This window comes from Shuttleworthella satelles DSM 14600, assembly GCF_000160115.1.
Lineage (GTDB): Bacteria > Bacillota > Clostridia > Lachnospirales > Lachnospiraceae > Shuttleworthia > Shuttleworthia satelles.
Genome location: NZ_GG665867.1, coordinates 300053 through 415395, shown reverse-complemented (window position 1 = coordinate 415395; position 115343 = coordinate 300053). Strand labels below are relative to the sequence as shown.

Sequence of the window (115343 nt, the reverse complement as noted above, 5' to 3'; positions counted from 1 at the left end):
TCACCGCATCTGCATCAGAATCCATAAAGCGGTAGGCCGATTCCGGCGAATTTACCGTCCAGACCAGCACCTTCTTCCCCGCATTGTGGACGGTATTGATCGCGGACTCTGTGGCCGCCTCCTCTTCCATAATCATATCGTCACAGTCCAGAGCAGCCCTATCCCCAAAAGAAAAATAATAAATATAGCCGGTCTCAATCTCGGGGTACTTATGATAGACATGAGCTACCAGGCTGTATTTGAGCGAGGTAATCACACACTGATCCGTCATTCCCCTTTCCCGAACCATGCGGCTGACATCATCCGCCATTTTCAGATCCGCTGTCGGCCCCTTTAATTCCAAATAAAGTTTCCCCTTGCCCCTGGCGTAATCCAGAAGCTCCTCCAGTGATGGAGGATGTTGGCTAGATGGTTTTCCTGTCGGATCTGCAATCCGCAATCGCTGAATTTCCTCCCAGGTCATATCGGAGACCAAGCGGTTGACCCCGCATGTCCTGGCGAAAGTATTATCGTGGTTGATCACGTATACCCCGTCTTTTGACCTCTGGATATCGGTTTCAAACCCATACGCAGACTGGTTGAGGGCGCTGTCAAAGCCCAGAAGGGAATTCTCCGGCGCTGCGTATCCGCCAAGCCTGTGCGCCACAATCTTCGTGTCTGTTCTGGCCGGGAAGAGCTCATCGAAAAAGAGCGTCCCCAGAAAAGAAAGAAAGAGCATAGAGGCTATCAGACAGCAACTCCATACGCGAAGTGGCAGGAAGGAGCGTTTTGGAAGCTCTTTCTCAAAGAAAATTTCCTCTTTCGCGTCAAAGTTCATAAAAATCCGGGTGATCTCCAGGGCTTCCATGGCCGGGAAAGACAAGGTAAAAAAGATGAGCAAAAGCACGCCTCCCCCATATGCAAAAATGAAGATAAAACGATTAAAATAGCGCGGTAAATCAGTAATCGAGGTCACCAGTGTCCCAAGCAGGGCAATCAGAAATGAGAGAAGCAAAAGCAGGGCCACCAGCTGCAGAGTGAAGATCAGCAGACGACTGGCAATCGGCCTCCATTTCTTCCGAATCATTCGATGTGACAGGATTGTCGCCTCATGGGCTGTCTTTCCATCCACTAGAATATAGGGAAAGGCCAATGTATTTCTCACCCCAAAGAAGACTAAAAAAGCCATGATCGCCACATAGATACACATATAGCGGGGGCTTGTCCGGATGGCATCCACCACAAAGCTTGGAATATAATAGTGCTTGGTCAGAGTCAGATTGAATCCGACACCTAAAAAAGGGGCCCCCAGAGCGACGTAGAGACAGAGCAGAATTCCATGTTTATTGATGAATTTGGGGATTGATGCGAAAGTCTCTCTGATAAGAGAGGGCATCTGCACCTTCTCCTTGCGCAGAAGTCTGGCGGACAGAAGGAAAGTCCCATTGATATCTACAGACATGGCAAAGAAAAATGCCAGGAAGGTAATCAGCATAATCAGCCAGCCCTGCCAGGTACGAAAAAGAAAGTGGTAATCGCCGCTGGTAACCGCGACACGGCCGGTTGAATAGATCAGAAGCATTCCCAGCTTCTTCAGACCAAATACAACCACCTGCAGGAGAACAAAGGCAATCAGCTTGTACTCCAGGAGCTGAGGGACAACTCTGAGATAGGAGGAAAAATGCTGTTTCTTCTTCTTGACCTTCTTCCCGACGATTGAGGAGAGTTCTTCCCCCTGGCTCTCACCCTCTTTGACCGTTTCCCTCCTGTCCTTATCCTGCTTATTTTTTCTGTTGATTCCCTGCAACATGTCATTTCCCCAATGGATTTGATACTTTCATTCTTGCCACGCTGTCAGTTAGTATAACGCAAGAAAAAGCCCTGAAGTTTAAGCGAAGGCTTTCTTTATCTTAACATTATCTGAAAACAACAACCGCCGACAGGAGCAGCCATGATCTTTGATGGACGGAACAAACGGCCAGCCACTTTTCACTGCCCATATTGCGAAAAAGTCATAGTCAACTCCAATCCCCATATGCCCGCTCTTGCTCAGAACAGCTGCCGACGCCGACAGTGACTGTCATCTGCATTCTTCATTCCCAGATCGTATGCTGACAGTACACCGTATATCTGTAAGGGCTTCCGTCCGCCTGAAAGCTGCCTTTGATCGTATATCTTGGAAAGAGCACATAGTCATGATTCTGCATGGATACGTCAACAGTTCCCTCACTCACACGGCTCTTGGTATCCGCCGACTCCACATGAAAGAAGTCCGCCAGTGACTTCTCCTGATAATCTGTCTGCCTCAACCCCGCAATCTTTCTTCCCTGAATCGAGACCTCCTCCCATCCGTCATTTTCCGGCCGGACGGTGTAGGAGGTCAGCAGACAATCCTCAAGAGGAGATTCATCAGACAGGGGCGGTGTCAGGTTGACAACCCCGTAACTCTTACCGTCCCGCAGGACTTCCATTGCCTGTCCATAATAGAAATGATCCTTTCGCTCATTTCGAATGATATCCCCGGCTCCTCTTTGTATCTTGCTATGCGTATCCATGAGTGTCCACCCATCGTTAAGCAGGTCAGCCCCCCTGGAAAGTCCTGCCGTATAGTCTTTGTCCTGCAACTGAAAATGCACCGGCTTCGCAGGAAGGCCGATTATGGACATGGTCAGGGTTAGAGTAAAGGAAGCTATAAACCCCATTCCCCAGACAGCCTTGGAAGAAGCATAAACATGGTCGGATGCACTGTGCCTCAGCAGAAACAGTATCAGGCGAAAGACAGACTTCAGCATCTGAATGACAATAGCAATAACGAAGGATGCCTGCAGGGCAAAAAGAATGGATTCATACAGATGATTCCCCTGCAGGAGACGAAAGCCGACGACAAGAACCATTCCCAGCGGGAAAGCGAGAATATAGTAGGTCGCCTCCTTAACAGCACAATCGTCGAGCAGATCTTCCGAGTACTCGATTCCCCGCCCCTTGATGGCGTGTCCGATTTGATAAAACCATCGGGGCAAGTCTCCGCCCCGTCTGGCTGTGCCAAGGAGCCTAAAATAGAGATAAATGGTGAAAAACGCGCCTGCGAGCGTGATAAGAACAAAGACCAGCGCTGTAACTGTAAATTTCATTTTTCTCCCCTTCAGATAGAAATACAGGTAAACTTCATATTCCTGATCGATACATCATAATTCATCTCTTCGGATCATCCAAAGCTAATATCAAGAATCATCATGAGTACAAAACCCAGGGAGAAGAAGACCGTCCCCAGATTGGAGTGTTCTCCCTCGGACATCTCCGGAATCAGTTCCTCGACAACGACATAGATCATAGCCCCCGCGGCGAAACTGAGCAGATAGGGCATCACCGGAACCACATAACCGGCCGCGACAAGGGTAATCAGCCCTGCAATAGGCTCGACGATGCCGGAGAGAGTCCCATAAATGAAGGTCTTTATCTTCCCCATCCCCTCTGCCCGAAGGGGCATGGCAACAATGGCTCCCTCCGGGAAGTTCTGGATGGCAATGCCAAGGGCAAGGGCGAAAGCGGCTGCCGCCGTAATCTGATTGTCTCCGTAGAGCCAGCCGGCATAGACCACACCGACCGCCATCCCCTCCGGGATATTGTGCAGGGTCACCGCCAGGATCAACTTGGTTGTGCGCTTTAAGCCGGTTCTTGGTCCTTCCTCCACCTGATCCATATGCATATGCGGTGTGATATAATCCAGCAAAAGCAGAAAGCCGACGCCAATCATGAAGCCGATCGCCGCCGGCAGAAAGGCCAGCTTTCCCAAATACTCCGCCTGCTCAATGGCAGGAGCCAGAAGACTCCAAAAACTGGCTGCCGTCATGACCCCGGCGGCAAAACCGGTCAGAATCTTCTGGAGCCGCACGGTCATGCTCCCTCTTAAGATGAAGACCATGGCCGCGCCGGCAGTTGTTCCAATAAAAGGGACGGAAAGTCCCTGTATGATTTCCTGATACATCTGTCAGTTGATCCTCTTTTCTTCCAATCAGGCAAGTGCCTGCATCTCATACAAAAACTGATCTCTTCTCATAGATACCTGTTGTTTCCTGCAAATACCTGTCACTTCGCATAGATGCCTGTCTTTTCATAAAAATACCTATCGCTTCATATAGATTCTTGACGTTTCCCGAAAACACCTATCGCTCTGCCGATTCGGATAAGGCGTCCGAAGAAAAACCATGGGGAAGAAGCTTCTTCAGGGAACAGACCTGATAGTCCCTCTCGTTCTTTGCGGCAATCACCTGCATATTCTCATCCGCAAACTCGCTTAAGACCTGCCTGCAGATCCCGCAGGGCCATATTGCATCATCCGCCTCTTCCTCTTTCCCCCCCGTGATCGCAATTGCCTGAAAATGTCTGGCTCCGTCAGCGACCGCGGCAAAGACAGCGGTTCTCTCGGCGCAATTGCTTGCGCCATAAGAGGCATTTTCAATATTGCAGCCCTGGTAGATCTTTCCGTCCGCGAGAAGGGCAGCTCCGACCCTGAACTTCGAGTAAGGAGCATAGGCCCTTTCTCTGGCCTTCATCGCCTCATGAATCAGATCTTCCACTTGATATTCCGTCACAAGCAGTCCTCTCCTCCACACTATCTACTCATATCCATCCGACTTTTCGCCTCTGCATCTCTGCGATCCGGACCGCCGGTCACTGCTCACAAAAACCCATTCTACGAACGCAAAGAAAAAGATAGAACCATTGTATCGCACTGTCAAGTCAGGTCTCTCTTCACCTGAATTCCATACTTCTTCAGATCGACCCGACCATCTTTTACACGCACTCCCTCTCTCTCCAGCAATTTAGCCTGCTGTCCTGCCCCGCCAAAGGCGAATTCTCCTGCCAACTCACCTTGGGCATTGACCACGCGAAAACAGGGAATACCCAGCGGATCTGGATTTTTGTGCAGGGCATTTCCGACCGCCCGTGCCATCCGAGGATTTCCCGCCATCTGCGCCACCTGTCCGTAAGTTGCCACATGGCCCGCGGGAATCTCCCTGACCGCCTGATAAATACGTTTTGCGGGAGAATCCGTCACAAGGTCATAGCTCTCCGCGATCATCCGCTTGATCTCTTGCTCCGGAATGCTCCCGTCCAGGAGGATGGTGTTCCAATGCTCTTTGTTCTGGTGCCAGCCCGGCAGAACTGACGCATAGGCATTCCTCCAGAAATCCCGCCAGCTCGAATCCACCTTGACGTTGATGTTGACAAGTCCATTTCTCTCGTAGACAGCCAGAAAGGTCTTCTTACTCGTCTTCACTCGGATCAGCTGCCAGTCCGCCCTGGGAAAAGGCTTATCCGCATAGGCTTCGTCAAAGGTCAGTCCGTATTGTATGGCCTCTTCTCTTGTTCTCATCTCAGATCTGCCTCAATCATCTCAGCACAAAAACCCCGTCAGAAACACACACATCTTTTCAGGGCTTGCTGCCTTTTCCTCTTCGGAAAATTTCAATTGAAATCCCCCAAAAGAAAATCATCAGAAGCACCCAAATCAAAATCGAGAGAAGTCCCGTCTGATTGTGCCTCCATCTCATCCACCACTCCGCAATCATAACCAGGGGGAAAACAGTCAAGAATAAGATAGAGATAATTCCGAACAGACGTCTCACCCATGTATATCTCATGAAATATACCGAAATTGGAAGGCCCAGATATCCGTCAATATCTGTTTGCTCAACCGCACGATCGATAACTCCCATGATATCAGGATATTTTCTTCCCTCTGCCTCTTTTGTTTTGACATAATTCAGATAGTATTTTACATCAAATGATATATCTGCCTGATCATCAATCATTTTTTGACACAGACTAAGTGCTCCATCCAAGTGCTCTCGTTCCTCCTTGAGTATATTTATCTGCTCTTTTAATACACCTTGCAAATTGGCATTTTTCTGAAGGAGATTTCTAATCTGTTCAAGTGAAAGATCCATTTTCCGATACAGTACTATCGTATCCAGGCACTTGATATCTTCTTGTGTATAAGATCGATAGCTGTTAGTGCTTATTCTTGCAGGTGCAATCAGTTCCTTCCTCTCATAAAAACGGATGGTGCTGATATCCAATCCCGTTTTTTCTGCCACTTCTCCTATTTTCATAAATCCCCCTCATGGCTCAGGATCTCTTTCGCGTCACTAAGGACTTCCTCAGGAAAATCAAACTGCTCCAGTAAGAGGATCGCATTGCTTTCTCCCCCAAGCCCCGCTTTTATCTTATAGTCAAATGTTATCGTTCCCTCATCATAAAAACAATCAAAATAATAGCACTTGTATGCATCGCGGACTCTCTCCGCCAGTTCATGATCGTGCGTCGCCACTATGATAAAACAAGTCTTATCTGAGAAAAAATGCAATAGGGCTTCTGATACGGCAAGTCTCTCTCTTTGGTTGGTCCCCTTCATGATTTCATCTACGACAAATAAAACCATTTTACCCGACTCTAATCTTTTTACCATTCGCCTCATGTATTTGACTTCACGAACATAATAGCTTTCCCCTGAGATGAGATCATCGCGAATCGCCATTGATGACATCACATCCATTTCGGGAATTTCAAATTTCGAAGCGGTGCAGAAATCAATTGTCTGCGCGAGAATCACATTGACTGCCAGGGCCTTCATCAGGGTTGATTTCCCGGACGCATTTGCCCCTGTAATGATTGTGTTTTTTGTCAATACAAGGTCGTTTCCAACCGCATCTCTGAGCAGCGGATGCAGCAGATCCTCACAGCAAATCTCCTCTTTTTTTGTTAAAGTCGGATGACAGCCACATTTCATTCCCTTTTGAAAGGAAGCGCAAGAGATGGCAGAATCCACCGTCCCCGCCAGATCAAATAAATGCAGAATCGCCTCTTCATTTCCTAAAATAGCCCGCGACAGCTTAATGTAGCTTACTAGATCGATCAGCGTGATCCCAAAGAGATAATCGAGCAGGAAATTATTTGGATCGTTGAGTTCAAAGGCTTTTCGCACCGAAAAACCGCCTACCGCCTTTTCCACCCTCCTCAGTTTTTTAAGTCCTTTCTGATTTCTTCTGCACATGAAACATCATCCAATGGCCAGTTTTTCTCAAGATACCGGCAAAATTTAACAATCACGCACACATCATACAGACTGTAAAATGTATATTCCTGCTTTTCCTTTTTTATGATATAAATGGTCAGGTTGCAGCTCACCATCAGGATCAGAAAAAAACTTGCCTGTGGAAGGCGAAAAAGAAACGTCCCCAAAATAGCGCAGATGAATAAAAGCTGCAGAAGTCGATAAAATACCAATTCGGCCCATCCCCGGTCGTCCAACATTTTTAACATCAATGGGAGGAAGTAGCTGCTCTGTCTTTTCCCGATTCCGCAGAATTTTCTCTCAAATACCAGCCTCCTTTTCTCATCCTTTGCAAAGGCGGAAACCAATTTTGAAAATAATTGCTGCCTTTCCCCTGTCCCGGGCTCATGCAATTGTCGGTAGAGCACCTGCTCTCCGACAAAACTTCGTGTGTTATTAATTCTGTAAAAGACCTCATCCATTTCAAGATCAGACCATGTGATCGCATCGATCCCGTCCTGTCCATACTCCTCTTGATACATACGGATCGATTTCATTCGATCCTCTACCATATAAGCTGTTGGCAGGTCCCTCGGATCACAGCCCCACTGTCTTCTGATCATGGATTCGATTCTCTTTTTTCGGCGTCCAAACATGCTGATACCTCCTCGATTCCCTTAAAACATAGACCATGAACCAGGTGGAGGGTCAAGTTTATTCTTCAAAAAGCATCAAATTCCATTCCTTCGGTATCCTCACTTTTCATCCGTGACCTTATCTCCGACAATCCCGTAGTCACAGATGCCGTCACCGTTTGAGATCGTGTGTTCCCGATGAAGCCTTCCATGCTGGAGCCGCAGCATGACCTCGTCTGTCGCGCAGAGAGCGGGCATCAGTTCACCGATTCCCTCCCTCTCACAGAATTCGCAGATCGGGCAGCGGGAAAAATAATAGTAACTGCCATCTCTGTGCAGTCCCTCATTGAAGTGTACGACCCAATTGACCGGATATTCTTTCCCCCTTTTCCGATACCATGTCTCATACTTCTTCATGCTCCTGTACCATTTTTTCGGTGACTTGTTCAGATCTATCATTCCGAATAAAGTTCGAAGAAGCGGACTTGTCAGCACGTCTATCATCACATGAGCCATTTCATCAGGGCTGATCTTTTTGCCGCTTCCCAGCCATGCCGCCGCGAAAGCATAGGCAAAGTACGCGTTTGCCGCCATCGGGTTGCCGGGGCCCAGATCGTCCGCGCGGGAGAGAAGCCTCCTGTATTCCTCTTTGCCCTGGCGGATTGACCGGTCAGCCAGTTTTCGGTCAAAGCGCTTTGCAATACTCTTTTTTATCATCGGCGCAAACAGCGTCCAATAGATCCCTCGATATTTCATCGCCCGCCCTCATCTCTATACATGAACAGCAGCTATCTGAGCGTGGATACTATGACTCCGGTACAAAATGACCTCGTCTCCTCTATATTGACGATTATCCTCTATATTATTTACGATTATGCACCAATTGAGGATATCATTCTATGCGCTTTTCCGACGCCGGGGCATTATTTATTCCTCCGTCCATACTTCCTTTGCGAGATGAAATACAGCCCAGGATTTCAAATTTCATGGCATCATCCCACTTATTTCACCATTTCAGAAAGGACTTCTTCAAACTTTGGTGTCCACCATAGCAGGTACCCGCCCTGGAAGGATGAATGCCATCATACATATAAAGCTTGTAATCTTCTTTTGATACTGCATTCATATCAGCGTCATCCCAAAGATCAAGAACATTCATATTCTATTTCTTTTGAAGCGAAAGCAGAGCGCTTACCATAGACTCATAATTTTTATTGTCATATTTTGTGCCGGTATAAAACAAAACCGGACAATTCCAGACCTCATTACAGTATGCAATGGAACCGGCAAGCACTGCCGATATCACAGCCAAGAATAAAACGACTACCAGCAATGTAATTCCAAGCACTTTTATAGCCTTCTTCTCGATTATTTCTCCGAATCTGCTAAGTTTTCTCTCTCATCTTGTCAGGAACAAGAAGATGTAAAATAAACCTGCCACCACACCTACAACAAGCAGTATTTTAAGCAAAGTTCCCCTCATTTTGTTCATATGATTCTCCTTATTTATATTCAAACTCAACCTTATAATTTCTTGTTAACTCATTGCTCTTGATCATGTTGGCAATTACCTTCTGTGTGTTTTGATCTGCTTTTCCCAATACCCCTGACTGTAATGCCTGTTCCTCTCCCTTTTTGACAATGGCATCCTTTAGCTTTTGCTGTTCTTCGGCACTGATATTTGTAAACCAGCTCTCCTGATCCAGGTAGCTTACAAAGGAATCCTTTACTTCATATGATTTATAGAGCACTGCATGGGGCAGATTTATGCTTATGATATTGTTCCCCTCTGCATCTTTTTTGCTTTTATACTCGATCTCCTCAAAATTCGTCCCTGCCAAGACCTCAACATCCAGACTGAATATCAGATAGCTTTTGGTAAAGGGGATTGATATGGAATCAAAGAGTTTTCTTTCCTTGGAACCATCCTCTAAAACTCTGCCATACCACTCTTGCGTCACAAGAAAGCCCACATCCTTAAAGCCGAAATCCAACACCGTTTCCCTGTGCATGAATTTCGTGGGAACCAAGGTCCCTATCCCGATGCATAAAACCATGATACATAAAAAAAAGACAATCCTAACCGTCAGCGGTATTTTCTTAAGTATTCCGCTAATTCTTCTGCCCTTTCTCTTCTTTTCCTGCTCTTCCATTGGTTCTCCCTTGTAAGCATCTATTGTAACAGACGATCCCATTATAACAGACAATCTCTATGAGGGGAGATGACCTTAGACCTTCCTCATCCTTTTTTAGATGGTGGTGAATTGCAATCCTACTCGTATTTGTGGGCGCCTGCCACAAATACTGATCCATTTTTTTCCCTGACGCGTCATAGGCAATTGCCAAAAGTTCACCCTTCATATTATTTTTTTAAGATAGAAATCAGATGTCCAACCCCTATGCCAAGAAGAGAAATAACCGTTCCGACAAGAAGCAGCGTCCAATTCGGCTCATTCACTTTTCCAGTCGCAATATTGTTCGCCAAGCTAAAACTCATATATGCCAGCAGCATGTACATGATGCCGAAGGCGATCGATGCAAACCATTTACACCTTCCCCATAAGTCCATTTCGCCAATGAGGAGAGAGAGAATAAAGGTCGTCAGCGGAATGATAATCCATATGACACCTAAGGCATAGACCATGGCTTTTCCCGTTTCATCCGGCGAAAACCAGAACCACAAGATCGCCAGGGTCCAGATAGTCAAATAAGATAAAACCACTATCAATGCTGATAAGCGACGTCTGCTTTTTACCTGATTTGTGCTCTCGTCAAGATAGTCCATATAACTGCTCATTGAGGATTCTCCTTTCAATAAATAATCAAGGCTGACCCGATAGAGATCGCTCATCTTCAGTACGCTGACAATATCCGGGTACGACTTCTCGTTTTCCCAGTTGGATATAGTCTGTCTGCTGATGCCAAGGGCTTCTGCCGCCTGCTCCTGTGTGAGCTTTGCATCCACTCGCGACTTTCGAATCTTGCTCCCAATATCCATCTGCCTCACCCCCTCTTGTTATATAAATCTTAGAGCAGTCATCCTCCGACATCTATCAAATTGCCTGGACATCTCTGAAAAAACATGTCAAAAAGCTTTTACATTCAAATGATAATTGATCCCAGCACCAATACTATATATTGAAGATACTCGATGATCGTGTTCTGTGATAACTTTTCCAAGGTTCTTCCCCCACCGAGAAGGGCCTTCCGGCACCCGGTTTTTGTAGTCAGACTTCATTTTTACTTATACCCCCTTCCCTGTGTGAAAACAGGCGGCCAATATTCCATCGGCTTTTCGCCAAGCTTTATTCTGAAATCACAGAAATCGCCATCTTCAAAGCAGGTATGTTCGCGAAAGAGCGGCACACCGAGAACGCTGAACATGACATAATCCAGATTACAGAGATAGGGCATATATGCTTCATATCCGTACTGCTTTGCAAAATCAGCCAGCGGACAGACCAGGTTGTGATAGCTGAAATCAGATCCCTCTTCCGGCGGGATCTGTGTCTTTGTTTCAAAGCTGCCAGGGTTTTTCGCTGCATTGGCAGCATTTTTGGCGTCCTTTTTCCTAAATATCTTGTTCAAAAGCCTTGTGTTCCCGCATAACTTACCTATGCTTTTCCGGACGATCCACGGCATTTTCATAGTCATACGCTCATAGCTCATCACCATGAGATGTCCCGTTTCTTCTGGATCGACACCGTATTTTTGAAGTACTTCACCCATGGCAACAAAGCAGTATGCACCCGTCAGGTTACGTGTGCCGCTGACATGCTCTCCGCCGATATACGGAAACCTTTCCAGCAGTTTCGTCTCATAATAGGTCCATATTTCGGCAAACACATCACCATATTTTCTTCTGCTGGCTTCTTCCAGCTCAGGGCGGATCAGAAAAAGCAGCTTATTCATGTCTTTTTTCAGCTTATCCCTATTTTCAGCATAATATGGATGCACGTTTTTCTCCCTCTCTCTTCTCACTTTCTCGCAAGTACCCTTATCCACAGCTTTGATCTGTGATGATCACTGGCTTCCTATTTCGTCGATTCAAACAGGGTCTCCCGAGAAAAGCCGTGTGGGAGAAGGCTCTTAAAAGAGCAGATCCGATAGTCGCTCTCGCTCTTGGCCGCAATCACCTGCATCTCTTCATCTGCGAACTCGCTTAAGACCTGTCTGCATATCCCGCAGGGCCAGGCGTAGCTTTCTGCTCTCTCTTCTCTTCCGCCAATGATGGCGATCGCCTGGAAATGCCCGGCCCCGGCGGCAACCGCGGCAAAGGCAGCCGTTCGCTCGGCGCAATTGCTGGCGCCATAGGAAGCATTCTCAATGTTGCAACCCCGGTAGATCTTCCCATCCGCAAGAAGGGCGGCTCCCACCCGAAACCCGGAATAGGGAGCATAGGCTCTCTCTCTAGCTGCCATTGCCTCTCGGATCAAATCACTCACTCGATATTTCGCCACAGGCAGTCTCCATATCTGTATCTATCCCAGTTACCGTCTTCGCACCACTGTAAATGATATTCTAAATGAAATTCTCCGGCCTCAATGTAAATTCCATGCTTTTTCAGGTCAGCCCCTTGTTCTGCAGACAAATCCCATACTTCTTCAGATCGACCCGACCGTCCTCCACATGGACTCCCTCTTGCTCAAGCAATTTGGCCTGCTGCCCCGCTCCTCCAAAGGCAAATTCTCCCGCCAGTTCTCCCTTAGCGTTGACCACGCGGAAACAGGGAATATGCAGGGGATCCGGATTCCTGTGCAAGGCGTTGCCGACTGCCCTAGCCATCTTTGGATTCCCGGCCATCTGCGCCACCTGCCCATATGTTGCCACACACCCCTTTGGGATCTTTCTGACCGCCTGATAGATGCGCTTTGCCGGAGAGTCCGTCACGAGATCATAGCTCTCCGCAATCATCCTTTTCATCTCCTGCTCCGGAATGCTTCCGTCAAGCAGAATCGTATTCCAGTGTTCCTTGTTCTGATGCCAGCCGAGAAGAACAGAGGCATAGGCATTTCTCCAGAAATCGCGCCATTCCGGGTCGACCTTGACATTGAGATTGACCAGGCCATTTCTCTCATAAACGGCCAAAAAGGTCTTCTTGCTCCCCCTTACCCGAACCAGCTGCCAGTCCGCCCTTGGAAAGGGCCTGTCCGTATAGGCTCCATCAAAGGTCAGACCATATTGGATTGCATCTTCTCTTGTCCTCATCTCATCTCTGCCCTCTGTCTCCCACATCATATTCTCATTGCTATATTTTGTCTAACCTTTTACAGCAAAAGAGCTGACTCCACATTCTGTGCATACATCAAAACACGCAGACAGAGTATGGAGTCAGCCCTCATATTCATGGCGATCCTGCGCACGCAAGGCCCGGAGCCAGCCAGAGGCAAGGTCAGGAGGCGGCAGGATCAGACTCTGAATTTTACAGCTGTACCGTAAACCATAATCTCTGCCGCGCTTTGCATAATCGAAGAAGAAGCATAGCGAACTCCGACGATTGCATCTGCCCCCAGCTTTTCTGCCTCCTCGATCATTCTGCTGTCAGCCTTGTCTCTCGCCTCTGCCATCATCTTGTTGTAGTTCTTGAGTTCTCCGCCAACCAGGGTCTTAAAACCAGCGCCGATATCCTTAAAAGCGTTGACGGTCTGGATGGTAGAACCCTTAACCATACCAAGCGTCATAAGTTCCTTGCCTTCAATAGCCTCTGTTGTCGTAAGCAGCATAGAAACCTCCCTGCATGAGCAGGAATGTAAGAAAACGTCAGATATCACTCACATATCACAGCTGCAATTCAATCCAGATACCATACATGATCATTGATATCCTGATATCCGTTTCCGCATCATTCCATTATCCCCTTTGTTACAGGCTCATCATACCATTTCGATGAAATTCTGTCACTCTCAGCGTTTCCTTAAAAGGTCAGACACACAGCCGCAGTCAATGCTTCGGAACCTTACAGACAGGCCAACATCTCACCACAAAATTCCATGATAGGAAATCAGCAGTGCCGCAAAAAGGAGCGCATAAAAAGCGACAAACATCCATTTCATTTTCACACATAGAGCAATAAATTCGCGAATAAATGCCGATGGAATATAATAGCCTGCCGTTGAACAGCCCAGGCCGTCTCCCTTGATTCCAATCTTCTTGGCATAAGTGCTCGTGCGAAACACGTGATAATCGTTGGTCACAAATAAAAAGCGGGGCTGATCCACCAGCTTCTCTCCTATTCGCTTGGAAAACAGCAGGTTCTCATAGGTTGTTTTTGATTGATCCTCTAGTAAAACCGCCTCTTTGGGAATGTCTGTCTCTTCCAGCAGATAATTCAAGATCGCCTGCGCCTCCGAAATCTTCTCATCCGGTCCCTGACCTCCGCTCGCAATCAGCTTCATATTGGGATTATTAGACTTCTTATATGCCTCTACCGCCTTGTCGATCCTGCGTTTTAAGAGAGGCGTCACTCTTTCTCCGTCTAAGAGACCTGCGCCATGAATAATGATAAAGTCATAGTGCTTTCGCTTTGGAATCAGCAGATACAAAATGGAATAAAGCATAAAACCGGCAAATGCAAAGCCAAAGATCAGATAGGAATAAACAAAGAAGATAAAAAAAATGTTGATCCAGTGATTCTGATAAAAATACAGATTGCTTCCATATGCCCGAATCAGTATCACTCCAAAAAAGGCGAAGATCAGAATCCCCATAATAAGCGAAAGAAAATTCGCCTTGGATTTACCCTCACGCTTCAATAGGACAATCCCGTTATAAACGAGGAATATGCCGCTGAGAAAAATCAAAAAGGGAATTCCCAAAAAGCAGACCATCAGAGCCAGCATATAGGAATTGCTGTTCCCGGACAGATAGCTAAGCTGTATTACTGACACAAGAGCAAAAAGCAGGCTGATAATCAAGAGGGCAGGATTTAAAAGGCTGCGGCTGTCCCTCCATATTGACAGAAGCAGCAGCAGAAAAACAACTCCGGTAGCGATGTATAAGATCATTTTTTCGTTTTCCTCCGCCTCTATGATAATTCATGCTCTTAAGATGTTCTCATCTTTTTAGATCTTACAGCTTAAAAGAAGTCATTTCATACGTCAATTCGATTCTCCTTTTTCTGCGTTCAAGCATGCTGATTCCTCCTCTTTTCCCCTGAAGAATAGACCATGAACCAGGTACAGAGTCAAGCATATTCTTCACCGCATTTCATTCTTTATTGTATCTTTTAAAGCCTGCATTGAGTCCTCAATGCGGCTTCGCTTCCACAGAAGATGGAAATCTTCTTATCGAAGATGAGCACTGGGAAAAGATGGATATACGCTACCGCTTTGCCGCATAATCAATTTGTTTGATAAGCCTTATTCCGCGCGCATTTTGCTCCGTATCCCCTTCCTCTTCGTATCCGTCATAGGGCGCATTCGGGTCATGCATACGCTTCCTGAACGGGGCGCAAAGTTCTGTCCTGTGCCGAAAGGCAAATTCCAAATCGTCCGTCCAGCCCGTGTGACCGGTGATAATCTTTATGGCTCCTGTCCTTCTTTTCAGCTTTCTTTCAAGCGCAGCCAGTGATTTGACTGAGAGCTGATTGCTCTCCGCCAGAGTACTGATGAAGCTGTAGCCCCCGTCCGCGCCAAACCAGATCGTATCACCCGTAAACAGGTACTGATCATCAATCAGGTAGACCATGTGCCCCCAGGTATGACCGGGAACCAGAATACATTCGATCTTGATTCCGTCAATCGTAATGACCTGCCCATCCGTCAGCAGAACCCGCCTGTTATCCATTTTCACCATGGGAAGTTTATAAAAGCCGTAGAGTACTTTCCGTCTTACTCGGCCGGTCAGATAGCGGTTTTCTATCTCACTGAGATATACGGTTGCGTCTTTGAACAGAAGATTACTGTCCTCTTCCAGGGCGCCGACATGGTCCGTATCCTGATGGGTGATGAGAATGTTTTGAATGGACACGGGATCTATATCCAGCCATCCCATCTTTTCACCCAGCCGCTCGTAATTGTACCCGGCATCAATCATAATTGTCCTGCCATTCTTCGTATAGAAGAAAATATTCGCAACCCATTCCCTCACGCAGGCAACATGTTCATCGATCCAGCCCGTATTCAGTGGTTTAAAAATCTCCTTACCGCGAAACACACGGCTCATGAATTTCTTCTGTTTCTCCGAGTCCTTCCTTGCCATCTGTAAATCCCCTTTCACCCTTCTGCGTTGATTTAAAATAAAAGCCTTTATTGATCCCTTATGTTGTTAGTATACTCTGACAATGACTGATAAAACACTCTTGGCGCCATATTTCAGTTTCTCCTGTCCTATGATGGGGATTTTATTACTTCCCAAAGATCTGCTTTACACGTAGGTGTCTATGTTTATACGATCATAGTACCTCCTGAAGTGATAAAAGAAGTAGAATAAAAAAGAACCGTTCGTTATCAAGCCATAATTGGGAGATCTGTATTTTGAGTAAACGAATCAACGAATATAAACACTATATTGCCGTCAACGCAGAAGAGACAAAGTCTGGTGCATCAGAAGATACCAATGCCTACATTCACAAATATTATGATGTAGAAGAAGACGAAATTCTAGCTTTCTGTCAGGAGAACTGCATCTCCTGCTTCATTTCCGGCAAAGAACTGGTTATCGAAACTCCTGTCAGCTTATGGAAGATTATTGTAAATGGTCAAAAGCACTTCCTTTTTCTCTATCATAAAAATGACATCGGAAGCACAGAAGACCCGATTCATGAGCTTGTTCCGGGATACCATTCACAAAAGTGCAGAAGGACCACGATTATAGGTTATCTCGAATACATTGTCGCACATGACCTATATCGGGATAGAAATCCTGCCCTAAGGCATAAGGCAGAAAAATCCGTCCCCAAAAAAGGAACAAATCGCTATAAAAGGGACATCCACAGAGAAAAAACAAGGAAGGGCAAGGAGGATATCAGCCATGTGCTTAAGCTACTGGATTCTCTGCACATGCAAGGCAAAAATTAATTACACTAACAAGATGAATATCTGATCATGTTCCTTACAATCAGCAGATCATCCGATAAGTCTTTTCCGGCTTACTGCTTTATATACCGTTGTGTCAGGCACAACTATTTATTTGTTATTCAGGATGACCTTATCTTCATCAAAGTCTGCCAGATACTTTTGAAACTCCGAGTCATCTCGTAGAAAATCGTACTCCGCGCTGGTTCTTAATTCAGCAATAAACATCGGAATAAATGATTTCCAATCATTCCTGACGGTTTCATGCGCAATTCGATAGAACACCGGGAAATCCGACATGGCCCACGGAGTGTTTACCGCCCTCATAATTTCTTTTATTGCGGCAAGGCTTTTTTGCTTGTCTTTCTCATAGAGTGCTATTTGCAGACGGGGAACGGCGCTCCCATACTGCCACAGTCCAAATTGAGAAATCATCTTCTAAATCATTTCACTGATTTGATTTGTTGACGGCAGGTGTAGATACGCCCAGATAATTTGCAATCTGCTCCTGGGTCAGGCCAGCATCCTTCCTGTATTTCTTGATTTGTTCGTTGATCTGCATACCATCGACCTCCTTGTGTCTCAATTATATAGCAGTAAAGACCGCATTTATATTAAGCGGTTATTAATTATGAGGTTATTTTCTTAACCACTGATTAAATCATTCTGTGCTGAGATAGAAAGAGCAGGACGCTGACAGTTTCATCCTTTCCCTCCGCAGAATCACACAAGATCGGTGATGAAATTTTCAACTAAAAAGCAGCAAAATACTCCTCTTATTTTTCCAGAGCCTGGTCGACATCCGCAATGATATCGCGAATATCTTCAATCCCCACAGACATACGGATCAGATCCGGGGATACACCGGCTGCCATCAGTTCCTCATCATTCATCTGCCGATGTGTCGTAGATGCCGGGTGCAGGACACAGGTTCTCGTGTCAGCCACATGAGTGACAATGGCAGCTAACGTAAGAGAATCCATGAACTGAACCGCTGCCTCTCTGCCGCCTGCAATACCGAATGAAATCACACCACAGGATCCCTTGGGCAGATATTTCTTAGCCAGGGCATACTGGCTGTCATTTTCCAGACCAGGGAAGGAAACCCAGGACACCTTGGGATGCTCTTTTAAATGCCGGGCAAGAGCCAGGGCATTTTCATAGTGTCTTTCCATTCGCAAGTGCAGGGTTTCCAGTCCGACACCGAGGTAGAAGGCATTTTGCGGAGAGGGAATGGATCCCAGATCGCGCATCAGGTTCGTTGTCATTTTGACAATATATGCCGCCTTTCCAAAGCTCTTGCTATATACGGTGCCATGGTATGTCTCGTCGGGACTTGTCAGCCCGGGAAATTTCTCACTGTACTTCGTCCAATCGAAATTGCCGGAATCCACAATGGCTCCGCCGACAGCATTCGCTGTGCCATTCATATACTTTGTCGTGGAGTGTGTGACAATATCTGCTCCCCATGTAAAGGGTCTGCAGAAGACCGGCGTAGGAAAGGTGTTGTCTACAATGAGCGGCACCCCATGCTTATGGGCAGCTTTCGCAAATTTCTCAATATCCAGGATTTGCAGAGATGGATTCGAAATCACTTCTCCAAAGACCAGCTTGGTGTTGGGCTTAAACTTGGACTCCAACTCTTCTTCGGAAATATCGGGATCTACAAAAGTAGCCTCGATGCCCATATTTTTCATCGTGTTCGCAATCAGATTATAGGTCCCGCCGTAAATGGCGGAAGACGCAATAACATGGTCGCCCGCATCCGCGATATTGAATATGGCATAAAAATTCGCCGCCTGGCCCGATGATGTTAAAATGGCCGCCACTCCGCCTTCCAGCTTGCAGATCTTGTCCGCAACCGCATCATTTGTCGGATTGGCAAGCCTTGTATAGAAATATCCCGACTCCTTTAAGTCGAAGAGGTCACCCATCTGCTTCGATGACTCGTACTTGTAAGTTGTCGACTGCACAATGGGAAGGACCCTGGGTTCTCCATTTTTCGGCTCATAGCCTCCCTGTACGCAGATTGTATTGATATGATAATTTTCCATTCGCGTTTCCTCCTTAGCCCAATACATATACTCTTTCTCCTTGTCCTGTCAAGCGAAGGAGCCGGCTTCCTGTTCCGATAAAGCGGGGTTACCCATCTATGTTTCATCACACCATATTTTTACCTTACGATATTCTTTGCTTTTGGCGTAGGCAAAGGCTTTTGAATTTCGAATATAGTCAAATATATTTTCGCTTAAATCCTCATCCCATATTGACTCACTCATCTTTTTATTCTCATCATCCGTCTCATAGAAAATATCGACATGGACTTGATAAAATTCTTCATCTTCATTTGGAAATTGTCTGACCAGGGAAATTTGAAACATGGGCTCATCTGCAAAAGATGTAAATGTTCCTGTTTCAAACAAAATCATATCTTCCTCAAGCGGTATACTGCACATCCGCTCAAATACATTGACGATTTCCTCTAATGAACTTCTCTCCGTTATTTTATTTTTCAAAAAACCAATCAGCTTATCCATTCGTCTCCTCTTTTTGTCCCTGTAAACCTGGATTTATTTTCTCTCTCGTCGCTGTGTTATATTCCGACTATTGTCTAACGTTATCGATGCTTTTCTAATCTTATCAACAACTCCTCAACTCCTCATCCGGTTCTGTGACACCGCTTGTATCTTTTGAATCATACCTGCGAAATCCCCGATACTGTCGCCATTTATATCATGAAATGACTGTAGACAAAACTCGTAAAATACCGTCTCTGTCAACCGCGTTGGCATAACTTATTTCCCTGCGATTTCTAAAATATCTCCCGAGAGGATAATTTGATACTGAAACTTTGGGTACTCCCGCTCTATTTCTTTTAGTTCTTCTTGAATCTCTTTTTCTTTGCGATGATCTGTATTCAATAATACACCAGGAATGCCACAAGATGCCGCAACCTGCATATCACTGGCAACCTCATTGCCGATCATGACACAATTACTTGCATTCAGCTCATTGTCATCAAGCAATTTCTGCATAAACGCCGTCTCCGGCTTACGCATTCCATAATCAGCAGAGATATACATATCGTCAAAATACGGTGTCAATCCACAGATTCCCATCTCGACTATGACGAAGGAACGCTGGGCATTGGACAGTAAGATCACTTGATTTCCCTCTTCCTTCAACATTTGCAGCACACGTACTGTATTTTTATATGGTTTGCAGCGAACTCTTGTCAGACGTCTGAACTCTGTCTCTACAAATAAAAGCCATGTATCAAAATCCCGGATTGCCAATCGGTCTCCTTCGCGCCTAGGAGCTTCATCATACAGACGTTGAAATACATTTTTAAACTGAATATCAACATATGTGCCGGGATGAATCGCTTCAACACGTTTCCATTCCTCTTGATCAAACTTTAAATATGCTTGTCTGAACTCTTCCGGTGTATAGATGGCACCATAACATGCATATATGTCCGATAGCGTTTCCCATATCTCGCCATTCTGTAATTCGGTATGAATATCAATCAAAGTTCCATACAAGTCAAATATATATGTTTTTATCTGATTCCTCCCGGGATATCTCCATGCGTCTCTCCTCCCTCCATGCGTCTCTCCTCCCTCCATGCCTTCCTATCATAGCAGACTGCCGACAGACCATCAGACAGCACTCCGTATTTTCACGCCCAGTGATAATAAAGTTTCCATGTCACTTGAACTGCTCGTACCAAAGGGATTGAACGATAAAAATCCGTTGATTGTCCTATACTCTTCTGGTCTGGCTCGAAAGGATATCTGGCCAACATCAGAAAATATATCTATTCTGATCACCCTGTCCCGGACGGCATTCATTCTGCAATGCAAAATCGGTCCGGACACAATTTGCCTTCCATTCTCCCAAATCTTAATATCGGCACCGACAAGTTCAACTACATAGTCTTTCACCAGATGATTTCGCATTCTTTTCATAAGAAAACATGTCACAACTAATCCCGGTAAAAATGCAATAAGCCCTGACAGTCTGTGTTCCGAAAACATATTCCCTCTTGTGTAAAACAAGATGAGATATGTTATCAAAGCCGGCATCCCAACAATTACCGGAAGCCCTAATCCCATGATCATGTCAGATTTTGACGTTCCTGATTTGAATTTATAAGTTAACACGATCGACCTCCATACCAGCAAATCAAATATCTCTGCACAGGACGAACGATGCCATTATTTTTATCCGCTAATGTTTGCAATCATCTATTCTATGCAGCATCTATGCCGGGCCTTCTTAAATTCGTCTGCACCTATAATTTATCATATCATTTCTCAACTCCCAAGATCGTTTTGGGGAACATGTGCTCATCTATATTAAAGTTGTCTGCAAGCAGATGCAGAAGGCCAGGATCCTGAAATGTAAACCTCATGTATCATTAAAGTGATCACCGGCGTCCGGCACTGTGGCAAATCCTGTCTTATGGATACAATTGCAGAAGAGCTCAAGAGGTTCAGCTTGAATAGCCTGAAATCCCGCCTTTTCAGTTACCAGCCCCAAAGATACCAGCTCGACCATCGGAACACCAGATAATATGGTTCAACCGTCCGCTCACTTTCACCTGAGGGGGCGTAATACAGAAACTTGATCAAATGCCTGTCTCCGATCGCGTCCTGTATGGTCTATATCTTAGGAGCAAGCGAATCTCTGTACCACGATGACAGATCTATCAGTATAGAATCCCTGCCGGTGATAAACTCAGAGGATCCCGTCTGAATCTTCTCCATCAGCTGACCGTAATAGCTGCTTCCGCTGAATGAACAACTGAAAACAGCTGACGGAAACAGAGGATTCCATCAGCTGTATACATTACAAATGACTATTCATTGCAATTTTTATCCAATCATCTGAAAATATTTCAATGCATTTTCAATCGCCGCAGCTTTTACCTCCGGACACTGTAGCTGCCTGCCCCTTCTTTTTCCTGCACCCACTCCTGGATCTCCCGATAGATCCCCTTATTCTCCGCCGCCGTCACATCCATCTCATCCATATCGACCTTCAGGCGGATATGATTCTTAGCTTCGGAGAGTTTGGATAATAAGCACACCGTCTCAACTTGCTTATCATTGTCCAAACCTATATTTAAATCTTCATCGATGATAGGAAGTTTAAAAGTAATTGATTTTAGCCATTGCCCATTCGGTTGCTTTTCTTCGTAAATTTGAATTTCAGAAATCAAAGCTGTAATTAACTGTCTACGCTCTACATCATTCATTACCTTGTAAATTTTATCAAAATAGATCAAAATCTTATATATGTTATCTCCTGTAAGTTTCTCAGCTTCAATAGTTTGTTTCTTTGCTTTCGCATCAATTAACAATGATTCTAAGTCTTCAATCTTATCATACATACGATAAAGTCTATCGTCTAAGTCCTGTTTTCTTCGTTTGTAGTGCTTATCATCAGCATCTAAATTATCTATTTCCTCAATTAGCTTAAATTTCGTAGAATGGCTCTTCCTCAATTCTTTCTGGTAATTATCTATCTCTTTTTCTATTTCAGAGGTATCTACCTTCATGTTAATTTTTTCTTGCATCATAGAAGCAAATTTGGGATTGCTTACTATCTTTATAATTACCTCAGCAACTGCATCATCTAACAATTCTTCTCTGATTTGTTTATTGTAAGTACATTTATGACCTCTTATCATATGCCTATGTTTACAGCCATAGTAATAAAAATCTTTATACTTTGTACCATCTTTCTTTTTCTTGATACATTTGTTTCCAAACATTCCCACTCCACATATCGGGCATTTTACAATTCCTGATAACAAATGGGTTCTAACATCTTTTCCCTTATTCACATGCTCATATTTCTTTGCTTGTGATTTTAATTTAACCTGAGCAGCCTGCCACAGCTCATCAGAAATTATAGCTTCATGAATACCTTCAGCTATTAAATATTCATCTTGTTCAACTTGCTTATATTCATTTCTTGTACCATGAACTTTTTCTAAAGTTCTTCTTCCAAAGGCTATCTTCCCGTTATATACAGGATTCTTTAATATCTTTCTTATAAGACCCGCATCAAATAATGGATTTTTCCCATTCTGTCTTGGAATTTTTCTTATTCCATGATTTTCTAGGTATTTAGAAAGTCCATTCGCTCCAATGGTTGTGTTAACATATTGATCGAAAATAGTTCTTATAGCTACAGCTTCTTCTTCATTGATAAACAGTTTTCCATCGACAAGCTGATACCCATACGGGGCAAACCCTCCGTTCCATTTTCCCTCTCTTGCCTTTTGAATGCGACCTTCCATTGTTTGAACACGAATATTTTCTCTTTCAATTTCAGCCACAGCTGATAAAACTGAAATCATCAATTTACCTGCATCTTTGGATGAATCAATCCCATCCTCAACACAAATCAAATTGACTCCAAAATCTTGCATTGTTTGTAGAGTTGATAAAACATCAGCAGCATTTCTTGCAAATCTTGACAGCTTAAACACAAGAACAAAAGATACTCCATCCTTTCCGGATTTTATATCTTCCATCATGCGAGTAAACTGTATTCTTCCCTCAATAGATTTTCCAGACTTGCCCGCATCTTCGTATTCACCAACAATCTCATAATCATTATAGAGAGCAAAAGCTTTCATTCTTGATTTTTGTGCCTCTAAAGAATAACCGTCTATCTGTATTGATGTAGATACTCTTGTATAGAGGTATACTTTTATTTTTTCTTTTGACATAGCATTAACCTCAATATCCTTTTTCTATATCTTTATATTTTTTCCAATTATGGTTTGGACTTATATATCAAGTATATTATATCACTTTTATTACTTTCCCTCAATCTGTGTTTTTACCATGTCAAATTTATTTTTACCTTCTGTACTTTTTACTGGAGTTGGATTTGGAAGATTATCTAAATCTAAAACTCCAGCATATTTTGTAATCAGATTTGCTATCAAATCAGCCAATCCATTCCAGTCATTATCCACTAAGACACCTCCTCCGCTTTAAATCGTCTATAATCACATATTATTTTTCTTACTAAGTTTTATGACATTGGTAGGTGCATTGGCTGCTACATAGGAATCTCACCTCTGCCCCTTGTTCCAGACGAGGCAGCTTAAACTATTGAAGTATCATTATCACCACTTACATCATCGAAATAAGCTGCCACGCTTATCTTTTATGTATTCCTATCTATCGCTCGTTTTCTTCTAACCTCGACAATATGCCGGTACTCATTTAAACCGATTTTCATCAGCAGAAAAGTCTTGGCGTAGGTCATAACTCTCAGTAAATGGATAAAGTCCTACCTTGGTCTATTCAGTTGTCAAAGAGCAATATTTGAAAGGGATTGTTTTCTTTACATTTTCCTATTTGCCATAAACAAGCATATCTCTTACCCAAGAAAGTAAAGGAGGTCAAACTCCCCTTCACTTTACATAAGGAAAATTTGACCCCTTTGGTTACCGAAGTTTTAAAGTTCTTCGATAATTTTTTTCAGCTTTTCAAGAATTTTGTTTCTTCTTTTGATTAAAGCCGGATGTGTAATACTTTTGAGCTTTGCCACTGAACGAACAGTTTCATCATTAAAATACAAACGTTCAATAATATCCTTTTCTTCTGCATTAAGTCTTGATATAGCATTTTTGACTGCTTCAATCATCATCTGTGTTTCAACAATCTTTTCTACATCAACACTTTCATCAACAATATTATCTACAAAGTGTCCGTCATGGTCCAATGATGAAAAAAAGAGCAAGTGGTTTTTCTTGTCCACCTGCTCTAAATACTTCTCGTGTTCTCTTTCCCGCCAGTAGACTTTGTATATCTGCTTGCTGACTCTGACCTTTTGCCCGTTGACATAAAGGTAATATTCTTTTGACATATATGTTTCCTCCATTTCTTTTTTGTCTGCGTTTTAAGACAAAAAAGGAGGACTCCTGCACATAGGCATAAGAAGTCCTCGAAAATGAAAGAAACTTGTTCTTTCTCTATATTTTAAATTTAATTTTTCATGATAATTACCAGTGCCAAAAAGGTCTATTGTTTTTTTCTATATGAATAACAGACCCTAAATAACACATAGCAATTACCCCCGTTATTCAATCCATTTTCCCCTCATAAACATATCTCCTATCTTAGCTAATTCATGTAATTGAATACTTAATAACTAATTATATCTTTTGCTTTTTCTATTAGTTTTTTTGTACTATCGAAATCAATTGAATTCTCCAATTCTGTATTTTTAATTACAGCATCTAAATATGAACTATAAACTATCTCATGATTTCTATTAGGCTTACCTCCTAAAAGCAAGTTCTCTTCAATCCAGTTATCAATTTTATTAAAATATTGATCCCCTTTGATTTCAAAAGATTGTTTCCCTCTCTCCAAAAGAATTTGTAAGTACTTTTCTATATACTTATTAGCTAAATTAAAGTTTTTATCATTGTTATAATGCATAGCTAAGGCCAAATAAAAATTCAAAGCCATAGCTACATTAATTTCTACCAAGTTAAATGTTTCTATTAAATCTTCAGTTTTTTCACAAGTTGCACACCAATTATCATTTTTAAGATTGCTTTTCATTAGCAATAAGGTGACTAGCTCAACAACATTTTTTAGAATGAACACCTGTAATTTTGCATCCACAAATTCATCCTCTTGAGTTTGCAGATAAGCAGATGCAAGCAAGCATTCTGTTGATAAAAGTAATTCGTCCGATGAAGGTAAAATTTCAATCGTCTCTTTTGCCTGACCTAATTGAAGAAGGCATACCCCTCTCATATTTAGTGCTTTTTTAGTTAATGTATTATTCTTAGAGTGATCAATTACCCTTTTAAATATTTCATTTGCATATTTTAAGTATTCTTGCTTTTTATCTCCTTCACCAACCAAATCACAGTGATTAACTATCAATGTTCCCATATAATAAAGCAATTCAAAGCATGAATAATATTGATTTATTGTCAATTTAATATCCCTAATAACTTCATCAATTCCATTCTTTGTAATATCTTTTGAAAAATCCTCATATATTTTTTTTATTTGTTCTAGTGATAATTGAGGCTCATAACCAATCAACTCATCTACTGTAACGTTAAAAAATGTTGCAAGTTTTGGTAACAATAAAATATCCGGATAACTCTGACCGGTCTCCCATTTTGAAACAGAAGCTTTTGTAACCATCATGAAATCAGCTAGTTCTTCCTGTGTTATATTTTTTTCTTTTCTTCTTTGATAAATATTCTCCGCAATTTTCAACATATGATTCACTCCTTTTTATGACATTTCCTTTTTATTTAATACAATAATAGAACTAATAATACAAATAATTATTAAACCAAATGTTGTAAAAATATAGATAAAATAGTCATTAAACCCGATCCCCTTAATTATATTTATAGGCTTTACAAGTAACGCAATCGGCATATATTTTACAATTTCTTCTTTTAGAGAAAGAATAAATTGTATCACTACAGCACCTGCGACGAATAATAATGTCCCTATCACATTTTCAGTAATGACACTGCCTAGTATCTCTAATGCAATCAAAAATATTCCAAAAATTAGCGGAAGTAATACTGCCAAGAGAATATTCTCAATGAGAAATTTATTGCCAAAAAAATACTTTGTATATCCAAATGCTATAAGAAAGCAAATACAATATGAAAGAATCCACATGATTGCATTAAAAAAACATTTTGATATTATTACTTGATATCTTGGTAACCCCTTTGATAGCAAATTTATTAAAGTTCCTTTTTGAATCTCATTCGTAACTTGTGTACTGAACATAATCACAAGACCAAACATTCCTATCTGGTTAACGTTCTTAAAAAATTGTACCCAAGAATCAATTTCTGTTGGAGTATTAGCCTTGATATCAATGCCATCAGTTGCAATAGCTTGAAAGATTTGAGGAGTCAGTTTTGCTGTAAGTGGACTTATCAATCCAATAAATATAAACAACAATAAAAGTCCCAACATCTTTTTTGTCCTAATATTTTCAATTGATTCTTTTTTTATCAGTGAAAAAAATATTCTCATGACTTAATTACCTCCATAAAAATATTTTCTAGTGTTGGCTCTTTTACACTAAACTCAATAGGGAGAATATTCTCATTATGAAGTTCAGATAATATATCAAATGCTTTCTTTTCGGAATCTACTTCTAAAAAACTAAGCGTACTTTCTTCCTCCTTAAAATTCATTTTCGAAATAACATTGTTGTTTTTAAACTTATTCAACTCATCAATAGATTTAAACCTTATCTCAATTTCATTTGTACGTTTCATATTCTTCAGCTCATCTATTGAGCCTTCTAATACGTTTTTACCGCCATCTAAGACAACAACATGATCACAAATTGCTTCAACATCAGATAAAATATGCGTAGAAAAAACAACCGTCGTTGTTGATTTTATTTTTCTAATGATCTCTAATATTTCTTTTCTGCCCACCGGATCAAGAGCCGAAGTAGGTTCGTCACAAATCAATAATTTAGGACTATTTAAAAGAGCTTGTGCAATTCCTAAACGTTGTTTCATACCTCTAGAAAAACCATGTATTCTTTTGTCAATTCCATTCAATCCAACTAATTCTAATAATTCCTTACTTTTTTTTACTATCTCATCATTATTAAGCCCAGTTATAGAACCACATAATTTAAGATATTCTTTTGGTGTCATGTAATCATAAAACTCAGGCACATCTGGCAAATAACCTATAAATCTATTAGTGTTTGTCTGACCATATTTTACTTTTTCTCCAAATACTTCAATAGAACCCTCATCAATTTTCAAAAATCCCAAAATCATTTTCATTGTTGTCGTCTTACCCGCACCATTTTTTCCCAAAAATCCAAATATTGTTTTTTCAGGAATAGCTAAAGACAGTCCATTCAAAATATTATGACTTCCAAAAGATTTAGATAGATTTTCTATTTTAAGAGCATCCATTATTCATTATCCTTTCCTATCGTTAGATACAAAATAGGACCAATAATTTGTATTAAAACAACTATAACAATCCACATTGTCTTGTTTCCAAATTTAAACTTGTTGTGTTTTAATACATGGCTCAATGCGTAAATCATAAGCCCAATTTCCAAAACAACTATCGGTATTAATATTGGTAAATATTCTCTAATAAACTCCATTTTAAGTCCTCCTTACATTATCCTTATGTTATTTATATTATAGCAGTTAACTTTATTAACTTTCAAGAAACTATTGGTTGATTTTTTAGCCGAAAATCAACTATCATGAAACCTCAACTTTTATATCGAAATTTAAGTTAATTACTCTTTTGTGGTATAATATAATTAAAATTTAAAACATGCTTAATGCCTGCTACCTTAATTATTCTTTTGTAGCAAGCACAGTAAGTGTACGGACACTTACGGAAAATTTGATGAAGCAGCCCTTTGGGATCTGCTTCTTTTTTTATCAATTTTTGACTTGTTAGGGAGAACCCTAAGACCCCGAAATACATCTAAAGGAGGAATTACCTATGGCAAATAGAATACGAAATGAAAGACTTGAAATTAAATTGACCGAAGAAGAAAAGACTCTTTTTGAAGAGAAACGAAAACTTGCGAAGTGCAGAAATATGAGCCATTTTATCCGCAAATGCGTTTTAGAAAAGGAAATATATCAAGTAGATTTAGAACCTTTCAGAGATTTACAAGGCTTGCTTTCCAATGCTACAAACAACATCAATCAGATTGCAAAGCGAGTTAATTCAACAGGCATAATCTATAAAGAGGACATCAATGACATAAAAAAAGAGATTGAACATTTCTCAAAAGAGCTATGGCAAATTCATTCGCTGCTGCTCAACAGGACTTCGGGAGGTGATTAGTTTTTATGGCTATTACAAAAATACATCCAATAAAATCGACTCTTAATCTTGCTATCGACTACATTGTAAATGGAGATAAAACAGATGAGCAGATTTTAGTCAGCACTCATAAATGCCATCAAGAAACTGCCCATACACAATTTTTAAGGACACGAAATGATGTAGGAACAAAGGGAAATGTTCTTGCAAGACATCTTATTCAATCCTTTTTACCGGGAGAAACTACGCCTGAAATAGCACACCAGATCGGCATGGAGCTGTGTAAAAAGATATTAAAAAATGAGTATGAATTTGTCTTATCTACTCACATAGACAAAGGACATATTCACAATCACATCATCTTCAATAATGTAAATATGGTAACGGGTAGATGCTACCAATCCAACAAGAAAAGCTATCATCAAATCAGGTATCAAAGCGATAAGCTATGCAAAGAAAACAACCTATCTGTCATTGATGAGTTTTACGAAAATTATAAGAAAAAATACAAGACTAACGGTAAATCTTGGTATGAGAATGAACAGGCAAAGCGTGGTACTTCTTGGAAAAGTAGACTTCAATTTGACATTGACAGAATGATTAAACAGTCTAAGGATTGGGACGATTTTCTAAAGACAATGGCTGATCTTGGCTATGAAATTAAGTATGGCAAACACATTGCTTTTAAACCGAAAGATAAGCCGAGATTTACAAGATCTAAAACAATCGGAGAAGATTATACTGAAGAAAGGTTAAAAGAACGCATTGCAGAAATATCGTCTATTAAAACCCCTGCCGTCAAAAAACGCATTGGCAATGTTATTGATATGAACACAAATGTTAAAGTAAAAGAAAGCAAAGGCTATGAATATTGGGCAACCAAACATAACCTTAAAACAGCTGCCGATACCGTCATTTTGATGCATGAACTTGGTTTTAAATCCCTCGCTCAACTTGATAATTTCATCAAGGAAAGTGCTGAAGAAAGGCAGAGCTTACAAGATAAAATCAAAGTGATTGATAGCAAAATTTCTACCTTATCATCTACTATGGAGCAAGTTCATAGCGTTACAAAGTATCGCCAAATCTATCTAACTTATAATAAAGAGCCGTCTGATAAGGCATTCTATGAAGAGTACAAATCACAGATTATCTTGTACCAAAATGCCATTGCAGACCTAAAAAAATCTTACTCCAAACTACCTAATTCTAAAGCTATTTTGAAAGAGCTTGATTTACTTCACGAAAAAAAGAATACCCTAATGCAAGAGTATTCTTCATCAAAATCTGACATGAAAAAACTGTATCAAATCAGAAAAAATTATGAGAAATATATGGGCAAGGAGATGGAGAGGTAACCATCTCCTTTACATTCACACAACTCATATTTCTTTAATTATTTTCTATTATAATTTCATCAACACTTTTTATTTCAGTGTAACTTCTATAGAAAATAGGAATATCTACATTTTTAAAATTAGGTGAAATATAAACATAAATTTTTTTATTCAAAGCATCTGCATATCCAAGTTCCCATGGACACCACTGCGATTTAAATGTTGATTCTGTTAAAAAGATTATAAAAATCTTACTTTGCTGTATTCTTAGCTTAATAATTTCTGATGTTGAAGCATTACACCATTCTCGTTTCAAATCATATTTATCATTAACCCAATCTATATAAGCCACATATCCTTTTGTATTTAGGTTTTTATATAATTCAACTATTTGATTCATATCACTAGAGTTATGAGATATAAAAACATCAAATCTTTTCACCTTTTCTAAATCATCTACGTACAGTCTCTGTTTTAAAACTTCAGGACCTGAATTGTTTTTTACAATTTCGTTATCAATATAATTTTTCTTACCTTTTTTCTTACGTCTTAACATAAATGGTAATCCAATAGATTGAATATAGTTTTGGGCTTCTATTTTTAAAGAAAAATTTCTCGTACATGAATTAACCTTGTAAAAAAACTCCGTAATATTTGATGATTTATATTTTGAAAGCTCTCTCATTATCTCTAATTTTTGATGCAAGTCGTAAGTATTAAAATATCTATCTATAAAAAATGATGTATATGATGGTTCTATTTCTTGAATAAATCTTAATGTGCCGTCGACTTTTTGTTTTCTTTTATCAAATTTGGATTTTGATAGCTGCTTTATTTCATTCTTTAAATTTCCCACCTCATCTTTTCCCAAAATAATTCTGTTCTTATCTTTTCTAAGTTTATTCACACTATGAAAAGCACAATCTAAAATAAAATTATATGGTTTTCTAAAATTATATCTGCTCTTTTTCCCATACTTAATCAGAACCATATTTTTGTTATGCCAAAAATTATACTGTTTATTCAAATCATCCCACATATGTGGATATAACTCTTTAAATGTATTAACAATATCATCGTCTGAAAAAGTATATGGCATTAACATCAAAACTTGTTGAATTGGCTTTTTAAATTTCTTTTTATAATCAATATAAATTTTATTAAATTGCCTTGCTGTTTTTCCCATAACCAATTACTCTTTTAGCCAACTTGAAAGTGGAATTATAGATTTTTTATCTTTAGATTTTGTCATAACATAATATCCTGCCTCCACTTTTTTCCCTGAATCATATTCCTCTCGCCCATCGAAATATGTTATATATGAATATATTTCCATATACTCATTTCCTTTATAGTTACTCCCCTTCTCTTTCATAGGAAAAAGTACAGCTTTTTTTCCTTTAATCGCATCAGCAAATCCCAACTCCCAATTACACCATTTTGATTCGACTGCTCCATCAGTGGCTAATAAAATAAACCTTTTGCATTTTTTTATTCTATCTTTAATTTTTTCAGCAGTCTCTCCAGATGTTATTTTAGGCATAGATAAATCTCTACTATCAATATATGCAATAACATTAAAATTTTTTTCAAGAAATCCTATAATACCCTTTAAATCATCTAAATCATCATGTTTATGTGATATAAAGACAGGAACTTTTTCCTCAAAAAAAGCAAAAGACTCGTTAATAACACCCCTAGATTTTTGTAAGTTATTAATCCTATATTCACTAAATTCTCCTTGCTCAAAAATCTCTTTCATAACCCATCACCTCGCTATTTTTATCAACTTACTACAGTTATTTTCCTTTTTTTCGTGCTGCTTTTTCGATCCAGCTTCCCAAATTATAATATCCATTGTCTTGCGAATAGTCATACAAACCATCACAAATAGAGTCAAAATACGCAGGTGTATCATCATTATAGTATCCAATAACAGTATGTGAATTGCCCTTTACTGATGTTCTTTGAGTTCTCATATCTCTAATGTTATGTATATAAATCCCAATTATTGCATTTCCTCTTTCAATGCTTTTTCGTATTTCATATTGGACAAATGGACGTTTTAATGTTTCTTTGCCAATTAGGACTACAGTAACTGAAGTTCCTTCTAGTTGCTTATCTATCCATTTGTAAACAGCATTTTCACCATTCCTTTTAACCTTTTCAAATTCCGCCTTATCAATAAAACCTGCAGCTTCTTTGCCTTGAGTAACCCAACTATTTCTCACTGTCATTGATCTATTAATATCCTCATCATAATGAAAGCTAAAAAATACTCTTCTTGCCATATTAACATTCCTCCTTATTGTTAAGTCTATTTATCATTTTAATTATTTTATCAACATTAGTGTCTATATCATGAAAATTAGCAATATACTCAATTTCATCATTATTTAAAACATTTTCAACCATATCACCATTTTCAGAATATAATTCCTGAGCCATAGACCCAGTAAATGCTAATGGTATATTCACTAATTGATATGATTCAGCAATATTAAATTCTCTTTTTACACCATCAGCTTTAATAATTTCTCCATCCTTTTGTTTATTACCAAACATATATATTGCTATACCACATTGGGAAATCATTTCTTCTCTATATTTTTCCCAAGTTGTCCGAAGTTGCTCACTATTTATTGCACTTAATGGGAATGGCATTAGTTTTAAACTATCTTCAATTTTAATATTCCTGTGGTCATAGCAATATTCAGTGATTCCATTTATTACATAAGTCCCTACACCTAATCCATATCCATTAACAACTTTATATCCGTTCTTAACAAGTTCAAAAGATAGTTTCCTGATAAAATCCTTAGCTACTTGTATATCTAACGGAGCATAAGTTTCTGCACTTCCTGAAAGGAACACAGTTTTTCTTTTATATCTATTTAATATAATTTCTAATATCTCCGTGATTTCTTCATAGCTATCAATCAAGCATATTTTTATTCCATATCTGTCTAAATCTGCAATCTGCAGTTCTTGTTTAATTAAATCATATTTGTATTCTTCTAGTGCTTTTTTGTATTCTTCGTCTTCAAAATTGTCTCTATTAGGTTCAGTAATTTTTTTTAATATATAATAATGCGGTCTATTATCATCCCCCAATAAAACTCTCATTTTGCTGAGTACAAAATTAAAATTAGGATCACTAAAGCTAAATCCTAAAAACAAAAAAGTTTTTGTTAATAATGTTCCTTCTAAAACATCTCTAAATAATTTTCTACTATTAACTCCATATTCTTCATAATCATCTCTAGTTATTACTGCTTCAGATGGACATTGAATATCTCCATGCATTTTATATACAACTGCATCATAATTTTTGTATGAAAGCTGTAAATCCTTATCATCCTTTCTTACAGAAACATTTTTATTATTCTTTTTCAACGCATCCTCAATTAACGTATCAAAATTTGTTGTCCAATATGTGGAAATTGGAAGCTGTGATAGTATTCTATGATTTTCCGTTGGTTTTTTATTAGAAGGAAATGATTCTGATAAGAGTTCATTAATAGCACTTCTTTTATTTTTAAACTTAAAAACATCATAAAATCCCAATTATCTGCATAAACACTGGAGACACTGCACCTTATCAAGGATAAAACCAATTAAATTACTACTGATTTACTACGTATGAATGAGCTTTGGTACGACGATTTTCCTTGAAAGGTGAAGATTTAATAGATACCTCCAGCACAAATTGAATATTCATAAAGGTAGACACTTCAACAATGAGGTGTCTATTTTTGTATTTAATTTGAAAGGTCGTGATAATGATGGAAAGAAAAACTTTGGAAAGGAAATGTCGTTCTCCTACGAAAGATACGCTGAAAACATAAAAATCAATAAATCACAGAAAGGACGAAAAAATATGGAACTAAAATTTGTTATTCCCAACATGGAAAAGACTTTTGGAAACTTAGAATTTGCCGGTGAGGATAAAGTCATACAAAGAAGAATCAACGGACAGCTTACGGTCTTATCAAGAAGCTACAACCTCTATTCCGATGTGCAGAGAGCAGACGATATTATCGTGATACTTCCGGCAGAAGCAGGCGAAAAGAACTTTGCCTTTGAGGAAAAAGTAAAACTCATCCATCCCCGTATCAGAGCAGAGGGATATAAAATCGGCACACGAGGATTTACCAATTACATTCTGGAAGCCGACGACATGATAAAGGCATAGAAAGCGAGGAAAAGAAATGAGATTAGCAAACGGTATCGTCTTAGAAAAGGAAGCGACATTTGGAGAGTTGAAATTCTCCGCACTTCGCCGTGAGGTACGCATTCAAAAGGAAGATGGCACGCTTTCGGAAGAAATTAAGGAGCGTACCTATGACCTCAAATCCAAAGGACAGGGACGAATGATTCAGGTGAGCATTCCTGCAAGCGTTCCGCTGAAAGAATTTGACTATAACGCACATGTAGAGCTTATCAATCCGGTAGCCGATACGGTAGCGACCGCAACCTTTCAGGGAGCAGAGGTGGACTGGTATATCAAGGCAGATGATATTGTGCCGGCGAAGGATTCAGGAAATTTCAAGAGGGAAGCTCCTAAAAAAGAACCCATATCTGAAAAGTAAGGTAAAGAACGCAAATCGAAAGGAGAAACAGGCACATGAAACAGTGGCTTCTTTCCGGTAAACGGATTCGACCAAGCGATAAGGATTTGGTCTTTCATACAGCCGTATCAATATTCCTGCCGGTTTTTATTCTTGTTGTTGCCCTGTTTCATGCAAAGACAATCTCAGAGATAAACTGGCAGGATTTTCATTTACCAAAAGCAGGTGAAATCAATGTTCCCTATCTTTCCATAAGCTGTATTAGCTCCGGTGTTATCTGCCTGCTGCTTGTTTTGGTGATTAAACGCTATCGCTATGACTGGATAAAACAGCTCTATCATCGTCAGAAATTAGCCAGAATGATACTGGAAAACAAATGGTATGAAGCAAAGCAGGTAAAATCAGAGGGGATTTTTAAAGATTCTTCCAGCCGGACAAGAGAAAAGATAAGCTACTTCCCGAAAGTCTATTACCGCATGAAAAACGGTCTGATTCAGATACGTGTAGAAATTACGCTGGGCAAGTATCAGGAACAGCTCCTGCATTTGGAGAAAAAGCTGGAGAGCGGCTTATATTGTGAGCTGACCGAAAAGGAGCTGAAAGATTCCTATGTGGAATATACCCTGCTTTATGACATGATTGCCAATCGTATTTCCATTGACGAGGTACAGGCAAAAAGCGGAAAGCTACGCCTTATGAAAAATATATGGTGGGAATATGACAAGCTCCCTCATATGTTAATTGCCGGTGGTACAGGCGGCGGTAAAACCTATTTTATCCTGACACTGATTGAAGCCCTGCTCCGTACAAATGCAAAGCTGTATATCCTTGACCCGAAAAATGCCGATCTTGCCGACTTAGGCTCTGTTATGAAAGAGGTGTATTTTCAAAAGGAAGATATCCTTTCCTGCATTGACAGATTCTATGAAGAAATGGTGAAGCGAAGCCTCGCCATGAAAGAAATGGAAAACTATAAAACAGGCGAAAATTATTCCTACTTGGGGCTTCCGGCTCATTTCCTGATTTTTGATGAATATGTCGCTTTTATGGAAATGCTGGGAACAAAGGAGAATACTGCCGTCTTAAATAAATTAAAGCAGATTGTCATGTTAGGTCGTCAGGCAGGATTTTTCCTAATATTAGCCTGTCAAAGACCGGACGCAAAATACCTTGGCGACGGAATCCGTGACCAGTTTCATTTCAGAGTAGCTTTAGGTCGTATGTCTGAAATGGGATACGGCATGATGTTTGGAAGTGATGTGCAAAAGGATTTCTTCTCAAAACAAATCAAAGGGCGTGGCTATGTTGATGTGGGAACAAGCGTCATATCTGAATTTTATACGCCCCTTGTTCCCAAAGGACATGATTTTTTAGAGGAGATACGGAAACTCACAGACGGCAGGCAGGACGCACAAAAGGCGTGCGAAGCGTAAGCCTTGCCGTGCGGACGGTTTGCCGGTTGGTGTGGCGGCAGCCACGCCAACCATTCAACCCCCCGTATCTAACAGGGGGGTACAAATCGACAAAAAACAATTTATTTATCATCTCTTATTCTTTACAGGACAAGGGATTATAGAAATTACGGCAGGTGTCAAGTGAGCTTTCAAAGTTGACATCTGCCTTTTTAGACAGGAGGGATTTTACTGGAGAAAGAAAATCATATCGAAAAGATAAAAGAAACACGATTGGCTTATGGTATTTCACAGAGCCGTCTGGCAACCGGAGCAGGTATTACAAGGCAGTATTTAAGTGATATTGAAACAGGGAAAGTCATACCGTCAAAGGAACTGGAACATGTACTCTTTGAAACCTTGGAACGGTTCAATCCTAACTCTCCGCTTGAGCTTATTTTTGACTATGTAAGGATTCGCTTTCCGACAACAGATGTCAGATATGTGGTAGAACAAATCCTGCGATTAAAGCTGTCCTATTTTCTTCATGAGGATTACGGCTTCTACTCCTATTCGGAGCATTACGCTTTAGGAGATATATTTGTTCTCTGTTCATCGGAGCTTAGTAAGGGTGTGCTGGTAGAACTAAAGGGACGTGGGTGCAGACAGTTTGAAGCCTATCTTCTGGCACAGGAGCGAAGCTGGTATGAATTTTTCATGGACGCCTTATCGGCTGGCGGTGTGATGAAGCGACTGGATTTAGCCATCAATGACAGAACCGGCATTTTGAATATTCCCATGCTTACCGAAAAATGCAGGAATGAGGAATGTATCTCCGTCTTTCGCAGTTTCAAAAGCTACCGAAGCGGTGAACTGGTACGCAAAGATGAAAAGGAATGTATGGGAAATACTCTCTATATTGGTTCTCTTCAAAGCGAAGTTTACTTTTGCATTTATGAAAAGGACTATGAGCAGTACAGGAAGAATCATATTCCCATCCGTGAAGCGGAAGTGAAAAACCGCTTTGAAATCCGTCTGAAAAATGAGCGTGCCTATTATGCCGTTCGTGACCTGCTTATCTTTGACAATCCGGAGCAGACCGCCTTTAAGATTATCAACCGCTATATCCGTTTTGTAGACAGGGATGATAACAGACCTCGCTGTGACTGGAAATTGAATGATGAATGGGCTTGGTTTATCGGCAATCACCGTGACCGCTTAAAACTCACGACAAAACCGGAACCCTATACCTATGAGCGAACGCTAAACTGGCTGGCTCGTCAGGTCGCTCCTACCTTAAAGGTGGCACTAAAGCTGGACGAAATCAATCAGACACAGACGGTAAATACTCTGCTTGCACATGCAAAGCTGACGGACAAGCATAAGCAGATTCTCAAACAACAGTCAGCAAATATCAAAAATGTCATTGTATGACACAAATTCATTTTTAACAGAGAGGAGAATATTTTTCAATGAACTTTGGACAAAATCTTTATAACTGGTTTTTATCGAACGCACAATCACTGGTGCTTTTAGCTATTGTTGTGATTGGCTTATATCTTGGCTTTAAGCGTGAATTTTCCAAACTTATCGGCTTTCTTATCATTGCGATTATTGCAGTAGGACTGGTATTCAACGCAGCCGGTGTCAAGGACATTTTACTGGAGCTGTTCAATAAAATTATTGGAGCTTAGAGAGGAGGAAAATGAATGGACGATATGCAGGTATATATTGCCAACCTCGGCAAATATAACGAGGGGGAACTCGTGGGAGCTTGGTTTAAGCTCCCCGTAGATTTTGAAGAAGTCAAAGAAAAAATCGGCTTGAATGATGAGTATGAGGAATACGCCATTCATGATTACGAGCTGCCCTTTGACATTGACGAATACACCTCCCTTGCAGAACTGAACCATCTTTATGAGCTGGTATGTGATCTGCCCGAAGAATTACAGTCAGAGCTTTCCGCCTTGCTTACGCACTTTCCCAGCATTGAAGAATTAAGCGAACATCAGGACGATATTATTCTGCATTCCGGCTGTGATGATATGGCAGATGTGGCACGCTACTACATTGAGGAAACGGGTATGCTTGGTGAAGTTCCGGCAAGTCTGCAAAACTATATTGATTATGAATCCTTTGGGCGTGACTTAGAGCTTTCAGGAACTTTTATCCATGCAAGCCGTGGGATTTTTGAAATTATCTACTGATGTCTGATGACACAGACAGATTGGTTTGACTTAAGGGGATAGTCCAAAAACTATCCCTTTTTATGAAAGGATAAAGAAATAAAAATGAAAAAAATACGAAGCTATACCAATATCTGGTCGGTGGAAAAGGTGCTTTACTCTATCAATGACTTTAAGCTGCCTTTCCCTATCACCTTTACGCAAATGACATGGTTTGTGGTGTCTGTATTTGCAGTCATACTTCTTGGGAATCTTCCGCCACTGTCTTTTATTGATGGGGCATTCCTGAAATATTTTGGAATCCCGGTCGTCCTGACTTGGTTTATGAGCCAGAAAACATTCGACGGAAAAAAGCCTTACGGATTTTTGAAGTCGGTAATTTCCTTTTGGTTCAGACCGAAGCTGACTTATGCAGGCAAAACCATACATTTAAGAAAAAACAATATGCAGGAAGCAATTACAGCAGTCAGGAGTGAATACGATGAAATATCCCATTAAATATATTGAAAACAATCTGGTCTGGAACAATGACGGGGAATGCTTTGCCTACTATGAACTTCTTCCCTATAACTATTCTTTTCTAAGCCCTGAGCAAAAATTACAGGTGCATGATTCTTTCAGACAGCTTATCGCACAAAACCGTAACGGGAAAATTCATGCTCTGCAAATCAGTACGGAATCCAGCATACGTTCCATTCAGGAAAATTCCAAAAAGGGAATCGTCGGGAAATTAAAAGAAGTTGCCGAAAAAAGAATTGATGAGCAGACAGAGGCTTTGATTTCCATGATTGGAGAAAATCAGGTCGATTACCGCTTTTATATCGGCTTTAAGCTCCTTTTTGGCGAACAGGATGTATCCGTCAGGGAATTTACAAAAGAAGCCAAAAATGCGGCTTTGGATTTTATCTATGATGTCAACCATAAGCTGATGGGCGATTTTGTCAGCATGAGCAATGATGAGATTTTACGCTATTCAAAGATGGAAAAGCTGCTCTCGAACAAGATTTCAAGAAGATTTAAAATCCGACCATTAAATAAAGATGATTTCGGTTATCTCATTGAACACATCTATGGACAGACCGGCACAGCCTATGAAGATTATACCTACCATCTTTCAAAGAAAAAGACGGATGGAGAAACACTGGTAAAATACTATGACCTGATTAAGCCGACCCGTTGCCTGATTGAAGAAAAGCAGCGATATTTGAAACTGGAACAGGAAGATAGAACCGTGTACGTTGCTTACTTTACGATTAACAGCGTTGTCGGAGAACTGGATTTCCCATCAAGTGAAATTTTCTACTATCAGCAACAGCAATTCACGTTTCCGATTGATACATCCATGAATGTAGAAATTGTAGCCAATAAAAAGGCTTTGGGGACAGTCAGAAATAAGAAAAAGGAACTGAAAGATTTGGATAACCACGCTTGGCAGAATGACAATGAAACCAGCACCAATGTCGCCGACGCTTTAGAAAGTGTCAGTGAGCTGGAAAGCAGTTTAGACCAGAGCAAGGAATCCATGTATAAGCTCTCCTATGTAGTGCGTGTATCCGCTAATGATATGGATGAGCTGAAACGACGTTGTGATGAGGTGAAGGATTTTTACGATGATTTAAGCGTAAAGCTGGTGCGACCGTTTGGCGACATGTTGGGCTTGCAGGGAGAATTTCTGCCAGCCAGCAAACGCTATATGAATGACTATATCCAGTATGTGACTTCGGATTTTCTTGCCGGACTTGGCTTTGGGGCAACACAAATGCTTGGGGAAAAAGACGGAATCTATGTCGGTTACAATCTGGATACGGGAAGAAATGTTTATCTGAAACCGGCTCTTGCTTCACAGGGAGTAAAAGGCTCTGTGACGAATGCCTTGGCTTCCGCTTTTGTCGGCTCTCTTGGCGGTGGAAAATCCTTTGCCAATAATCTGATTGTCTATTATGCGGTGCTTTTCGGGGCACAGGCTCTTATTGTTGACCCGAAAGCGGAACGTGGAAGTTGGAAAGAAACCCTGCCTGAAATCGCTCATGAAATAAATATTGTCAATCTGACCTCTGAAAAGAAAAACATGGGATTACTTGACCCTTATGTAATTATGAAAAATCCAAAGGATTCAGAATCTCTTGCGATTGATATATTGACCTTTTTGACAGGGATTTCTTCCCGTGATTCCGACCGTTTCCCCGTCCTTAGAAAAGCCATTCGTGCCGTAACAAACAGTGAAGTAAGGGGCTTATTAAAGGTTATTGAAGAATTGAGAATTGAGGGAACGGATACCGCCACAAGCATTGCAGAGCATATTGAAAGTTTTACCGACTATGATTTTGCTCATCTTCTCTTTAGTGACGGTGAGGTAAAACAGTCCATCAGCTTGGAAAAACAGCTAAACATCATACAGGTTGCCGATTTGGTGCTTCCGGACAAGGAAACCGATTTTGAAGAATATACTACTATGGAACTGCTGTCTGTGGCAATGCTCATTGTTATCAGCACCTTTGCATTGGATTTTATCCATACGGACAGAAGCATTTTCAAGATTGTGGACTTGGACGAAGCATGGAGCTTTTTACAGGTGGCGCAGGGCAAGACCCTATCCATGAAATTAGTGCGTGCCGGTCGTGCCATGAATGCCGGTGTCTATTTCGTGACACAAAATACGGACGACCTCTTAGATGAAAAGCTCAAAAATAATCTGGGGCTGAAATTTGCTTTCCGCTCCACGGACATCAATGAGATAAAAAAGACTTTGGCGTTCTTTGGGGTTGACCCCGAAGATGAGTACAACCAAAAGCGTCTGCGTAACTTGGAAAACGGGCAGTGTCTAATCAGTGATTTATATGGGCGTGTCGGCGTGATACAGTTTCACCCTGTGTTTGAGGAACTGCTCCATGCCTTTGATACCAGACCGCCGGTAAGAATTGAGGTGTAAGCATGAAACAGCAAAATATAGCAAAAGTAGTCAAGCGAATTGGGAAAGTCATACTGATAGCAGGTGCGATTCTTATTGCCACCTTAGTATTTCTGTCTGTGGTCGGAACCGTAGTACACGCCGCAGGACTGGTTGACGATACGGTCAATACTGCCAATGAATACAGCAAATATCCGCTGTCAAACTACCAGCTTGATTTTTATGTCGATAATTCTTGGGACTGGCTGCCGTGGAACTGGACAGATGGCATTGGAAAGCAGGTCATGTATGGACTTTATGCGATTACCAATTTCATCTGGACAATCAGTCTGTATATCTCAAACGCCACAGGTTACTTGGTAAAAGAAGCGTATTCCTTGGATTTCATTTCTTCCACGGCGAATGCCATCGGAAAAAACATGCAGACCTTAGCCGGTGTTACTTCAGACGGTCTGTCATCAGAGGGCTTTTATGTCGGTTTTCTTTTGATTTTTATTCTGGTACTCGGTATCTATGTCAGCTATACAGGACTTATCAAAAGAGAAACGACAAAGGCGGTTCATGCGATTGTCAATTTCGTACTGGTATTTATCCTGTCCGCTTCCTTCATTGCCTATGCGCCGGATTACATTGCGAAAATCAATGATTTTTCGTCGGACATCAGCAATGCCAGCTTATCGCTTGGCACAAAAATCACCTTGCCGGATTCCGAAGCCAAAGGAAAAGACAGTGTGGATTTAATCCGGGACAGCCTGTTTTCCATACAGGTGAAACAGCCCTGGCTGCTGCTCCAGTACGGAACAACCGACATAGACAGTCTTGGCACCGACCGTGTGGAAAATCTTTTGTCCACAAGTCCCGATTCCAATAACGGTGAAGACAGGGAAAACATCATCAAAGAGGAAATTGAGGATAAAGATAATGCCAATATGACCATCACAAAGACAATCAGCAGGTTAGGAACGGTATTTTTCCTGTTCTTCTTTAATATTGGTATTTCCATCTTTGTCTTTCTTCTGACCGGCATTATGATTTTCTCACAGATACTCTTTATCATCTATGCCATGTTCCTGCCGGTCAGCTTCCTGCTCAGCATGCTGCCGACCTTTGAGGGCATGAGCAAAAGAGCCATTACAAAGCTCTTTAATACCATCCTGACCCGTGCAGGCATTACATTGATTATTACTGTTGCCTTTAGCATTTCCACCATGCTTTACAGTCTGTCTGCCGGTTATCCGTTCTTTATGGTTGCTTTCTTGCAGATCGTGACCTTTGCAGGCATTTATTTTAAGCTTGGTGACTTGATGAGCCTGTTTTCTCTGCAAAGCAATGATTCACAAGGTGTCGGAAGCCGTATGATGAGAAGACCCCGTATGCTTATGCACGCACAAATGCACCGCCTACAAAGAACATTAGGTCGTTCCATGACTGCTTATGGAGTAGGTTCTGCGATTGCCGGAAAAAGAAATCAGAAAAGAGATGGCTTAACACATTCTCCGAAAACACAAGCCGACCATAGCCGACCACAAAGTGAGCATTCGGCTTCACTGGGAGCAAAGCTCGGACAAGGTGTCGGAACGATAGCCGATACAAAAGACACGATAGCAGCATCTGTCAATCAATTCAGGGAACAGGTCACTGACCTGCCGACAAACGCAAGATATGCCGTCTTTCAAGGTAAAAACAAAATCAGAGAAAATATGAATGATTTTACCGGCGGTATCACTCAGGCAAGAACATACAGAGCAGACAGACGCAATCAGGAGCAGGAAGCAAGACGACAGACGATTGCGGAACGCCGTTTGAGGATGGAAATGGCAAAATCAGAGAACAGCGTAGCTTCATCTGTCCATGAAAGACCGATAATTAGGCAGGAACGAACGGCTCAGAAACAAGAACCACAAAAAACGATAAGAGAATTTCAATCAGCAAATATACAGGAATGGTCTGTCCAGAGAGCAAGCCGATTAAAAGAAAATTCAACACCGCTTAAAGCGAAAAGACAAGCTCCTGTTATTTCAAGAACACAGACTGTAAACACAAAAAGCAGACCGTTACAAACCGCCAGAATAAAAAAAGACCAAGGTAAGCCGTCATGAAATTAAAACATCTTCTCATCGGCTTTTCCTGTTTTTTCGTAGTTGTATTCTCGCTACTTTTGTTTATCACAATTTTATCTTCTGATGAACAGGATGGCGGATTTGGGAACAGTCAATTTGGCGGTGCGACCGTTTCCATGGAGGTTCTGGCACACAAGCCTATGGTAGAAAAATACGCCAAGGAATATGGTGTGAGTGAATATGTAAATGTATTGCTTGCCATCATGCAGGTGGAATCCGGCGGTACGGCAAAAGATGTCATGCAGTCTTCGGAATCGCTGGGGCTTCCTCCGAACTCATTGGATACGGAAAGCTCTATCAAACAGGGCGTAAAGTATTTCAGTGAGCTTCTGGCAGGCAGTAAGCGTCTGGAAGTAGATTTCGATTGTGTCATACAGTCCTATAACTATGGCGGTGGATTTTTAGATTATGTCGCCCGTCATGGCAAAAAATACAGCTTTGAACTGGCGCAGAGCTTTGCAAAGGAGCATTCCGGCGGTGTAAAGGTGGACTACCCCAACTCTATTGCCATCTCTATGAACGGGGGCTGGCGATACAGCTATGGAAATATGTTTTATGTAGCTCTGGTTAAACAGTATCTTGTGACATCGCAGTTTGATGATGAAACCGCACAGGCAATTATGAATGAAGCGCTTAAATATGAGGGCTGGAAATATGTATTTGGCGGTTCTTCTCCCACTACCTCTTTTGACTGTTCGGGACTGGTGCAGTGGTGCTATGGGAAAGCCGGTATCTCTTTGCCAAGAACCGCACAGGCACAGTATGACGCTACCCAACACATCTCTCTATCCGAAGCCAAGGCTGGAGATTTGATATTCTTCCATTCTACTTACAATTCCGGAACATACATTACCCATGTCGGAATCTATGTCGGCAATAACCGTATGTACCATGCAGGCGACCCGATCGGTTATACCGACTTGACAAGCTCCTACTGGCAGCAGCATTTGGCAGGAGCAGGACGAATCAAACGATAAGAAAGGAATAAAATATGAAATTCATCAATCATAACAACAATAAAAAACAGCTTCCAAAAGAGAAGAAACCCCGTATTCATAAGATAAATCCTCGAAGAAAGATAGTGATTGCCCTGTGGATACTCTTAGCAGTCAGCTTCAGCTTTGCGGTATTTAAGCATTTTACGGCAATAGATACCCATACCATTCATGAAACGAAGGTCATCGAAAAAGAATATATGGATACGCATAATATAGAAAATTTTGTAGAGAAATTTGCGAAAGTCTATTACACATGGGAGCAAAACAGCACCTCGATTGACAACCGAACCAAAGCACTGAAAAACTATCTGACAGAGGAGCTTCAAGCTCTTAATAACGACACGGTACGAAAGGATATACCGGTGTCCTCCTCGCTTCAAAACTTTCAGATATGGAGCGTCAAAAATACTGGGAATCACACCTTTGATATGACCTACAGTGTAGAACAGCTTATTACAGAGGGAGAAAGCAAGAAAAACGTGCAGTCTGCTTATTCTGTCAGTGTCTATGTGGACAGTGCCGGAAACATGGTCATCATTAAGAATCCGACCATTACAAGCATACCGTCAAAGTCTTCCTATCAGCCTAAGATAATAGAAAATGACGGCACGGTGGATTCTGTTACTGCAAATGAAATCAATGACTTTTTAACCACCTTCTTCAAGCTCTACCCGACTGCCACGCAAAAGGAACTGTCCTACTATGTGACAGATGGAATCCTAAAACCGGTTGGAAAAGAGTATGTTTTTCAGGAGCTGGTCAATCCGATTTATAATCGTAAAGAAAATCAGGTTACAGTGTCTTTATCGGTTAAATATCTTGACCCACAGACCAAAGCAACGCAGGTATCACAGTTCAGTCTGACACTTGAAAAGAATGATGGGAATTGGAAGATTGTGAAGTAATCTAATCAAAGAAAATATTACCATTTCACTCTTTACCATCCGAAATTGACCAATCAGTCAAAATATGATATACTCTAATCAAGAGTACTGACTGATTGGTCAATTTAGTGAGGTGTCTAATGGTTACTAAGAATTTTGAAAAAATTTCAGATGAAAAAAAGGAGCAAATAATAACCAAGGGAATTGAAATTTTCTCAAAGTTTTCCTTTGTAGAAGCACGGACTGATTTAATCACTCATGAAGCTGGTATTTCTAAAGGTTTATTATTTTATTATTTTGGCAATAAAAAGAATTTTTACTTATACCTGTTTAAACATACAGTCGACCTATTGACACAAGATTTAGAATACGAAGGAACTTATGATAATTTTTATGAAATAATTTTTTATATGATGGATATGAAATATAATTTAATCACAAAATATCCAAATGAAACAAAATTTTTAAATATGGTTTCAAAGGAAACACACAAAGAAGTTAGTAAAGATATTAGAAATATTTTAAGCATATATCATAAAAAATCAAAAGAAAAATCAAGTAAGATTATTTTAAGTGCTGTTAAAAAATTGAAACTAAGACAAGACATAGATACTCAAAAAATTATAGAGAGTTTAAGTTTGTATATTGATGCAATTGTAATGAAATATCTACATTTGTATCAAGACAAGCCAATGGAGTTATTTGATAATTTTCATGAATTTAAAAAAGATGTTAAAGAATATCTTGATTTAATGATTTACGGAATTGTTATCGAGTAAAACATTCAAGAATTATAGTTAGGAGGAATGTTGAATGAACTATAAAAATCCATACGAAAAATTGTCTGGAAAACTAAATAATCGAAAACTGGTAAATGCTGGTTTTTCAGAAAAAACTTATGATACAGGGAGCGTTAAGCTGAACTATGTGGTTGGTCCTAAAAATGGACCGAGTTTATTATTGATTCCTGCTCAAATGGGTATGTGGGAAAGTTATAAGAAAGTACTTTTGCCACTATCAAAAATTTTCCAAGTATATGCCATAGATGTGAGAGGTCATGGAAAGTCTTCTTGGACACCGGGGCATTATTCATGGAAAATTATTGGTGAGGACATAAAAATATTTATAGAAAATGTAATAAAACAAAAAGTTATTATTAGCGGAAATTCATCAGGTGGCATTATCGCTCTTTGGTGTGCTGCTAATATTCCTGAATATATTTCCGGAATTATTCTTGAGGACGCACCCATTTTTTCTGCTGAAATGCCACGATTTAAAGAACAAGATAAATTCGTATATAACGGGCTAAAGCACCTTGTTAATCAAATCGGAAATATACCAGATAGAGATTTAGCAAATTATTTTCAAAATATGGAAGTACCAGCTTCTGATAAGAGAATCAAAAGAATTCCAAATTGGTTTGTTAGTTGGTTATCACGAAAGATAAAGAAGTTTCAGGATAAATACCCTGATAGTCCGGTTGAAATTGGCTTCCCAGATAGCTTACGTTTGCTAATTAAATCATTGTCTATGTTTGACCCGGATTTTGCCAGAGCCTTTGTAGATGGCAGGTTTTATGATGGTATTGACCATGCAGAAGCTTTTGAAAAAACCAAATGCCCCGTACTGCTTATTCAAGCCGATTGGAAACGCTACGAAAATTACGGACTTATAGGAGCATTTGATGATGATGACGCTCATCATGCTATTTCCTTGGCTCCGCAAATAATATATAAAAAAGTTTCCGCTAATCATGTTATTCATACTTTCAAGCCAAAAGAGTATATTAAACTATTATCAGAATTTAGAGAAATTGTATCTGATAATTCTATATGTAATGGTGAGTGATGACGATGTTGCTAACAGAATGGTTGTTATGTCCTATATGTAAAAGTAAAACGAGGATAAAACTACGAAAAGATACCGAATTAAGGAATTTTCCTCTTTACTGTCCTAAGTGTAAATTAGAAACTTTAGTTAGTATAAAAGAGTTTAAAACCACAATCATTAAAGAGCCGGACGCAAAGACGCAGAGCCGATGATGTAAGATATAAAATCTTATGTTATCGGCTATTTTTATTAGGAGAATTATCATGAAAAATATATACTACAAGCCGATTTTATACGGCATTTGCTTACAAACATAAAACACAGTTATCTATACAAAAGAATCCTCCGTGGTTTTTCACTTCCACAAATAATATAAGCAACACTGCATGGACACATAAACAGAGAACGGTCTGTTTGTGTGTTTTTTATTTATCCGAAATTTTTTTGACTGGTAATGCAACAAATCCCCCTTTCACGTCGGGACTAAGAGTGAAAGGAGGTAAAGGAGCAAGGCTCACTTCCTTTCAATCCAGAGAAAGGGGGTGAGAACATGAAACCGTCATCTTTTCAGACAACGATAGAAAACCAGTTTGACTACATCTGCAAGCAGGCTATGGAAGATGAACGAAAGGACTATTTCAAACAGCTTTCCAGACTGGCAAAACATGAAGTGTCCTTTTCGGAAATCGGCGATTATCTTGTCAGTCAGTTTGCCACAACAGACAGCTATGTAACGGACTTTCAGATTTTTATGCTGAACGGCATATCCATCAGCATTGAAAATGACCTGCTAAGCGAAGCACTGCGGAACTTGCCGAGCAACAAGCGTGAGATTCTGCTTCTGTTCTATTTTATGAATATGAGCGATTCGGAGATTGCAGACATGTTGAAAGTAAACCGTTCCACTGTTTACCGGCACAGAACCGGCGGACTTGCCATGATGAAGAAGTTTATGGAGGAATTTGAAGAATGAAGAAGAATTATCCTCTTGTTCCCTTTCCTCTCATTGTCAAAGCTGCTGACGGCAATTCAGAAGCAATCAATCAGATTATCCGGCACTATCGGGGATATATGACAAAACGCTCCCTGCGTCTGATGAAAGACGAATACGGAAACCAAAGCATGGTTGTTGATGAGGTTTTGCGTGGACGAATGGAAACAAGGCTGATTACAAAGATTCTGTCATTTGAAATCAAGTGACACACGCTCTCTTTTCGTGGAAGCGTGATGACGTTTCCACGCTTCCCGATTGGAGAGGCTTGTTATTCTGCAAAAGCATATATTCCCATATGTGTTTTTGCAGGCGAATAAGCCCCTATGTTCTTTGAAAACTGAATAAAGCGGTCAGATACGTTGCGATAAGAAACGAGCTGATGGACTGGTACGCCATGACCTGTCAGAAATGACAGTGAGCGATTGATACCGGAACTCCATAAGTCATCATCAGCAAGATGATTGCCATGACTTTTTTATCGACATAATGATACTCCCGTACAGTCACAGTCCGAGCGTTGAAGCACAGAGAACCTGTGTGAGCCGTCGCAGGCAATGAGTACGGCTGCATGAGAACCATGCAGGGGTGAGATTCCCGTGAGCCTTGCCAAGGCTGTCTGACTGCTTGTAAAGCCAAAAATTTGAAAGGAGGATTGATGACATGAATCAGGCTTATGTTCCTATCTGGGAACGCTACACGCTGACGATTGAAGAAGCTGCTAAATATTTCCGTATCGGTGAAAATAAGCTGCGTCGTTTAGCAGAAGAAAACAAGAATGCAGGCTGGCTGATTATGAACGGGAACAGGATTCAGATCAAGCGAAAGCAATTTGAAAAAGTGATAGATACATTAGATGTCATATAGGGTATAAGGGTCTTGAATAGATATGGTATAATCGTATCAAGTCGTATCAAGGCTCTTTCCATACAGGAAAGGAGCAGATACCATGTCAGAAAAAAGACGTGACCGTAAAGGTCGGATTTTGAGGACTGGAGAGAGCCAGAGAAAAGACGGAAGATACTTATACAAATATATAGATTCATTCGGAGAAACACAGTTTATCTACTCATGGAAGCTGGTATCTACGGACAGAGTACCGGCAGGCAAGCGGGATTGTATCGCACTGCGTGAAAAAATTGCAGAGATACAAAAAGATGTTCAAGATGGGATTGATGTTATCGGCAAGAAGATGACACTTTGCCAGCTTTACGCCAAGCAAAATGCTCAGCGTCCTAATGTAAAAGCAAACACAAAGACCGGACGTAAATATCTGATGGAAATTTTGAAGAACGATAAGCTGGGCGCAAGAAGCATAGACAGCATTAAACCGTCTGACGCTAAGGAATGGGCTATTAGAATGAGTGAAAACGGATTTGCCTATTCCACCATCAATAACTATAAGCGGTCACTGCGAGCTTCCTTTTACATTGCGATACAGGATGATTATGTAAGAAAGAATCCATTTGATTTTCAGCTTAATACCGTTATTGATGATGATACCGTTCCTAAAACGATATTGACACTGGAACAGGAAGCAAGACTGCTTGATTTCGCAAAGTCTGATACGGTCTATCACAAGAATTATGACGAAATTCTGATACTGTTAAAAACCGGACTTCGTATTTCAGAGCTATGCGGTATGACTGTTACAGATTTGGATTTTGAAAATCATCTTATCTTGGTTAATCATCAGCTACTAAGAAACACTGAGCTTGGGTATTACATTGAAACACCTAAAACCAAAAGCAGTGAGCGGCAAGTACCAATGGTTGAAGTTACATGTCAGGCATTGAAAAGAGTATTGGCAGTGCAAAACCAAAACGAATGTGTTGAGATTGATGGATATAGCAACTTTCTTTTTCTCAACAGAAATGGCTATCCTAAAACGGCATGTGATTTTAACAGCATACTAAGAAACCTCATTAAAAAGTACAACAAATGCCATGAGGAAAAATTGCCACATATCACACCGCATACACTTAGGCATACATTCTGCACCAACTGTGCCAATGCCGGTATGAATCCCAAAGCCCTGCAATATATTATGGGACACGCAAACATAACCATGACACTGAACTATTATGCACATGCGACCTGTAATTCGGCTATGGAGGAAATGAAACGCTTGGAAAAAGAACAACAAGCAAGATGTTTAGTCCTTTAAAAGAAATGAATTTACTACCCTTTTACCACTTTTAACAATCAATTCATAACAAATTACACAAAGAAACGTGAAGTATCTTCCTAAAGAAAAAATGCCCGAAAACCTACATAACAAGGCTTTACGAGCATTTAAGAATATTCAAAATGATAATTGGAAATTTGTGATATGTTTATTGTAATAAAACTGAGCCAAAGAAATCAAATCGTGCTTTTCTTTGGATATATCTAAATTCAGATTCTTTGCAGGTTTTTTTAATAACTCCTCCCAACTATAGTATCCTGCACCTATAGAAAGTCCTGCACCAGCGAAAATTGCTAATTCATCACTATATAATGCCTGCTCAATAATTCCAACCAATTCTTTTTTATCAATTATATTGTTCATTTCTTCTCCTCCACAATCGAAATTAGTTCTCCAAAATTAGTCTCTAAAGAAATACATATTCTGTACAAAATTTCCATGCTAACAAATTCACCTTTTCCCATTTTTGCTATAGTTGCTGGAGCAATCCCAACCTTCTTCTGTAAATCTTTTTTATTCATGTTCTTATCTATCAAAAGTTTCCACAAACCATTATAGTTTATTTTCATATTGTCATCCTTAATCTTCGTATAATTGAATTTTTACTTTATATATTATACCATAATTTCACCAAAACAAAAAGAGCCGGTGCAGTCCGAAGACCACACCGACCATAAATTTATCTCTCAGCTTCTTTGTTTACTTCTTTCTTTTCTTTTGGCTTTTCCTTATCTTCAGCCTGATATTTCTTAATAGCTCCAAGTACAGATTCTTTCTTTTCTTCTTGTCCTTTCATTTGTTCCTTCGCTTTTAACAGCTTTGAAGAAAGTATTCTGATATTGCTATGCTCCTTGCCGTTATCATCAATGGATGTTCTGATTTGTCCAAAGAGCTTAACAAAATCTCCCTGCTTAAACTCCTTTGGAATATCACTCTTTTCTCCATAAGCCGAGCAATTATGATATACCTTATTCCCCTCATCATCTTTAGATGCCACAGAGAAGTTTACTACTTGAAATGCTTCGCCGTTCTTATTTTCCCTTTCTACTATATCTACCTCTCCGACAATATTTCCTACAACATTGATAAGATTATCCTTTTCTTCCTTAACATAAGGCAGGTCTTTTATCTGCCCCTGTTCCCTTAAATCCTCAATCATATAGTCAAATTCTTCATGTAGCAAATTAACGGTGTCATTGTCCATATAAGCCTCATAGAGCTTATCCAAAGCACTTTCATCGTTGATACCTTTTTCCATGCTGATAACCGCCTTAACAAAGTCCTTGTGATTATCACTTACCATATCTTCTATCTGATTTCTCATTGTTTTGTAATCCATGTTTTATCTCCTTTCATGGTAAAAGGGAGGTTTCCCTCCCTTATCGTACATATTCCTGTTCTTTTGCAGTTTGTTTTTCTTCTGTTTTACTTTCTTCCTGATAGGCTCTTATCTGTCCTAAGATAGATGGTTTATCACCCGTTTTCTGTGTGGCTTCCTCTTTGGTATGCAAATTATCTTCAACATCATAGGTTGACTCAAAATAATCGCTGTCCTTAAAGTCATTGTCATATCTGTCAGCAATTCCATCATTATCAAGGTCTTTAGAAAGTGGATCATAGAAGTTACCTTCATCATCAATTTCAAGTCCCATTGCTTGCTTTAATTCTTCTTCATCTACCGAAACAAAGGTATTAAACTCTCCATTTTCCATTTCAAATTTTATGACATCAAGAGCCTTTTCAACACTTCCATTTTCCTTTACATAATCATAATGACTTACTACAACATCATTTACATATTGAGTTGCTGTATAATTCTCAAGGTCTAACTCAAACTGTATGCCATGTCTTTCATCCGGTGTATCAGTATAAGCAATTCCTATGTGCTTTAAATCAGGATATAGAGCGTCAAACTCATCATAACTATGGTTTTCCTCATACTCTCTGTTGCAGAAGTCAATGATGGCTCGTTTTACATCTTCTACAAGTGGATTATCATTTCTCCTTTCTTCCACTTCTCCCATATCAAGGAGCTTATTCAGTTCTGCAAGCCTTAACACCTTAGTTTTCAGCTCATCTGCCTTCTCAAAAGGTTTCTTTAATTCTTCTTTGGCATTTTCCAGTTGTTCCTTTGTGCTGATAAGTTTTTCTTCAAGCCTATTTAATTTCTCAGGCATTTTCTCAAGAGCATTATCCAGTCTTGTGATATTACCATCTGCACTTGTTCCAAGCTCTCCTGAATGCTTTGCAGCACCATTTAAGCTAAAGTTATGTGAATTGGTAAAGAAGTTATAGCTTACTTCCAAGTCCATATTTCTATACTTTCCTATAATCTTACTTTCATTGATTTTTACGGTCTTGATAGCTTCGAGTAGCTTTTCTCCTGCGACCTTTTTATCAAATATCTTCTCTCCCTTTATGGTTATCGAAGTAAATTTATTTTCGTCCTCTCCTTGCGGATCAACTTCTGATATGTCTTTCTTTACAGCCTCAATCAGCTTTTCCGTCCTTGCTATTTCTTCCGGATAGTTTTTCGCTACCTTATCCTCTAACCTATAACGATTGGACTTGAAGTTTGCTTCCAGCATTTTAAGTTTTGTAACTTCATTATCCAAGTCCATCTTTTCCTTAATCTTTGGGTCACCTGTTGCAAGTGCTTTTATTTCAGCATAATTTAAACTGCTTTCGTCCACATCTTCCGCTACTCTGACAGGTGTTTTACTTGTCATAATCTGAGATATGAACTTCTGCTTATTCTCTATGGTCTGCCAGAGATAGGCATCAAAGGTATTCTCTGTAACATAACGATAGATATTCACTTCTTTATTTTCATTTCCCTGTCTTACAATTCTACCTGCACGCTGCTCAAGGTCGGCAGGACGCCAAGGAACATCGAGGTCGTGAAGAGCGATGAGCTTATTTTGCACATTTGTGCCGGCTCCCATCTTCTGAGTAGAACCGAGTAATATCCTCACATCTCCTTTTCTTACCTTTGCAAAGAGTTCATCTTTTTGTTTGTCTGAATTAGCTTCATGGATAAAGGCAATTTCTTCTTTCGGTATCCCCATTGCTACAAGTTTTTCTCTAATATCATCATATATATTAAACTCTCCATCGCCTTTTGGAGTTGACATATCGGAAAATAGAAGCTGTGTTGACCTATCTTCTTTTGTCTTATCCCAAATGGCAAACACATTTTTTACGCATACATTGACCTTACTATCAGGATTATCAGGTAGCAGAGGATTGATTAAACGCTGATCTAAAGCAAGTTTCTTTCCGTCATTAGTAATCTTCAGCATATTATCCTCATCAGGCTCAACAACTCTATTTCTGACATCATCAGCTCTTTCAGATAGGCTCTTTAGGATTTCTTTTTGTTCCTCACTTGGCAATGTTTTAATAACCTCATAGTGTGCTTCCGGTGTTGGAAGATTCAGCATATCCGCTGTTTGAATATCCGCTACTTCCTTGAACATACTCATTAGCTCAGGCAGGTTATAAAACTTTGAAAATCTTGTCTTAACTCTGTACCCTGTTCCCTCCGGAGATAATTCAAAGGCAGACTGTGTTTCACCAAAGGTAGATGCCCAGCTATCAAAATGCTCTAAATTATTCTTTTTAAGACTTTCATACTGAAGATAACGCTGCATGGTATAAAGCTCTGTCATAGAGTTACTTACAGGCGTTCCTGTGGCAAATACAATACCTTTTCCACCCGTCATTTCATCCATATATCTACACTTCATAAACATATCGGAGGACTTAAAGGCTTCACTTTGACCGATACCTGCTACATTTCTCATTTTTGTGTAGAGATAGAGATTTTTGTAATTGTGTGCTTCGTCGATAAATAGCTTATCAACGCCTAATTCCTCAAAGGTAATAACATCGTCTTTCTTAAAATCGTCGTTTAACTTTTCAAGCCTTGTTTCCAGTTTTTTCTTTGTTTTTTCAAGCTGTTTTACTGTAAAGTTTTGATTTCTATCATGCTTATATTCCTCAACATAATTTATGATTTCATCAATCTGATCCTGAATATGCTTTTCCTGATAGTCCTTACTCATCGGAATTTTTTCAAATTGCGTATGCCCGATTACAACCGCATCGTACTCTCCTGTTGCAATTCTTCCTATGAACCTTTTTCTGTTTTTCGGCTCAAAGTCTTTTTTATCTGCCACCATAATATTTGCTGACGGATAGAGCTGCATAAACTCTCTGCCTATTTGTCCTGTTAGATGGTTCGGCACAACAAATAAAGACTTGGAACACATCCCAAGTCTTTTAGATTCCATTGCGGAAGCTACCATTTCAAAAGTCTTTCCACTACCTACCACATGAGCAAGTAGCGCATTTCCACCATACAAACTTCTTGCAATGGCATTTCTCTGATGAGGTCTTAAATCTATTTTAGTATTCATTCCCTCAAAAGATAGTTTACTTCCATCATACTCACGATTTCTGATAGAGTTAAAACGCTCATTATACAGTTTTACAAGTCTGTTTCTTCTTTCCTGATCATTAAATATCCAGTTCTTAAATTCTTCTTTTAGAAGCTCCTGCTTTTGTCCTGCAAGGAGAGTTTCCTTTTTATTTAGCACAGAAGTTTTCGAGCCGTCAGGATTTACAATCTGGTCAAAGACCTTTGTTTCTTTAAGGTTTAAGGCATCCTCAATCAGCTTATAGGCACTTACCCTTGATGTACCATAAGTCATTTCAGCAAGGTCATTTCCTCTGTCTTTGCTTTTTCCCTCAATATTCCATTCGCTTGTAAGATTTGAAAATTTAACCTTAATATCCCATCTTGCCCAGCCCGGCGTTTTCAGTGTTTCAAAGATAAACTTTTCAATATCTTTTATCGGTATCCAAGTAGCACCAAGCCTTACATTGATTTCACTTGCTTCAAGCTCCTTTGGTAAAACTTTTGTAAGCTCTGCCTTTTGGTATTCCAATCGGTTCATCTCATAGCTTATCAGTTCTTTTTCTTTGCCATCTTCCGCATAGCCAAGATGAGGTAACTCTCTTTCTGTCTGTCTTAGCTTTGCAAGGTAGCTGTCTACAATAGAAATCTTATCTCTGATATTTCCACTTAGGTATTCATCTTTTGTTACATAGCCGTACTTATATGAATTGCTACCATTAGCACAGGCAAAAGGCAAATCTCCATCTTCGAGGTTAAAGGATAATGGTCTATAAAAATTTTGTTCCTCTCTGATGTTTAAGTAGATTTCCCCTCTAAGTTCCTCAATCAAAGTTGGTCTGTCTTTACCTGTAAGGCTTTCCATATACTCAAAATCCACATAGCCTTTTTCAGATATCGATAAGACAAGAGCTTCAAGGGAAGTGTCCACATGGTCTATGACTTTGGCTTTTGTAATGGTTCTCTTTGAGAAAATATCCCCCTTTGCCTTGAAGTTTTCTTCTTCATCAAGAATTTCAATGGAAGATACAAGAGGGAAATTGCTATCCTCTTTTAAGGCTCTGGTATTGCTTAAATTATTTATAAAGCCATGCTTCTTTGAAAAGTTATCATAGACTTCATTGAGCTTTTCTTGAGCTTTCTTTACCTCATCATCGGAATAGTCCTCTTTCTGCTTGTAGATAACATCTTTAAGGGCAGTATTCAGTTCAAGATAGTCCTTAATCTTTTCCTTATTCTTATCCGTTATCTCTTTCTTGATGAAAAGGGAGTTTTCTCTGTAATAGACTTCATCATCAATAACGTTATAAGAAAAATTTTTGACATCATCCGTTGCAGGAATTGAAGTGATTTCATCATCTAAAAGCTCTATTTCTTCATAAGTTGATCCTTTGGATATTTCTTCACTTGCTTTTGTCAGAAGCTCTTTTAAGTCGGCATTTTCTTTCGGCAGGCACGCAAGTGTGTTTCCAAATCTTCCTGAAACTTCATGCATTGTGCCGAGTACCTGCTCAGGATGATCTACGAAATATTTGTTATAGGTAAGACCATTTTCATCTTCAGCAAGGTGAATCCAGTCCTCATCTCTTTCTCTGATACTGTCCCTTTTCTTTAGGAATATAATATCTGAGGTTACTTCTGTTCCGGCTACGCCCTTAAATGTATCATTTGGAAGTCTGATTGCCCCTAAAAACTCTGTTCTTGCTGCAAGGTATCGTCTAACACTTTCGTCCTTTTTATCCATTGTTCCACTTGATGTGATAAAGGCGATAATACCGCCGTTTCTGACTTTATCAATGGACTTGGCAAAGAAATAATCATGGATAAGGAAGTTATTTTTGTTATACTCCCTGTCATTTACCTTATATTCTCCAAAGGGTACATTGCCGATAACCGCATCAAAGAAGTTATTGGAAAAAGAAGTTTCTTCCAGTCCTTTAATCTGCACTTCACTTTCAGGGTATAGTAGTTTTCCAATTCGACCGCTTACCGAGTCAAGTTCTACGCCATAAAACTTGGACTTATTCATTTCATCAGGGATATTGCCTATAAAGTTTCCGACGCCCATTGATGGCTCTAAAATGTTTCCCTGTTTAAATCCCATATCAGAAAGTGTCTTATATACGCTGTCAATAACTGCTTTCGGTGTGTAAAAGCTCGTTAAGGTAGATTCTCTTGCAGCTTCATATTCTGCCTGCGATAAGTTCTCTTTTAGAAAGCTCCTCGCTTCTTTCCACTGTCCGCCTTTTTCTTCATCAAACACTTCGGAAAGTCCGCCCCATCCTACATACCTTGCTAAAACTTCCTGAGCTGTACTGTCAAGCGCTCTTTGTCCGCTCTCCACTCTGTTAAGCATGGAAATTGCTTCAAGGTTTTGATTTAATCTTTCGCTTGGACTTAACTTTTCAGGGAGCGTTTCTTCTGTAATTTTAAAGTTATGAGCTTCCGCTTTCCTTATTTGAGTTTCTTCAGTAGTCTGCTCTTGCTGTTTATATGTCAGGTTTTCAAATACCCTCTCAAGGTCACCTTCCAGACGATAAGGAATGACATCGGAGCCTGTTATCATCCCACCAAAATACTCGGTGTTGTCCTTCACCGTTACCGTATTTAGGTTCTTTCCCATATCATCAAAGCGTGTTATGGTATGGTTTTTGTCCTTGTATTTAACTTCATCACCGACAATAAAGTTCGGTCTTTCAAGACTTATTTTATTCAGCAAGTCCTCATTATCTGTAAAGTCTACAATCGGAATTTGATGGTTTCCACTTCTTACCGGATCAAGCCACAAATCATATCTTCCTGTGATTTCATTTTTAGAAATTTCTCTGACTTTATATTCTTCATGATTAAAATAGACGGTATCGCCTGCTTTAACTGCAAACTCTTCTAAAATGCTGTCCTCTTTTTCATTCAGTTCTACTTCTTCTCTTTCTTTGAGGTAATCAAATAAGGTAGCTTGAACTGTGTCACGCTTTGTATCTTCTTCTGTTTCTTCAGGTGCTTCAAGCTCTACTTTATCTTCAAAGCTAAGTTCTCCATTAAAGACAAACTGAAGCTCCTGCTCATCCATCTGCTTTTTAAGTTCACTGTCTTTAAGTTCTCTAAAGGTCTTTGGAAAATCTTCTAAAATGAGCCTTTGTGCGTTTAGTTCTTTCAACTCCTCAAGATTAAAATATCCCCATTCAGGCTCAATCCCAAGCACAAGTCCAAAGGCATCGCCGCTTTCCCTGTCATACTCCGTCATATACCAAGTCCAGTTACTTCTAAAGGGAATAATATATGCAGCATGAACCTGCTTATCCGCCAAAGCTACATCCTCCTGTACGTAAAGCTCCGGTACTCTTTCAAGCATTTCATCTGTCATTAAGTTTTCAGGATCATCTTTGGAATAATATTGTGGTTCTTCTATCTCTGACTTAATTCCTATTTCCGTTTCTTCAATATAGAGATTTTTAGAAAGCAGCTCATCGATATGCTTTGCAACACTTGTCCAAGTAAGAAACGCATCATTACAATCATTTTTCTGTAATTTAAGTCCCTTTGCATCGTGCCATTCATCACTTCCCATTGCCCCTGAAACCGCATGGGAATGTCCTCCGATTCCATATTCGTCTTTTAAGAAGTTCGCTTTTTCCTGAAGCGTATGATTTTCTTTAAAAAACTTGGTGATTCGTTCTTTTCCTCTATCAACGCCGCTTCCTCTTGAAAGGCTTTCAAGGACTTCATCTTCTGTAATAAAAGGCTTTACCTTCGGAAGTTCTGTCAGATTGGTACTGTATTCCTTTCGTGGCAGTTCAAGTTCCTTGAGTCTTTGATAAAGGCTATCAACCTTGTGATAATGAAACCTTAGTACATCTCTGTTTTCTTTGTATCCTTCTAAAAATCTTTCGTATTCCCTGATTGTTTCTTTCAGATATTCAGGATTTTTTAATGCTTCAGATAATCTTTTCGTTTCTTCCGGAAAGCCACCACCTCTTTCAAAAGAGTTGAAATATCCTTGCTCTATTCCTTCTTCGCTTAAATCGTGCGTTAGATACCATAAGGATTCTGAAATTCTATCCCTTTCATAGTCCTGTGCCTCTAAAAGTTCTACATTTGTAGCAAACTCACCTCTGTCAAGAAGTTCATTTATCCTACTTGCTGCATCACGCCAGCTTAAAATTTGTGTATTATCCTCTCTTGCCGATGTTCCATAAGCTAAATGAATACCTTTATCCGAATACCAGGAAGATACTTCTCTTTCATCAATGTAAAATCCGTTTCCTCCTCTAAAGGTATCTTTGAGGTATTCTCCCAATTCTTCATTACTTTTTCCTTTAGAAAACTCTGCGATAACAGGAAGCCTACTGCCATCGTGATTTCCTCCGTTAATAAGGACGGTATCTATATCCTTCTCAGTTAGCGGAATAGTAAGGCTTATCTGTCCATAAGAATTTTCGGGTAAAGAAAAAGAAGCCTTTTCAGCTTCTCTAATCTCTTTATCCGTATTGTCTTTTAAATCTCCACTACTTCCTTGATGGTCATTTCTTTGAGAGCTGAAATCATCGCCCCATACTGCGGATTGTTCTCGCCCTCTATCTTCCAAGCTGCCATCAGCTTCGGCTTCTCTCTTCTCATAAACTCTATCGCTTGTTTCTGAATATCCATCAGGTGTCCTGTCAGCTTCTTCTCCTTGTATAGATCCAAAAGCATCTCGAAGTGGCTCTGCTCCTCGCTCTGTGAAAGATAATCCAGCCTCATCACTGCGTAAGTCGGATTCGGGAATTCTTTCATGAAGTCCGCCTGTTCCTCCAAGCTGTTTAGCGTATTCTCCCTGATTTTCTCTATTATCTCGTCCGTACTCTCCATTTCGGAGAACTCGCTCGTTTTCATTTCTTTTCTGATCATCTCGTCGAAGTACATTTTCTTCTACCTCCTCAATTTCTTCTCTAATCTTATTATATCCTGCTTCTTTACCTCTTAAAATCTCTTTATCAAGTTCTTTACTTTTCTGAATGGTTTCATCAATAATATTCCCACTAATATCCGATACGGTTTCACCAAGACTCATAAGAGATATACTATCAAGTCTTTGAAAATTCTCTCTTAACAGCTCCTTATCCATAGGATAATCAAGCTGAAATCTTGAAGCAACTGCATAGCTTATTGAGTCCCTCACAAACTTTGTAAAAGATATTCTATCTTCATCTGCTATTCTAAGCTCATTCATAAGGCTATCTATCTTTTCATCACTGTAAAGCCTGCTTAAAGAAAAGATATTTTCTAAGGTGCTTTCACTTTCCTCATATCCCTCACTTTTTATCATTTCCTTTAAGACATCTTGATGTACTTCTTTGTCAAACTTCCAAAGATTCACTTCATTGACATCCCTGTTTCTTGAAACTGTCTGAGCTATATCAAAGATATAGTCAACTTTCTTATATGTGCCGTAGTCCTCTAAAATGGGGATACCCTTTTGACCTCGCATAACGGTTCGGTTAAAGCGTTCCCTCCAGTAGTCAAACTTGGCACAGGCTGTCGCTTTCGGATTTTTATCATAAATACTAAGCTGGCTTCTAAAAGCATATCTCTGATTGTTTCCGACAACTTTTAGGAGCTTTAGATATTCTATTTCACTTTGCAAAACATCTTGTTTTACAAGCTCCAAAATGTTATGAAAATCATTTATTCGCATTTTTACCTCCTTCTTTTTTACAAACAAAAAAGGTGTTAGATTTTACTCTAATCACCTTCGCTATATACCAAATATTATTACTCTATTTCAATTTTTTAATTGATTCACTTTCAGATAGTATCTTCATTTGTTCAATAGCTATTGCATTTAATTTTTCCAATCTTTCAGATTGGCTCATGCCTTCATTTATAAATACCGCATTAAGATTCTCAAGATTAGAAAGGCAGACAAGCTGTGATATATCCGCATAATCTCTAATATTGCCTTTTAAATCCGGATTTTCATCACGCCACTCCTTAGCTGTTATTCCAAATAGAGAAACATTAAGAATATCCGCTTCACTTGCATAAATAAAATTGATTTTTTCTTTTGAAAGTTTATCCGGTACAAGTTTGTTTTTAATGGCATCTGTGTGAATTCTATAATTGATTTTTGCCAAATTTCTCTTAATATCCCATCCTAACTTCTTTTGTTCTTCTTCCTTTAGGCGTTCAAATTCCTTGATTAAATATAATTTAAAGTATGGCGATACCCAAGAAGCAAACTCAAACGCTATATCTTTATGAGCATAAGTTCCACCATATCTTCCTGCTCTCGCAACGATACCGATAGAATTAGTTTTTTCCACCCATTGCTTGACCGATAATATAAAACGGTTAAATCCTGCTTCATTTTTAATTCCCTCGAATTCGGGGGAATTAAAATTCGTGTTATACATTTCTTCCCAAATACCTAAAAACTCTATTGTATTCTTGTTTCTGAGCCACTTTTCAATCAAAGCAGAACCGTTCTCAATATTTCTAACCATATCCGTTAAAGAAATATAATCTCTATTGTCTATGGCAATAATGCTGATTTCTGAACCTTCAACATTTATTTTAGACATATAATCACCTCTCAATCATTAAATTGATTACTTTGCATTATAGCATTTTTAAAGCATTTTTTCCACGCTGAAATTAGTGCTGTCTTACTTGCGATATGTCAAAACCGCTTCTTTTATCTCATTTTCAATCGCATCTAAAAATTCTTTCTTAGAGGATTTACCCTGAGCAATATCCGATAATTCCATTTCCCACTTTGCTGTCGTTTCTGCCGACTTAAAGGTATCTGCTACAATCGTTACAAGGCTGATCCCCTTATGCGTTGCAATTAGATTCTTCTTATCTCTTTCGACAAATCTCTTAAAGATTAGATTTTCAATAATTCCTGCCCTTGTTGCCGGAGTGCCAAGACCTTTTCTTTCCACCTCTACACCTTTTTCTAAGGCATCATTTCCCGCAATCTCCATAGACTTTAAGAGCGTATCTTCAGTAAAGTGTTTCGGAGATTGGGTAAATTTTTCTTTAACCTCTTTATTTTCAACGCTCAAAACATCACCAACACTTACATCGGGCAATACAGCATCTTCACTCTTTTTTGATTTGTATTCTTTAAGGTATTTGCTAAAGCCTTCATCCTTAATTATCTTACCTGAACTTGTAAATTCAAAACCGTCAAATGAAGCTACAATCTTTGTTGTATTTTCAATAAGCGGATAGCCCACACTTGCGTGGAGCTTATTAGATATAAGCCTATATACCTTTGCTTCACTCTCAGGAATGCCTGATAAACCTTCACTCAGTGAGCTTACTGTCGGAATAATAGCGTGATGATCTGTAACCTTTTTAGAATCAAATACTACATTAATACGCTCTGTATCAAAGTCATTTTTACCCAAAATGTTATTGACCGTACTTACAATCATATCCTCTGTTAAACATCTGCTGTCTGTTCTTGGATAGGTGATGAGCTTTTTCTCATAAAGGCTTTGGGCATAATCAAGTGTCTGCTTGGCACTATATCCGAAATACTTATTGCACTCTCTTTGAAGTGTTGTAAGGTCAAAGGGTAAATCAGGTTTAGTAATCTTTTCTTTCTGAATGACATCGGTTATTTCAATATTATCGCCTATTAAATTAATAAGCTGCTCTGCGGTTATTTCATCACCAATTTTGTCTGTCGATAATGTAAAGCCGTTCATAGAAAGCTCTACTGTGTAATATTTTTCTTTCTGATAATTTGCTATCTCATCATCTCTTTTTACGATCATGGCAAGAGTAGGTGTCTGCACTCTGCCAACACTGTAATTTTGCTGATACAGACAAGAGTAGAGCCTACTAATATTCATTCCGACTAACCAATCCGCAATAGCTCTTGCCTGTGCCGATTCAAAGAGATTATCATAGTCTTTTCCGTCTGTTAGGTTATCAAAACCCTCTTTAATGGCACTATCTTCCATTGAAGAAATCCAAAGGCGTTTCATCTTCTTTTTACAATTCACTTGATTATATACAAGCCTAAAGATAGCTTCTCCCTCACGACCTGCGTCGCAGGCATTGATAACCATATCAATCTCTTTACCATTCATCAGCTTTTTAAGGATGTTAAACTGCTTCTTAGTTGCCTTTGCCACCTCATACTTATATTCTCTTGGAATAATCGGTAAGTCCGCCATATTCCACTTGGCGTACTTTTCATCATAAGCATCTGGATTTGCCATTTGAATTAGGTGTCCAACGCACCAGCTCACCCTATATCCGTTTCCTTCATAATATCCGTCTTTCTTTTTATTTGCTCCAATAACCTTTGCAATGGAGATTGCAACACTCGGCTTTTCTGCAATAACTAACTTCATCTGTGTTTTCCTCCTGTTATAAATCAAAATAGGGCGAAAGATGTTACTCTCCCGCCCTAACTTTGCACCCAAAATAATATGTTTTTAGGTGCGTTTATTCTTCATCTTCTACTTCATCTGCATCATTTATTTCTTCCTCGCTTTCAGATTCAGAAAAGAAATCATCATCTTCCTCCTCTAAGGCTTCAAGTTCTTTATCTTCTTTCTTTTTCACAACCTTAAAATAGTAGCCTGCTCCTAATGCTCCGCCTAATACAAGAAGCAAAATAATATAGGTTCCTAAATTACCCTTTTCGTCCTTCTTCTCAGGCTTTACTTCTTCCTTAACAGGTTCTTCTTTTACTACTTCCTGCTTTGGTGCTTCTTTTTTCTCCACCATGTTTAAGAGATCATCTTCAGATACTTCCGTAAGAAGCATTACATTCTCACTATCTTCATCATGATTGATGATTAAATAAAAGGTCTTACCGTTTTTCGTTTGAAAGGTAATAAACTGCCTTGCATCTGCCGAATACTGATCCGTTTCTTTGTTATCGCTGCTATCTCCATGATGAATCGGATACTCCTTATTTGCATTATCTTTATTCTCCGTAACGGATGCTCTCGCCTTTGACGGAGATGAAGCTACTCCCTTGTTGGTGTTTACACTCTTACTTGCAGACCCCATTGATGAATCCTGACTGTTATTCGCAGGAGCTTTTGCCGTCAACTTATTGGGATAGCGAACTTCCTTTTCTTTCTCCTTTACTTCCGTTTTGCCTTTGCCGGTATCCTTTGTAGTATTACCTGAGCTTACCGAATCCGATGAGCCTTTACCTGTACTACTTACAGAAGTCTGTGGTGTTTGAGGAGAAATACCTGAACTTGTCTTAATTCCGGAAATAGGACTAATCGGTGTAACTGATTGTGATGTTACAGGAGCTTTATTTGTTTCAGTTGCCTTTTTCTCAAGCTCTTTCACCTTTTCCGTCAGCTTATCTATTTCCTTTTTCATATCTTCTGATAAGTCCTTATTTCCCTTATCTTTCTTCATTTTTTCTTTCAGGCTATCAATTTCATCTTCAAGGTCTTTAATTTTATTCTTTTGCTTATCACTTAATTTGTCTTTGTCCTTAAGTTCGCAATTTAACTTATCAAGTTTATCCTGAAGCTCTTTTGCCTCTTTTTCTATTTTTGAAATATCGTCTTTAGAAAGCTCTGTCTGCGTTTCCTTATCCTTAACCTCTATCTTTGCTACCTTACGGATAATCTCATCTTTTCCATCTCCCTTTACCTCATAAAACAGAAATTCATCAATGAATTTCATATCATCTGGGAGCATTGGAAGATCTCCGCTATCAATAAGTTGTCCTTTCTCAGCCTTTATCTTTTCTTCCTTAAAGACCTTTTCATCTTCAAAGATATACCTTACATTTACTTCAACTTCCGTTTGAACAGCTTCGTTTTTTGTTGGAGCTTCAGATTTTTGCTCCTGTGCATAAACAACCGTCCAAAGACCTAAAATACAACTAATACTTACAATTACCGCAAGTGCTACCGTCCAAAACTTATTATTCTTTTTCAAACTGGTTTTCATTTGTTTTCTCCTTTTTCATTTCTGCTTTTTGTCTGTTTACCTTTGCCATCAAATCGCTGATTGTGATGTTATTCTTTCTGCAAATGGCAATGATTTCTTCATTTTCAAGCTCTTCTTCACGAATGAATAAAGGCTCCAATTCTTCATCAATCAGAGCCTTTTTATCCTTTAACTTCTTTATTCTGTTTTTTACTGCTATCAGTTCCTTTTTCAAATTGTTACCTCCTATTTCTTTACATTTGGCGGAAAACCGAATCCTACGGGATGGTGCTTACAAAATGTTGCTATCCAATCATCTAAGGTAGTTACTCTTATTCGACCGATGTTATCAATCACTTTTCCATCTCCAATGTAAATACCTACATGACCATAGGTAAGCCCTGCACTGCTTCCGCTACTGCTGCTTTCGACTGCCACAAGCATTCCGACCTTGAGCTTTGACCTGTCTGATGTAAAGGTATAGTTTCGGTACATATCACAGGCATTCCCGCCTATATATCCAAGTCCTGCATTTTGATAGACCTGTGATACCCACATGGCACACCAGCCTGCACCCGGAGATGGCGTAATGTATGCAGCATTAACAATCTTCTTTTGTACTTCCGTAGATGCCTCATACTCTTTTCCACCGCCGATACCTCCATTTGCACTGATAAGGTCAGAATTACCAAAGGCTTCTCCCATATTGCCTTGTGCAAGGAACAAGGCTTCATAGTGCTTTAGATTATCGGGATAGTTTGCAAAGACCTTTCGGATAATGCTGTCCATCTCTTTTTTATGAAGCGTTACGATGAGTTTTTTATACTCATAAGGTTCTTCGTGGCTTTCGGTATATTCATTGCCATCTTCATCGGTATAGGTTTTTGTAACCGTCCTGTATCTGATTTCAATTTCTTCCCTATACTCAAGGTCATACATGGAATCAAATAATTCTTTTAATATGGATTCTACTTCCGATACACTCTTTACCTCTCCACACCTTGATGTAATGTAGGATAAAAGCTCATGGACATTATGCCCGATATATTCTGTATTATTTAAGATATATTCATCATATCCGGGATAATTTTCTTTCACATGGTCAACTTCACTTTGAAGCTCAACCTCCATATCTGAAAATTTCTGATTGATTTCACTTAGGACATTTGGCTTTGATAAATAGCTTGTTGTAAGCACAGAGCTTGTAGAATTCATAAAGCCTGTCATTCCCGTTCCTGCAAAGTTAATCACAAAAGTCCCTAAGATAATGATACCTATGAAAATAAGCATTAGTCCTTTTGCTTTTCGGACAATCATATCCTTTGAGCTTTTCAGTGTTCCGATAAGTCCCTCTTTAATTCGATCTCTAAGCCTTGACTTATTCTCACGAGAAATTGCTGCCTTTACCTGATTTTTCTTTTGAAATCTTTTATATGCACTTGCTCTTTTATACTCATCCGTCTTTTTCAGTTCCTTTTTGGCATCACGAAATTCCAACTTTGACTTACGTTTTCTGATTTTATAGTCCTTATTTGTAAGGTCATAGCCTCTTTTAGCTCCTTTCTTATCAGAATATTTCTTTATGCCATGAATGAGTTTTGAGCTTGTATCTGCTGTCTTTTCTCCTGCCTCTACGCCTTGATTTTCATCACTTCCATGAGAAAGGTAGTCTCTTACCGTTTCACTTCCTTTGGCAAGTCCTGAAAGGGCAGATACCTTTACCATGTCTTTTTTTAGCTTTTTCTTTTGGTCTTTTGATAGACTGCTATACTCTTTTTCGCCTGCAACATCTTTCCCTGTCTTTTTACCTTCAGATTTATTTTCCTTTGGCACATCTTCCTTTTTTCTTGTATAAAGGCTATCGGTGTAGTTTTTTCTCTTATAATTTTTCTTTTGAGCCTTATGATTTTTAGAGGAACTTCCAATAAACTCATCTTTTTTATGGAGATTGTCATCTACATCATAGGTTGATTCAAAGTAGTCGCTATCCCTAAAGTCATTATCATACCTGTCTATGATTCCATCATTATCAAGGTCTTGTCCCAAAGGATCATAGATTTTTTCATCCTTAACCTCCGTAATATAATCTGATCTTCCCGTTTCAATTGCGGAATTTACGTCTCCCTTATCTGAATCTCTATATTTTTCGTTTCTCTTGGATGTTCCATAAGACTTTTCATTATCAGCACTTACCTTACTTGTTTTTTCATGCACTTTATCCTGAAACCGTTCTTTCTCATGAACGATTTTACCTCTGTAATCATCGGTATCCTTTAGCTTACTTTCTTCAGGTATAATGTTTGTTTCACTATGGAGCATTTCTTTTTCAATGCTTGCCTTGTGCCTTTCCTTAAAGTCCTTTTTCAGCTTCTTTCCCATAGGCTACCTCACTTCTTCCGGCTTGGTAGTCATCTTCTGATAAAGGATTGTATCTTTCGGAAACTTATCAAGGAAAGGCACAATGGTATTTCCAAAGAACAGTAGTCCCTCACCCTCATTAGAGTTAGTTACATACCTAAGCTGAGGAAGTGAGATTTTAAGTTTCCTTGCTAAGATTTCTCTATCTCCTGAAGCCTGATTTAACATTAAGACAAAGTCCGTATTATCAAAGATATTTTCAATTTCCTTACTCATAAGTAGGTCTTTGACATTTTGCGTGATACCTGTCGGGATACCTCCCCATTTTCTAAAACGCTTCCAAATCTCAACCGAATACGATGCTGTCTGCTCATCTTTTAAAAGTAAATGAAACTCGTCGATATAGTACCTTGTAGACTTGTTTCCTCTGTTTTGTGACACCTTATTCCACACCTGATCCTGAATAACAAGCATACCGATTTTCTTTAGCTGACTTCCAAGTTCTTTAATATCAAAACAAAGGAGCTTCTTATTTAAGTCCACATTTGACCTGTGATTAAAGACATTAAGAGAACCTGATACATAGATTTCCATCTCTGTTGCCAGCTTCTTACCAACCTTTTCTTCCTGTCCTTTTAACATATCGTATAGGTCTTGCAGTATTGGCATATTACAAGGCTCTGGGTTTTCAAAATACTTTTCATAAATTTTAGGCAGGCATCTATCTATAACGGACTTTTCTTCTGCCGTAAGACCACTGCCACCTACTACAAGCTCAAGCATACTCATGATAAAGTTTGCCTTGTCTTTAAGAGGTGCGTCCCCATCTCCATAATTTGAATTTATATCAAGGGGATTCAGGTAATCCTTTGACTTACTGCTGACCTTAATGACTTCTCCCTTAAACTGCCTTACAAGGTTTCCATACTCTCCTTCCGGATCGCAGATAATCACATCATCATCTGTTACTAAAATCGCATTTGCCATTTCTCTTTTGGCACTAAAGGATTTACCGCTGCCCGGAGTTCCGAGGATTAGACCGTTTGGGTTCTTTAATTTCTTTCTATCTGCCATAATCAGGTTATGGCTTAGGGCATTTAGTCCGTAGTAAAGACTATTACTTGAATTGATAAAAAGCTCCTCTGTGGTAAATGGCATAAATACTGCCGTTGATGAGCTTGTCAATCCTCTATCTATCTCAATCTTATTTACACCAAGAGGCAGCACGCTCACTAAACCTTGTTCTTGAGAATGGTCAAGTCTTTTCAGCTTACAGTTATGCTTTGATGCTGTATAAATAAAGTTGACATCTTATTCTCAAGGATTTCATTATAATTTAAGAGAATAAGGAGGCGTTTACGGTGGCAACTAACAGACAGTACGATCAGGAGTACAAAATCCAGGCAGTTAAGCTGGCAAAAGAGATTGGCCAGGCAAAAGCTGCACGTGAACTAGGCATCCCCAAAAACACGCTCTATACATGGATACGCGCTAATAGGCTCGGAAATCTGGATCTTGGAGCGGGATCCCAGACCCCCAAAAGTGCTATGACCCTGAATGAGGAGCTGATCACCTTACGTAAGCAGGTCAAAGATCAGGATAAGGAAATTCGTCGTCTTAAAGAAGAAAACGAGTTCCTGGAGGAAGCCAGCGCTTTTTTTGCCGCGAGCCGTCTGAAGTCAGCAAAAATGAAAGACTGAAATATATCACTGTTAAGACAGAAGGCGGCATGATTAAAGGGAAACTTACATTCTACTGTCGGATGCTCCATGTGAGCCGCCAGGCATTCTATAAATACCTGCAACGTAAGGATCGGCCTTGGAAATATCAGAAGCTGGCCGATGCTATGCGGGATATCCTAAAGGAAGATGAATGTAATGATACCTATGGTCGTTCCAGGATGCGTGACGCTCTTCTGCAGAAGAAGCCGAAGGATATCGATATCCCGAGTGAGCGGACCGTCTATCGAGTAATGGAAGAAATCGGCATCAGTCATCGTCCAAAGCGTAAGCCAAATGGAATAACGAAAGCCGACAAGGCTGCTCGTAAATCGGATGATCTGCTCAAGCGGGATTTCAGGTCAACAGAGCCACTGACAAAATGTGTTACGGACATAACCGAAATCAAGGCAAGTGATGGTAAACTCTATGTTTCTGCTATGTTTGACTGCTTCGATCTGGCTGTCTTAGGACTGGCAATGGCTACCAACATGAAGGCCCCGTTGTGTGCCCGAACCCTGAGGAATGCTCATAAGGCTTACCCGGAGATCGAAGGTGCGATCTGCCATAGCGATCGCGGAGTACAGTACACCAGTGATTGCTACCGTAGAGCCGTCCAGGACTGCCATATAACACAGAGCATGAACAGTGATGGTGGCCGTTGCCATGATAATGCTCGTTGCGAGAGCATGTGGGCGAGAATGAAATCTGAACTCTTATATGATCGCTATGATACCGAGAAGATGACTGTAACAGAGCTAAAAGAGCTTATCTGGCGTTACTACATGAGCTACTGGAATAACCGTCGAATCTGTTCCGCAAATGATGGCCTTCCACCCATGGTCAAGAGACAACAATACTATTCATCTTTACAGGAATCAGCTTAGGGTTGTAAATCCTTGAGGAAAATCTGTCAACCATTATTGACAATATCAAGGCATAAGCCCCATGCCTTGGTATAATAGATTCAACGAACAACCAATCACACCTTAGAGGACTTACGCCATGTCTATTGTATCATCTGAAGCCGACAGCAAAAGGGAAATTTCAAACTCGATCTCACTAGAACTCCTTTCGTCCAGCGGACTTTATTTTTGTACAATTATACTTTTATTTTGGACGAAAACCCAATCTGTTGGATAAAAAGATCCTGCAGTCTCCAGTGCAAAAACAAGGGTTGGACAGGAAATCTCTTTCCCATCCGGCCGGATTGCTATATGACGCGAGTTCAAAATATTTTCATCGATCTTATTCTAAACGAAATGTCTGTTTTGATTTCATGGCCGAACTAAAATCCTCAAATTTTACGTGCTGCAGGGCAATTCCCGCCTCGTCTGCAAAGCTTACAATCGCGTATAATGCCTGATCATAGTTCTCACCTGTTTCTATGTTATACTCAAAAGCGTCAATGAACCTATTGAGCATAACTCTTTGTCGCTCCTCACATTCCTGCACCCTCTTGAAAAACTCTTCATGTGCTTCCTTAGTCTGGCGCGTTGATTCTTCCAGAATCGCAGCAAGACAATTGTATTCAACCGCATTTAAATTAGCATTTCTGATAATTTCACGTGTGGCGATAATCACATAGCTTGCCGTTGTATACACTGCTATAGGGATAAACGGACGAACAGAGGCCCCCATTATTGCGGTCACAGCTTTCGTGTAGTAAATAGTAGTCGCTGCTTTCGCTGTAGTGTCCACTAATTCGTCTCTTAATTGTTCAGCTGAAATTTCCCCTCTGGCATAAGAGTATAGTGCAACTCCCCCATCAATGATCCCTCCAGCCATAACAGTTGCAGACATCGAATCGCTGAGCAATGCACTCCCGGCCTTGACCCCTTTATATCTGATGACAGTACTTAAAGCACCTGTTGCACCACCTCGTATACCACTTTTTATCGCATCAGCCCCAACATCATGGAAAGCTTCTGCAAGTTCTTTGTTATCATTGAAAACAGCAAACATGTTTGTTATACCAGATGCAATTCCCCCTGTCACCATACTGGCTGCTGCCATATTGGAAGCGGACGCCCTGATTTCTCTTGCAACTTGAGCTTTTTCATATGCGCCTGCATAGGCATTCGGATTGTCATATGCCCTCTGAAGATCATCTAAAGTAGTACCTCCGGAACTTACATTGCCGTAATGAAGCTCATCCGTCAGATTCTCAGTAACATCCTTATAATCTTCCTGATAAATATTCCCTTCTATTCCACTTCGGTTCTCTGCAAGACTTTTTGCTTTTTTTAGAAGCGTTGTTTCTTTTCCTATTGCAGGATCCACATAATGGTTTTCTTTTCTAATAAGCCGCTGCATACCCCTGTATTTTTGTTTTCTCTGCATGGAGACAGAATCAGCGGCAGCATGCTTAGAATCGCTGAATTTCGCCTGAACCTGGCGTACAATTTTACCATTTTTTACAATCTTGAATATACACTCTAAGTGCAACAATTAAAAAATGACTCATAGCCTTGGTATAATGGTGTTTGCTAAGACATCCAAAATCCAAGGAGGAACTATGAGTCATTACAAACATCTTACACCAATTGAGAGAGAAAAGATATTTCTTCTCCACTCTCAGAATAAAACATTGACCTATATAGCCAAGACTATTCATCGTGATAAGTCAACAGTCTCCAGAGAAATAGCTCGCAACAGCTATAAGGGAGCTTATTCACCAAGTGTAGCTCATACTAAATATTTGAAACGTCGTACCAACTGCAAACCTAAACTCAAACTCTCTAATCCTAAAATATTCAAATATGTTAGAGATAAGTTTCTAAAATTAAAATGGTCACCTGAACAAATATGTGGTCGGCTAAAACTGGAGAAATCCGAGCGATATATCAGTTATGCAACAATATATCGTGCTATATATTCTGGAATGTTTGACACTGACAAGGAACGTGCTTCGAATGGTAATCGTGGTGCCATCCGCAAACTTCGTCATCGTGGGAAATCACGACATGCACAATGGTACATTGAAAAACGCGGGAAAATTCCAATCAGCAACAATATTTCAGATAGACCTAAGGAAGCTAATAACCGAATCCGCATAGGAGATTGGGAAGCCGATACGGTTATTGGCAAGAGAGGCGGGGCTTGCCTTGTTACTCTGGTTGACAGAAAGAGTCGTTTTCTTCTAAGTTCTAAAGCCAAGAAGAAAGATTCTGTGTCTGTAAGAGATACTATGATTTCCTGTCTTACAGGGCAACCTTGTCACTCAATTACACCTGATCGAGGCATGGAATTTGCGAAACACGCTGAAATTTCCCTTTGCACTCGAAAAGGTTAAATTTTATTTTCCGCTGCCACATCATCCTTGGCAACGAGGAACAAATGAAAATACAAATGGACTTCTTAGAGAGTATTTTCCTAAGAGTTACGACCTTGATGATGTGACAGAAGAATATATACAAAGCAAAGTGGATGAAATGAACAAACGACCACGAAAATGCCTTGGATTCAAAACACCCTATGAAGTCTATCATTCAATCGTGTTGCACTTAGCTTGACAATTCAAGATTTCGATATCCGCCGGATCGGCAGGTCGACCATCGGCTGCAGTTACCACAGCCCCAAGATCACTCCTATTACGGGCAGCATTCTGATTAAACTTCGCTGCCTCAATATATTCAAATAAATTCCCTTTTGCCTGGTCGAACGCAACATTATGCTTCTCTTCGGCAACCTTTTTAAAAAGATCCATTCCTTTTATTGCAGAATTGGTTGCACGCTGCTCATTTTCCGATGCAAAGTCTCCAATAAAAGTCCCCACTTTACTGGCGGCATCTTTCGTGACTTTATGAAATAAAGACATTACTAGACCCCCATCAAAATATGCATCATAACAACAAAGGCCAATGCTGATATACAGCGAACTTTTCTCCATGTGTAGAGTTTACTTGCAGGCATATCTCTGAATTTGAAGAAAATTGGAAATGCTATGACGGCCCCTCCAATAAATATTATTTTACTTACTATTCCTGTACCAAGTGCAATTGCACAGACTATAAAAATTACCACCTGTGCGAAGCCCAATACGGTCATATTGTTAGCCGAGGATCGCCAAAGCAAATCCGCGGCCTTGGCATCATCCCCCGACATTTTATATGTATCCTTTCTGAACTGTTTATACTCTTTATCCGCAACAGATAGTACCTTCCCCGCATCAGAAGACACCTCCCCTTTTGAAGTCATAATCGGAGTAGAAAGTACATGATAATATATCTGAGCCATTAGCCAAGATAGATGAAGCGTCTTTTGTTCGACATTTGTCAGCGTATTAAAATCAATTTGCTCACCACTGGGCATCGGATGAGCACCCCTGATTCTTTCCATTTCTCTTATAAAGGGTTTGAATTTCTTGTTTAGCTTCTGAATGAAATTGGAATAATTGTCTGACATCTTCTCAATTCCATTCATCCCAGTAGTCATTACGTCCATTTTCGCAGCAGCATCTTTAGCCTCTGCGTTTATTTTTTTTGCTTCCGCAAGTTTTTCCTTGGCTTTCGAACTTCCAATAACAGCGGCAATCGCGATCACAGGAGCCACAACTAAACCAGCCAAAACTACTTTCCCGCCAACGATGCCCAAGCCTCCTGCAGCCTTTGCTCCTCCCCCGAACCATGCGAGAGTCGCATTGGTCTTTGCTGCTCCCGACAGAGCAGCTATTGCCGTCCCTGTCGAAGCAGCACCAAACATCATTGCGCCACCATAAGACGCAATTCCTACAAGCGCACCAGTTCCGATCGCAGCCGCCCCTACCTTTGCAACTTCTGTTGCCGTAAGAGAAGCCTGTTCCATGTTGACAATGATTTCTTTTGGTTCTTCATCGCTTCCGATGAAGTTCATGTTTGTATCGACAGTTTGGACAACTTCAATATTATTGAACGCCTTAAAATTATCCACAAAGGAGTTCATCCCATCAGACCACGCTTTAACTTTTACCTTTCCGAGCTTTTCAAGTGATTTGGTTGTCTTCTTTTTTTGACTTTCGAATTTGTCCTTTGATTGATCATATGTGGTTTGCGCTTCATTCAAAAGATTTTCAATTTCTTCTTTATGAGTAAGCGGCTCGAGAAGTCCCATAACATCTCCTTGTTTTCAACTCTATTATTGTTCTCTACTTAACAAATCATACCCTACACTATGACTATGATTTTCTCAATATATCTTCCACTCTTCGCTCGGCTTCTCTGACCCGTGGTGAATTGCAATCTGAGTTTCTACCCCCTCCTCTTAGTCGCTAGAAGTCAATTCTTCCGAAAGAACTAAAATAGCTACTGGGGGTCTTGTCCTGTTGCTCTGACTAGAACAGGAGGATCAAATGGCTAAATACAAACAATTAACTCATACTCAGCTTTCCGTTCTTCAACCAGCCGCTTTCTCTCGGCGCACAGTTTGTTGATTGTGGAAAGTTTTGTTCCTTCCGGCAGAACGTCAAACGCATTCTTCGTAGCCGACGCCTTTGCCCAGAAAATCTAGCCGCTTTGCGAGGCACAGTGCCGCCGTCTTGCCCTTGTTTACGTGTAATACAGGCATATTTACAAATTTGCATCCAAAGCAGGTGTTCTATGCGCTGCCGAATTTCTGGAGCATAGTATGGAGCCAGTTGCTTACCGGCTCCATCCGCTTACACCGCTGGCGATGACGCCGCCATCCATCAATCTTTTGCTCATGAGGAACGCCACCGGAAACGGGCAGTTTTTCGATCTGGATGACAGATGCGCCTTGGCGTGCAGCTGCGATTGCAGCGATGCAGCCGGCCGTACCAGCACCGGCAACCAAAACATCCGTTTCCAGAACAGGAAGCTGTACAGTAGGTGCATCTGCTGCGCTGGACTGTTTTTAAGGAGAAATGGTTCAAAGAAAATAGTAAATACAGGAGAAATCAGAGAATGACGTTGATCTGATGGCCTTCCATCCATTTGGCGAGATTATCAAAGACAATCTCAGCTCGGAGACTCATAGACTGCTGCGTGGCAAATGCGACATGAGGAGTTACAAGGCAGTTGGGGGCATGCAGGATGGGAGAGGCGGTGTCCAGCGGCGGCTCTTTATCAAAGACATCAATGGCAGCACCGGCAATCACACCGTTTTCAAGTGCTACGGCGAGGTCTTTTCCCGCGACAACAGGGCCGCGCGCAACATTGACCAGAAGAGCGGTGGGTTTCATCATCGCAAGCTTTTCTGCGTTGATCATGCCACGGGTGGAATCATTCAGCGGGCAATGCAGAACAACGATGTCCGAGCGGCGGAGTAATTCGTCCTGAGTGACCTGCTCGATGTATCCTGCAACGCCATCATGGTGCGTACGGCTCTGAGCCAGAACATTAGCCCCAAATGCGTGGAACAGTTCGCCAGTCCGGGTACCGATTTTGCCAAAACCGATAATACCGACCGTTTTGCCCTTAATCTCCCAGCCGACAAGACCAGTCTTGTCCTTTCCTTCACGGCAGCGGTCTTCCACACTGCGGAGATTCCGGGCAAGAGAAAGAGTCGTACCGATGACCAGCTCGGAAACTGCCTCATTGGAGTAACCGGAAGCGTTGCTAACGGCGATATTCTTCTCCTTGGCAGCATCCAGACCAACATGATCCACACCGGTAAAAGCAACATCGATAAACTTGAGCTTATCACATTTGCGCAGGACATCGGCTGGCATCGGCATATTGGCAAGGATCATGGCATCTGCATCCTTGGCTTCTTCGACCAGCTGGGCGGAATCGGTGGTTTTGGGATAGTCCACAAACACATGTCCCTGTGCTTCAAAAGGTGCTTTGCGGGCGGCAAGCTCTTCGGCAGAGATGCCAAGGGATTCCATAATTACGATTTTGCTCATAATAAAAACCTTCTTTCAATGCAGTTGAATGACAATGAATTTGTGCGGGGAGTTTTTGCCTTAAAACACACCTATTCTTACCCTTGTGCGTTTTTGGAAACAGGTAAAAGACCTTACTCCTACCTATAATATAATATGCAAACTCACAGATTTGATGATCGCTTCTAGATTTCGCTCTGAGGGAACAAGTCTGAAATTCCATCGTCTCGACTCTAATGCTGCCGAAATTGATATTTACCTTTGCCATGTCCCGACACAGATTCAATGACTCCATATTCCACCATTGCCCTCAGAAGATCAGAGGCTCTGGATGCTTTAATATCAACCACCTTCATCACATCTGAGCGTCCAAAGATCGTCTGACCCGGAAATGCTTCACGAAGTTTCAAAATATGACTTGCTGTTTTCGTCTGGAATGATTTTTCAATGTCCAGTTTTAACGTCTCAATGTCCGGTTTTTTAATTTCAATGTCCGGTTTTTCTGTTTCTTTAAATGTTCCACTAATATGCAATGTCCGGTTATGAAGAGGATGATTCTCGTTCAGAAGGAGATTGCGAAGAAACAGTTCAAGATATTCTATCGTCTCATGAATACCATTTTTCAGATCGTTATAGTTTGCGCAGACGAGTGAATTGCGGAAATACCAAGCATTCTCTGCAAAGATGTCATTCGTCACATCAAAGCCCAGCGTGCGCAGATACTTGATGAAGAATACCGCAGTCGTTCTGGTATTGCCCTCGGCAAAAATATGGATCTGCCACAGTCTGGAAACGAAAAACGCAAGATGATGAATGATCTCGTCCATCGAGAGATTCCTATAAGAAAATTTCTTCTCTTCCGAGAAATCATAATCCAGTGTCGCTCGCAGCTCCGTAGCGCTTCCATAAAGCACAGTTGCTCCATTCAGCACCCATTCTTTCTTTGTAATGTTGTAATCCCGAATTCGCCCTGCATGGGAATAGATACCGGTAAATAGCTTTCTATGAATAGAGAGATACTCATTCGGCGTGAAACTAAAGGCACGCTCGGAAAGCAGCGCAGCAATCCGTGCGGAAACCTTGTCGGCTTCCTCGGTGCGGTCTGACGCATCACGGGTAGGATTCTCCTCGTAATAGATCTGTAAAAGCGCATTTGCCTCTTCAAAGGAAATCTCCCCCTCGATATTCCGGACGGCAGTATGCACAAGATATTCTGATGTCTTTAGCCCGTCAACCGCCTGCAGGCCAATGGCTGTATGCCATGCATAGCCCTTGTCTCGCTTTGCCGGTTCAGATTCTTTGATATACTCTTCAAATGGATCCTTGTTCACTCCACTCCACCTCGTTGTTCAAATGCTTGAAAATAACCGGTCTCGTTCTATCAGAGCAGCAGGCAATCATTTCGTTTTCGCGCCTATTTCCCTTCGACTCTTGACATCAAACAGACCGTCTCCACATGCCTTGAGACAATGCCGTGGATGTCAACGGTTGTACCAAAAATCTCATAGGTCAAAACAGTATGACTGAAGAAGTCTATTTCCTAAGTGCATTTTCATCCAACAGGAACTGTTCAACTCCAAGGTACAAGATACCATTTTCATCCATCCACGGCTTAATATAATCTCTGGTCACTACAATCTTTCTGAAGGAATCCGGGATGCGGATGAGCGATGCGATTTCCTGCATCCTTTTTTCGGGTTCGGCAATGGACAATGCCGATTGAATGTAATACCGCTCATTCCCGCGATTCACAACAAAATCCACCTCAAGCTGTTTCCGCAGTTTCTTCCCTTCCGGCGTTTTGATATTCTGTTCCACAACGCCCACATCAACATCATATCCTCTCCGAACCAAATCGAGATAGAGGACATTTTCCATAATATGCGTTTCCTCCTGCTGGCGGAAGCCAAGCCTGGCGTTTCGCAGTCCGACATCTGTGTAATAATATTTCAGGGGAGTCTGCAGATATTTCTTTCCCTTTACATCATACCGATTGGCCCGGCATACCAGAAAAGCATCCTCAAAATAGCCGAGATACCGCTCAATCGTCGCAGGATTAATCCGCACCTGTTTTTCACTTCGAAATGTATTTGCTAACTTTGTCGGATTTGTAAGCGACCCAACCGCTGATGCTGTGATGTTAAGAAGATCATCAAGCACGGTTGCATCATTTTGTATGTTATGTCGTTCAATGACATCCTTTATATAGGTACGCCTGAACAAATCCTGGAGATATCTGCTTTTTTCTTCATGTGATGGAAGTAAAAAAGCGGCAGGCATGCCCCCATAAGTATAATAGTCGGGCCAGGCGTCTCTCTCATTTCCGCCATATACTTCATGAAATTCTGCAAATGAGAGCGGGTAAACACATATTTCATCCCCGCGGTCTCGGAACTGTGTCAACACATCGCTGGAAAGCATCTTCGAGTTGCTTCCGGTTACATACACGTCTGCATTCTTGATTTTCATCCATCCGAGAATAACATCGATAAAGGTGATTTTCGCATCTTTATTGTCTATATAGGGATTTCGGATTTCCTCCACAAACTGAATCTCATCGATAAAGATATAGTACTGCTTCTTTTTATCTGTTATCTGTTCCCTGATGAATTTATCAAGGTTCATCGGATTTCTATATTTTGCGCTGAGGACTTCATCAAGAGCAAGGGTTATAATCTGATCATCAGCCACACCATTCTCATGAAGATAACAAGCGAAAAGTCCAAACAGCAGATATGACTTTCCACACCGCCTTATACCAGTGATAACCTTCACTTTGCCGTTATTCATCTTTGCAATCAGCTTCTGCAGGTATTGTTGTCTTTTAAATTCCATTCATCAGCACCTTATCCTTTACGAAATATTTTGCGGAATCCGCATCTATTTTTCGTGTTTAATATACATGATCGTGCAAAGGTTTTCAAGTGTTATTTGAATAATTTTTGCGGAATCCGCATTTTTATTCTCTCGTTTTCATTTATCCAGTGATTCTCAAAGAAGACTTCAACCCAGATGCTATACAGCCAATGATTCTCATTTTTCTTCTGATTGATAATTCAGCTTTTTCAATTGACACATAGATGTTCTTGATATTGTCAATAATGGTTGACAGATTTTCCTCAAGGATTTACAACCCTAAGCTGCTTCCTGTAAAGATGAATCGTATTGTTGTCTCTTGACCATGGGTGGAAGGCCATCATTTGCGGAACAGATTCGACGGTTATTCCAGTAGCTCATGTAGTAACGCCAGATAAGCTCTTTTAGCTCAGTTACAGTCATCTTCTCGGTGTCATAGCAATCATATAAGAGTTCAGATTGCATTCTCGCCCACATGCTCTCACAACGAGTATTATCATGGCAACGGCCACCATCACTGTTCATGCTCTGTGTTATATGGCAGTCCTGGACGGCTCTACGGTAGCAATCACTGGTGTACTGTACTCCACGATCGCTATGGCAAATCGCACCTTCGATCCCCGGGTAAGCCTTATGAGCATTCCTCAGGGTTCGGGCAAACAACGGAGCCTTCATGTTGGTAGCCATTGCCAGTCCTAAGACAGCCAGATCAAAGCAGTCAAACATGGCAGAAACATAGAGTTTACCATCACTCGCCTTGATTTCGGTTATGTCCGTAACACATTTTGTCAGTGGCTCTGTTGACCTGAAATCCCGCTTGAGCAGATCATCCGATTTACGAGCAGCCTTGTCGGCTTTCGTTATTCCATTTGGTTTACGCTTTGGACGATGACTGATGCCGATTTCTTCCATTATTCGATAGACGGTCCGCTCACTCGGGATATCGACATTCTTCGGCTTCTTCTGCAGAAGAGCATCACGCATCCTGGAACGACCATAGGTATCATTACATTCATCTTCCTTTAGGATATCCCGCATAGCATCGGCCAGCTTCTGATATTTCCAAGGCCGATCCTTACGTTGCAGGTATTTATAGAATGCCTGGCAGCTCACATGGAGCATCCGACAGTAGAATGTAAGTTTTCCTTTCATCATGCCGCCTTCTGTCTTAACAGCGATATATTTCAGCCTTTCATTTTTGCTGACTTCAGACGGCTCGCGGCGAAAAAAGCGCTGTCTTCCTCCAGGAACTCATTTTCTTCTTTAAGGCGACGAATTTCCTTATCCTGATCTTTGACCTGCTTACGTAAGGTGATCAGCTCCTCATTCAGGGTCATAGCACTTTTGGGGGTCTGAGATCCCGCTCCAAGATCCAGATTTCCGAGCCTATTAGCGCGTATCCATGTATAGAGCGTGTTTTTGGGGATGCCGAGTTCATGTGTAGCTTTTGCCTGGCCAATCTCTTTTGCCAACTTAACTGTCTGGATTTTGTACTCCTGATCGTACTGTCTGTTAGTTGCCACCGTAAACGCCTCCTTATTTTTTTGATTATAATGAAATCCTTGCGAATAAGATGTCAACTTTATTTATACAGCATCACATCGCCGCACCTACAGGAAAGTTGTGTATGACGCTGAGAATCAATGCCTTGATGCGCCCGTCATCCCATACCCAGCCTCTCTGAAAGTCCGGCAGCTGTGCCGCTCCATTGTCCACAGCCTTCATCAAATCGGTAAGTGGTCTGTCATTCGTTTTCATCCTGCTTTTCGACTCCTTTACTTGTTTTCTCCATGCAGCTCCTTGTAGAGCCGTTCAGCAAGAGCCTGTTGTATGACTCTGTATTTTTCCGCATCGAGGAAGAGCTGCTCATAAGCCTCCGTGTTCTCCATGTAGGCTTCCTGTGCGGTCGTGTCAAAGATTCCGGGGAAGATGCTGTGTTCGTAAACCTGCCTGTCGTTGCTCTTGGCAGCCTTTTTCACCTTTGCATCCTTGCGCATCTTGGAATAGAGCGTGTCTACCATAACGCGATCTGCATCCGTAAAGTCTCCGAAAAATTCCTCGTTAATCCTGGCAATAATCTCATCCAGAGGACTCATCCTGTCTTTTTGTCCGCCGGCTTTTTTTGGCTGCGTAGGCTTCCACGAGCCCGGTTCAGCCTCCAGTTCAATCGCGCCCTCGAAGGTTTTTTCAAGCCGATAGTATTCCAGTTTTACGCGGTTATCGAGGTCGAACGGCTGTGTTTTATCGGCGGGCAGCAGTTTCGCGAGGTATGAGCACAGGATGTATTCCTTATGAAGTTCCTTATCAAACATCCTCGTTATCTGTGAAATGTAATTATACCATTTCACAAAAGCTCGGACTTCTCTGCGGAACTGATACCGCTGTTCCTGATTCAGCTGATTGTACCGGTCAGCAACAGGCTTGAGGATATTTGAAATCTTCCCCTGTGTGGCATTTGCCTTGCGAATATCCGGGTCAAAGTATATCTGCGATACTGCCTCAATATCTTCTTCGGAATAAACATTAAATCCATGAAGGATATTCTGCGTGGTGTAAATCAGGTCAAAATTAATCTCTTCATCAAGGCTCGTTTCCTGATAGAACGGCTGGAAAGCCTCTCTGATGCGGTCAACATCATTTACGAAATCCAGAACGAAGGTGTCCACTTTTCCGGGATAGGTTCTGTTCAACCGGCTCAAAGTCTGAACCGCTTTAACGTCCCTAAGTTCCTTATCCACAATCATGGTATGGAGCAGCGGCTCGTCGAATCCCGTCTGGTATTTCTCTGCAACAATCAGGATGTCCCCTTCATCGTGGAAGACATTCTTTGTTTGGCTCTCTTTAACGCGGTTTCCATTGCTGTCTACATTCATGGAACTTTCGGAGTATTCCGGACCGTCCGGATCATCCGGGTCTTTCAGGCTTCCGCTGAACGCGATCATGATTTCCACATCGTCATAATCATTCTGTTCCAGATACCGTTTGATTTCGTGGTAGTAGCGAACCGCCGCAAGCCTGGAGGCGGTTACGACCATCATCTTTCCGAGACCGCCAATCTTGTGCTTGGTAACATCCCGGAACGTCTCAACAATGATAGCAGCCTTTTGCGCGAGATTATGCGGATGCAGTTCCTCATAGCGGCGGATGGTGCGTACTGCTTTTGATGTGGGAACGTCGGGATTGTCCGGCACATTCTTTGCAATCTGGTAGCACATCTTATAGGTGGTGTAGTTTGCCAGAACGTCCAGAATAAATCCTTCTTCGATTGCCTGACGCATGGAGTAGATGTGGAAGGGATGGAAGGAACCGTCCGGCTGGGGCTCGCCGAAAATTTCAAGCGTTTTGCCTTTCGGAGTGGCTGTGAAAGCGAAGAAGCTCAGATTACTGTGTTTCCCCTGACTGAGCATTTCCTGAACGAGGATGTCCTTTGCCTCAATCTCGTCCACCGCTTTCTGCTCAAGTTCCGCATATTCTTCAAGCGCATCCGAGACGTCAGCGAGAGCGGCTTTCAGTTTCATCGCCGATTGCCCGGTCTGGCTGCTGTGCGCTTCGTCCACGATGATGGCATAGTGCTTGCCAACAGACGAATTGACCTGTTCATAAATGACTGGGAACTTCTGCAGGGTAGTGACAATAATGCGCTTACCCTTGTTGATTGCGTTCAGAAGGTCCTTCGAGCTTTTCTTATCGTCGATGGTTTCTACGCTGCCGAGCGTGTGGTCAAAGCTAGAAATTGTCGCCTGCAGCTGCTGGTCAAGTACACGGCGGTCTGTCACGACGATCACGCTATCATATACAGCTTCGTTTTCGGCATTATGCAGACTCGCCATTCGGTAAGCTGTCCATGCGATGGAGTTTGATTTGCCGGAGCCCGCGCTATGCTGGATGAGGTAATTGTGTCCCGGTCCGTTCTCGCGGACATGATCCACCAGTTTCCGCACAACATCGAGCTGATGGTAGCGCGGGAAGATGATTTTCTCTGTCTTCTTGATGTTGGCAGAGCCGTCAGGCAGGATTTCCTTCTTCTCGGTCTTCTCATAGCTGATGAACTTTTGAAGGATATCCAGGAGCTTGTCCTTTTGCAGAACATTCTCCCAGAAGTAGGAGATCACATACCCGCCCGTCGGATTAGGCGGATTACCTGCGCCGCCGTCATGCCCTGCGCCGTTGCTCCCCTGATTGAATGGAAGGAAGTTTGTCATCGGACCTTCAAGCCGCGTGGTCATGTAAACATCGTAAAGATCGCAGGCGAAGTAAGCCAGTATCCGCTTATTAAAACTGAAGACCGGTTCTTTCGGATTCCGGTTATATGCCCACTGCTTTTTTGCGTCATCCACAGACTGCCCGGTCAGCTGATTCTTCAGTTCGATGGCAATGACCGGGATGCCGTTGACGGCGAGCAGCATATCTATGCTGTTCTTGTTCTGCTCGGAATAATGCCACTGCCGGATGCATTGGCAGACATTTTTCTGATAGTTCGCCACCGCCAGTTCATTCAGTTCTGATTCCGGCTTGAAGTAGCACACACGGAAGTTGACGCCGCGATGCTTGAACCCATAACGCAGAACGGAAATGAGCCCATTCTGAACAACAGCGTTCTCGAACGACTTGTAGAACTGGCGTACCGGATTGATGGTACACATCCGCTCGAAGCGCTTCCATGCCATCGGCTGGGTGCTTTTTACGAAGTCCGTCAGCGTCACAATGTCCAGATTCATGCCACGGCTTTCCTCGCCACGAAGTCCGGCATCCGTCGCCTTCGTCCACCCGCCTTCTTCAGAAATGAGGTAGTCTTCTATGAATTCCTCAAATCTTTTTTCGGATTCATCCATGCTTTGAACTCCATCATAATACGCTCTGGCACGATCCTGAAATCCTTTCTTCTCATTCATAGGTCACACCACCTTTCGCTTTCCTGTAACAGCCTCATAAATTAGAGAACGCTTATATAACTCAAGTTCTTCAATCAAATGTTCAGTTGCCTCAATCGCAGTATCTGCATTGTCACATACGCAGTCTAATTTTTTTATAATTTGTAGTTGCTCTGATATTGGGGGACAAATGAACACCGATGAAAAGACTTCATTCGCCACAATGCTTGGAAGGGCAGTATGTGTAATGAAAGACTCCCAATCAAATATCGTAAGCATATAGTATAGATATTTGGGTAGCATCCATTTTTCATTGCACACGGCATAATAAATAGTGTCGACAGCCCAGAAAGGTCTATTTACATATATAGGCTTTCCGAGAGTACCCTTTCGTCCAAATAGGACAGCTTCTCCTGCGTATAACGGATTCTCTGTTTTCTTAAAAGAACCACCTGAGCCATAAACAGGTATGCTTCCTGTAGTACCATCACCAGGGATCGCTCTACCACTATATGTTGAGGCAAAATAATGCCCTTTTCCAATATTCCAATTCGAAGGAATCGATTTTGCCCACGATATTTCTGTATCTACCATTTCAACGTCTTTGGAGATGCCATGAGTAGTCACCTCTTTGATGGTCGATAACCGCCACCCTTTATAGCCCTCAATGCTGGATTTTGCTTCCTCGATTATCAAATCTATCTGCTGACAAACATCATCCAGATAAGAAACAATCGCATCTTGCTCTATCTGTGAAGGAAGAACTGATCGCAGCTCTTTAACCTCGTCATAGTTCAAGCCTTGTCTCACTCCTGAACCCATGCCGTAAAAACCTTTTTTGAGGTCAAAAGCATGAAGCAAATAATACAGATATCTGGCATTCGACGGGTTGATCGGCTGCAGAGTAGTATATGCCGAAGTAATGATGCCACGTTCTGTAGCCTGCCCGACACGCAAACTCGTATGGTCATTCTGAAGATCAGTAAGGCGCAGCACAATGTCACCGGCTTCGATGATGTTATATCCATCAAAAGAAGCAGGCAGCAGACCGTCCTTGGTATTGATGTCCTTGCGCTTTATTTTTCCATAGCTTAAAGAGAGCAGATTCTGTTCAGCGAGGTCAGAATTCTTGTTATTCACCCTTGTCGCAAGCTGATAGAGCGTCCGGACATTCCAGCTTGCAGGAACCTCGCCAATCCATTTGATTCCGCTGTCCTTCATGTCGGTGTATCGAACTGTTTCACTCATTCTGCTCACCTCCGAACAGCGCCCGCAGTTTCTGCATCAAGCTGTGTTCATGCTCTTCGATGCGCTTGGCTATTTCATCGGCCGACTCCATTTCAAGGTATTCATAAAATGTCTTGGTAAATGGAATCTCGTAACCAACCTTTGTCTTCGATTTGTCTATCCATGCACCCGGACGATAAGGAAGAACTTCCCTTTCAAAGTAAACATCCATATCTTCATCCAGAGGTACGGTTTCCGTATCACGCTTGGATGTATCAGCGACTTTCTTCCCCTTTTTGAGGATTGGTTCCCCGTCATCATCAAGCTGTGGGCTTTCCACCGTGATTTTGTTATAGCCGAGCGAAATCGAATCCAACCTTTTGCTTTTAACAACAATCGCTGTATTGCTGTCAATTTTCTTTTCGTAAGTCTTGCTGTCGTAGTCGCTGTAGGCTTTGACAATAAGATCACGGCAAACTTCAGTGATATCTACACGCTTATTACCGATTGGGCTCCTGCGCTGCTCATAGCAGCCGCTGGCATCGATCAGCAGAACCTGCTCTCGATGCGTCACAGGCTTATCTTTTGTGATGATCCATACATAGGTGGCAATCCCGGTATTGTAGAAACTGTCATTCGGCAGCTGAACAATGGCATCCAGCCAGTCATTCTCTATAATGTATCTCCTGATTTCACTTGGACCGCTTCCGGCATCCCCTGTAAATAAAGAAGATCCATTCTGGATAATTGCCATTCGGCCGGTATCTTTCAGCTTGGCTATACCGTTCAGCATAAAGAGCATTTGCCCATCCGACTTCGCAGGAAGTCCGACTCCGAAACGTCCAGCATCACCCTTTTTGTGCTCCTTCTCAACGTCCGCTGCCTCGCGCTTCCAGTCGATGCCAAAGGGCGGATTGGAAATACAATAATCGAAGGTGTATCCCTTGAACTTATCGTCATTTAATGTATCGCCGAACCGCATGTTGTCAGGATCACCGCCGCGGATAAGCACGTCCGCTTTAGCGATACCAAAAGTAAACGGATTAATTTCCTGACCATAGCAGATGATTTGTGCTTCCGCATCCAGCGATTTTATGCGTTCCTCCATGCAGGTAAGCATCTGGCTTGTTCCCATTGCCATGTCATATACGGTCTTGGCAGGGCTATCGGAGCTCGAAAAATCAGCCTCCATTGTCAACATGTCACACATCAGATAAATGATGTCCCTGCTGGTAAAGTGTGCTCCGGCTTCTTCGTCGTAGCTTTCGGAAAATCTCTGGACGAGATTTTCAAATACATAGCCCATATCGACAGCAGAGATTTTGTCAGGACTCATGTCTGCGCTATCTTCGCAGAAGTCGCTGATGACCTGATACAGAACCCCAGCATCGTTCATGCGGTCGATCTGGTTAAAGAATCCCATGTTTGCAAGAATGTCTATGACATTGTCGGAAAAGCCGTTGATGTAGGATTCGAAATTTGCCTTGATGTTCTCTGGGTCAGCTTTCAGCCGCTCGAAAGTAAAGGGGCTGACATTGTAGAAACGGTAACCGCCCGTGGCCGTCCGAAGGAATCCTTCTTTCACAGCGAGATGCTTGATCTTTTCGTATGTCGCAAGCACTTTATCATGGGTGGGGAGAAGGCAGTCGTGGAATCGTTTAATCACAGCCATCGGCAGGATAACAAGACCGTACTCATGGGGCTTGTATGCACCAAACAGGGAGTTAGCCACATTCCAGATCAGGTTTGCCTTTTCTTTAATATTGATGCCAACTGCCTTGATCTTATCGTTAGAGTCCATATTCTCTTGCCTCCTTGATGTTGTTCGAAATCTCATTCATTTTTTGAGTCAGCCTGGTGGTATGTATCCCAAGCCGATATTTTTCGCCATTCTCTTCGATGGTGTCGTAAGCGATAGTAAGGAAACATCGCGCCCTCAACACATCGAATATGCAGTGGGGCATTCCTCGGAATGCTTCACACACCGCCTGCAATGCCGTTGGATAGAAATCCGGCGGTTTTTCTTCTAATTCAAGGTAGCCGGAGATTTCCTGCTTAAACAAATCGATCACATCGACAAGGGGATCGAACCCCGGCAAATCGTCCGGCAGCGCATCCACCCATTTCTCCAAATCCTCTGTCTTCCAGTCACCAGATAGAAGTTCCATGAAAGCCTGATGCCTCTCATACGCAGATTTCAATCTTGGTCGGCTTTCCATGCCGTCTTTTATCTGCTGCCGCTCGAAATCGCTTTGAAGATGCTTGTCTTGCATGGTGAGAGCCGCATCCTTGAATTTCACAGGAAACCGCTTTCCATCCGAATGTATGATTTCAAGCATTGCGTTTCTGGCATAGCGAAGCAGGCACTCATCTGACACCACAATATTTGCGCCCGGAAACGCGGTCGCTGCAGCACTGCGTATGCTTTCAACTGGATCGATGAAAACCGTGTCAACCTCGTTCGTGTCCAATGTACGCAAAAAAGTCAGTACAGTTTCTTCCGGGGAGTCCTCAAGGATATCCAGGCAGTACACGCCGTCATCTCGCAGCGCATATACGATAGGTCGGGATTCACGAAAGAACACTACTTCCATGATTCCAAGTCTTTGCGGTGTGCTGACCGGCAGCAATAGTGATTCACGGTATTGAATCCTTCTGCGCATAATAGGTCCGATAGAGGCAGTAGACGCCGGGACACCGTAGTAATCGCAAACCTTCTTATAAGAGAAGCGGAATGTCCCATCTGCCAAGTCGTCTGACAGCCTGTTGGTATAGCGGCATCCTTTATCTCCGAAATCAATAGGCTCCGGGAAGACGCTGTTGTTGCAGCCGTCGCAGCGAAGGTATCGCTGATAAAAGGTCAGGTCTACCACACGGAACTTCTTTTCTTCCTCATCCTTGCCTGATGGCTTATCCCACAATATGTCTTTGAAGTTTCGCTTCACGACTTTTGAACACCGTGTTTTAGTCGATCCGCAAGCCGGGCACGCCACCTTGTCATCGGAAAAGTAACGCTCATGCACGGCATAAAAGTGATTGTCATCGCTCGTCTTCAGCGCGAACAAATCGTCGATGCCGAGAGCCGCGGTTTTTTCTTTTGACACATCTTTCCGCTTATACCGTTTCCTGCCCAAGAGCGCACTCCTCCTATTTTCAGTCTTCATTTCATTATACCACCATAAACCGAATAAATTAATTTATTATTTATATTTTACCACCAAAAAAGAAATGCCATAATTTTAGTAAAAATTTGCATCTTGCTATAATTGGGACTTTGACAGTTCGGGACTTTGACAGTTGAATAATTCTAAAAACCCTACAGGCCTTGAAAAGCCTGTTTTTTTGTCAAATTTCATCGGATTTACGATAGCTATATTAGGCTATATGTTGTATAATGGATATATAGGAGGAACAACATCATGAAGGTGTCCGTATCAAAATCTAAGAATCAGACTATTTATTACCTGAGTAAATCTGTTTGGGTGAATGGTAAATCCACTACGAAAACAATAGAGAAGATCGGTGCCGAAGACGATCTCCTAAAGATTTGCGGAGATCTCACTCCTCTAGAATGGGCTAAGCAGTATGCCGCCAAACGCTCTGCAGAAGAAAAAGCTTCAAAAAAGGACATCATAATCAAGTATTCCTCTTCTGCCAGGATTAAAAAAGATACCTGCCGCAGCGTAAATGTCGGCTATCTCTTCCTCAAGGACATCTACTATGATTTAAAAATCCACGACATCTGTGCGCAGATCGCTGAAAAGTATAAGTTCGAGTATGATCTGAATCACATCCTGTCGATGCTGCTCTTCTCCAGGATTATTTATCCGGGATCCAAGAGATCTTCTCTTGAAATTTCACGGAAGTTTCTTGAAAAGCCAGACTGTAAGTTCCATCACGTTTACCGGGCGCTGGAGATCCTCGCAAAAGAAAACGACTTTTTCCAGGCTCAGCTTTACAAGAATTCTGAAATGGTGCTGACTCGGCACAAGAGAGTCCTTTACTATGACTGCACCAACTATTACTTTGAGATTGAAGAAGCTGATGATTTCAGAAAATATGGTCATTCCAAGGAAAATCGACCGAATCCGATTGTCCAGATGGGTCTGTTTATGGATGCAGATGGTATTCCACTCACCTTCTCCGTCTTTAACGGAAATGAAAATGAACAGCCCTCAATGAAGCCGCTGGAGAAAAAGATCCTTACCGACTTTGGAATGACGAAGTTTATTGTCTGTACAGTTGCCGGACTATCATCCGTCTCGAATCGTATCTTCAACAGCACTCCAAACCGGAAATTTGTAACAACGCAACCGATCAAGAAGCTAAAAGGATTTCTCAAGGATTACTGTCTTGATGCGGATGGATGGCATCTGATCGGGGACAAAAGAGAGTACAAGCTTAGTGAATTAGATGAGAATGAGAACTATGAGAAAACCTTCTATAAAGACCGATGGATTAACGAGGACGGCCTTGAGCAGCATCTTATCGTTACCTTCTCCTTCCAATACCGGGACTATATGAGAAAAATACGCAGTCGGCAGCTTGAACGTGCCCAAAAACTTGTCGACAACCCCTCTTCTCTGAAAAGAAAGCGACCGAACGATCCCAAACGGTTTATCCGTCAGGATCACTGTACCTCTGACGGTGAGATTGCAGACAAAATGATCGCTTCGATGGATGAAAATGTTGCCAGAGAGGAAGAACATTATGACGGCTTCTACGCCGTATGTACAAACCTTGAAGATGATGCCGCAACGATCATCAGCATCAACCAAAAACGATGGCAGATAGAAGAATGCTTCCGGATTATGAAAAGCGAATTCCAGGCTCGACCGGTATATCTGAGCCGAAAAGATCGAATCACGGCACATTTCATCACCTGCTTCACAGCACTGATCCTTTACCGCATTCTGGAGAAGAAGCTAGGCGAGAGCTATACCAGCGAAAACATCATAAGAACGCTGAAAGAGATGAACATGCTGGTAGTGCCCGGTGAGGGGTATATCCCGGAGTACACTCGCACTGATCTTACGGATAAACTGCACGATGTATTTGGTTTCAGAACGGATTATGAGATTGTGTCTCAGAGAAATATGAAAAAGATTTTAACAGTAACAAGAAAGTAGAAATATAGCTAGAATTTAGAAACAGAACAGAAGCCCACAAATGGCGTAACTACGCGACTTGTGGGCTTCTCACTCTTAATTAACTGTCAAAGATGGGTTTCTCTTTGCAAGCGCTTTGCCATTTTTTTGCAATATTGACTCAATGCTATAGTGTTCAAATCATATTTACAGAACCCTCATTCACGTAAAAACAGACTCCCTGAGTTCCGAAGTTTGACATAACTTTCATCTCCCGCAAATTCTTGTAGTTCCGGGCTTTCTACGAGTTTCACTCCTTAATCCTTGACATCAACACCACCGTCTCCACATGTGTTGTCCATAGGATAGGAACACAAATTATTGACCTCGTCGCTTGAATGAGGATACAATTTGTTGTCAGTTTCCTCATTAACTTCCTTGGCATTTTTTCTTCTGCTCTTGAATAATCTTCCGTCCTGAGAATCTTTTTTTCCAGTCTTATATATGATAGTAATCATTGCAGGATCAATTTCACCTTCATCGTTAGTTCCCCCAATGATGATTTTATCTACTATACTTTCAAATACTGCCCTATCAAATTCCTCAAGATATTTATTGGACTCAAGTAATTTTTTAAACCCCTCGAGCCTTTTCTTCAACGCTTTTTCATCAGTGAGTGTTACTTCTAAAGTCCTTTTTTCTGCAAGTAATTTCTCTTTACTAATAGCTATTTCATTATACTTATCCTGATATATATCCATGCTGATTGACTCATTCAGCCTTAACTCAACAAGATCCTTTTCTTTCTTTAGTATCTTATCAAGTTGATTTGTTATCTTCTTCAGGTCTTTAGCTAAACTGTTGTCTTTCAATTCTTCTTCCACAGTTTTAAGGAATTCATTAGTAATTTCCACATTATTGTGGCATACCTGACGATAGCTTTCCATGAATGCTTTTTCTATGGCTTCTTCTTCAATCCCTTTACTATGCGGACAATACTTCTTTCCGTTTTTAGTAGCATTGACACACTGCCATATAACTTTTGTATACTCTGAACTCGAATGCCAATTTCTTCTTGAAAGATTATGACCGCAAAATCCACATTCAAGCATGCTGCTAAAAGCATATTTTCTTGAATACTTTTCTCTCTTACCGCCATTATTAGCAACGGTATTTCTGTTTTTTGACCTTCTTAATCTAATACCTTGAGCTTTTTCAAAATCTTCTTCCGAAATGATTGGCTCGTGATGGTTCTCTATATAAAACTTATCCTGTTCTCCGAAATTATCCAATCTTCTCTTTGAAATAGGATCAACCGTATAGGTCTTTCCCATCATAAGATCCCCTTTATATTTCTCGTTTTTTATGATTCCTAAAACTGTTGTTTCCGTCCATCTTTTATTTCCTCTTGGCGATAAATATCCTTGTTCTTCAAGTTCTCTGGAGATTACCATACCGCCAACACCTTCAATATATCTTCTGAAAATATATCTTACAATCTCAGCTTCTTTTTCATTGATAGAAATGCTTTTAGTTTCCGGATCATAGTCGTAGCCTAAACACCCTTGAAAGCCGACCATTTCTCCTCTTTCCATCTTCATTCTCAAACCTTTTTTGACATTGGCTGAAATGTTCTCTACTTCCTGTTGCGCAACTGAACTTAAAATTGTTAAAAGCAACTCTCCGTCCATTGTTAAGGTGTTTATGTTTTCCTCTTCAAAAAAGACCGCAACATTAAACTCTTTCAACTTTCTTACATACTTTAAGGTGTCTAATGTATTTCTTGCAAATCTTGATATAGACTTTGTAATTATCATATCTATATCGCCGTTCATACAATCATTGATTAGTCTTTGAAAATCAATTCTTCTGTCAACCTGTGTACCGGTTATCGCTTCATCAGCATATATTCCTGCAAGTGTCCACTCTTTATTTTTCTTTATAAATTCTGTGTAGTGTTCTACTTGAGAATTATAGCTGTTAATCTGATCTTCAGTATCTGTACTAACTCTGCAATAAGCTGCCACTCGCTTTATTGAGCGTTCAACACAGCCTGATGCAGTTCTTTTCAGTGTGGTATCACCTTTAATAACTTTTACATCTTTCTTCACTGCATCCGCCTCCTTTTTGTATCTCTCTATGCAGTTCTATTATACCACACTCGCAAAACATTATAAATATAATTCTGTTGAAATATTGTACTTTTTCATCAGTTTTAACTTTATCTTTCTGTATTCAATATCGTTTAGTAAATGTTTAGAGAGCAAGATAGATAGCATAGATAATTGGAGGCTATATCTTAATAGTTCATTATTCATTCTAAATCCTCCTCATATAATTTTATCTAAAGTTTTATGACATTAACGGGTGCTTAGGATAAGCAACATTGGAATCTCACCACCGCCCCTGTTAAGATGAGCCGGCTTTCACTAAAGAAGTATCATTATCATTACTCAGGTCATAGCTCACAAAGTTATCCTTGTCCTTTGCTTTAAGAAAATTTATTCATCGCTCGTTTCCTTATATCCTTATCTTTGACAGTATTCATTTAAACCGAATTTCTTCAGCAGAAAAGTCTTGGCGTAAATTTCTTACGCTCACTAAGTAATTAAAAGTCCCGTCATGGTCTATTCAGTTGTCAAAGAACAAATATTTGAAAGGGATTTTCTTTACATCTTCCTTTTTGTCATAAATAGGCTATATCTCTTATAAAGGTAAAGGAGGTCAAACTCCCCTTCACTTTACATAAGGAAAATTTGACCCCTTTGGTTACCGAAGTTTTAAAGTTCTTCGATGAATTTTTTCAGCTTTTCAAGAATTTTGTTTCTTCTTTTGATTAAAGCTGGATGTGTAATACTTTTAAGCTTTGCTACTGAACGAAGCGTTTCATCATTGAAGTACAAACGCTCAATGATGTCCCTTTCTTCATCATTTAGTCTTGATATAGCATTTCTCAATGCTTCAATCATTATCTGTGTTTCCACAATTTTTGCTACATCAATGCTTTCATCAACAATGTTATCTGCGAAGTGTCCATCATGATCCAATGATGAAAATGGAATAATTCCATACTTCCAATCCTTTTTTTGAAGATATTTTTCATGCTCGATTATCTTCCAATAGGCTTTATAGACATCTTCGCTTACCGATACAGCTTTTCCTTTGATATAAAGGGAATATTCTTTAGCCATTGTATTATCCTCCTTTGCCTGTTCTCTGTTTTGCTTTTGAGAATAAAAAAGGAGGACTTCTACACTTTGGCGTAAAAGGTCCTCTTGGAGTTATTTCTGTATTTAGTTTTACTATTAAGTCATGAGTATTTTCTTCGCATCACTTGCACAAATTTGCAGATAGAGTAACTCTATATAATTTTTGACAAACAATTAGCATTAAGGTGCATATTATAAGCATCGCTATTTGATATGACAAGTTCAAGAAAATCATCATTGTAACAGGAGCAGCAACCATAAATATTGCAATGAGATTGGTTAGTATAGCTGCTGTACTATGCTTTACTACACTTATCTCATCACTCCATATTAATTTCATATACCTCATGTTAATATACAGTCCCACAACTGAAATAAATAATGAATAACATATCGGAACAATCAATATCGAAAGCATTTGAATCACATTTAATTTAATTTTTAAGAAGATCATTGTAACGGCGAAAAAATAGCCTATAAAATGTATCAAGATATTTACCGCTATTTTACTGTTTACAATTTTTTTGACAGATACCGGCGATGATTGCAATATCCATAGATTATTACCCTCTAATGATATAGATGACGAAGTCGTACAAGACATTACTAAAAACGAAGCAATAACCAATGAAGCATATTGAGAAAGGATTAAATCTAATGACCTTATCCCAAATAATTTCTCTATATTCGAAACTCCAAACAAAATACTCGCAACCGAAGTAAAGCACAAAACCATAACACCTAAAGAGGTATTTATAACATAACTACTTGAACCTAAATACCTTCTCAATTCTTTTTCAAACAATGCTCTACATGGTTTCTTTATCTTAATCTCCAAATTGATACAAGATTTCCCTTGAAAGCTTCTATTCAGATATTGATGTATATTATCGTAGTTTTTCATTATTAAAAAACAGTACAAGCTGAAAATCACCACTGAAATAAGTATGAAAAGAACAATCCCATTTTGTAGATTTTCTCCTATATAAAACAACTTTGCTAAAGGAAATATTTTTATAAGCTTATTTTCTACGATTTCTTCTAACGCCACATTTTTCTCATCACGATTTATTGATATGGCTATGAAATATCCTATAAAAAATAAAAATGATAAAACGATATTCACAATATTTTTTCTTTTAAATAAGTTCCCTAATATCTCTATTAAAATTGCTAAAATAGAAGCCACACACATAGGAATGACAGGCGTAACAATACTTGTTGCTAAAAAAAACAGAAACAGTTTAATTGAAATGTATTGTTTAACTACCAACAAAATCATATCCGGTAATAATATGCTTTCACATATAACTATATCTATTAGATATAATAGAAAAAACTTACTTGCAATGACTTCCGACTTTTTCACGGGAAAAGAACTAAGCATTTCAAAGTCTTTATTGTAAAAGAAAATAGAATTACTTTTAAAAATCGTTGCTAATACTACAAAGAAAAATGATACGGAAACTCCATATGACATCGCATACTTATTTAACCCCATTTCTATAATTGATTTTATTGAAAACAAATTGTATAAGCACACCAACAGAAACACAGAAAATAGGCTTAATGCAGTATAAGTCAACGTTTCTTTTTTATTTTTCTCTCCATTTCCTATATTAAGGAGATTATTAAATACTTGATTTTTTGCAAGTATCATAGTATTTTTCATTTTTTAATCATCTCCATAAAATATTGCTCTAATCCATCTGCATTTTTTAATATTTCCGTCGTTTCCCCTTCAACAATCAAACGTCCATTATCTATCATTGCAATTTTATTGCATAACTTCTCTGCCACTTCTAAAACATGTGTTGAAAAGAAAATCGCTCCACCACCTCTTGCTAATTTTCTCATTTCTTCTTTTAGCAAGTATGATGATTTGGGATCTAAGCCCACAAAAGGCTCATCCATTACCAATAGCTTCGGAGAATGTATAAACGCTGAAATAATAACAATTTTTTGCTTCATACCATGCGAATAGGATGAGATTGCATTGCTTAGAAAGGCTTTCATCTCAAACAAGTTAGAGAAATAGTCTAATTTTTCTTTTCTTACATTCTTTTCGACTTCATATAAATCAGATATAAAATTTACATATTGAAATCCTGTCAAATTTTCATATACATCAGGGTTATCCGGTATATAAGCGATATCTTTTTTATAAATTTCATTATTTTTGCTTACCTTTTTACCATTAACAATAATTTCTCCATTAAAATCATGTATCCCCACAATAGCCTTTATAGTTGATGTCTTTCCTGAACCATTGGAACCTATAAAAGCATATATATCACCTGCTTCTACTGTTAGATTTAAATTATCAACTGCCACATGACCATTGCTATAAACTGTTGAAAAATTACTTATTTCCAGCATAACTCCTCCTAAAAATAGCCCCAGCAGAATAATCTGTCTGGAGCTATTTTACTCTGCTATATTTTCTTATCTTAAAGCTAAAAATATTACCAAGAAACTAATTGCTATTACACTTATTGGTACAAGATAGTATTTCCATGTTGCCTTTTCACTTCCTTGAAACTTTGCAATTGCAATAAAATTAATAAGTAAATACGCAATCGGTGCTCCGTAAGTTAAATAAGTTTTGGCAATAGTACCATTAACGTTACCCGATGAATCCCAATGTACAGGCACTACATCTGGTAAATTTTTACCAAATACCAGAAAAATACCAATTGTAGCTAAACATAAAATACTGCTGATGATTAGATGCTTAATTTTTGATGTTTTCATATTGTTCCTCCCTCTCTCTTTTTAACAATACAATGGAATATATCAGTGGAATGACATATAGCAGCGTTGCATAACTAACTACCCAAAACCATTTATTTGAAACCCTCATGGAGAGCATCAAAACACCGGAAATAATCCATAAATATCCCGCTAACCTATGCACTTTAAACCATAATACCGGTTTATCCAGAAGCCAGAAAAATTTCAATCCTACAAACCGACTGGGCTTTGTCTTAGGCAAATAATTTCCAACTGCAATGATAATTAAAGCTACTAAAACACGAATTATTTCCTGAGTATAATTTTCATTCTCCTGATTAAAAACATACTGACCATATTGTGATATGGCAAATATTACAGGGACACTCATTGCAATTGGTAGTATTAATTTATGTGGCAACCTATCTTTTTCTGCAAGTCTTCTGCCTATAATATCTAAGCCTATGCTAAATGTTGAAATTATTACTGGTAATACATACATCTTATAAAAACCAATTTCTCTATTTCCAGTAGTTAGTAGATATATACTTGCCGAAAAGCTAAGTAGCATTATTACTACATACCATTTTTTATTCTTCATTTTCCACTCCTTGAAACTGTGATAACCAAATTATCATTTCCTCAAATACGGATATATTTATGTCATAATATATGAAATTCTTATACTTCCTCTCCGTTACTAACTCTGCTTTCTTTAGCAAAGATAAATGATAAGAAATGGTCGAATTAGATAAATCATATTTTTCAGCAATCTCGCCCGCTGTAAGTGATTTTTGTTTTAAGGAGAGTAAAATATCCCGCCTGACAGGATCTGCTAATGCTTTAAATGTATTTGGAAATCCCACTAAATTTACCTCTTCTAATCTATATTTAATACTCGTAATGAAGCTATTTCGATTTATTTCTAAATAGATTATACTTCTTTACACAAAACATGTCAATTCTATTTCGAAAATATTCGAATTTTCATTTACAAAAAGCGGATAAATGAATTTCAAACATTTCATGTATTATGTTATAATATCTATGGACTTAATATTTGCTTAATGCTTGCTGTCCTTATCATTCTTTTGTAGCAAGCACAGTAAGTGTACGGACACTTACGGAAAAATTGATGAAGCAGCCCTTTGGGATCTGCTTCTTTTTTTATCAATTTTTAGCTTGTTAGGGAGAACCCTAAGACCCCGAAATACATATAAAGGAGGAATTACCTATGGCAAATAGGATACGAAATGAACGACTTGAAATTAAATTAACCGAAGAAGAAAAAGCTCTTTTTGAAGAGAAAAGGAAACTTGCAAAGTGCAGAAATATGAGTCATTTTATCCGCAAATGCGTTTTACAAAAGGAAATATATCAAGTAGATTTAAAGCCTTTTCGAGATTTACAAGGATTACTTTACAACGCTACAAACAACATCAATCAGATTGCAAAGCGAGTAAATTCGACAGGTGTAATCTACAAAGAGGACATAGGTGATATAAAAAAAGAGATTGAACATTTCTCAAAAGAGTTATGGCAAATTCATTCACTACTTCTGAAAAGAACATCTGAAACGGAAGGTGAATAATAATGGCTATTACAAAAATACACCCAATAAAATCGACTCTTAATCTTGCTATCGACTACATTGTAAATGGAGATAAAACAGACGAGCAGCTTTTAGTAAGCACTCATAAATGCCACGAATCAACTGCTCACACTCAGTTTTTAAGGACACGAAATGACGCAGGAACAAAAGGAACCGTTCTTGCAAGACATCTCATTCAATCATTTTTACCGGGAGAAACAAGCCCTGAATTGGCTCACCAGATTGGTATGGAGCTGTGTAAAAAGATACTCAAAGATGAGTACGAATTTGTCTTATCTACTCACGTAGATAAGGGGCATATCCACAATCACATCATCTTCAATAATGTAAATATGGTAACAGGTAGGTGCTACCAGTCTAACAAGAAAAGCTACCACCAAATCCGTTATCAGAGTGATAAACTCTGCAAAGAAAATAGCCTATCTGTCATTGACGAGTTTTACGAAAGCTATAAGAAAAAATATAAGATTAACGGTAAATCTTGGTATGAAAACGAACAGGCAAAGCATGGCACTTCTTGGAAAAGTAAACTTCAATTTGACATTGATAGAATAATAAAACAGTCAAAGGACTGGGACGAATTTTTAAAGAAGATGGCTGATCTTGGCTATGAAATCAAATACGGTAAGCACATTGCTTTTAAGCCAAAAGATAAGGCGAGATTTACAAGGACTAAAACAATCGGAGAAGATTATACCGAGGAAAGATTAAAAGAACGAATTGCAGAAAGAGAGTTTATCAAGACTCCCGACGTCAAAAAACGCATCGGCAATGTTATTGACATGAACACCAATGCAAAGGTAAAGGAAAGCAAAGGCTACGAATATTGGGCAACCAAACATAACCTTCATACAATGGCTGAGTCTGTTATTTATATCAGAGAACATGGCATTAAATCCGTTAAACAGCTTGACGAGTATATTCAAAAAGCAGCCGATGAAAGGCAAAATATACAAGAGAAAATCAAGGCTATTGATAAGGAAATGCAGAAGCTTTCCACCACTATGGAGCAAGTTCATACCGTTAAAAAATACAGAGCGTGCTACAAGGAATATACTGCTAATCCGTCTGACAAGGCATTTTTTGAAGAGTACAAAGCCCAGATTACCCTATATGAAAATGCTCTCTCAGAGCTTAAAAAATCTTATTCCAAGCTCCCAAATTCAAAGGATATTTTAGCTGAGCTTGATAAATTACAAGAAAAAAAGAATAGCCTTATGCAAGAGTATTCTTCCTCAAAATCCACTATGGACGAGCTTTATAAGATACGAAAAAATTACGGAATTTATATGGGTAAGGAGATGGAGAGATAATCTTTATCTCCTTTTTTCGCAAATAAAAAAAGAGTCGGTGCAGTCCCAAGACCACACCGACCATAAGTTTATCTCTCAGCTTCTTTTGATGTTTCTTTCTTTTCTTTAGGCTTTTCCTTATCTTCAGCCTGATATTTTTTGATAGCTCCAAGCACAGACTCTTTCTTTTCATCTCGACCTTTCATCTGTTCTTTTGCCTTTAAGAGCTTTGAAGAAAGTATCCTGATGTTAGTATGTTCCTTGCCGTTATCGTCAACGGAAGTTCTGATCTGTCCAAAGAGTTTTACAAAATCTCCCTGCTTAAAGTCTTTTGGAATATCACCCTTTTCTCCGTATGCGGAGCAATTATGATATACCTTATTGCCCTCATCATCTTTAGATGCCACAGAGAAGTTTACTACTTGAAAGGCTTCGCCGTTCTTATTTTCTCTTTCAACTACATCGATCTTTCCTACAATATTTCCAACGATATTGACAAGATTATCTTTCTCCTCTTGAACATAAGGAAGATCTTTAATCTGCCCCTGTTCTCTTAAATCTTCAATCATGTAATCAAATTCCTCATGCAGTAAATTAACGGTGTCATTGTCCATATAAGCCTCATAGAGCTTATCCAAAGCACTTTCATCGTTGATACCTTTTTCCATGCTGATAACCGCCTTAACAAAGTCCTTGTGATTATCACTTACCATATCTTCTATCTGATTTCTCATTGTTTTGTAATCCATGTTTTATCTCCTTTCATGGTAAAAGGGAGGTTTCCCTCCCTTATCGTACATATTCCTGTTCTTTTGCAGTTTGTTTTTCTTCTGTTTTACTTTCTTCCTGATAGGCTCTTATCTGTCCTAAGATAGATGGTTTATCACCCGTTTTCTGTGTGGCTTCCTCTTTGGTATGCAAATTATCTTCAACATCATAGGTTGACTCAAAATAATCGCTGTCCTTAAAAGTCATTGTCATATCTGTCAGCAATTCCATCATTATCAAGGTCTTTAGAAAGTGGATCATAGAAGTTACCTTCATCATCAATTTCAAGTCCCATTGCTTGCTTTAATTCTTCTTCATCTACCGAAACAAAGGTATTAAACTCTCCATTTTCCATTTCAAATTTTATGACATCAAGAGCCTTTTCAACACTTCCATTTTCCTTTACATAATCATAATGACTTACTACAACATCATTTACATATTGAGTTGCTGTATAATTCTCAAGGTCTAACTCAAACTGTATGCCATGTCTTTCATCCGGTGTATCAGTATAAGCAATTCCTATGTGCTTTAAATCAGGATATAGAGCGTCAAACTCATCATAACTATGGTTTTCCTCATACTCTCTGTTGCAGAAGTCAATGATGGCTCGTTTTACATCTTCTACAAGGGGATTATCATTTCTCTTTTCTTCCACTTCTCCCATATCAAGGAGCTTATTCAGTTCTGCCAAGCGAAGCACCTTATTCTTTAGTTCATCAGCTTTTTCAAAAGGCTTTTGTAATTCCTCTTTGGCATTTTCAAGCTGTTCTTTTGTGCTGAAGAGCTTTTCTTCAAGCCTCTTTAATTTCTCAGGCATTTTCTCAAGAGCATTATCAAGCCTTGTAATATTACCGTCCGCACTCGTTCCAAGCTCTCCTGAATGCTTTGCAGCACCGTTTAAGCTAAAGTCATGGGCATTGGTAAAGAAGTTATAACTTACCTCCAAGTCCATATTTCTATACTTACCGATAACTTTGCTTTCATTGATCTTTACTTTAGAAATAGCTTCAAGCAGCTTTTCTCCGGCTAACTTTTTATCTAATATCTTCTCACCACCGATAGTAATAGAAGCAAACTTTTCCTCTCCTTCAGCTTTTGCTTCTACATCTTCAATATCTTTCTTTACAGCCTCAATGAGCTTTTCTGTTCTTGAAATTTCTTCCGGATAGTTTTTAGCAACCTTATCCTCTAATCTGTAACGGTTGGACTTATAGTTTGCTTCAAGCATTTTAAGTTTTGTAACCTCATTATCCAAATCCATCTTTTCCTTGATTTTCGGATCACCTGTAGCAAGGGCTTTAATCTCTGCATAGTTTAAGCTGCTTTCGTCCACATCTTCCGCCACTCTTACAGGTGTTTTACTTGTCATAATCTGAGAAATGAACTTCTGTTTATTCTCGATGGTCTGCCACAAATACGCATCAAAGGTATTCTCCGTTACATAACGATAGATATTTACCTCTTTATTTTCATTTCCCTGCCTCACAATTCTGCCTGCTCTCTGCTCAAGGTCGGCAGGACGCCATGGGACATCGAGGTCATGAAGTGCAATCAGCTTGTTTTGCACATTCGTTCCGGCTCCCATCTTCTGAGTAGAACCAAGCAAAATCCTCACATCTCCTTTTCTTACCTTTGCAAAGAGTTCATCTTTTTGCTTGTCGGAATTTGCTTCATGGATAAAGGCTATTTCTTCTTTCGGTATTCCCATTGCCACAAGTTTTTCTCTAATATCATCGTAAATATTAAACTCTCCATCTCCTTTTGGAGTTGATATATCGGAGAAAAGAAGCTGTGTGGACTTATTTTCTCTTGTCTTATCCCAAATGGAAAAGACATTTTTCACGCACACATTGACCTTGCTGTCAGGATTATCAGGTAGCAAAGGATTGATTAAACGCTGATCTAAGGCAAGTTTCTTGCCGTCATTGGTGATTTTCAGCATATTATCTTCGTCAGGTTCTACCACCCTATTTCTCACATCATCTGCTCTTTCAGATAAGCTCTTTAGAATTTCCTTTTGTTCCTCACTTGGCAAAGTCTTAATGACTTCATAGTGTGCTTCAGGTGTTGGAAGATTAAGCATATCCGCTGTCTGAATGTCCGCAACTTCCTTAAACATAGACATTAGTTCAGGCAAGTTATAGAACTTGGAAAATCTTGTCTTTACTCTGTACCCTGTTCCCTCCGGAGAAAGTTCAAAAGCAGACTGCGTTTCCCCAAAGGTAGAAGCCCAAGAGTCAAAATGCTCTAAATTATTCTTTTTAAGGCTTTCATACTGAAGATAACGCTGCATGGTATAAAGCTCAGTCATAGAATTACTCACAGGCGTTCCTGTTGCAAAGACAATCCCTTTACCACCTGTCATTTCATCCATATATCTACACTTCATAAACATATCGGAGGACTTAAAGGCTTCGGACTGCCCAATACCTGCTACATTCCTCATTTTTGTGTAAAGATAAAGATTTTTGTAGTTGTGTGCCTCGTCGATAAAGAGCTTATCTACGCCTAATTCCTCAAAGGTAATAACATCATCTTTCTTAAAATCATCATTTAATTTCTCAAGCCTTGTTTCCAGTTTCTTCTTCGTCTTTTCGAGCTGCTTTACCGTAAAATTCTGATTTCTGTCATGCTTATATTCCTCAACATAGTTAATAATCTCATCAATCTGATCCTGAATATGCTTCTCCTGATATTCCTTACTCATCGGGATCTTTTCAAACTGTGTATGCCCGATTACAACGGCATCATACTCTCCTGTGGCAATTCTACCGATGAAACGCTTACGGTTTTTCGGCTCAAAGTCTTTTTTATCTGCCACCATGATATTTGCTGACGGATAGAGCTGCATAAACTCTCTGCCTATTTGTCCTGTTAGATGATTCGGCACAACAAATAAAGACTTGGAACACATCCCAAGTCTTTTAGATTCCATTGCGGAAGCTACCATTTCAAAAGTCTTTCCACTACCTACCACATGAGCAAGTAGCGCATTTCCACCATACAAACTTCTTGCAATGGCATTTCTCTGATGAGGTCTTAAATCTATTTTAGTATTCATTCCCTCAAAAGATAGCTTACTTCCATCATACTCACGATTTCTGATGGAGTTAAAACGCTCATTATACAGTTTTACAAGTCTGTTTCTTCTTTCCTGATCGTTAAATATCCAGTTCTTAAATTCTTCTTTTAGAAGCTCCTGCTTTTGCCCTGCAAGTAAGGTTTCCTTTTTATTTAGCACAGAAGTTTTTGAGCCATCAGGATTTACAATCTGGTCAAACACTTTTGTTTCTTTAAGGTTTAGAGCATCTTCAACCAGCTTATAGGCATTTACCCTTGATGTACCGTAGGTCATTTCAGCAAGGTCATTTCCTCTGTCCCTGCTCTTTCCCTCTACATTCCATTCACTTGTGAGATTTGAAAATTTAACCTTAATATCCCATCTCGCCCAACCCGGTGTTTTTAGTGTTTCAAAAATAAATTTTTCAACATCTTTAATCGGTATCCAAGTTGCACCAAGACGGACATTGATTTCACTTGCTTCAAGCTCCTTTGGGAGAACTTTCGTAAGCTCAGCCTTTTGGTATTCCAATCGGCTCATCTCATAGCTTATCAGCTCTTTTTCTTTCCCATCTTCGGCATAACCAAGATGAGGCAGCTCTCTTTCTGTCTGTCTTAGCTTTGCAAGGTAGCTGTCTACGATGGCAATCTTATCTCTGATATTTCCACTTAGGTACTCATCTTTTGTTACATAGCCATACTTATAGGAGTTGCCGCCATTGGCACAGGCAAAAGGCAAATCTCCATCTTCGAGGTTAAAGGAAAGCGGTCTGTAAAAGTTTTGTTCCTCTCTGATGTTTAGATAGATTTCCCCTCTAAGCTCCTCAATCAAAGTAGGTCTATCTTTATCTGTCAGACTTTCCATATATTCAAAATCCACATAACCTTTTTCAGACATAGATAAAACAAGAGCTTCAAGGGAAGTATCAACATGATCGATTGTCTTTGCCTTTATGATTGTTCTTTTTGAAAAAATATCTCCCTTAGCCTTAAAGTTTTCTTCTTCATCAAGGATTTCTATGGAAGATACAAGCGGGAAGTTACTATCTTCTTTTAAGGCTCTGGTATTAGAAAGATTATTGACATACCCATGTTTTTTAGAAAAACTGTCATAGACTTCATTTAACTTCTCCTGAGCTTTCTTTACTTCATCATCTGAAAAATCTTCTTTCTGTTTGTAAATAACATCCTTTAAGGCAACATTTAACTCAAGATAGTCCTTAATCTTTTCCTTGTTTTTATCCGTTACTTCTTTCTTTACAAATAGGGAGTTTTCTCTGTAATAAACTTCATCATCAATAATGGTGTAGGAGAAATTCTTGACATCGTCCGTTGCGGGTATTGTGCTGATTTCATCATCAAGTAGCTCTATTTCTTCATAATTAGCATTTTTAGCGATTTCTTCGCTTGCTTTTGTAAGTAATTCCTTTAAGTCAGCATTTTCTTTCGGTAGACAAGCTATCGTATTTCCAAATCTGCCTGATACTTCCTCCATACTTCCAAAAACCATCTCAGGATGATCTACAAAGTATTTATTGTAGATAAGACCATTTTCATCTTCCACAAGATGTATCCAGTCCTCATCTCTTTCTCTGATACTATCTCTTTTCTTTAGGAAAATAATGTCCGATGTTACTTCCGTTCCGGCAACACCCTTAAAGGTATCATTTGGAAGTCTGATAGCTCCTAAAAACTCTGCTCTTGCTGCAAGGTAGCGTCTGACACTTTCGTCTTTTTTATCCATTGTTCCGCTTGATGTAATAAAGGCGATAACGCCGCCATTTCTTACTTTATCAATGGACTTGGCAAAGAAATAATCATGGATAAGGAAGTTATTTTTGTTATACTCCCTGTCATTTACCTTATATTCTCCAAAGGGTACATTGCCGATAATCGCATCAAAGAAGTTATTGGAGAAGGAAGTTTCTTCAAGCCCCTTAATCTGTATATCACTTTCAGGGTATAACAGCTTTCCAATTCGACCGCTTACAGAGTCAAGCTCTACACCATAAAACTTAGACTTATTCATTTCATCAGGGATATTGCCTATAAAGTTCCCTATTCCCATACTTGGCTCTAAAATGTTTCCCTGTTTAAATCCCATATCCAAAAGCGTCTTATACACTCCGTCAATCACTGTTTTCGGTGTGTAAAAGCTCGTTAAAGTAGATTCTCTTGCAGCTTCATATTCAGATGGCGATAGATTTTCCTTTAAGAAACTTCTTGCAACTTCCCATTGTCCCTCTTTACTTTCATCAAACACATCAGCAAGTCCGCCCCATCCGACATACTTTGCCAAAACTTCCTGAGCGGTAATATCTAAATCTCTCTCACCTCTTTCAATTCGATTTAACATCGAGATTGCTTCAAGGTTATCGTTTAATCTCTCACTTGGAGATAACTTGTCAGGTAGCGTTTCTTCTTTAATTTTGAAGTTATGAGCCTCAGCTTTCTTTATTTCAATTTTTTCAGTTGTCTTTTCAGGATTCTGATATGTCAGATTTTCAAATATCCTCTCAAGGTCGCTTTCAAGACGATAAGGAATCACATCGGAGCCTGTTATCATACCGCCAAGATATTCTGTATTGTCCTTAACCGTTACCGTCTTTAGATTATTTCCCATATCATCAAAGCGTGTAATGGTATAGTTTTTGTCCTTATATTTAATTTCATCTCCAACGATAAACGCAGGTCTTTCAGGGCTTACTTGTCTTAATAAATCTTCATTATCTATAAAAGCTACAATAGGGATTTGATGGTTTCCACTTCTTACCGGATCAAGCCATAAATCATTTCTTCCTGTGATTTGGTTTTTAGCAATCTCCCTTACAGTATATTCTTCATGATTAAAATAAACGGTATCGCCCTCTTTAACTGCAAATTCATCTGAAAGCCTTCCCTTTTCTTCGTTAAGCTCTACTTCTTCTCTTTCCTTCAGATAATCAAATAGTGTTTCCTGAACAGGTGTTACAGCTACTCTTTCTTCTACTTCTTCAGATATTTCAAGTTCTTCTTTATCTTCAAAGCTAAGTTCTCCGTTAAAGACTGATTGAAGCTCCTGTTCATCCATCTGCTTTGCAAGTTCTGTATCTTTAAGCTCTCTAAAAGTCTTTGGAAAATCCTCTAAAATAAGCCTTTGGGTATTTAATTCTTTCAATTCTTCAAGATTGAAATATCCCCATTCAGGTTCAATCCCAAGTACAAGTCCAAAGGCATCTCCACTTTCTCTATCGTATTCTGTCATATACCAAGTCCAATTGCTTCTAAAGGGAATAATATATGCAGCATGAACTTGCTTATCTGCTAAAGATACATCTTCCTGTGCATAAAGTTCAGGCACTCTTTTAAGCATTTCATCGGTCATTAAGTTTTCAGGATCATCTTTAGAATAATATTGTGGTGCTTTTGATTCTTCTATCTCTGTCTTGCTCTCTATTTTCTTTTCTTCATACAGATTTTTAGAAAGCAGCTCATCCATATGTTTTGCCACACTTGACCAAGTAAGAAATACATCACTGCAATTCTTCTTCTGTAATTTAAGTCCCTTAGCATCGTGCCATTCATCACTTCCCATTGCCCCTGAAACCGCATGGGAATGTCCTCCGATTCCATATTCGTCTTTTAAGAAGTTAGCTTTTTCTTGAAGTGTATGGTTTTCTTTGAAAAATTTTGTAATCCGCTCTTTTCCCTTATCTATTCCGCTTCCTCTTGACAGGGTAGCAAGAACTTCGTCATCTGTAATAAAGGGCTTTACTTTAGGAAATTCTGTCAGATTGGTACTATATTCCTTTCGTGGCAGCTCAAGTTCTTGCAACTTCTGATAAAGGCTATCTAGCTTGTGATAATGAAACCTTAATACATTTCTGTTTTCTTTATATCCTTCTAAAAACCTGCCATATTCTTTGATTGTTTCCTTTAGATATTCAGGATTTTTTAATGCCTCAGAGAGTCTTTTCGTTTCTTCCGGAAAGCCCCCTCCTCTTTCTATAAAATCAAAATAACCCTGTGCTTTTCCTTCTTCACTTAAATCATTAGATAAATACCATAGAGATTCTGAAATCCGATCTCTTTCATAATCAAGAGCTTCAGAAATCTCTACATTTGTGGCAAACCCTCCGTTATTAAGAAGTTCGTTTATCCTCTTTGCAGCATCACTCCAACTTAAAACCTGCGTATCATCTTCTCTTGCCGATGTTCCGTAAGCTAAATGAATTCCTTTATCCGAATACCAGGAAGATACTTCTTTTTCATCAATGTAAAATCCATTTCCTCCTTTAAAGGTATCTTTGAGGTATTCTCCCAATTCTTCTACTGTTTTTTCTTTGGAAAACTCAGCAATAACAGGAAGTCTACCGCCATCGTGATTTCCTCCGTTAACAAGAACGGTATCTATATCCTTCTCGGTTAGTGGGATAGTAAGGAGTATCTGTCCATAAGAATTTTCAGGCAAAGAAAAAGAAGCATTATCAGCTTCTCTTATCTCTGCTTCAGTATTATCTTTTAGATTTCTACCACTTCCTTGATGGTCATTTCTTTGAGAGCTGAAATCATCGCTCCATACTGTGGATTGTTCTCGTCCTCTATCTTCCACGCTGCCATCAGTTTCGGCTTCTCCGCTCTCATAAAGTCTATCGCTTGTTTTTGAATATCCATCAGGTGTCCTGTCAGCTTCTTCTCCTTGTATAGATCCACTAACATCTCGAAATGGCTCTGCTCCTCGCTCTCTGAAAGATAAGTGAGTCTCATCACTGCGTAAATCGGATTCGGGAATTCTTTCATGAAATCCGTCTGTTCCTCCAAGCTGTTTAGTGTATTCTCCCTGATTTTCTCTATTATCTCGTCCGTACTCTCCATTTCGGAGAACTCGCTCGTTTTCATTTCTTTTCTGATCATCTCGTCGAAGTACATTTTCTTCTACCTCCTCTAATTCTTCCTTAATCCTATTATATCCTGCTTCTTTTCCTCTTAAAACTTCTTTTTGAAGCTCCAGTTCTTTGCTTTTTTGAATGGTCGCATCAATAATTTTTCCGCTAATATCCGATACGCTTTCACCAAGACTCATTAGAGATATGCTGTCAAGTCTTTGAAAATTCTCTCTTAAAAGCTCATAATCTATCGAATAATCTAACTTAAATCTTGACGCTACCGCATAGCTTACCGAGTCCCTTACAAACTTGGTAAAGGATATTCTATCCTCATCCGCTACTCTAAGTTCATTCATTAAGGTATCTATTTTTTCATCACCGTAGAGTCTGCTTAAAGAAAAGATGTTTTCAAGTGTGCTTTTACTTTCATCATAGCCCTCGCTTTTAATCATTTCCTTTAACACATCTTGATGGTTTTCTTTGTCAAACTTCCAAAGATTTACTTCGTTGACATCTCTGTTTCTTGAAACTGTCTGACCTATATCAAAAATATAGTCCACTTTTTTGAATGTGCCATAGTCCTCTAAAATGGGGATACCTTTCTGTCCTCGCATTACTGTTCGATTAAAACGTTCCCTCCAGTAGTCAAACTTGGCACAAGCTATTGCTTCAGGATTTTTATCATAGATACTTAATTGACTTCTAAAGTCATATCTTTGATTGTTTCCGACAACCTTTAAGAGCTTCAGATACTCTACTTCACTATGAAGCACATCTTGTTTTATAAGCTCCAAAATGTTATGAAAATCATTTATTCGCATTTTTACCTCCTTCGTTTTCCCAAACAAAAAAAGGCGGTTAGATTTTACTCTAATCACCTTTTAATTCTGTGTATTGCAACTTACCACTACTTCATAATTACCCACCGACCTAATTTCGTTGAGCCTTCATATCGAATAAGTCCTGCTTTCCTCATTTTATTTAAATGATAACGTACACCATCAACAGTCAGGTTTAGTTTTTCTGCCATTTCTTTCGCACTTATGTGAGGATTTTCAGCTATTATCTTAATAATCTCTTCCTGTTTCATAGTAGTTTTAGTAGTAGTTTTAATGGTAGTTTTTTCATCATTACTACCATTAAACTCTTTCAAAAATTCTTTATTCACACCCATAACTGCGTTGGTATAGTTATCTTCTTCATTATCCGGATAAAACTTAAGCTCAGGAGAACCATTTTCTAATAGTGCATCCTTTGCACGCCTTATACCCGAACCGTAAGACTCTATCAAATTAAGTGAAAAGAACATATCTTTAAGTTCTTTGTTAAGATACTGCCTTCGATCAAAAGTTCTATCCCTGTTAAGAGCCTCAATGGTTACAGGAGGGAGCGGTCTATTATGATTCACAAAAGAAATTCTGTCCTTGTAAATGTATATCCCAACATATTCAGGCGTATCGTATTCCTTATGCAAAATGGCATTTGTAGCAAGTTCCTCAAATGCTGTAAGAGGATAGTTATAGACAATCTTATGCTCGATTTTATCCGCTTCCCTTATGGTATATGAAGCCATAATATTATCTTCAAAATATTTGCTGACTTGCTTTGCCTGTATCCAAACCGGACCATCAAATTTCTTTGATTCCATTTTATCAGTTCCATCAATTTCTCTTATGATTTCAACATGGGCATTTGGAATAAATTTATTTGGTGTATCTGTAAACATCAGCACAGCAAAATTTTTAGCTCTATAACCGCCATACTCACTTTCACTGACAAGCCCCATACTCTTTGCCATATCCAGCTTAGACATTTCTCTAATATCTTTTTTTGCTCCTGTTTGAAGCAAATATTCTTTCATATATTCATAGCTTAAATCATCTATGGTAGCTGTATCGTTCAAGTTTGAGCTAAAAGAAAAGTTTGCAAACTTCTTCAAAAGTTCAAATTCTTCGGTTGGATTTGGAAGCCTTGAATCTCTACCGACTCTAATATATCTTCCTGCCTTTAATCGAATATCTTTATCTTTTTCTGCCCTTTCACTTGTTTGAAACGGACCGTTACTACCACTTTCTACCGCAACTACGATATAGTATTCATCATCAATTTGATCCGTAATAATGTGATAGTTGATTTTAGGATGAATATTGGCAAGGAGCGATTTAAGTTCATTTTCTATTCCCTCTAATTTTGCTTCCTTTATCCCTTCAATCGGTCTTTTAGGAATTGCTTTTTCTCCCGTTTCTTTATCATCGACTTCTTCAATACCAACAAACAACAAGCCTATCTCATTGTTCATATAGTTATTGGCAAAGGCACAAGCAGTTTTTAGAATTTTATCTTTAAAATTTGCCGACTTTTTATATTCGATAAAACTGCTTTCTATGTTTTGATTTTCAAGAATGTTATGAGCCATTCTTTTTATATCTAAAAGCTGCATAATACCTCCTCTTTTCAAAAATTTTATTTGTATATTATACCATTTCCAGAGGATTTTCTCCACTCTGAAATCAGCAGGCACTTACTTGCGATATTTTAAAACCGCCTCCTGTATCTCGCTTTCAATATCTTTCAAGAATTTTTCTTTGGAAGATTTCCCTTTGGCAATATCCGCTAATTCCATTTCCCACTTTGCAGTTGTTTCCGCTGACTTAAAGGTATCGGATACTATTGTTACAAGGCTGATCCCCTTATGCGTGGCAATCAAATTTTTCTTATCTCTTTCGACAAAACCCTTATAGATTAAGTTTTCAATAATTCCTGCCCTTGTTGCAGGTGTTCCAAGTCCCTTTCTTTCCACTTCTACACCTTTTTCTAAGGCTTCATTTCCTGCAATCTCCATAGACTTTAGAAGCGTATCTTCAGTAAAGTGTTTCGGTGGTTGAGTAAATTTTTCTTTAATCTCTTTATTTTCAATACTTAAAACATCACCAATACTTACATCAGGCAATACAGCATCTTCACTCTTTTTGGGTTTGTATTCTTTAAGGTATTTGCTAAAGCCTTCATCCTTAATTACCTTACCTGAACTTGTAAATTCAAAACCATCAAATGAAGCTACAATCTTTGTTGTGTTTTCAATAAGCGGATAACCCACACTTGCGTGGAGCTTATTAGATATAAGCCTATATACCTTTGCTTCACTCTCAGGAATGCCTGATAAACCTTCACTCAGTGAGCTTACTGTCGGAATAATAGCGTGATGATCTGTAACCTTTTTAGAATCAAATACTACCTTAATACGCTCTGTATCAAAGTCATTTTTACCCAAAATGTTATTGACCGTACTTACAATCATATCTTCCGTTAAACATCTGCTGTCTGTTCTTGGATAGGTGATCAGTTTCTTTTCATACAGGCTTTGAGCATAGTCAAGTGTCTGTTTAGCACTGTATCCGAAATACTTATTGCACTCTCTTTGAAGTGTTGTAAGGTCAAAGGGTAAATCAGGTTTAGTAATCTTTTCTTTCTGAATTACATCGGTTATTTCAATCTTATCGCCTACTAAATTTAAGAGCTGTTCAGCAGCAACTTCATCATCAATTCTATCCGTTGATAGTGTAAAACCATTTGTAGAAAGCTCTACTGTGTAATATTTTTCTTTCTGATAATTTGCTATCTCATCATCTCTTTTTACAATCATGGCAAGGGTAGGTGTCTGCACTCTGCCAACACTGTAATTCTGCTGATACAGACAAGAGTAGAGCCTACTAATATTCATTCCGACAAGCCAGTCGGCAATCGCTCTTGCCTGTGCCGATTCAAAGAGATTGTCATAGTCTTTTCCGTCTTTTAGCTTATCAAAGCCCTCTTTAATGGCACTATCTTCCATAGATGAAATCCAAAGGCGTTTCATCTTCTTTTTGCATTTAGCTTCGTTATATACCAGTCTAAAAATGCTTTCTCCCTCACGACCTGCGTCGCACGCATTGATAACAGAATCTATTTCTTTATCATTCATCAGCTTTTTAAGGATATTAAACTGTTTCCTCGTGGATTTTGCTATCTCATACTTATAGTTCTTTGGAACAATCGGTAAATCTGTAATATTCCATTTAGCATATTTTTCATCATAAGCGTCCGGATTTGCCATTTGAATTAGGTGTCCAATGCACCAGCTCACCCTATATCCGTTTCCTTCATAATATCCGTCTTTCTTTTTATTTGCTCCAATAACCTTTGTAATGGAGATTGCAACACTCGGCTTTTCTGCAATAACTAACTTCATCTGTGTTTTCCTCCTGTTATAAATCAAAATAGGGCGAAAGATGTTACTCTCCCGCCCTAACTTTGCACTCAAAATAATATGTTTTTAGGTGCGTTTATTCTTCATCTTCTACTTCATCTGCATCATTTATTTCTTCCTCGCTTTCAGCTTCAGAAAAGAAATCATCATCTTCCTCCTCTAAGGCTTCAAGTTCTTTATCTTCTTTCTTTTTCACAACCTTAAAATAGTAGCCTGCCCCCAATGCCCCGCCTACTACAAGAAGCAAAATAATATAGGTTCCTAAATTACTCTTTTCGTCCTTCTTCTCAGGCTTTACTTCTTCCTTAACAGGTTCTTCTTTTACCACTTCCTGCTTTGGTGCTTCTTTTTTCTCCACCATGTTAAGCAAATCATCTTCAGATACTTCCGTAAGAAGTATTACATTCTCACTATCTTCATCGTGGTTGATGATAAGATGAAAAGTCTTACCGTTTTTCGTTTGAAAGGTAATAAACTGCCTTGCATCAGCCGAATACTGATCCGTTTCTTTATTATCGCTGCTATCCCCATGATGAATCGGATATTCCTTATTGGCATTATCCTTATTTTCCGTAATACTTCCTCTTGCCTTAGACGGTGCAGAAGCTACTCCCTTATTGGTATTTACACTCTTACTTGTGCCATCCATAGCTGAATCTTGGCTGTTATTGTTAGCAGGCATTTTAGCTGTCAGCTTATTAGGATAACGAATTTCCTTTTCTTTCTCCTTTACTTCCGTTTTGCCTTTACCGGTATCCTTTGTAGTATTACCTGAGCTTACCGAATCCGATGAGCCTTTACCGGTACTACTTACAGAAGTCTGTGGTGTTTGAGGAGAAATACCTGAACTTGTCTTAATTCCGGAAATAGGACTAATCGGTGTAACTGATTGTGATGTTACAGGAGCTTTATTTGTTTCAGTTGCCTTTTTCTCAAGCTCTTTCACCTTTTCCGTCAGCTTATCTATTTCCTTTTTCATATCTTCTGATAAGTCCTTATTTCCCTTATCTTTCTTCATTTTTTCTTTCAGGCTATCAATTTCATCTTCAAGATCTTTAATTTTATTCTTTTGCTTATCACTTAATTTGTCTTTATCCTTAAGTTCGCAATTTAACTTATCAAGTTTATCCTGAAGCTCTTTTGCCTCTTTTTCTATTTTTGAAATATCGTCTTTAGAAAGCTCTGTCTGCGTTCCCTTATCCTTAACCTCTATCTTTGCTACCTTACGGATAATCTCATCTTTTCCATCTCCCTTTACCTCATAAAACAGAAATTCATCAATGAATTTCATATCATCTGGGAGCATTGGAAGATCTCCGCTATCAATAAGTTGTCCTTTCTCAGCCTTTATCTTTTCTTCCTTAAAGACCTTTTCATCTTCAAAGATATACCTTACATTTACTTCAACTTCCGTTTGAACAGCTTCGTTTTTTGTTGGAGCTTCAGATTTTTGCTCCTGTGCATAAACAACCGTCCAAAGACCTAAAATACAACTAATACTTACAATTACCGCAAGTGCTACCGTCCAAAACTTATTATTCTTTTTCAAACTGGTTTTCATTTGTTTTCTCCTTTTTCATTTCTGCTTTTTGTCTGTTTACCTTTGCCATCAAATCGCTGATTGTGATGTTATTCTTTCTGCAAATGGCAATGATTTCTTCATTTTCAAGCTCTTCTTCACGAATGAATAAAGGCTCCAATTCTTCATCAATCAGAGCCTTTTTATCCTTTAACTTCTTTATTCTGTTTTTTACTGCTATCAGTTCCTTTTTCAAATTGTTACCTCCTATTTCTTTACATTTGGCGGAAAACCGAATCCTACGGGATGGTGCTTACAAAATGTTGCTATCCAATCATCTAAGGTAGTTACTCTTATTCGACCGATGTTATCAATCACTTTTCCATCTCCAATGTAAATACCTACATGACCATAGGTAAGCCCTGCACTGCTTCCGCTACTGCTGCTTTCGACTGCCACAAGCATTCCGACCTTGAGCTTTGACCTGTCTGATGTAAAGGTATAGTTTCGGTACATATCACAGGCATTCCCGCCTATATATCCAAGTCCTGCATTTTGATAGACCTGTGATACCCACATGGCACACCAGCCTGCACCCGGAGATGGCGTAATGTATGCAGCATTAACAATCTTCTTTTGTACTTCCGTAGATGCCTCATACTCTTTTCCACCGCCGATACCTCCATTTGCACTGATAAGGTCAGAATTACCAAAGGCTTCTCCCATATTGCCTTGTGCAAGGAACAAGGCTTCATAGTGCTTTAGATTATCGGGATAGTTTGCAAAGACCTTTCGGATAATGCTGTCCATCTCTTTTTTATGAAGCGTTACGATGAGTTTTTTATACTCATAAGGTTCTTCGTGGCTTTCGGTATATTCATTGCCATCTTCATCGGTATAGGTTTTTGTTAACCGTCCTGTATCTGATTTCAATTTCTTCCCTATACTCAAGGTCATACATGGAATCAAATAATTCTTTTAATATGGATTCTACTTCCGATACACTCTTTACCTCTCCACACCTTGATGTAATGTAGGATAAAAGCTCATGGACATTATGCCCGATATATTCTGTATTATTTAAGATATATTCATCATATCCGGGATAATTTTCTTTCACATGGTCAACTTCACTTTGAAGCTCAACCTCCATATCTGAAAATTTCTGATTGATTTCACTTAGGACATTTGGCTTTGATAAATAGCTTGTTGTAAGCACAGAGCTTGTAGAATTCATAAAGCCTGTCATTCCCGTTCCTGCAAAGTTAATCACAAAAGTCCCTAAGATAATGATACCTATGAAAATAAGCATTAGTCCTTTTGCTTTTCGGACAATCATATCCTTTGAGCTTTTCAGTGTTCCGATAAGTCCCTCTTTAATTCGATCTCTAAGCCTTGACTTATTCTCACGAGAAATTGCTGCCTTTACCTGATTTTTCCTTTGAAATCTTTTATAGGCATTTGCTCTTTTATACTCATCCGTCTTTTTCAGTTCCTTTTTGGCATCACGAAATTCCAACTTTGACTTACGCTTTCTGATTTTATAGTCCTTATTTGTAAGGTCATAGCCTCTTTTAGCTCTTTTCTTATCAGAATACTTCTTTATGCCATGAATGAGCTTGGAGCTTGTATCTGCTGTCTTTTCTCCTGCTTCCACTCCTTGATTTTCATCACTTCCATGAGATAAGTAATCTCTTACGGTTTCACTTCCTTTAGCAAGTCCTGAAAGGGCAGATACCTTTACCATGTCTTTTTTTAGCTTTTTCTTCTGCTCTTTATAAATACTGCTATGAACTTTTTTGCTTGCAGTATCTTTTCCAGTCTTTTTATCTTCAGGCTTATTCTCCTTTAACACATCATCCTTTTTCCTTGTATAAAGGCTTTCGGTATAGTTTTTTCTCTTATAATTTTTCTTTTGAGCTTTTTGGCTTTTTGAGAAGCTATTTGTATTTTCTGCTTTATGATGAAGATTATCCTCGACATCATAGGTTGACTCAAAATAGCCGCTATCCCTAAAGTCATTGTCGTATCTGTCTATAATCCCATCATTATCAAGGTCTTTTCCTAAAGGATCATCATCGTCATTTATCTTACTTGTCTTTTTATGAACTTTATCCTGAAACCGTTCTTTCTCATGAACGATTTTCCCTCTGTAATCATCGGTATCCTTTAGCTTACTTTCTTCAGGTATAATGTTTGTTTCACTATGGAGCATTTCTTTTTCAATGCTTGCCTTGTGCCTTTCCTTAAAGTCCTTTTTCAGCTTCTTTCCCATAGGCTACCTCACTTCTTCCGGCTTGGTAGTCATCTTCTGATAAAGGATTGTATCTTTCGGAAACTTATCAAGGAAAGGCACAATGTGATGCTGTATAAATAAAGTTGACATCTTATTCTCAAGGATTTCATTATAATTTAAGAGAATAAGGAGGCGTTTACGGTGGCAACTAACAGACAGTACGATCAGGAGTACAAAATCCAGGCAGTTAAGCTGGCAAAAGAGATTGGCCAGGCAAAAGCTGCACGTGAACTAGGCATCCCCAAAAACACGCTCTATACATGGATACGCGCTAATAGGCTCGGAAATCTGGATCTTGGAGCGGGATCCCAGACCCCCAAAAGTGCTATGACCCTGAATGGGGAGCTGATCACCTTACGTAAGCAGGTCAAAGATCAGGATAAGGAAATTCGTCGTCTTAAAGAAGAAAACGAGTTCCTGGAGGAAGCCAGCGCTTTTTTTGCCGCGAGCCGTCTGAAGTCAGCAAAAATGAAAGACTGAAATATATCACTGTTAAGACAGAAGGCGGCATGATTAAAGGGAAACTT

98 protein-coding genes and 5 pseudogenes (1 of these 103 cut by a window edge) are annotated in these 115343 nt (G+C 39.8%); 28 read left to right on the top strand and 75 right to left on the bottom strand.

The genetic code is table 11. The features are described 5' to 3' along the window. From GCWU000342_RS10030 to GCWU000342_RS08610, 17 genes are all read right to left on the bottom strand, one after another. On the bottom strand, nucleotides 1–1789 hold the 5' portion of the coding sequence (locus GCWU000342_RS10030; protein ID WP_006907032.1) for a glycerophosphodiester phosphodiesterase family protein. 155 nt of this gene lie to the left of the window's left edge; only the first 1789 of its 1944 coding nucleotides appear in the window; it begins with the start codon at nucleotides 1787–1789; its stop codon lies off the left edge, out of view. A gap of 283 nt (nucleotides 1790–2072) precedes the next feature. Then, nucleotides 2073–3110 carry a hypothetical protein gene (locus GCWU000342_RS08685; protein WP_006907030.1) on the bottom strand — a complete coding sequence of 346 codons (1038 nt, stop codon included), beginning with the start codon at nucleotides 3108–3110 and terminating at the stop codon, nucleotides 2073–2075. Nucleotides 3111–3184: 74 nt separating this feature from the next. Further along, entirely contained in the window at nucleotides 3185–3964 is a 780-nt protein-coding gene (locus GCWU000342_RS08680) for a ZIP family metal transporter (RefSeq protein WP_006907029.1), read from the bottom strand. A gap of 178 nt (nucleotides 3965–4142) precedes the next feature. Then, on the bottom strand, nucleotides 4143–4571 hold the full coding sequence (locus GCWU000342_RS08675; RefSeq protein WP_156784538.1) for a cytidine deaminase: 429 nt from the start codon (nucleotides 4569–4571) through the stop codon (nucleotides 4143–4145). 143 nt (nucleotides 4572–4714) lie between these two features. Further along, nucleotides 4715–5356, bottom strand: a complete 642-nt coding sequence (locus tag GCWU000342_RS08670) for a methylated-DNA--[protein]-cysteine S-methyltransferase (protein WP_006907026.1) — start codon at nucleotides 5354–5356, stop codon at nucleotides 4715–4717. Nucleotides 5357–5414: 58 nt separating this feature from the next. Next, nucleotides 5415–6095 (bottom strand): MerR family transcriptional regulator, encoded by a 681-nt coding sequence (locus GCWU000342_RS10025; protein WP_006907025.1) that lies wholly within the window; start codon nucleotides 6093–6095, stop codon nucleotides 5415–5417. Continuing rightward, complete coding sequence (locus tag GCWU000342_RS08660) at nucleotides 6092–6994, bottom strand: MutS-related protein (RefSeq protein WP_006907024.1); 903 nt, start codon at nucleotides 6992–6994, stop codon at nucleotides 6092–6094. The genes GCWU000342_RS10025 and GCWU000342_RS08660 overlap by 4 nt, the downstream gene beginning before the upstream one ends. Nucleotides 6995–6999: 5 nt before the next feature. Next, nucleotides 7000–7659, bottom strand: a complete 660-nt coding sequence (locus GCWU000342_RS10565; protein WP_156784537.1) for a hypothetical protein — start codon at nucleotides 7657–7659, stop codon at nucleotides 7000–7002. Nucleotides 7660–7791: 132 nt separating this feature from the next. After that, on the bottom strand, nucleotides 7792–8427 hold the full coding sequence (locus tag GCWU000342_RS08650) for an L-2-amino-thiazoline-4-carboxylic acid hydrolase (protein WP_006907022.1): 636 nt from the start codon (nucleotides 8425–8427) through the stop codon (nucleotides 7792–7794). Between the two features lie 746 nt (nucleotides 8428–9173). After that, on the bottom strand, nucleotides 9174–9824 hold the full coding sequence (locus tag GCWU000342_RS08645; protein ID WP_045000969.1) for a DUF4230 domain-containing protein: 651 nt from the start codon (nucleotides 9822–9824) through the stop codon (nucleotides 9174–9176). A gap of 209 nt (nucleotides 9825–10033) precedes the next feature. Next, nucleotides 10034–10669: a helix-turn-helix domain-containing protein gene (locus GCWU000342_RS08640; protein ID WP_006907017.1), complete on the bottom strand. Its 636-nt coding sequence runs from the start codon at nucleotides 10667–10669 to the stop codon at nucleotides 10034–10036. Between the two features lie 242 nt (nucleotides 10670–10911). Further along, a complete protein-coding gene (locus GCWU000342_RS08635; protein ID WP_045000967.1) occupies nucleotides 10912–11628 on the bottom strand; it encodes an L-2-amino-thiazoline-4-carboxylic acid hydrolase in 717 nt (238 codons plus the stop codon). Between the two features lie 77 nt (nucleotides 11629–11705). Beyond that, on the bottom strand, nucleotides 11706–12131 hold the full coding sequence (locus GCWU000342_RS08630) for a cytidine deaminase (RefSeq protein WP_278081871.1): 426 nt from the start codon (nucleotides 12129–12131) through the stop codon (nucleotides 11706–11708). 103 nt (nucleotides 12132–12234) lie between these two features. After that, complete coding sequence (locus GCWU000342_RS08625) at nucleotides 12235–12879, bottom strand: methylated-DNA--[protein]-cysteine S-methyltransferase (RefSeq protein WP_045001146.1); 645 nt, start codon at nucleotides 12877–12879, stop codon at nucleotides 12235–12237. A 200-nt stretch (nucleotides 12880–13079) separates the two neighbouring features. Beyond that, nucleotides 13080–13394 (bottom strand): YbjQ family protein, encoded by a 315-nt coding sequence (locus GCWU000342_RS08620; protein WP_006907010.1) that lies wholly within the window; start codon nucleotides 13392–13394, stop codon nucleotides 13080–13082. Nucleotides 13395–13646: 252 nt separating this feature from the next. Next, on the bottom strand, nucleotides 13647–14675 hold the full coding sequence (locus tag GCWU000342_RS08615) for a YdcF family protein (RefSeq protein ID WP_006907009.1): 1029 nt from the start codon (nucleotides 14673–14675) through the stop codon (nucleotides 13647–13649). A gap of 316 nt (nucleotides 14676–14991) precedes the next feature. Continuing rightward, nucleotides 14992–15870, bottom strand: coding sequence for an MBL fold metallo-hydrolase (locus tag GCWU000342_RS08610; RefSeq protein ID WP_006907006.1), 879 nt, complete (start codon nucleotides 15868–15870; stop codon nucleotides 14992–14994). A gap of 275 nt (nucleotides 15871–16145) precedes the next feature. Here GCWU000342_RS08610 and GCWU000342_RS08605 point away from each other — a divergent pair, with 275 nt between their 5' ends. Continuing rightward, on the top strand, nucleotides 16146–16688 hold the full coding sequence (locus GCWU000342_RS08605) for a hypothetical protein (RefSeq protein WP_006907005.1): 543 nt from the start codon (nucleotides 16146–16148) through the stop codon (nucleotides 16686–16688). Between the two features lie 108 nt (nucleotides 16689–16796). On the opposite strand, the gene GCWU000342_RS08600 is transcribed toward GCWU000342_RS08605, so the two are convergent. The 14 genes and pseudogenes from GCWU000342_RS08600 to GCWU000342_RS08540 all read right to left on the bottom strand — a co-directional run bounded on the left by GCWU000342_RS08600 (nucleotide 16797) and on the right by GCWU000342_RS08540 (nucleotide 27860). Continuing rightward, the gene (locus tag GCWU000342_RS08600) at nucleotides 16797–17120 is read right to left on the bottom strand and encodes a hypothetical protein (protein ID WP_006907004.1); all 324 of its coding nucleotides are present in this window, start codon (nucleotides 17118–17120) and stop codon (nucleotides 16797–16799) included. Nucleotides 17121–17145: 25 nt separating this feature from the next. Continuing rightward, nucleotides 17146–17247: pseudogene (locus GCWU000342_RS08595) on the bottom strand (helix-turn-helix domain-containing protein); the annotation flags it as partial. Nucleotides 17248–17461: 214 nt separating this feature from the next. Further along, a complete protein-coding gene (locus GCWU000342_RS08590) occupies nucleotides 17462–18739 on the bottom strand; it encodes an O-acetylhomoserine aminocarboxypropyltransferase/cysteine synthase family protein (protein WP_045000963.1) in 1278 nt (425 codons plus the stop codon). 96 nt (nucleotides 18740–18835) lie between these two features. Next, a complete protein-coding gene (locus GCWU000342_RS08585) occupies nucleotides 18836–19222 on the bottom strand; it encodes a hypothetical protein (RefSeq protein ID WP_006907001.1) in 387 nt (128 codons plus the stop codon). 258 nt (nucleotides 19223–19480) lie between these two features. Further along, a complete protein-coding gene (locus GCWU000342_RS08580) occupies nucleotides 19481–20314 on the bottom strand; it encodes an HAD family hydrolase (protein ID WP_006906999.1) in 834 nt (277 codons plus the stop codon). A gap of 33 nt (nucleotides 20315–20347) precedes the next feature. After that, the gene (locus GCWU000342_RS08575; protein WP_049921704.1) at nucleotides 20348–20851 is read right to left on the bottom strand and encodes a hypothetical protein; all 504 of its coding nucleotides are present in this window, start codon (nucleotides 20849–20851) and stop codon (nucleotides 20348–20350) included. A 369-nt stretch (nucleotides 20852–21220) separates the two neighbouring features. Then, nucleotides 21221–21490, bottom strand: a pseudogene (locus GCWU000342_RS11015) (WYL domain-containing protein); the annotation flags it as partial. Nucleotides 21491–21615: 125 nt separating this feature from the next. Continuing rightward, on the bottom strand, nucleotides 21616–23433 hold the full coding sequence (locus tag GCWU000342_RS08570; protein WP_006906995.1) for a recombinase family protein: 1818 nt from the start codon (nucleotides 23431–23433) through the stop codon (nucleotides 21616–21618). 90 nt (nucleotides 23434–23523) lie between these two features. Next, a complete protein-coding gene (locus GCWU000342_RS10560) occupies nucleotides 23524–23685 on the bottom strand; it encodes a hypothetical protein (RefSeq protein WP_006906994.1) in 162 nt (53 codons plus the stop codon). A 488-nt stretch (nucleotides 23686–24173) separates the two neighbouring features. Beyond that, nucleotides 24174–24584: a sigma-70 RNA polymerase sigma factor region 4 domain-containing protein gene (locus GCWU000342_RS08560; RefSeq protein ID WP_045000961.1), complete on the bottom strand. Its 411-nt coding sequence runs from the start codon at nucleotides 24582–24584 to the stop codon at nucleotides 24174–24176. Between the two features lie 278 nt (nucleotides 24585–24862). After that, entirely contained in the window at nucleotides 24863–25966 is a 1104-nt protein-coding gene (locus GCWU000342_RS08555; protein ID WP_006906992.1) for a helix-turn-helix domain-containing protein, read from the bottom strand. Nucleotides 25967–25981: 15 nt separating this feature from the next. Then, nucleotides 25982–26749: an ABC transporter permease subunit gene (locus GCWU000342_RS08550; RefSeq protein WP_006906991.1), complete on the bottom strand. Its 768-nt coding sequence runs from the start codon at nucleotides 26747–26749 to the stop codon at nucleotides 25982–25984. Next, a complete protein-coding gene (locus tag GCWU000342_RS08545) occupies nucleotides 26746–27660 on the bottom strand; it encodes an ABC transporter ATP-binding protein (protein ID WP_006906990.1) in 915 nt (304 codons plus the stop codon). Before GCWU000342_RS08545 ends, GCWU000342_RS08550 begins: the two co-directional genes overlap by 4 nt. Then, entirely contained in the window at nucleotides 27660–27860 is a 201-nt protein-coding gene (locus GCWU000342_RS08540; RefSeq protein WP_006906989.1) for a PLDc N-terminal domain-containing protein, read from the bottom strand. Before GCWU000342_RS08540 ends, GCWU000342_RS08545 begins: the two co-directional genes overlap by 1 nt. Before the next feature lie 353 nt (nucleotides 27861–28213). Here GCWU000342_RS08540 and GCWU000342_RS08535 point away from each other — a divergent pair, with 353 nt between their 5' ends. Continuing rightward, on the top strand, nucleotides 28214–28564 hold the full coding sequence (locus tag GCWU000342_RS08535; RefSeq protein ID WP_006270454.1) for a plasmid mobilization protein: 351 nt from the start codon (nucleotides 28214–28216) through the stop codon (nucleotides 28562–28564). Nucleotides 28565–28569: 5 nt separating this feature from the next. Next, a complete protein-coding gene (locus tag GCWU000342_RS08530; RefSeq protein ID WP_006906988.1) occupies nucleotides 28570–29901 on the top strand; it encodes a relaxase/mobilization nuclease domain-containing protein in 1332 nt (443 codons plus the stop codon). Between the two features lie 34 nt (nucleotides 29902–29935). On the opposite strand, the gene GCWU000342_RS08525 is transcribed toward GCWU000342_RS08530, so the two are convergent. The 4 genes from GCWU000342_RS08525 to GCWU000342_RS08510 are packed head-to-tail and all read right to left on the bottom strand — an operon-like array spanning nucleotide 29936 to nucleotide 33447. Further along, the gene (locus GCWU000342_RS08525; RefSeq protein WP_006906987.1) at nucleotides 29936–31066 is read right to left on the bottom strand and encodes a toll/interleukin-1 receptor domain-containing protein; all 1131 of its coding nucleotides are present in this window, start codon (nucleotides 31064–31066) and stop codon (nucleotides 29936–29938) included. 6 nt (nucleotides 31067–31072) lie between these two features. Beyond that, nucleotides 31073–31642 (bottom strand): toll/interleukin-1 receptor domain-containing protein, encoded by a 570-nt coding sequence (locus GCWU000342_RS08520; RefSeq protein WP_006906986.1) that lies wholly within the window; start codon nucleotides 31640–31642, stop codon nucleotides 31073–31075. 37 nt (nucleotides 31643–31679) lie between these two features. Beyond that, nucleotides 31680–32171, bottom strand: coding sequence for a TIR domain-containing protein (locus tag GCWU000342_RS08515; RefSeq protein WP_006906985.1), 492 nt, complete (start codon nucleotides 32169–32171; stop codon nucleotides 31680–31682). Nucleotide 32172: 1 nt separating this feature from the next. Next, complete coding sequence (locus tag GCWU000342_RS08510; RefSeq protein ID WP_006906984.1) at nucleotides 32173–33447, bottom strand: SIR2 family protein; 1275 nt, start codon at nucleotides 33445–33447, stop codon at nucleotides 32173–32175. 313 nt (nucleotides 33448–33760) lie between these two features. Here GCWU000342_RS08510 and GCWU000342_RS08505 point away from each other — a divergent pair, with 313 nt between their 5' ends. The 18 genes from GCWU000342_RS08505 (at nucleotide 33761) to GCWU000342_RS08425 (ending at nucleotide 49926) form a co-directional block, all read left to right on the top strand. Continuing rightward, complete coding sequence (locus GCWU000342_RS08505; RefSeq protein ID WP_037593289.1) at nucleotides 33761–34075, top strand: YdcP family protein; 315 nt, start codon at nucleotides 33761–33763, stop codon at nucleotides 34073–34075. Nucleotides 34076–34091: 16 nt separating this feature from the next. Continuing rightward, nucleotides 34092–34472: a YdcP family protein gene (locus GCWU000342_RS08500; RefSeq protein ID WP_006906982.1), complete on the top strand. Its 381-nt coding sequence runs from the start codon at nucleotides 34092–34094 to the stop codon at nucleotides 34470–34472. 35 nt (nucleotides 34473–34507) lie between these two features. Then, a complete protein-coding gene (locus GCWU000342_RS08495; RefSeq protein WP_006906981.1) occupies nucleotides 34508–35884 on the top strand; it encodes an FtsK/SpoIIIE domain-containing protein in 1377 nt (458 codons plus the stop codon). 204 nt (nucleotides 35885–36088) lie between these two features. Beyond that, on the top strand, nucleotides 36089–37276 hold the full coding sequence (mobT, locus tag GCWU000342_RS08490) for a MobT family relaxase (RefSeq protein ID WP_080660605.1): 1188 nt from the start codon (nucleotides 36089–36091) through the stop codon (nucleotides 37274–37276). 38 nt (nucleotides 37277–37314) lie between these two features. Next, nucleotides 37315–37536, top strand: coding sequence for a hypothetical protein (locus GCWU000342_RS08485; RefSeq protein ID WP_006906978.1), 222 nt, complete (start codon nucleotides 37315–37317; stop codon nucleotides 37534–37536). Nucleotides 37537–37551: 15 nt separating this feature from the next. After that, nucleotides 37552–38049: an antirestriction protein ArdA gene (locus tag GCWU000342_RS08480; protein ID WP_006906977.1), complete on the top strand. Its 498-nt coding sequence runs from the start codon at nucleotides 37552–37554 to the stop codon at nucleotides 38047–38049. A gap of 84 nt (nucleotides 38050–38133) precedes the next feature. Continuing rightward, on the top strand, nucleotides 38134–38526 hold the full coding sequence (locus GCWU000342_RS08475) for a conjugal transfer protein (RefSeq protein ID WP_006906976.1): 393 nt from the start codon (nucleotides 38134–38136) through the stop codon (nucleotides 38524–38526). Continuing rightward, complete coding sequence (gene tcpF, locus GCWU000342_RS08470; RefSeq protein WP_006906975.1) at nucleotides 38510–40957, top strand: conjugal transfer ATPase TcpF; 2448 nt, start codon at nucleotides 38510–38512, stop codon at nucleotides 40955–40957. The genes GCWU000342_RS08475 and tcpF overlap by 17 nt, the downstream gene beginning before the upstream one ends. 2 nt (nucleotides 40958–40959) lie before the next feature. After that, nucleotides 40960–43035, top strand: coding sequence for an FUSC family protein (locus GCWU000342_RS08465; RefSeq protein WP_006906974.1), 2076 nt, complete (start codon nucleotides 40960–40962; stop codon nucleotides 43033–43035). Continuing rightward, a complete protein-coding gene (locus GCWU000342_RS08460; protein ID WP_006906973.1) occupies nucleotides 43032–44033 on the top strand; it encodes a bifunctional lytic transglycosylase/C40 family peptidase in 1002 nt (333 codons plus the stop codon). The genes GCWU000342_RS08465 and GCWU000342_RS08460 overlap by 4 nt, the downstream gene beginning before the upstream one ends. 14 nt (nucleotides 44034–44047) lie before the next feature. Next, on the top strand, nucleotides 44048–44959 hold the full coding sequence (locus tag GCWU000342_RS08455; RefSeq protein WP_006906972.1) for a conjugal transfer protein: 912 nt from the start codon (nucleotides 44048–44050) through the stop codon (nucleotides 44957–44959). 119 nt (nucleotides 44960–45078) lie between these two features. Then, on the top strand, nucleotides 45079–45717 hold the full coding sequence (locus tag GCWU000342_RS08450) for a TetR/AcrR family transcriptional regulator (RefSeq protein WP_006906971.1): 639 nt from the start codon (nucleotides 45079–45081) through the stop codon (nucleotides 45715–45717). Nucleotides 45718–45751: 34 nt separating this feature from the next. Next, nucleotides 45752–46786 carry an alpha/beta fold hydrolase gene (locus GCWU000342_RS08445; RefSeq protein WP_006906970.1) on the top strand — a complete coding sequence of 345 codons (1035 nt, stop codon included), beginning with the start codon at nucleotides 45752–45754 and terminating at the stop codon, nucleotides 46784–46786. Nucleotides 46787–46791: 5 nt separating this feature from the next. Continuing rightward, complete coding sequence (locus tag GCWU000342_RS10280) at nucleotides 46792–46980, top strand: cysteine-rich KTR domain-containing protein (protein ID WP_080660607.1); 189 nt, start codon at nucleotides 46792–46794, stop codon at nucleotides 46978–46980. Nucleotides 46981–47318: 338 nt separating this feature from the next. Continuing rightward, a complete protein-coding gene (locus GCWU000342_RS08440) occupies nucleotides 47319–47741 on the top strand; it encodes an RNA polymerase sigma factor (protein WP_006906969.1) in 423 nt (140 codons plus the stop codon). Continuing rightward, the gene (locus GCWU000342_RS08435; protein ID WP_006906968.1) at nucleotides 47738–47968 is read left to right on the top strand and encodes a helix-turn-helix domain-containing protein; all 231 of its coding nucleotides are present in this window, start codon (nucleotides 47738–47740) and stop codon (nucleotides 47966–47968) included. Before GCWU000342_RS08440 ends, GCWU000342_RS08435 begins: the two co-directional genes overlap by 4 nt. A 454-nt stretch (nucleotides 47969–48422) precedes the next feature. Continuing rightward, nucleotides 48423–48626, top strand: a complete 204-nt coding sequence (locus tag GCWU000342_RS08430; RefSeq protein WP_006906967.1) for an excisionase — start codon at nucleotides 48423–48425, stop codon at nucleotides 48624–48626. Nucleotides 48627–48708: 82 nt separating this feature from the next. Then, the gene (locus GCWU000342_RS08425) at nucleotides 48709–49926 is read left to right on the top strand and encodes a site-specific integrase (protein WP_006906966.1); all 1218 of its coding nucleotides are present in this window, start codon (nucleotides 48709–48711) and stop codon (nucleotides 49924–49926) included. A 138-nt stretch (nucleotides 49927–50064) separates the two neighbouring features. Here the strand turns inward: GCWU000342_RS08425 and GCWU000342_RS08420 are convergent, their stop codons facing one another. The 10 genes and pseudogenes from GCWU000342_RS08420 to GCWU000342_RS08375 form a co-directional block, all read right to left on the bottom strand. Further along, the gene (locus GCWU000342_RS08420; RefSeq protein WP_006906965.1) at nucleotides 50065–50310 is read right to left on the bottom strand and encodes an SIR2 family protein; all 246 of its coding nucleotides are present in this window, start codon (nucleotides 50308–50310) and stop codon (nucleotides 50065–50067) included. Further along, on the bottom strand, nucleotides 50307–50516 hold the full coding sequence (locus GCWU000342_RS08415; protein ID WP_006906964.1) for a helix-turn-helix domain-containing protein: 210 nt from the start codon (nucleotides 50514–50516) through the stop codon (nucleotides 50307–50309). The genes GCWU000342_RS08420 and GCWU000342_RS08415 overlap by 4 nt, the downstream gene beginning before the upstream one ends. A gap of 110 nt (nucleotides 50517–50626) precedes the next feature. Then, nucleotides 50627–51286 (bottom strand): single-stranded DNA-binding protein, encoded by a 660-nt coding sequence (locus tag GCWU000342_RS08410; RefSeq protein ID WP_006906963.1) that lies wholly within the window; start codon nucleotides 51284–51286, stop codon nucleotides 50627–50629. A gap of 40 nt (nucleotides 51287–51326) precedes the next feature. Continuing rightward, nucleotides 51327–60041 carry a helicase-related protein gene (locus GCWU000342_RS08405; protein WP_045000958.1) on the bottom strand — a complete coding sequence of 2905 codons (8715 nt, stop codon included), beginning with the start codon at nucleotides 60039–60041 and terminating at the stop codon, nucleotides 51327–51329. A gap of 82 nt (nucleotides 60042–60123) precedes the next feature. Continuing rightward, complete coding sequence (locus GCWU000342_RS08400) at nucleotides 60124–60927, bottom strand: KilA-N domain-containing protein (protein WP_004804477.1); 804 nt, start codon at nucleotides 60925–60927, stop codon at nucleotides 60124–60126. Between the two features lie 84 nt (nucleotides 60928–61011). Then, nucleotides 61012–62718 (bottom strand): DNA topoisomerase 3, encoded by a 1707-nt coding sequence (locus GCWU000342_RS08395; RefSeq protein ID WP_006906961.1) that lies wholly within the window; start codon nucleotides 62716–62718, stop codon nucleotides 61012–61014. A gap of 94 nt (nucleotides 62719–62812) precedes the next feature. After that, nucleotides 62813–64294 carry a CD1107 family mobile element protein gene (locus GCWU000342_RS08390; RefSeq protein WP_006906960.1) on the bottom strand — a complete coding sequence of 494 codons (1482 nt, stop codon included), beginning with the start codon at nucleotides 64292–64294 and terminating at the stop codon, nucleotides 62813–62815. Further along, nucleotides 64269–64508, bottom strand: a complete 240-nt coding sequence (locus tag GCWU000342_RS08385) for a hypothetical protein (RefSeq protein WP_004804465.1) — start codon at nucleotides 64506–64508, stop codon at nucleotides 64269–64271. Before GCWU000342_RS08385 ends, GCWU000342_RS08390 begins: the two co-directional genes overlap by 26 nt. Nucleotides 64509–64519: 11 nt before the next feature. Beyond that, nucleotides 64520–66652 carry a CHAP domain-containing protein gene (locus tag GCWU000342_RS08380; protein WP_006906959.1) on the bottom strand — a complete coding sequence of 711 codons (2133 nt, stop codon included), beginning with the start codon at nucleotides 66650–66652 and terminating at the stop codon, nucleotides 64520–64522. Nucleotides 66653–66655: 3 nt separating this feature from the next. Beyond that, nucleotides 66656–67921 (bottom strand): annotated as a pseudogene (locus GCWU000342_RS08375) (VirB4-like conjugal transfer ATPase, CD1110 family); the annotation flags it as partial. Nucleotides 67922–67992: 71 nt separating this feature from the next. Here GCWU000342_RS08375 and GCWU000342_RS08370 point away from each other — a divergent pair. After that, a complete protein-coding gene (locus GCWU000342_RS08370) occupies nucleotides 67993–68331 on the top strand; it encodes a transposase (RefSeq protein ID WP_006905209.1) in 339 nt (112 codons plus the stop codon). A 29-nt stretch (nucleotides 68332–68360) separates the two neighbouring features. After that, complete coding sequence (locus GCWU000342_RS08365; protein WP_006905210.1) at nucleotides 68361–69236, top strand: IS3 family transposase; 876 nt, start codon at nucleotides 68361–68363, stop codon at nucleotides 69234–69236. A gap of 361 nt (nucleotides 69237–69597) precedes the next feature. Here the strand turns inward: GCWU000342_RS08365 and GCWU000342_RS08360 are convergent, their stop codons facing one another. Continuing rightward, complete coding sequence (locus GCWU000342_RS08360) at nucleotides 69598–70800, bottom strand: hypothetical protein (RefSeq protein WP_006906957.1); 1203 nt, start codon at nucleotides 70798–70800, stop codon at nucleotides 69598–69600. Nucleotides 70801–70867: 67 nt separating this feature from the next. On the opposite strand from GCWU000342_RS08360, the pseudogene GCWU000342_RS08355 reads away from it, so the two are divergent. Then, nucleotides 70868–71864 (top strand): annotated as a pseudogene (locus GCWU000342_RS08355) (IS30 family transposase). Here the strand turns inward: GCWU000342_RS08355 and GCWU000342_RS08350 are convergent. From GCWU000342_RS08350 to GCWU000342_RS08300, 13 genes are all read right to left on the bottom strand, one after another. Beyond that, on the bottom strand, nucleotides 71837–72169 hold the full coding sequence (locus tag GCWU000342_RS08350) for a hypothetical protein (RefSeq protein WP_006906954.1): 333 nt from the start codon (nucleotides 72167–72169) through the stop codon (nucleotides 71837–71839). The pseudogene GCWU000342_RS08355 and the gene GCWU000342_RS08350 overlap by 28 nt on opposite strands. Before the next feature lie 2 nt (nucleotides 72170–72171). Further along, a complete protein-coding gene (locus tag GCWU000342_RS10020; RefSeq protein ID WP_006906953.1) occupies nucleotides 72172–73440 on the bottom strand; it encodes a hypothetical protein in 1269 nt (422 codons plus the stop codon). Between the two features lie 483 nt (nucleotides 73441–73923). Beyond that, entirely contained in the window at nucleotides 73924–74139 is a 216-nt protein-coding gene (locus tag GCWU000342_RS11010) for an FAD-dependent oxidoreductase (RefSeq protein ID WP_242649998.1), read from the bottom strand. Nucleotides 74140–74242: 103 nt separating this feature from the next. Beyond that, nucleotides 74243–75193: an NAD(P)-dependent oxidoreductase gene (locus tag GCWU000342_RS08340; RefSeq protein ID WP_006906951.1), complete on the bottom strand. Its 951-nt coding sequence runs from the start codon at nucleotides 75191–75193 to the stop codon at nucleotides 74243–74245. Between the two features lie 212 nt (nucleotides 75194–75405). Beyond that, nucleotides 75406–76503, bottom strand: coding sequence for a Fic family protein (locus tag GCWU000342_RS08335; protein WP_006906950.1), 1098 nt, complete (start codon nucleotides 76501–76503; stop codon nucleotides 75406–75408). A 202-nt stretch (nucleotides 76504–76705) separates the two neighbouring features. Further along, nucleotides 76706–78007, bottom strand: coding sequence for an ATP-binding protein (locus GCWU000342_RS08330; protein WP_006906949.1), 1302 nt, complete (start codon nucleotides 78005–78007; stop codon nucleotides 76706–76708). A 300-nt stretch (nucleotides 78008–78307) separates the two neighbouring features. Next, nucleotides 78308–79183: an IS3 family transposase gene (locus GCWU000342_RS08325; RefSeq protein WP_006906947.1), complete on the bottom strand. Its 876-nt coding sequence runs from the start codon at nucleotides 79181–79183 to the stop codon at nucleotides 78308–78310. A gap of 29 nt (nucleotides 79184–79212) precedes the next feature. After that, nucleotides 79213–79551: a transposase gene (locus GCWU000342_RS08320; protein ID WP_045000954.1), complete on the bottom strand. Its 339-nt coding sequence runs from the start codon at nucleotides 79549–79551 to the stop codon at nucleotides 79213–79215. Nucleotides 79552–79624: 73 nt separating this feature from the next. Beyond that, the gene (locus GCWU000342_RS10555; RefSeq protein ID WP_006906945.1) at nucleotides 79625–79786 is read right to left on the bottom strand and encodes a DUF262 domain-containing protein; all 162 of its coding nucleotides are present in this window, start codon (nucleotides 79784–79786) and stop codon (nucleotides 79625–79627) included. Nucleotides 79787–79803: 17 nt separating this feature from the next. Then, nucleotides 79804–82920, bottom strand: a complete 3117-nt coding sequence (locus GCWU000342_RS08315) for a type I restriction endonuclease subunit R (protein WP_006906944.1) — start codon at nucleotides 82918–82920, stop codon at nucleotides 79804–79806. Nucleotides 82921–82923: 3 nt separating this feature from the next. Beyond that, nucleotides 82924–84147, bottom strand: coding sequence for a restriction endonuclease subunit S (locus GCWU000342_RS08310; RefSeq protein ID WP_006906943.1), 1224 nt, complete (start codon nucleotides 84145–84147; stop codon nucleotides 82924–82926). Further along, entirely contained in the window at nucleotides 84140–85927 is a 1788-nt protein-coding gene (locus GCWU000342_RS08305) for a type I restriction-modification system subunit M (protein WP_006906942.1), read from the bottom strand. Before GCWU000342_RS08305 ends, GCWU000342_RS08310 begins: the two co-directional genes overlap by 8 nt. Then, complete coding sequence (locus GCWU000342_RS08300) at nucleotides 85917–87260, bottom strand: transposase (protein ID WP_045000951.1); 1344 nt, start codon at nucleotides 87258–87260, stop codon at nucleotides 85917–85919. Before GCWU000342_RS08300 ends, GCWU000342_RS08305 begins: the two co-directional genes overlap by 11 nt. Before the next feature lie 285 nt (nucleotides 87261–87545). Between GCWU000342_RS08300 and GCWU000342_RS08295 the strand changes: the two genes are divergently transcribed. Then, nucleotides 87546–89255, top strand: a complete 1710-nt coding sequence (locus GCWU000342_RS08295; protein WP_006906940.1) for an IS1634 family transposase — start codon at nucleotides 87546–87548, stop codon at nucleotides 89253–89255. 275 nt (nucleotides 89256–89530) lie between these two features. Here the strand turns inward: GCWU000342_RS08295 and GCWU000342_RS08290 are convergent, their stop codons facing one another. From GCWU000342_RS08290 to GCWU000342_RS08255, 8 genes are all read right to left on the bottom strand, one after another. After that, nucleotides 89531–91324, bottom strand: coding sequence for a recombinase family protein (locus GCWU000342_RS08290; RefSeq protein ID WP_006906939.1), 1794 nt, complete (start codon nucleotides 91322–91324; stop codon nucleotides 89531–89533). Between the two features lie 60 nt (nucleotides 91325–91384). Then, nucleotides 91385–91531: a hypothetical protein gene (locus tag GCWU000342_RS10925; RefSeq protein WP_039883526.1), complete on the bottom strand. Its 147-nt coding sequence runs from the start codon at nucleotides 91529–91531 to the stop codon at nucleotides 91385–91387. A 462-nt stretch (nucleotides 91532–91993) separates the two neighbouring features. Beyond that, entirely contained in the window at nucleotides 91994–92404 is a 411-nt protein-coding gene (locus tag GCWU000342_RS08280; protein WP_006906938.1) for a sigma-70 family RNA polymerase sigma factor, read from the bottom strand. A gap of 139 nt (nucleotides 92405–92543) precedes the next feature. Then, nucleotides 92544–94094, bottom strand: coding sequence for a hypothetical protein (locus tag GCWU000342_RS08275; RefSeq protein WP_006906937.1), 1551 nt, complete (start codon nucleotides 94092–94094; stop codon nucleotides 92544–92546). Continuing rightward, nucleotides 94091–94801, bottom strand: coding sequence for an ABC transporter ATP-binding protein (locus GCWU000342_RS08270; protein ID WP_006906936.1), 711 nt, complete (start codon nucleotides 94799–94801; stop codon nucleotides 94091–94093). Before GCWU000342_RS08270 ends, GCWU000342_RS08275 begins: the two co-directional genes overlap by 4 nt. Nucleotides 94802–94867: 66 nt before the next feature. Continuing rightward, nucleotides 94868–95176 carry a DUF1648 domain-containing protein gene (locus GCWU000342_RS08265; RefSeq protein ID WP_045000948.1) on the bottom strand — a complete coding sequence of 103 codons (309 nt, stop codon included), beginning with the start codon at nucleotides 95174–95176 and terminating at the stop codon, nucleotides 94868–94870. Continuing rightward, nucleotides 95157–95756 (bottom strand): SdpI family protein, encoded by a 600-nt coding sequence (locus GCWU000342_RS08260; RefSeq protein ID WP_006906935.1) that lies wholly within the window; start codon nucleotides 95754–95756, stop codon nucleotides 95157–95159. Before GCWU000342_RS08260 ends, GCWU000342_RS08265 begins: the two co-directional genes overlap by 20 nt. Next, nucleotides 95746–96021 (bottom strand): autorepressor SdpR family transcription factor, encoded by a 276-nt coding sequence (locus GCWU000342_RS08255; protein ID WP_004825167.1) that lies wholly within the window; start codon nucleotides 96019–96021, stop codon nucleotides 95746–95748. The genes GCWU000342_RS08260 and GCWU000342_RS08255 overlap by 11 nt, the downstream gene beginning before the upstream one ends. 368 nt (nucleotides 96022–96389) lie before the next feature. Between GCWU000342_RS08255 and GCWU000342_RS08250 the strand changes: the two genes are divergently transcribed. Together GCWU000342_RS08250 and GCWU000342_RS08245 are read left to right on the top strand one after the other, a co-directional pair. Continuing rightward, a complete protein-coding gene (locus GCWU000342_RS08250; protein ID WP_006906934.1) occupies nucleotides 96390–96746 on the top strand; it encodes a plasmid mobilization protein in 357 nt (118 codons plus the stop codon). A gap of 2 nt (nucleotides 96747–96748) precedes the next feature. Beyond that, nucleotides 96749–98080: a relaxase/mobilization nuclease domain-containing protein gene (locus GCWU000342_RS08245; RefSeq protein WP_006906933.1), complete on the top strand. Its 1332-nt coding sequence runs from the start codon at nucleotides 96749–96751 to the stop codon at nucleotides 98078–98080. A gap of 68 nt (nucleotides 98081–98148) precedes the next feature. On the opposite strand, the gene GCWU000342_RS08240 is transcribed toward GCWU000342_RS08245, so the two are convergent. From GCWU000342_RS08240 to GCWU000342_RS08210, 8 genes and pseudogenes are all read right to left on the bottom strand, one after another. Further along, nucleotides 98149–98808, bottom strand: coding sequence for a single-stranded DNA-binding protein (locus tag GCWU000342_RS08240; protein WP_003042425.1), 660 nt, complete (start codon nucleotides 98806–98808; stop codon nucleotides 98149–98151). Nucleotides 98809–98848: 40 nt separating this feature from the next. Then, nucleotides 98849–99061 carry a hypothetical protein gene (locus tag GCWU000342_RS11100; RefSeq protein ID WP_456299941.1) on the bottom strand — a complete coding sequence of 71 codons (213 nt, stop codon included), beginning with the start codon at nucleotides 99059–99061 and terminating at the stop codon, nucleotides 98849–98851. Further along, entirely contained in the window at nucleotides 99024–107576 is an 8553-nt protein-coding gene (locus tag GCWU000342_RS08235; protein ID WP_456299940.1) for a helicase-related protein, read from the bottom strand. Before GCWU000342_RS08235 ends, GCWU000342_RS11100 begins: the two co-directional genes overlap by 38 nt. An 86-nt stretch (nucleotides 107577–107662) precedes the next feature. After that, nucleotides 107663–109195: an AlbA family DNA-binding domain-containing protein gene (locus GCWU000342_RS08230; RefSeq protein WP_045001137.1), complete on the bottom strand. Its 1533-nt coding sequence runs from the start codon at nucleotides 109193–109195 to the stop codon at nucleotides 107663–107665. An 81-nt stretch (nucleotides 109196–109276) separates the two neighbouring features. Continuing rightward, complete coding sequence (locus tag GCWU000342_RS08225) at nucleotides 109277–110983, bottom strand: DNA topoisomerase 3 (RefSeq protein ID WP_006906929.1); 1707 nt, start codon at nucleotides 110981–110983, stop codon at nucleotides 109277–109279. Between the two features lie 94 nt (nucleotides 110984–111077). Continuing rightward, nucleotides 111078–112562, bottom strand: coding sequence for a CD1107 family mobile element protein (locus GCWU000342_RS08220; protein WP_006906928.1), 1485 nt, complete (start codon nucleotides 112560–112562; stop codon nucleotides 111078–111080). Beyond that, nucleotides 112537–112776: a hypothetical protein gene (locus GCWU000342_RS08215; RefSeq protein ID WP_004804465.1), complete on the bottom strand. Its 240-nt coding sequence runs from the start codon at nucleotides 112774–112776 to the stop codon at nucleotides 112537–112539. The genes GCWU000342_RS08220 and GCWU000342_RS08215 overlap by 26 nt, the downstream gene beginning before the upstream one ends. Before the next feature lie 11 nt (nucleotides 112777–112787). Then, a pseudogene (locus GCWU000342_RS08210) lies at nucleotides 112788–114795 on the bottom strand (CHAP domain-containing protein). Between the two features lie 162 nt (nucleotides 114796–114957). On the opposite strand from GCWU000342_RS08210, the gene GCWU000342_RS08205 reads away from it, so the two are divergent. Then, the gene (locus GCWU000342_RS08205; RefSeq protein WP_006906926.1) at nucleotides 114958–115296 is read left to right on the top strand and encodes a transposase; all 339 of its coding nucleotides are present in this window, start codon (nucleotides 114958–114960) and stop codon (nucleotides 115294–115296) included. Nucleotides 115297–115343: the final 47 nt, after the last annotated feature.

Coding starts and splice junctions, on each gene's coding strand:
- GCWU000342_RS08685 (WP_006907030.1), bottom strand. CDS start 3,110: ATGAAATTTACAGTTACAGCGCTGGTCTTTGTTCTTATCACGCTCGCA.
- GCWU000342_RS08680 (WP_006907029.1), bottom strand. CDS start 3,964: ATGTATCAGGAAATCATACAGGGACTTTCCGTCCCTTTTATTGGAACA.
- GCWU000342_RS08670 (WP_006907026.1), bottom strand. CDS start 5,356: ATGAGAACAAGAGAAGAGGCCATACAATACGGACTGACCTTTGACGAA.
- GCWU000342_RS10025 (WP_006907025.1), bottom strand. CDS start 6,095: ATGAAAATAGGAGAAGTGGCAGAAAAAACGGGATTGGATATCAGCACC.
- GCWU000342_RS10565 (WP_156784537.1), bottom strand. CDS start 7,659: ATGATCAGAAGACAGTGGGGCTGTGATCCGAGGGACCTGCCAACAGCT.
- GCWU000342_RS08650 (WP_006907022.1), bottom strand. CDS start 8,427: ATGAAATATCGAGGGATCTATTGGACGCTGTTTGCGCCGATGATAAAA.
- GCWU000342_RS08645 (WP_045000969.1), bottom strand. CDS start 9,824: ATGGAAGAGCAGGAAAAGAAGAGAAAGGGCAGAAGAATTAGCGGAATA.
- GCWU000342_RS08640 (WP_006907017.1), bottom strand. CDS start 10,669: ATGGATATTGGGAGCAAGATTCGAAAGTCGCGAGTGGATGCAAAGCTC.
- GCWU000342_RS08625 (WP_045001146.1), bottom strand. CDS start 12,879: ATGAGGACAAGAGAAGATGCAATCCAATATGGTCTGACCTTTGATGGA.
- GCWU000342_RS08620 (WP_006907010.1), bottom strand. CDS start 13,394: ATGCTGCTTACGACAACAGAGGCTATTGAAGGCAAGGAACTTATGACG.
- GCWU000342_RS08615 (WP_006907009.1), bottom strand. CDS start 14,675: ATGATCTTATACATCGCTACCGGAGTTGTTTTTCTGCTGCTGCTTCTG.
- GCWU000342_RS08610 (WP_006907006.1), bottom strand. CDS start 15,870: ATGGCAAGGAAGGACTCGGAGAAACAGAAGAAATTCATGAGCCGTGTG.
- GCWU000342_RS08600 (WP_006907004.1), bottom strand. CDS start 17,120: ATGATTTCTCAATTTGGACTGTGGCAGTATGGGAGCGCCGTTCCCCGT.
- GCWU000342_RS08590 (WP_045000963.1), bottom strand. CDS start 18,739: ATGGAAAATTATCATATCAATACAATCTGCGTACAGGGAGGCTATGAG.
- GCWU000342_RS08585 (WP_006907001.1), bottom strand. CDS start 19,222: ATGGATAAGCTGATTGGTTTTTTGAAAAATAAAATAACGGAGAGAAGT.
- GCWU000342_RS08580 (WP_006906999.1), bottom strand. CDS start 20,314: ATGGAGGGAGGAGAGACGCATGGAGGGAGGAGAGACGCATGGAGATAT.
- GCWU000342_RS08570 (WP_006906995.1), bottom strand. CDS start 23,433: ATGTCAAAAGAAAAAATAAAAGTATACCTCTATACAAGAGTATCTACA.
- GCWU000342_RS08560 (WP_045000961.1), bottom strand. CDS start 24,584: ATGTCAAAAGAATATTACCTTTATGTCAACGGGCAAAAGGTCAGAGTC.
- GCWU000342_RS08555 (WP_006906992.1), bottom strand. CDS start 25,966: ATGTTGAAAATTGCGGAGAATATTTATCAAAGAAGAAAAGAAAAAAAT.
- GCWU000342_RS08550 (WP_006906991.1), bottom strand. CDS start 26,749: ATGAGAATATTTTTTTCACTGATAAAAAAAGAATCAATTGAAAATATT.
- GCWU000342_RS08545 (WP_006906990.1), bottom strand. CDS start 27,660: ATGGATGCTCTTAAAATAGAAAATCTATCTAAATCTTTTGGAAGTCAT.
- GCWU000342_RS08540 (WP_006906989.1), bottom strand. CDS start 27,860: ATGGAGTTTATTAGAGAATATTTACCAATATTAATACCGATAGTTGTT.
- GCWU000342_RS08535 (WP_006270454.1), top strand. CDS start 28,214: ATGGCAAATAGAATACGAAATGAAAGACTTGAAATTAAATTGACCGAA.
- GCWU000342_RS08530 (WP_006906988.1), top strand. CDS start 28,570: ATGGCTATTACAAAAATACATCCAATAAAATCGACTCTTAATCTTGCT.
- GCWU000342_RS08525 (WP_006906987.1), bottom strand. CDS start 31,066: ATGGGAAAAACAGCAAGGCAATTTAATAAAATTTATATTGATTATAAA.
- GCWU000342_RS08520 (WP_006906986.1), bottom strand. CDS start 31,642: ATGAAAGAGATTTTTGAGCAAGGAGAATTTAGTGAATATAGGATTAAT.
- GCWU000342_RS08515 (WP_006906985.1), bottom strand. CDS start 32,171: ATGGCAAGAAGAGTATTTTTTAGCTTTCATTATGATGAGGATATTAAT.
- GCWU000342_RS08505 (WP_037593289.1), top strand. CDS start 33,761: ATGGAACTAAAATTTGTTATTCCCAACATGGAAAAGACTTTTGGAAAC.
- GCWU000342_RS08500 (WP_006906982.1), top strand. CDS start 34,092: ATGAGATTAGCAAACGGTATCGTCTTAGAAAAGGAAGCGACATTTGGA.
- GCWU000342_RS08495 (WP_006906981.1), top strand. CDS start 34,508: ATGAAACAGTGGCTTCTTTCCGGTAAACGGATTCGACCAAGCGATAAG.
- GCWU000342_RS08485 (WP_006906978.1), top strand. CDS start 37,315: ATGAACTTTGGACAAAATCTTTATAACTGGTTTTTATCGAACGCACAA.
- GCWU000342_RS08480 (WP_006906977.1), top strand. CDS start 37,552: ATGGACGATATGCAGGTATATATTGCCAACCTCGGCAAATATAACGAG.
- GCWU000342_RS08475 (WP_006906976.1), top strand. CDS start 38,134: ATGAAAAAAATACGAAGCTATACCAATATCTGGTCGGTGGAAAAGGTG.
- tcpF (WP_006906975.1), top strand. CDS start 38,510: ATGAAATATCCCATTAAATATATTGAAAACAATCTGGTCTGGAACAAT.
- GCWU000342_RS08465 (WP_006906974.1), top strand. CDS start 40,960: ATGAAACAGCAAAATATAGCAAAAGTAGTCAAGCGAATTGGGAAAGTC.
- GCWU000342_RS08460 (WP_006906973.1), top strand. CDS start 43,032: ATGAAATTAAAACATCTTCTCATCGGCTTTTCCTGTTTTTTCGTAGTT.
- GCWU000342_RS08455 (WP_006906972.1), top strand. CDS start 44,048: ATGAAATTCATCAATCATAACAACAATAAAAAACAGCTTCCAAAAGAG.
- GCWU000342_RS08450 (WP_006906971.1), top strand. CDS start 45,079: ATGGTTACTAAGAATTTTGAAAAAATTTCAGATGAAAAAAAGGAGCAA.
- GCWU000342_RS08445 (WP_006906970.1), top strand. CDS start 45,752: ATGAACTATAAAAATCCATACGAAAAATTGTCTGGAAAACTAAATAAT.
- GCWU000342_RS10280 (WP_080660607.1), top strand. CDS start 46,792: ATGTTGCTAACAGAATGGTTGTTATGTCCTATATGTAAAAGTAAAACG.
- GCWU000342_RS08440 (WP_006906969.1), top strand. CDS start 47,319: ATGAAACCGTCATCTTTTCAGACAACGATAGAAAACCAGTTTGACTAC.
- GCWU000342_RS08435 (WP_006906968.1), top strand. CDS start 47,738: ATGAAGAAGAATTATCCTCTTGTTCCCTTTCCTCTCATTGTCAAAGCT.
- GCWU000342_RS08430 (WP_006906967.1), top strand. CDS start 48,423: ATGAATCAGGCTTATGTTCCTATCTGGGAACGCTACACGCTGACGATT.
- GCWU000342_RS08425 (WP_006906966.1), top strand. CDS start 48,709: ATGTCAGAAAAAAGACGTGACCGTAAAGGTCGGATTTTGAGGACTGGA.
- GCWU000342_RS08420 (WP_006906965.1), bottom strand. CDS start 50,310: ATGAACAATATAATTGATAAAAAAGAATTGGTTGGAATTATTGAGCAG.
- GCWU000342_RS08415 (WP_006906964.1), bottom strand. CDS start 50,516: ATGAAAATAAACTATAATGGTTTGTGGAAACTTTTGATAGATAAGAAC.
- GCWU000342_RS08410 (WP_006906963.1), bottom strand. CDS start 51,286: ATGGATTACAAAACAATGAGAAATCAGATAGAAGATATGGTAAGTGAT.
- GCWU000342_RS08405 (WP_045000958.1), bottom strand. CDS start 60,041: ATGCGAATAAATGATTTTCATAACATTTTGGAGCTTGTAAAACAAGAT.
- GCWU000342_RS08400 (WP_004804477.1), bottom strand. CDS start 60,927: ATGTCTAAAATAAATGTTGAAGGTTCAGAAATCAGCATTATTGCCATA.
- GCWU000342_RS08395 (WP_006906961.1), bottom strand. CDS start 62,718: ATGAAGTTAGTTATTGCAGAAAAGCCGAGTGTTGCAATCTCCATTGCA.
- GCWU000342_RS08390 (WP_006906960.1), bottom strand. CDS start 64,294: ATGAAAACCAGTTTGAAAAAGAATAATAAGTTTTGGACGGTAGCACTT.
- GCWU000342_RS08380 (WP_006906959.1), bottom strand. CDS start 66,652: ATGGGAAAGAAGCTGAAAAAGGACTTTAAGGAAAGGCACAAGGCAAGC.
- GCWU000342_RS08365 (WP_006905210.1), top strand. CDS start 68,361: ATGATTAAAGGGAAACTTACATTCTACTGTCGGATGCTCCATGTGAGC.
- GCWU000342_RS08350 (WP_006906954.1), bottom strand. CDS start 72,169: ATGTCTTTATTTCATAAAGTCACGAAAGATGCCGCCAGTAAAGTGGGG.
- GCWU000342_RS10020 (WP_006906953.1), bottom strand. CDS start 73,440: ATGGGACTTCTCGAGCCGCTTACTCATAAAGAAGAAATTGAAAATCTT.
- GCWU000342_RS08340 (WP_006906951.1), bottom strand. CDS start 75,193: ATGAGCAAAATCGTAATTATGGAATCCCTTGGCATCTCTGCCGAAGAG.
- GCWU000342_RS08330 (WP_006906949.1), bottom strand. CDS start 78,007: ATGGAATTTAAAAGACAACAATACCTGCAGAAGCTGATTGCAAAGATG.
- GCWU000342_RS08325 (WP_006906947.1), bottom strand. CDS start 79,183: ATGATGAAAGGAAAACTTACATTCTACTGTCGGATGCTCCATGTGAGC.
- GCWU000342_RS10555 (WP_006906945.1), bottom strand. CDS start 79,786: ATGAAAACGAATGACAGACCACTTACCGATTTGATGAAGGCTGTGGAC.
- GCWU000342_RS08315 (WP_006906944.1), bottom strand. CDS start 82,920: ATGAATGAGAAGAAAGGATTTCAGGATCGTGCCAGAGCGTATTATGAT.
- GCWU000342_RS08310 (WP_006906943.1), bottom strand. CDS start 84,147: ATGAGTGAAACAGTTCGATACACCGACATGAAGGACAGCGGAATCAAA.
- GCWU000342_RS08305 (WP_006906942.1), bottom strand. CDS start 85,927: ATGGACTCTAACGATAAGATCAAGGCAGTTGGCATCAATATTAAAGAA.
- GCWU000342_RS08295 (WP_006906940.1), top strand. CDS start 87,546: ATGAAGGTGTCCGTATCAAAATCTAAGAATCAGACTATTTATTACCTG.
- GCWU000342_RS10925 (WP_039883526.1), bottom strand. CDS start 91,531: ATGAATAATGAACTATTAAGATATAGCCTCCAATTATCTATGCTATCT.
- GCWU000342_RS08280 (WP_006906938.1), bottom strand. CDS start 92,404: ATGGCTAAAGAATATTCCCTTTATATCAAAGGAAAAGCTGTATCGGTA.
- GCWU000342_RS08275 (WP_006906937.1), bottom strand. CDS start 94,094: ATGAAAAATACTATGATACTTGCAAAAAATCAAGTATTTAATAATCTC.
- GCWU000342_RS08270 (WP_006906936.1), bottom strand. CDS start 94,801: ATGCTGGAAATAAGTAATTTTTCAACAGTTTATAGCAATGGTCATGTG.
- GCWU000342_RS08265 (WP_045000948.1), bottom strand. CDS start 95,176: ATGAAAACATCAAAAATTAAGCATCTAATCATCAGCAGTATTTTATGT.
- GCWU000342_RS08260 (WP_006906935.1), bottom strand. CDS start 95,756: ATGAAGAATAAAAAATGGTATGTAGTAATAATGCTACTTAGCTTTTCG.
- GCWU000342_RS08250 (WP_006906934.1), top strand. CDS start 96,390: ATGGCAAATAGGATACGAAATGAACGACTTGAAATTAAATTAACCGAA.
- GCWU000342_RS08245 (WP_006906933.1), top strand. CDS start 96,749: ATGGCTATTACAAAAATACACCCAATAAAATCGACTCTTAATCTTGCT.
- GCWU000342_RS08240 (WP_003042425.1), bottom strand. CDS start 98,808: ATGGATTACAAAACAATGAGAAATCAGATAGAAGATATGGTAAGTGAT.
- GCWU000342_RS11100 (WP_456299941.1), bottom strand. CDS start 99,061: ATGATGGAATTGCTGACAGATATGACAATGACTTTTAAGGACAGCGAT.
- GCWU000342_RS08235 (WP_456299940.1), bottom strand. CDS start 107,576: ATGCGAATAAATGATTTTCATAACATTTTGGAGCTTATAAAACAAGAT.
- GCWU000342_RS08230 (WP_045001137.1), bottom strand. CDS start 109,195: ATGCAGCTTTTAGATATAAAAAGAATGGCTCATAACATTCTTGAAAAT.
- GCWU000342_RS08225 (WP_006906929.1), bottom strand. CDS start 110,983: ATGAAGTTAGTTATTGCAGAAAAGCCGAGTGTTGCAATCTCCATTACA.
- GCWU000342_RS08220 (WP_006906928.1), bottom strand. CDS start 112,562: ATGAAAACCAGTTTGAAAAAGAATAATAAGTTTTGGACGGTAGCACTT.